At 73.6% G+C, this 113,028-nt stretch carries 108 protein-coding genes, 4 tRNA genes, 1 pseudogene and 2 riboswitches (1 of these 115 only partly in view); of the genes and pseudogenes, 34 read left to right on the top strand and 79 right to left on the bottom strand.

Annotated elements, in window-relative coordinates:
* The 8 genes from ACI79Q_RS07425 to ACI79Q_RS07460 all read right to left on the bottom strand — a co-directional run.
* Positions 1–605, bottom strand: a 605-nt coding sequence (locus ACI79Q_RS07425; protein WP_456614487.1) for an ABC transporter ATP-binding protein, incomplete at its 3' end; no start/stop codon positions are given.
* An 80-nt stretch (positions 606–685) separates the two neighbouring features.
* Positions 686–1,303, bottom strand: coding sequence for an ECF transporter S component (locus ACI79Q_RS07430; RefSeq protein ID WP_456589830.1), 618 nt, complete (start codon positions 1,301–1,303; stop codon positions 686–688).
* Positions 1,302–1,405, bottom strand: a riboswitch (TPP riboswitch). It overlaps the preceding gene by 2 nt.
* 24 nt (positions 1,406–1,429) lie before the next feature.
* The gene (locus ACI79Q_RS07435; protein WP_456614488.1) at positions 1,430–2,062 is read right to left on the bottom strand and encodes a thiamine phosphate synthase; all 633 of its coding nucleotides are present in this window, start codon (positions 2,060–2,062) and stop codon (positions 1,430–1,432) included.
* The gene (locus ACI79Q_RS07440; protein ID WP_456589828.1) at positions 2,059–2,871 is read right to left on the bottom strand and encodes a thiazole synthase; all 813 of its coding nucleotides are present in this window, start codon (positions 2,869–2,871) and stop codon (positions 2,059–2,061) included. Before ACI79Q_RS07440 ends, ACI79Q_RS07435 begins: the two co-directional genes overlap by 4 nt.
* Before the next feature lie 4 nt (positions 2,872–2,875).
* The gene (gene thiS, locus ACI79Q_RS07445; RefSeq protein ID WP_456589827.1) at positions 2,876–3,076 is read right to left on the bottom strand and encodes a sulfur carrier protein ThiS; all 201 of its coding nucleotides are present in this window, start codon (positions 3,074–3,076) and stop codon (positions 2,876–2,878) included.
* 5 nt (positions 3,077–3,081) lie between these two features.
* The gene (gene thiO, locus ACI79Q_RS07450; RefSeq protein WP_456589826.1) at positions 3,082–4,200 is read right to left on the bottom strand and encodes a glycine oxidase ThiO; all 1,119 of its coding nucleotides are present in this window, start codon (positions 4,198–4,200) and stop codon (positions 3,082–3,084) included.
* Positions 4,197–4,823 (bottom strand): thiamine phosphate synthase, encoded by a 627-nt coding sequence (gene thiE / locus ACI79Q_RS07455; RefSeq protein WP_456589825.1) that lies wholly within the window; start codon positions 4,821–4,823, stop codon positions 4,197–4,199. Before thiE ends, thiO begins: the two co-directional genes overlap by 4 nt.
* Entirely contained in the window at positions 4,820–6,166 is a 1,347-nt protein-coding gene (locus ACI79Q_RS07460) for a purine-cytosine permease family protein (RefSeq protein ID WP_456589824.1), read from the bottom strand. Before ACI79Q_RS07460 ends, thiE begins: the two co-directional genes overlap by 4 nt.
* Positions 6,156–6,267: riboswitch (TPP riboswitch) on the bottom strand. Its footprint overlaps the gene before it by 11 nt.
* A gap of 46 nt (positions 6,268–6,313) precedes the next feature.
* Between ACI79Q_RS07460 and ACI79Q_RS07465 the strand changes: the two genes are divergently transcribed.
* Together ACI79Q_RS07465 and ACI79Q_RS07470 are read left to right on the top strand one after the other, a co-directional pair.
* On the top strand, positions 6,314–6,907 hold the full coding sequence (locus ACI79Q_RS07465; RefSeq protein WP_456589823.1) for a thiaminase II/PqqC family protein: 594 nt from the start codon (positions 6,314–6,316) through the stop codon (positions 6,905–6,907).
* Positions 6,904–7,521: a TenA family protein gene (locus ACI79Q_RS07470; RefSeq protein ID WP_456614489.1), complete on the top strand. Its 618-nt coding sequence runs from the start codon at positions 6,904–6,906 to the stop codon at positions 7,519–7,521. Before ACI79Q_RS07465 ends, ACI79Q_RS07470 begins: the two co-directional genes overlap by 4 nt.
* A gap of 45 nt (positions 7,522–7,566) precedes the next feature.
* Here the strand turns inward: ACI79Q_RS07470 and ACI79Q_RS07475 are convergent, their stop codons facing one another.
* Both ACI79Q_RS07475 and ACI79Q_RS07480 read right to left on the bottom strand, forming a co-directional pair.
* Entirely contained in the window at positions 7,567–8,859 is a 1,293-nt protein-coding gene (locus ACI79Q_RS07475) for an Nramp family divalent metal transporter (protein ID WP_456589821.1), read from the bottom strand.
* 98 nt (positions 8,860–8,957) lie between these two features.
* Positions 8,958–9,677, bottom strand: coding sequence for a Mut7-C RNAse domain-containing protein (locus ACI79Q_RS07480; protein WP_456614490.1), 720 nt, complete (start codon positions 9,675–9,677; stop codon positions 8,958–8,960).
* 139 nt (positions 9,678–9,816) lie between these two features.
* On the opposite strand from ACI79Q_RS07480, the gene ACI79Q_RS07485 reads away from it, so the two are divergent.
* Positions 9,817–10,584: an SDR family NAD(P)-dependent oxidoreductase gene (locus ACI79Q_RS07485; protein ID WP_456589819.1), complete on the top strand. Its 768-nt coding sequence runs from the start codon at positions 9,817–9,819 to the stop codon at positions 10,582–10,584.
* Positions 10,585–10,620: 36 nt separating this feature from the next.
* On the opposite strand, the gene ACI79Q_RS07490 is transcribed toward ACI79Q_RS07485, so the two are convergent.
* The 6 genes from ACI79Q_RS07490 to ACI79Q_RS07515 all read right to left on the bottom strand — a co-directional run bounded on the left by ACI79Q_RS07490 (position 10,621) and on the right by ACI79Q_RS07515 (position 14,249).
* On the bottom strand, positions 10,621–11,064 hold the full coding sequence (locus ACI79Q_RS07490) for a rhodanese-like domain-containing protein (protein ID WP_456614491.1): 444 nt from the start codon (positions 11,062–11,064) through the stop codon (positions 10,621–10,623).
* Positions 11,065–11,142: 78 nt separating this feature from the next.
* Complete coding sequence (locus tag ACI79Q_RS07495; protein WP_456614492.1) at positions 11,143–11,829, bottom strand: alpha/beta hydrolase; 687 nt, start codon at positions 11,827–11,829, stop codon at positions 11,143–11,145.
* Complete coding sequence (locus ACI79Q_RS07500) at positions 11,826–12,035, bottom strand: hypothetical protein (protein WP_456589816.1); 210 nt, start codon at positions 12,033–12,035, stop codon at positions 11,826–11,828. The genes ACI79Q_RS07495 and ACI79Q_RS07500 overlap by 4 nt, the downstream gene beginning before the upstream one ends.
* A gap of 42 nt (positions 12,036–12,077) precedes the next feature.
* Positions 12,078–13,091, bottom strand: coding sequence for an NADP-dependent oxidoreductase (locus ACI79Q_RS07505; protein ID WP_456589815.1), 1,014 nt, complete (start codon positions 13,089–13,091; stop codon positions 12,078–12,080).
* A 105-nt stretch (positions 13,092–13,196) separates the two neighbouring features.
* Positions 13,197–13,592: an ArsR/SmtB family transcription factor gene (locus tag ACI79Q_RS07510; protein WP_456614493.1), complete on the bottom strand. Its 396-nt coding sequence runs from the start codon at positions 13,590–13,592 to the stop codon at positions 13,197–13,199.
* Entirely contained in the window at positions 13,593–14,249 is a 657-nt protein-coding gene (locus tag ACI79Q_RS07515) for an SRPBCC family protein (protein WP_456589813.1), read from the bottom strand. It lies immediately after the preceding gene.
* A 138-nt stretch (positions 14,250–14,387) separates the two neighbouring features.
* Between ACI79Q_RS07515 and msrA the strand changes: the two genes are divergently transcribed.
* The 6 genes from msrA to ACI79Q_RS07545 all read left to right on the top strand — a co-directional run bounded on the left by msrA (position 14,388) and on the right by ACI79Q_RS07545 (position 20,594).
* Positions 14,388–15,053 (top strand): peptide-methionine (S)-S-oxide reductase MsrA, encoded by a 666-nt coding sequence (gene msrA, locus ACI79Q_RS07520; protein WP_456589812.1) that lies wholly within the window; start codon positions 14,388–14,390, stop codon positions 15,051–15,053.
* A gap of 44 nt (positions 15,054–15,097) precedes the next feature.
* Positions 15,098–16,015 carry a haloalkane dehalogenase gene (locus ACI79Q_RS07525; RefSeq protein ID WP_456589811.1) on the top strand — a complete coding sequence of 306 codons (918 nt, stop codon included), beginning with the start codon at positions 15,098–15,100 and terminating at the stop codon, positions 16,013–16,015.
* 7 nt (positions 16,016–16,022) lie between these two features.
* Positions 16,023–17,153 (top strand): methyltransferase, encoded by a 1,131-nt coding sequence (locus tag ACI79Q_RS07530; RefSeq protein WP_456589810.1) that lies wholly within the window; start codon positions 16,023–16,025, stop codon positions 17,151–17,153.
* Positions 17,154–17,270: 117 nt separating this feature from the next.
* Positions 17,271–18,854: a methyl-accepting chemotaxis protein gene (locus tag ACI79Q_RS07535; protein ID WP_456589809.1), complete on the top strand. Its 1,584-nt coding sequence runs from the start codon at positions 17,271–17,273 to the stop codon at positions 18,852–18,854.
* A gap of 185 nt (positions 18,855–19,039) precedes the next feature.
* The gene (locus tag ACI79Q_RS07540; RefSeq protein WP_456600442.1) at positions 19,040–20,044 is read left to right on the top strand and encodes an anti-sigma factor RsbA family regulatory protein; all 1,005 of its coding nucleotides are present in this window, start codon (positions 19,040–19,042) and stop codon (positions 20,042–20,044) included.
* Between the two features lie 46 nt (positions 20,045–20,090).
* Positions 20,091–20,594, top strand: coding sequence for a MarR family winged helix-turn-helix transcriptional regulator (locus ACI79Q_RS07545; RefSeq protein ID WP_456589807.1), 504 nt, complete (start codon positions 20,091–20,093; stop codon positions 20,592–20,594).
* A 14-nt stretch (positions 20,595–20,608) separates the two neighbouring features.
* Here the strand turns inward: ACI79Q_RS07545 and ACI79Q_RS07550 are convergent, their stop codons facing one another.
* The 3 genes from ACI79Q_RS07550 to ACI79Q_RS07560 form a co-directional block, all read right to left on the bottom strand.
* Positions 20,609–22,450 (bottom strand): diguanylate cyclase domain-containing protein, encoded by a 1,842-nt coding sequence (locus ACI79Q_RS07550; protein ID WP_456613670.1) that lies wholly within the window; start codon positions 22,448–22,450, stop codon positions 20,609–20,611.
* 66 nt (positions 22,451–22,516) lie between these two features.
* Positions 22,517–23,530: an ATP-dependent DNA ligase gene (locus ACI79Q_RS07555; protein WP_456589805.1), complete on the bottom strand. Its 1,014-nt coding sequence runs from the start codon at positions 23,528–23,530 to the stop codon at positions 22,517–22,519.
* A 122-nt stretch (positions 23,531–23,652) separates the two neighbouring features.
* Positions 23,653–24,192 (bottom strand): NUDIX domain-containing protein, encoded by a 540-nt coding sequence (locus ACI79Q_RS07560; protein WP_456589804.1) that lies wholly within the window; start codon positions 24,190–24,192, stop codon positions 23,653–23,655.
* A 38-nt stretch (positions 24,193–24,230) separates the two neighbouring features.
* On the opposite strand from ACI79Q_RS07560, the gene ACI79Q_RS07565 reads away from it, so the two are divergent.
* Both ACI79Q_RS07565 and ACI79Q_RS07570 read left to right on the top strand, forming a co-directional pair.
* Positions 24,231–24,704, top strand: a complete 474-nt coding sequence (locus ACI79Q_RS07565) for a DnaJ family domain-containing protein (protein ID WP_456600439.1) — start codon at positions 24,231–24,233, stop codon at positions 24,702–24,704.
* Positions 24,705–24,807: 103 nt separating this feature from the next.
* A complete protein-coding gene (locus tag ACI79Q_RS07570; RefSeq protein ID WP_456589802.1) occupies positions 24,808–24,975 on the top strand; it encodes a hypothetical protein in 168 nt (55 codons plus the stop codon).
* Between the two features lie 111 nt (positions 24,976–25,086).
* On the opposite strand, the gene ACI79Q_RS07575 is transcribed toward ACI79Q_RS07570, so the two are convergent.
* Positions 25,087–25,494: a hypothetical protein gene (locus ACI79Q_RS07575; protein WP_456589801.1), complete on the bottom strand. Its 408-nt coding sequence runs from the start codon at positions 25,492–25,494 to the stop codon at positions 25,087–25,089.
* Between the two features lie 87 nt (positions 25,495–25,581).
* Between ACI79Q_RS07575 and ACI79Q_RS07580 the strand changes: the two genes are divergently transcribed.
* Entirely contained in the window at positions 25,582–26,361 is a 780-nt protein-coding gene (locus ACI79Q_RS07580) for a helix-turn-helix domain-containing protein (protein ID WP_456589800.1), read from the top strand.
* Between the two features lie 3 nt (positions 26,362–26,364).
* Here ACI79Q_RS07580 and ACI79Q_RS07585 read toward each other — a convergent pair whose 3' ends face one another.
* From ACI79Q_RS07585 to ACI79Q_RS07595, 3 genes are all read right to left on the bottom strand, one after another.
* Positions 26,365–26,496, bottom strand: a complete 132-nt coding sequence (locus ACI79Q_RS07585) for a hypothetical protein (RefSeq protein ID WP_456589799.1) — start codon at positions 26,494–26,496, stop codon at positions 26,365–26,367.
* A 101-nt stretch (positions 26,497–26,597) separates the two neighbouring features.
* Entirely contained in the window at positions 26,598–28,487 is a 1,890-nt protein-coding gene (locus ACI79Q_RS07590; RefSeq protein WP_456589798.1) for a hydantoinase B/oxoprolinase family protein, read from the bottom strand.
* Complete coding sequence (locus ACI79Q_RS07595; protein ID WP_456589797.1) at positions 28,484–30,556, bottom strand: hydantoinase/oxoprolinase family protein; 2,073 nt, start codon at positions 30,554–30,556, stop codon at positions 28,484–28,486. Before ACI79Q_RS07595 ends, ACI79Q_RS07590 begins: the two co-directional genes overlap by 4 nt.
* Positions 30,557–30,644: 88 nt before the next feature.
* Here ACI79Q_RS07595 and ACI79Q_RS07600 point away from each other — a divergent pair, with 88 nt between their 5' ends.
* Positions 30,645–31,799 (top strand): glycerate kinase, encoded by a 1,155-nt coding sequence (locus tag ACI79Q_RS07600; protein WP_456614494.1) that lies wholly within the window; start codon positions 30,645–30,647, stop codon positions 31,797–31,799.
* A gap of 91 nt (positions 31,800–31,890) precedes the next feature.
* Positions 31,891–33,228 (top strand): pectate lyase family protein, encoded by a 1,338-nt coding sequence (locus ACI79Q_RS07605; protein WP_456614495.1) that lies wholly within the window; start codon positions 31,891–31,893, stop codon positions 33,226–33,228.
* A gap of 74 nt (positions 33,229–33,302) precedes the next feature.
* Here ACI79Q_RS07605 and ACI79Q_RS07610 read toward each other — a convergent pair whose 3' ends face one another.
* The 4 genes from ACI79Q_RS07610 to ACI79Q_RS07625 are packed head-to-tail and all read right to left on the bottom strand — an operon-like array spanning position 33,303 to position 37,590.
* A complete protein-coding gene (locus ACI79Q_RS07610) occupies positions 33,303–34,391 on the bottom strand; it encodes a M24 family metallopeptidase (RefSeq protein WP_456589794.1) in 1,089 nt (362 codons plus the stop codon).
* Positions 34,392–34,397: 6 nt separating this feature from the next.
* Positions 34,398–35,492, bottom strand: a complete 1,095-nt coding sequence (locus ACI79Q_RS07615) for a LacI family DNA-binding transcriptional regulator (RefSeq protein WP_456589793.1) — start codon at positions 35,490–35,492, stop codon at positions 34,398–34,400.
* A complete protein-coding gene (locus ACI79Q_RS07620; RefSeq protein ID WP_456614496.1) occupies positions 35,489–36,400 on the bottom strand; it encodes a DUF6807 domain-containing protein in 912 nt (303 codons plus the stop codon). The genes ACI79Q_RS07615 and ACI79Q_RS07620 overlap by 4 nt, the downstream gene beginning before the upstream one ends.
* Before the next feature lie 2 nt (positions 36,401–36,402).
* The gene (locus ACI79Q_RS07625) at positions 36,403–37,590 is read right to left on the bottom strand and encodes a Gfo/Idh/MocA family protein (RefSeq protein ID WP_456589791.1); all 1,188 of its coding nucleotides are present in this window, start codon (positions 37,588–37,590) and stop codon (positions 36,403–36,405) included.
* Between the two features lie 398 nt (positions 37,591–37,988).
* On the opposite strand from ACI79Q_RS07625, the gene ACI79Q_RS07630 reads away from it, so the two are divergent.
* Genes ACI79Q_RS07630 through ACI79Q_RS07640 form a run of 3 tightly spaced genes read left to right on the top strand, consistent with a single transcriptional unit; the run spans position 37,989 to position 41,243 of the window.
* A complete protein-coding gene (locus tag ACI79Q_RS07630; RefSeq protein WP_456589790.1) occupies positions 37,989–38,963 on the top strand; it encodes a carbohydrate ABC transporter permease in 975 nt (324 codons plus the stop codon).
* 19 nt (positions 38,964–38,982) lie between these two features.
* Complete coding sequence (locus ACI79Q_RS07635) at positions 38,983–39,843, top strand: carbohydrate ABC transporter permease (RefSeq protein ID WP_456589789.1); 861 nt, start codon at positions 38,983–38,985, stop codon at positions 39,841–39,843.
* A gap of 44 nt (positions 39,844–39,887) precedes the next feature.
* Positions 39,888–41,243 (top strand): ABC transporter substrate-binding protein, encoded by a 1,356-nt coding sequence (locus ACI79Q_RS07640; RefSeq protein ID WP_456589788.1) that lies wholly within the window; start codon positions 39,888–39,890, stop codon positions 41,241–41,243.
* Positions 41,244–41,443: 200 nt separating this feature from the next.
* Here ACI79Q_RS07640 and tuf read toward each other — a convergent pair whose 3' ends face one another.
* The 4 genes from tuf to rpsL form a co-directional block, all read right to left on the bottom strand.
* Positions 41,444–42,637, bottom strand: a complete 1,194-nt coding sequence (gene tuf, locus ACI79Q_RS07645) for an elongation factor Tu (protein ID WP_456589066.1) — start codon at positions 42,635–42,637, stop codon at positions 41,444–41,446.
* Between the two features lie 90 nt (positions 42,638–42,727).
* Complete coding sequence (fusA, locus tag ACI79Q_RS07650; protein ID WP_456589067.1) at positions 42,728–44,827, bottom strand: elongation factor G; 2,100 nt, start codon at positions 44,825–44,827, stop codon at positions 42,728–42,730.
* 80 nt (positions 44,828–44,907) lie between these two features.
* The gene (gene rpsG, locus ACI79Q_RS07655) at positions 44,908–45,378 is read right to left on the bottom strand and encodes a 30S ribosomal protein S7 (RefSeq protein WP_456589068.1); all 471 of its coding nucleotides are present in this window, start codon (positions 45,376–45,378) and stop codon (positions 44,908–44,910) included.
* On the bottom strand, positions 45,378–45,752 hold the full coding sequence (rpsL, locus tag ACI79Q_RS07660; RefSeq protein ID WP_012950487.1) for a 30S ribosomal protein S12: 375 nt from the start codon (positions 45,750–45,752) through the stop codon (positions 45,378–45,380). Before rpsL ends, rpsG begins: the two co-directional genes overlap by 1 nt.
* A gap of 524 nt (positions 45,753–46,276) precedes the next feature.
* Here rpsL and ACI79Q_RS07665 point away from each other — a divergent pair.
* The 7 genes from ACI79Q_RS07665 (at position 46,277) to ACI79Q_RS07695 (ending at position 53,533) form a co-directional block, all read left to right on the top strand.
* Positions 46,277–47,317: an LLM class F420-dependent oxidoreductase gene (locus tag ACI79Q_RS07665; RefSeq protein WP_456589069.1), complete on the top strand. Its 1,041-nt coding sequence runs from the start codon at positions 46,277–46,279 to the stop codon at positions 47,315–47,317.
* A gap of 181 nt (positions 47,318–47,498) precedes the next feature.
* The gene (locus ACI79Q_RS07670; protein ID WP_456599617.1) at positions 47,499–48,623 is read left to right on the top strand and encodes a sensor histidine kinase; all 1,125 of its coding nucleotides are present in this window, start codon (positions 47,499–47,501) and stop codon (positions 48,621–48,623) included.
* A complete protein-coding gene (locus tag ACI79Q_RS07675; RefSeq protein WP_456589071.1) occupies positions 48,620–49,363 on the top strand; it encodes a LytR/AlgR family response regulator transcription factor in 744 nt (247 codons plus the stop codon). Before ACI79Q_RS07670 ends, ACI79Q_RS07675 begins: the two co-directional genes overlap by 4 nt.
* A 3-nt stretch (positions 49,364–49,366) precedes the next feature.
* Positions 49,367–49,741 (top strand): hypothetical protein, encoded by a 375-nt coding sequence (locus tag ACI79Q_RS07680; protein WP_456599616.1) that lies wholly within the window; start codon positions 49,367–49,369, stop codon positions 49,739–49,741.
* 19 nt (positions 49,742–49,760) lie between these two features.
* Complete coding sequence (locus tag ACI79Q_RS07685) at positions 49,761–51,290, top strand: sodium/solute symporter (protein ID WP_456614497.1); 1,530 nt, start codon at positions 49,761–49,763, stop codon at positions 51,288–51,290.
* A gap of 265 nt (positions 51,291–51,555) precedes the next feature.
* Entirely contained in the window at positions 51,556–51,927 is a 372-nt protein-coding gene (locus ACI79Q_RS07690; protein WP_456589074.1) for a DUF485 domain-containing protein, read from the top strand.
* Positions 51,920–53,533: a solute symporter family protein gene (locus ACI79Q_RS07695; protein ID WP_456589075.1), complete on the top strand. Its 1,614-nt coding sequence runs from the start codon at positions 51,920–51,922 to the stop codon at positions 53,531–53,533. The genes ACI79Q_RS07690 and ACI79Q_RS07695 overlap by 8 nt, the downstream gene beginning before the upstream one ends.
* A 215-nt stretch (positions 53,534–53,748) precedes the next feature.
* Here ACI79Q_RS07695 and ACI79Q_RS07700 read toward each other — a convergent pair whose 3' ends face one another.
* From ACI79Q_RS07700 to ACI79Q_RS07740, 9 genes are all read right to left on the bottom strand, one after another.
* On the bottom strand, positions 53,749–57,654 hold the full coding sequence (locus tag ACI79Q_RS07700) for a DNA-directed RNA polymerase subunit beta' (protein WP_456589076.1): 3,906 nt from the start codon (positions 57,652–57,654) through the stop codon (positions 53,749–53,751).
* A gap of 93 nt (positions 57,655–57,747) precedes the next feature.
* Positions 57,748–61,254, bottom strand: a complete 3,507-nt coding sequence (gene rpoB, locus ACI79Q_RS07705; protein ID WP_456589077.1) for a DNA-directed RNA polymerase subunit beta — start codon at positions 61,252–61,254, stop codon at positions 57,748–57,750.
* A 716-nt stretch (positions 61,255–61,970) separates the two neighbouring features.
* Positions 61,971–62,366, bottom strand: a complete 396-nt coding sequence (gene rplL / locus ACI79Q_RS07710) for a 50S ribosomal protein L7/L12 (RefSeq protein WP_456589078.1) — start codon at positions 62,364–62,366, stop codon at positions 61,971–61,973.
* Between the two features lie 17 nt (positions 62,367–62,383).
* Positions 62,384–62,998, bottom strand: a complete 615-nt coding sequence (rplJ, locus tag ACI79Q_RS07715; protein ID WP_456589079.1) for a 50S ribosomal protein L10 — start codon at positions 62,996–62,998, stop codon at positions 62,384–62,386.
* A 344-nt stretch (positions 62,999–63,342) separates the two neighbouring features.
* Positions 63,343–64,053, bottom strand: a complete 711-nt coding sequence (gene rplA, locus ACI79Q_RS07720; protein WP_456589080.1) for a 50S ribosomal protein L1 — start codon at positions 64,051–64,053, stop codon at positions 63,343–63,345.
* 135 nt (positions 64,054–64,188) lie between these two features.
* On the bottom strand, positions 64,189–64,620 hold the full coding sequence (gene rplK / locus ACI79Q_RS07725; RefSeq protein WP_456589081.1) for a 50S ribosomal protein L11: 432 nt from the start codon (positions 64,618–64,620) through the stop codon (positions 64,189–64,191).
* Positions 64,621–64,670: 50 nt separating this feature from the next.
* The gene (nusG, locus tag ACI79Q_RS07730) at positions 64,671–65,573 is read right to left on the bottom strand and encodes a transcription termination/antitermination protein NusG (protein ID WP_456599614.1); all 903 of its coding nucleotides are present in this window, start codon (positions 65,571–65,573) and stop codon (positions 64,671–64,673) included.
* Between the two features lie 118 nt (positions 65,574–65,691).
* Positions 65,692–66,231, bottom strand: a complete 540-nt coding sequence (secE, locus tag ACI79Q_RS07735; protein WP_456614498.1) for a preprotein translocase subunit SecE — start codon at positions 66,229–66,231, stop codon at positions 65,692–65,694.
* 69 nt (positions 66,232–66,300) lie between these two features.
* Positions 66,301–66,376 (bottom strand) — tRNA-Trp (locus ACI79Q_RS07740).
* A gap of 239 nt (positions 66,377–66,615) precedes the next feature.
* On the opposite strand from ACI79Q_RS07740, the gene ACI79Q_RS07745 reads away from it, so the two are divergent.
* Positions 66,616–67,872, top strand: coding sequence for a pyridoxal phosphate-dependent aminotransferase (locus tag ACI79Q_RS07745; RefSeq protein ID WP_456589084.1), 1,257 nt, complete (start codon positions 66,616–66,618; stop codon positions 67,870–67,872).
* Between the two features lie 84 nt (positions 67,873–67,956).
* Here the strand turns inward: ACI79Q_RS07745 and ACI79Q_RS07750 are convergent, their stop codons facing one another.
* The 6 genes from ACI79Q_RS07750 to ACI79Q_RS07775 all read right to left on the bottom strand — a co-directional run bounded on the left by ACI79Q_RS07750 (position 67,957) and on the right by ACI79Q_RS07775 (position 71,919).
* On the bottom strand, positions 67,957–68,364 hold the full coding sequence (locus ACI79Q_RS07750; RefSeq protein WP_456589085.1) for a MaoC family dehydratase: 408 nt from the start codon (positions 68,362–68,364) through the stop codon (positions 67,957–67,959).
* Entirely contained in the window at positions 68,361–68,807 is a 447-nt protein-coding gene (locus tag ACI79Q_RS07755) for an FAS1-like dehydratase domain-containing protein (protein WP_456589086.1), read from the bottom strand. The genes ACI79Q_RS07750 and ACI79Q_RS07755 overlap by 4 nt, the downstream gene beginning before the upstream one ends.
* Positions 68,808–68,840: 33 nt before the next feature.
* Positions 68,841–69,005, bottom strand: coding sequence for a 50S ribosomal protein L33 (gene rpmG, locus ACI79Q_RS07760; RefSeq protein ID WP_091770212.1), 165 nt, complete (start codon positions 69,003–69,005; stop codon positions 68,841–68,843).
* A gap of 108 nt (positions 69,006–69,113) precedes the next feature.
* A tRNA-Met gene (locus tag ACI79Q_RS07765) sits at positions 69,114–69,187 on the bottom strand.
* Between the two features lie 56 nt (positions 69,188–69,243).
* A tRNA-Thr gene (locus ACI79Q_RS07770) sits at positions 69,244–69,316 on the bottom strand.
* 146 nt (positions 69,317–69,462) lie between these two features.
* Positions 69,463–71,919 (bottom strand): putative bifunctional diguanylate cyclase/phosphodiesterase, encoded by a 2,457-nt coding sequence (locus ACI79Q_RS07775; protein ID WP_456589087.1) that lies wholly within the window; start codon positions 71,917–71,919, stop codon positions 69,463–69,465.
* Positions 71,920–72,676: 757 nt separating this feature from the next.
* Between ACI79Q_RS07775 and ACI79Q_RS07780 the strand changes: the two genes are divergently transcribed.
* Positions 72,677–73,108 (top strand): pilus assembly protein TadG-related protein, encoded by a 432-nt coding sequence (locus ACI79Q_RS07780; protein WP_456589088.1) that lies wholly within the window; start codon positions 72,677–72,679, stop codon positions 73,106–73,108.
* A gap of 54 nt (positions 73,109–73,162) precedes the next feature.
* Here ACI79Q_RS07780 and ACI79Q_RS07785 read toward each other — a convergent pair.
* Positions 73,163–73,244: transfer RNA gene (locus tag ACI79Q_RS07785), tRNA-Tyr, on the bottom strand.
* 92 nt (positions 73,245–73,336) lie between these two features.
* Here ACI79Q_RS07785 and ACI79Q_RS07790 point away from each other — a divergent pair.
* Positions 73,337–73,828: a YajQ family cyclic di-GMP-binding protein gene (locus ACI79Q_RS07790; protein ID WP_456589089.1), complete on the top strand. Its 492-nt coding sequence runs from the start codon at positions 73,337–73,339 to the stop codon at positions 73,826–73,828.
* Positions 73,829–73,898: 70 nt separating this feature from the next.
* Here ACI79Q_RS07790 and htpX read toward each other — a convergent pair whose 3' ends face one another.
* The gene (gene htpX / locus ACI79Q_RS07795; protein ID WP_456589090.1) at positions 73,899–74,771 is read right to left on the bottom strand and encodes a zinc metalloprotease HtpX; all 873 of its coding nucleotides are present in this window, start codon (positions 74,769–74,771) and stop codon (positions 73,899–73,901) included.
* A 191-nt stretch (positions 74,772–74,962) separates the two neighbouring features.
* Between htpX and ACI79Q_RS07800 the strand changes: the two genes are divergently transcribed.
* Together ACI79Q_RS07800 and ACI79Q_RS07805 are read left to right on the top strand one after the other, a co-directional pair.
* On the top strand, positions 74,963–76,930 hold the full coding sequence (locus ACI79Q_RS07800; RefSeq protein WP_456589091.1) for a 2-oxoacid:acceptor oxidoreductase subunit alpha: 1,968 nt from the start codon (positions 74,963–74,965) through the stop codon (positions 76,928–76,930).
* On the top strand, positions 76,927–78,021 hold the full coding sequence (locus ACI79Q_RS07805) for a 2-oxoacid:ferredoxin oxidoreductase subunit beta (RefSeq protein ID WP_456589092.1): 1,095 nt from the start codon (positions 76,927–76,929) through the stop codon (positions 78,019–78,021). The genes ACI79Q_RS07800 and ACI79Q_RS07805 overlap by 4 nt, the downstream gene beginning before the upstream one ends.
* Before the next feature lie 69 nt (positions 78,022–78,090).
* On the opposite strand, the gene pdxR is transcribed toward ACI79Q_RS07805, so the two are convergent.
* Positions 78,091–79,464 carry a MocR-like pyridoxine biosynthesis transcription factor PdxR gene (gene pdxR, locus ACI79Q_RS07810; RefSeq protein ID WP_456589093.1) on the bottom strand — a complete coding sequence of 458 codons (1,374 nt, stop codon included), beginning with the start codon at positions 79,462–79,464 and terminating at the stop codon, positions 78,091–78,093.
* Positions 79,465–79,553: 89 nt separating this feature from the next.
* Between pdxR and ACI79Q_RS07815 the strand changes: the two genes are divergently transcribed.
* A complete protein-coding gene (locus ACI79Q_RS07815; protein ID WP_456589094.1) occupies positions 79,554–80,240 on the top strand; it encodes a pyridoxamine 5'-phosphate oxidase family protein in 687 nt (228 codons plus the stop codon).
* Here the strand turns inward: ACI79Q_RS07815 and ACI79Q_RS07820 are convergent.
* The 21 genes and pseudogenes from ACI79Q_RS07820 to ACI79Q_RS07920 form a co-directional block, all read right to left on the bottom strand.
* The gene (locus ACI79Q_RS07820; RefSeq protein ID WP_456614499.1) at positions 80,224–81,378 is read right to left on the bottom strand and encodes a PQQ-dependent sugar dehydrogenase; all 1,155 of its coding nucleotides are present in this window, start codon (positions 81,376–81,378) and stop codon (positions 80,224–80,226) included. The two genes, ACI79Q_RS07815 and ACI79Q_RS07820, sit on opposite strands and share 17 nt — an antisense overlap.
* Positions 81,379–81,478: 100 nt before the next feature.
* Positions 81,479–82,534, bottom strand: a complete 1,056-nt coding sequence (locus ACI79Q_RS07825) for a polyprenyl synthetase family protein (protein WP_456589096.1) — start codon at positions 82,532–82,534, stop codon at positions 81,479–81,481.
* A gap of 1 nt (position 82,535) precedes the next feature.
* Positions 82,536–84,080 carry an NADH-quinone oxidoreductase subunit NuoN gene (gene nuoN, locus ACI79Q_RS07830; protein WP_456589097.1) on the bottom strand — a complete coding sequence of 515 codons (1,545 nt, stop codon included), beginning with the start codon at positions 84,078–84,080 and terminating at the stop codon, positions 82,536–82,538.
* The gene (locus tag ACI79Q_RS07835) at positions 84,077–85,672 is read right to left on the bottom strand and encodes an NADH-quinone oxidoreductase subunit M (RefSeq protein ID WP_456614500.1); all 1,596 of its coding nucleotides are present in this window, start codon (positions 85,670–85,672) and stop codon (positions 84,077–84,079) included. Before ACI79Q_RS07835 ends, nuoN begins: the two co-directional genes overlap by 4 nt.
* Positions 85,673–85,742: 70 nt before the next feature.
* A complete protein-coding gene (gene nuoL / locus ACI79Q_RS07840) occupies positions 85,743–87,650 on the bottom strand; it encodes an NADH-quinone oxidoreductase subunit L (protein WP_456614501.1) in 1,908 nt (635 codons plus the stop codon).
* 20 nt (positions 87,651–87,670) lie between these two features.
* Positions 87,671–87,970, bottom strand: a complete 300-nt coding sequence (gene nuoK, locus ACI79Q_RS07845) for an NADH-quinone oxidoreductase subunit NuoK (protein ID WP_091931090.1) — start codon at positions 87,968–87,970, stop codon at positions 87,671–87,673.
* Complete coding sequence (locus ACI79Q_RS07850) at positions 87,967–88,812, bottom strand: NADH-quinone oxidoreductase subunit J (RefSeq protein ID WP_456589100.1); 846 nt, start codon at positions 88,810–88,812, stop codon at positions 87,967–87,969. The genes nuoK and ACI79Q_RS07850 overlap by 4 nt, the downstream gene beginning before the upstream one ends.
* On the bottom strand, positions 88,809–89,447 hold the full coding sequence (gene nuoI, locus ACI79Q_RS07855) for an NADH-quinone oxidoreductase subunit NuoI (protein WP_456589101.1): 639 nt from the start codon (positions 89,445–89,447) through the stop codon (positions 88,809–88,811). The genes ACI79Q_RS07850 and nuoI overlap by 4 nt, the downstream gene beginning before the upstream one ends.
* A complete protein-coding gene (gene nuoH / locus ACI79Q_RS07860) occupies positions 89,440–90,912 on the bottom strand; it encodes an NADH-quinone oxidoreductase subunit NuoH (protein WP_456589102.1) in 1,473 nt (490 codons plus the stop codon). The genes nuoI and nuoH overlap by 8 nt, the downstream gene beginning before the upstream one ends.
* A complete protein-coding gene (locus tag ACI79Q_RS07865) occupies positions 90,909–93,404 on the bottom strand; it encodes an NADH-quinone oxidoreductase subunit G (RefSeq protein WP_456614502.1) in 2,496 nt (831 codons plus the stop codon). The genes nuoH and ACI79Q_RS07865 overlap by 4 nt, the downstream gene beginning before the upstream one ends.
* Positions 93,401–94,729 carry an NADH-quinone oxidoreductase subunit NuoF gene (nuoF, locus tag ACI79Q_RS07870; protein WP_456612468.1) on the bottom strand — a complete coding sequence of 443 codons (1,329 nt, stop codon included), beginning with the start codon at positions 94,727–94,729 and terminating at the stop codon, positions 93,401–93,403. The genes ACI79Q_RS07865 and nuoF overlap by 4 nt, the downstream gene beginning before the upstream one ends.
* 3 nt (positions 94,730–94,732) lie before the next feature.
* The gene (nuoE, locus tag ACI79Q_RS07875; protein WP_456589105.1) at positions 94,733–95,815 is read right to left on the bottom strand and encodes an NADH-quinone oxidoreductase subunit NuoE; all 1,083 of its coding nucleotides are present in this window, start codon (positions 95,813–95,815) and stop codon (positions 94,733–94,735) included.
* A complete protein-coding gene (locus ACI79Q_RS07880) occupies positions 95,812–97,143 on the bottom strand; it encodes an NADH-quinone oxidoreductase subunit D (protein WP_456589106.1) in 1,332 nt (443 codons plus the stop codon). The genes nuoE and ACI79Q_RS07880 overlap by 4 nt, the downstream gene beginning before the upstream one ends.
* Positions 97,144–97,156: 13 nt before the next feature.
* Positions 97,157–97,909, bottom strand: coding sequence for an NADH-quinone oxidoreductase subunit C (locus ACI79Q_RS07885; RefSeq protein WP_456612469.1), 753 nt, complete (start codon positions 97,907–97,909; stop codon positions 97,157–97,159).
* Positions 97,906–98,583, bottom strand: coding sequence for a NuoB/complex I 20 kDa subunit family protein (locus tag ACI79Q_RS07890; protein ID WP_456589108.1), 678 nt, complete (start codon positions 98,581–98,583; stop codon positions 97,906–97,908). Before ACI79Q_RS07890 ends, ACI79Q_RS07885 begins: the two co-directional genes overlap by 4 nt.
* A 12-nt stretch (positions 98,584–98,595) precedes the next feature.
* On the bottom strand, positions 98,596–98,958 hold the full coding sequence (locus ACI79Q_RS07895) for an NADH-quinone oxidoreductase subunit A (RefSeq protein WP_456589109.1): 363 nt from the start codon (positions 98,956–98,958) through the stop codon (positions 98,596–98,598).
* A gap of 87 nt (positions 98,959–99,045) precedes the next feature.
* Complete coding sequence (locus ACI79Q_RS07900; protein WP_456589197.1) at positions 99,046–99,180, bottom strand: hypothetical protein; 135 nt, start codon at positions 99,178–99,180, stop codon at positions 99,046–99,048.
* A 235-nt stretch (positions 99,181–99,415) separates the two neighbouring features.
* A pseudogene (locus ACI79Q_RS07905) lies at positions 99,416–99,550 on the bottom strand (NAD(P)/FAD-dependent oxidoreductase); the annotation flags it as partial.
* A 165-nt stretch (positions 99,551–99,715) separates the two neighbouring features.
* On the bottom strand, positions 99,716–100,393 hold the full coding sequence (locus ACI79Q_RS07910) for a dienelactone hydrolase family protein (protein WP_456589110.1): 678 nt from the start codon (positions 100,391–100,393) through the stop codon (positions 99,716–99,718).
* Positions 100,383–101,087: a phosphoribosyltransferase gene (locus tag ACI79Q_RS07915; protein WP_456614503.1), complete on the bottom strand. Its 705-nt coding sequence runs from the start codon at positions 101,085–101,087 to the stop codon at positions 100,383–100,385. The genes ACI79Q_RS07910 and ACI79Q_RS07915 overlap by 11 nt, the downstream gene beginning before the upstream one ends.
* 126 nt (positions 101,088–101,213) lie before the next feature.
* A complete protein-coding gene (locus ACI79Q_RS07920; RefSeq protein ID WP_456589112.1) occupies positions 101,214–101,933 on the bottom strand; it encodes a demethylmenaquinone methyltransferase in 720 nt (239 codons plus the stop codon).
* 35 nt (positions 101,934–101,968) lie between these two features.
* On the opposite strand from ACI79Q_RS07920, the gene ACI79Q_RS07925 reads away from it, so the two are divergent.
* Positions 101,969–103,213, top strand: coding sequence for an isochorismate synthase (locus ACI79Q_RS07925; RefSeq protein WP_456589113.1), 1,245 nt, complete (start codon positions 101,969–101,971; stop codon positions 103,211–103,213).
* An 85-nt stretch (positions 103,214–103,298) separates the two neighbouring features.
* Here ACI79Q_RS07925 and menD read toward each other — a convergent pair whose 3' ends face one another.
* Positions 103,299–104,987 carry a 2-succinyl-5-enolpyruvyl-6-hydroxy-3-cyclohexene-1-carboxylic-acid synthase gene (gene menD / locus ACI79Q_RS07930; protein ID WP_456614504.1) on the bottom strand — a complete coding sequence of 563 codons (1,689 nt, stop codon included), beginning with the start codon at positions 104,985–104,987 and terminating at the stop codon, positions 103,299–103,301.
* Positions 104,984–105,952 carry an o-succinylbenzoate synthase gene (locus ACI79Q_RS07935; RefSeq protein WP_456599601.1) on the bottom strand — a complete coding sequence of 323 codons (969 nt, stop codon included), beginning with the start codon at positions 105,950–105,952 and terminating at the stop codon, positions 104,984–104,986. Before ACI79Q_RS07935 ends, menD begins: the two co-directional genes overlap by 4 nt.
* A 90-nt stretch (positions 105,953–106,042) precedes the next feature.
* Between ACI79Q_RS07935 and menE the strand changes: the two genes are divergently transcribed.
* Positions 106,043–107,161: an o-succinylbenzoate--CoA ligase gene (gene menE, locus ACI79Q_RS07940; protein ID WP_456589116.1), complete on the top strand. Its 1,119-nt coding sequence runs from the start codon at positions 106,043–106,045 to the stop codon at positions 107,159–107,161.
* Positions 107,161–108,030: a 1,4-dihydroxy-2-naphthoate polyprenyltransferase gene (locus ACI79Q_RS07945; protein WP_456589117.1), complete on the top strand. Its 870-nt coding sequence runs from the start codon at positions 107,161–107,163 to the stop codon at positions 108,028–108,030. Before menE ends, ACI79Q_RS07945 begins: the two co-directional genes overlap by 1 nt.
* A gap of 6 nt (positions 108,031–108,036) precedes the next feature.
* On the opposite strand, the gene ACI79Q_RS07950 is transcribed toward ACI79Q_RS07945, so the two are convergent.
* Positions 108,037–108,363, bottom strand: a complete 327-nt coding sequence (locus ACI79Q_RS07950; RefSeq protein WP_456589118.1) for a DUF4229 domain-containing protein — start codon at positions 108,361–108,363, stop codon at positions 108,037–108,039.
* Positions 108,356–108,784 carry an Lrp/AsnC family transcriptional regulator gene (locus tag ACI79Q_RS07955; protein WP_456589119.1) on the bottom strand — a complete coding sequence of 143 codons (429 nt, stop codon included), beginning with the start codon at positions 108,782–108,784 and terminating at the stop codon, positions 108,356–108,358. Before ACI79Q_RS07955 ends, ACI79Q_RS07950 begins: the two co-directional genes overlap by 8 nt.
* 104 nt (positions 108,785–108,888) lie before the next feature.
* Between ACI79Q_RS07955 and ACI79Q_RS07960 the strand changes: the two genes are divergently transcribed.
* Positions 108,889–109,101 (top strand): hypothetical protein, encoded by a 213-nt coding sequence (locus ACI79Q_RS07960; protein WP_456589120.1) that lies wholly within the window; start codon positions 108,889–108,891, stop codon positions 109,099–109,101.
* Between the two features lie 50 nt (positions 109,102–109,151).
* On the opposite strand, the gene ACI79Q_RS07965 is transcribed toward ACI79Q_RS07960, so the two are convergent.
* The 5 genes from ACI79Q_RS07965 to ACI79Q_RS07985 all read right to left on the bottom strand — a co-directional run.
* On the bottom strand, positions 109,152–109,430 hold the full coding sequence (locus ACI79Q_RS07965; protein WP_456589121.1) for a hypothetical protein: 279 nt from the start codon (positions 109,428–109,430) through the stop codon (positions 109,152–109,154).
* A 116-nt stretch (positions 109,431–109,546) separates the two neighbouring features.
* Positions 109,547–110,509, bottom strand: coding sequence for a c-type cytochrome biogenesis protein CcsB (ccsB, locus tag ACI79Q_RS07970; RefSeq protein WP_456614505.1), 963 nt, complete (start codon positions 110,507–110,509; stop codon positions 109,547–109,549).
* Positions 110,502–112,118 carry a cytochrome c biogenesis protein ResB gene (gene resB / locus ACI79Q_RS07975; protein ID WP_456614506.1) on the bottom strand — a complete coding sequence of 539 codons (1,617 nt, stop codon included), beginning with the start codon at positions 112,116–112,118 and terminating at the stop codon, positions 110,502–110,504. Before resB ends, ccsB begins: the two co-directional genes overlap by 8 nt.
* Positions 112,115–112,954, bottom strand: a complete 840-nt coding sequence (locus tag ACI79Q_RS07980; protein WP_456589124.1) for a cytochrome c biogenesis CcdA family protein — start codon at positions 112,952–112,954, stop codon at positions 112,115–112,117. Before ACI79Q_RS07980 ends, resB begins: the two co-directional genes overlap by 4 nt.
* A 1-nt stretch (position 112,955) precedes the next feature.
* Positions 112,956–113,028, bottom strand: the final stretch of a protein-coding gene (locus ACI79Q_RS07985) for a TlpA family protein disulfide reductase (RefSeq protein WP_456599597.1). Its footprint extends 503 nt past the window's final position; only the last 73 of its 576 coding nucleotides appear in the window; its start codon lies off the right edge, out of view; the stop codon is at positions 112,956–112,958.

The following is a 113,028-nucleotide window of genomic DNA, read 5'->3' on the forward strand; positions in this document are numbered from 1 at the left end:
CCCCCCCCCCCCCCCCCCCCCCCCCCCCCCCCCCCCCCCCCCCCCCCCCCCCCCCCCCCCCCCCCCCCCCCCCCCCCCCCCCCCCCCCCCCCCCCCCCCCCCCCCCCCCCCCCCCCCGCGCGGTCCACCGCCGTGCGCACGAGCGCGGCGCCGTCCGGGTCGAGCTGGGCGGTGGGCTCGTCCAGGAGCAGCAGACCCGGGCGGGGGGCGAGGGCGCCGGCCAGCACCAGCCGTTGCTTCTGACCGCCGGAGAGTGCGGCGGTCGCCCGGTCGCGGCCGAGCCCGAAGCCGACGGCGTCGAGGGCGGCGTCGACCGCCGGCCAGATGCGGTCCCGCGGCGTCCCGACGTTCTCCAGCCCGAAGGCGACGTCGTCGCCGGCCCGGGTCATGACCAGCTGGGAATCCGGGTCCTGGAAGACCGTGCCGACCCGTTGACGGCGGCGGTCGGGCGGCCCGCCGTCGACGGTGATCTCCCCCTCGACGTCACCGCTCTCCGGTTCCAACAGCCCGCCGAGCGCGCGCAGCAGCGTGGACTTGCCGGCGCCCGAACGGCCGGTGAGCAGCACCCGCTCGCCGGGGGCGATGCGCAGGTCGACGTCCCGCACCGCCCAGGCCCGCCGGGTGGTGTGCCGGAAGCCCCACCCGTCCAGCCGGACGGCGGCCGGGCCCGTGGCCCCGGACGTCGTCAGACCCGCGTGCGACCGGAGGCGAACGACGACAGCGCGCCGCTCGCGGCCAGTGCGCGGGCCAGCAGCACGCTGCCGATCCCGGCGACGACCGCCGTGCTGCCCACGACGAGCGCGACGTAGGTCGTCTTCCAGCCCGCCGACCAGTCCGGGTAGTAGTAGACGAGGTCGAGGACGGCGGCGGTCGCACCGGTGAGGACGGCGGCCAGCAGCGCGGGCGCCCAGCCGAAGCGGCGGTAGCGGAAGGCGGCGAAGCCGGCGTCGCCGGCCAGGCCCTGCAGCAGGCCGTAGACGATCGTCGTCGTCCCCCAGGCGGAGCCGAGCAGCGCGGAGACGATCGCGGCGACCAGCTCGGCGAACAGGCCGGCGCCGGGCTTGCGGACGATCAGCGGGGCGAGCACCGCGGGGATCAGCCAGACGCCGTACATGAACGCCTGGGCGGGCGGGAAGGCGGCGAACGCCGTCCCCGTGCCGGCCCAGAGCAGGCCCCACGCCCAGAAGACGACGCCGAAGGCGGCGCCGAGGACGGCGGTGACGACGATGTCGACGGTGCGCCAGCGGTTGCTGCGCTCCCGGGCGGGCGCAGCGTTCGACGAACGGACGGCCGGATCGGCCATGTCTCTTCCTCCAGGCTCCCTGCGCCGGCATGACCCGGATCAGGTTCGAGGGTCTGCGGTGTCCCGCACTCTCAGCGCCGAAGCGCTCCCCTGCTGCGAATGTGTGTGTTCGGTTGTGCCGCCAGACTAGCCCGGCCACGGTGGGGACGGAGCCTGTGGCCGGGCGCCGGGTCCCGGGCGGCTGACCGGGGGCATCGCCTCGAGGTACGCGGCCGCGCGCCCCGGGTCGCGCATCAGCGGGCCCATCACGGCGACCCCGTGCGCCCCTGCGGCCAGGAGCGAGGGCACGTGCTCGGGGAGGACCCCACCGAGCGCGAGCGCCGGCGGTGCCCCTGGCACGACGATCGCGCGCAGGCCCTCGGGCCCCAGCGCGGGGCCGTAGCCGGGCTTGGACGGGGTGGGGAAGACCGGCGAGACGGTGACGTAGTCACATCCCTCGGCGCGGGCGGCCGCCACCTCGGCCGCGGAGTGGCACGACCGGCCGACGACCGGCGGGCGGGGTGCGGGGAACGGCTCGCTCGCCGAGAGGTGGACCGCCCCGGTGGCGCCGGGCGCACCGGCGCGCAGCAGCACGCCGCCCACCGACGCGATCACGGGCGCCAGCTCCGCGGCCAGCAGGTCCCGCTCGGCAGCGGGCAGGTCCTTCTCCCGGAGCACCACCGCGCGCGCTCCGGCCTCGACCGCTGCCGCGACCACGTCCACCAGCGGCCGGTCGCACTGGGTGCGGTCGGTGAGCACCAGGAGGCGGGGCGGCGTCACAGCTCGGGCAGCCCCTGCATCGACGTGGAGGCCTCGGCGTGCCAGCGCCGCGGGATGCGCCCGGCCCCCCGGGCGAGCCTGCCGGCCTCCACCCCGTGGCGCATCGCCAGGGCCATCCGCTCCGGTTCCCGCGCCCGGGTGACGGCGGAGGCGAGCAGGACGGCGTCGCAGCCCAGCTCCATCGCGAGCGTCGCGTCCGACGCCGTCCCGATGCCCGCGTCCAGCACCACCGGGACGTCGACCGCCTCGCGGAGGAGCGCGATGTTGTGCGGGTTGCGGATGCCCAGGCCGCTGCCGATCGGCGAGCCCAGCGGCATGACGGCCGCGCACCCGATGTCGGCCAGCCGGCGCCCGAGGATCGGGTCGTCCGTGGTGTACGCCAGCACGGTGAACCCGTCGGCGACGAGCTCCTCGGCCGCCTCGAACAGCTCGATCGGGTCGGGGAGCAGCGTGTGCTCGTCGCCGATGACCTCCAGCTTCACCCAGGAGGTGTCGAACGCCTCGCGGGCCAGCCGGGCGGTCAGGACCGCTTCCCGGGCGGTCCGGCACCCGGCCGTGTTGGGCAGCAGCCGCACCCCGCACCGGTCCAGCACCTCGAGCATCGCCGCACTGCTGGAGGCCTCCACCCGGCGCAGTGCCACCGTCACCAGCTCGGTGCCGGAGGCCACGACGGCCCGCTCCAGCGACTCGAGACTGGGCGCCCCGCCGGTGCCCAGCAGCAGCCGGGACGTGAACGTCTCCCCGCCGAGGAGGAAGGGATCGGCCTTCTCCTCCTGCTCCAGCGCGGGGACCACCTCGTGCACGGTCATCGGGTCAACCTCCTGCGGTGGGGGCGAGGACTTCCAGGCTGTCCCCGGCGGAGAGCCGGGTCGACTCCCAGCCGCTCCGGGGGACGACGTCGCCGTTGCGCGCGACGGCGACCTTGCCGTGGCCGTTGGTGCGGGCTTCGACGAGCGCGGCGACGGTGCAGTCGTCGTCCACGTCGGTGGGCACGCCGTTGACGGTCACCTGCATGCGGATCACCTTCCGAACCTGTCTGCGGTGAAGGGGGCGGCGAGACCGGGCAGCTCGCCGGTCGCGAGGTGCTCGGCGACCACCTCGCCGGTCACGGGCGCCAGGAGGACGCCGTTGCGGTAGTGCCCGGTCGCCAGGACCACGCCCGGCACCCCCGATGGTCCCAGCAATGGCCCGTTGTCCGCCGTCGCGGGCCGCCACCGGGCGATGGTCTCGACCAGCTCCAGCTCGGAGACGCCGGGGACCACCTCGAGCGCGTCGTGCAGCAGGTCGTGCACGCCGCCGGCGGTGACCGCGGCGTCGAAGCCCCGGTCCTCGACGGTGGCGCCGACGATCAGCCCGTCCCCGGTCACGCCGTCGTCGTACGGCACCAGGTACACCTGCCGCCCGCGCACCAGCGCCCGCACGGTCCCCTCCAGCAGGCCGGCGGCCCCCCGCATGCGGAGGATCTGCCCCTTGACCGGCCGGACGGGCAGCGGGGGAACCCCGGTGAGCGCGCCGCTGCGCGCGCCCAGGGCCACCACGACGGCGTCGGCGGCCAGCTCCGTGCCGTCGGCCAGCCGCACCCCGGCGGCCCGGCCGTCCACGACCCGCACCTCCGCGACCCGGGAGGACACCAGCCGGACGCCGGCCGCCTCGGCGGCGGCCAGCAGCCCGGCGTGCAGGGCCCGGCCGTCCACCGAGTGGTCGCCCGGGACGTGCAGGGCGCCCCGTACCCGCGGCGACAGCGACGGCTCGCGGCGCCGGGCGGCCCGCGCGGTCAGCCGCTCGACGGCCAGTCCGAGCTCGCGCTGGAAGTCCAGCAGGGCATCCAGCGCGCGCATGTCGTCCTCGTCGAAAGCGACGACGACGGTGCCCTGCGTGCGCAGGCCCACCGGCACGCCACCGGCCCGCTCCACCTCCGCGACGAAGGCGGGATAGCGCTCCAGCGACGCCAGGCACAGCCGGAGCAGCGCCTCCTCGCCGTAGGCGGCCTCGGTGACCGGCGCGAGCATGCCGGCGGCGGCCTGCGACGCACCGCCTCCGGGCGCGTCGTCCACCACGGTGACCGGCAGGCCCCGCTGGGCCGCCCGCCACGCCACCGACAGCCCGATCAGCCCACCGCCGACGACGACGACGGTCACGGTCTGCCGCCCAGGGCCCGGAGCAGCTCACGGGTGGCGGCACCGGGGTCGGCCGCGGCCGAGACGGCGCCGACGACGGCCACCCCGGCGGCGCCGGCGGCGAGCAGGTCCGGGATCCGCTCGACGGTCACCCCGCCGATGGCGATCACCGGGATCTCGACCGCCTCGGCCACCGCACGCACTCCTGCCGGGCCGAGGGGAGCGGGCAGCCCGGCCTTCGTCGCCGTCGCGTAGGCGGGCCCGACGCCGAGGTAGTCGGCGCCCTGGGCCACCAGGAGGCGGGCGCGTTCCGGGTCCCGGGCCGTGCCGCCCAGCAGGTGCCCCGGGCCGGCCAGCCGGCGGACGACGTCGAGCGGCAGGTCGTCGGCGCCCAGGTGCGTGCCGTGGGCGCCGACGGCCAGCGCCAGGTCGACGCGGTCGTTGACCAGGCAGGTCGCCCCCGCGCCCGCGCAGACCTCCACCACCCGGCGGGCGAAGTCGTAGCGCTCCCGGTCGGAGGCGTCCTTGGACCGCACCTGGACCACCGGGGCGCCGGCGGCGACCGCGGCGGTCACCGCGTCGAGCGCCGCCCGGCCGACCCGGGCGTCGGTCAGGACGTGCAGGCCCCCGAGGGACGCGGTCACGCCGCCGCCCGGCGGTGCCGCAGCGCGCCCGGCAGGGCCACGGCCACGGTCAGCAACGCGGCCACGGCGAGGCTCACCAGCGAGGCCGACCAGCCGTTGGCCGGGTCGATGCCGAGGTCGGTCTGGCGCTCGGTCCACCACGTCGTCCAGGCCGCACCCGGACCGGCGAAGAAGGTCGGCAGCGTGAGCTGGTAGGCCACGAAGCCGGCCACCCAGGGGAGCAGGAGCAGCGGGCGGGCGCGCGCGGTGTCGGAGGTGTCCCACGCCCCCCGGGGCAGCAGGAAGTAGGCGACGACGAAGACCCCGATGAGCGGGACGAACACCGCGCCGATCAGGAAGAGGAACGGCTCGTACGCGGCGAGGTCGAAGGCCAGGGCGAGGGTGGTGGCCACGACGCCGACCGCCACGGCGAGCACGCGGCGGTCGAGCCGGGCCACCACGTTCTGGGCCGAGACCGCGGTCGAGTACACGTTGGCGAACGCCTCGTCGACCTCCACCACGAGCAGCACCAGGACGGCGACCAGACCCAGCGGGACGGCGAGCATCGCGTCGATGACGTCGAGCCCGCCGCGGCCGTAGGCGGCCAGCGCGATGACCCCGAGGCTGAACATGGCCACGGTGGCCAGGCCGTAGCCGGACGCCGTCCCGACGAAGGCGGTCCGGCCGCTGCGGACGTGCCGGGTGTAGTCGGCTGCCAGCGGGAACCACGAGATCGGCAGGGCGATGACGATGTCGGCCGCCGTCCAGAAGGACGTCGCCCCGCCCTCGGTCACCGGTGGCAGCGGCTCGGACAGGACCTGGACGAAGAGGTACGCGATCGCGGCGATCGCCGCCCAGACGGCGTAGCGCGCAAGCACCCGCACGACACCGAGCGGGCGCAGCGCCATCAGGGTGGCGAAGGCGCCCGCGGCGATCGCGAACGGCCAGCGCGGCGCGTCGAGGGCGCGCGCGGCGGCCTCGGAGATGATCAGGATCTCGAAGGCGGCCCAGCCGACGCACTGCACGAGGTTGAAGCCGGTGGGCAGGAACGAGGTCCGCCGGCCCAGCAGGCCGCGGAGCAGCACCATCGCCGGCACGCCCTCGCGGGCGCCGGCGGCGGCGCCCAGCCCCAGCAGCACCGACCCGATGACCGCGCCGACGACGATGGCCCCGATCGTGTGCCACAGCGGCCGGTCGGCGAGGACCACGAAGGTGGCTGCCACGGGCAGCAGCAGGCTGATGCCCAGGCTGGCCCAGAGGCCGGCGGTCTCCCGCAGGCCCAGGGTCCTGGGCGGCGGCTCGGACAGGGTGAGGGGCGCATCTCCCCCGCGGGTGGCTGCGCCGACGGTTCCGGACGTGCTCATGATCGCTCCCTACGCCGGCATTACCCGGTCAGGTTCCAGCGGTCGGCGGCGCGGCAGCCGCCCTCTCAGCCCGGTCGATCCGAGCTCCCGCACCACGGCCTCGGCCGTGACACCGCCACCCTAGGCCGTCTCGTACAGTCGGCGCCCGTGCCGGTCGACGAGCTGCCAGTCCGCCATGCCGAGGCCTTCGCGGACGCCACCCGCCATCCCTTCCTCGCCGCCGTGCGGGACGGCACGATCGCGCCGTCGGCCTTCGACACCTGGCTGGTGCAGGACGCGCGGTTCGTCGCCGACCTCCTCCGCTTCCAGGCGCGGCTGCTGGCCCGGGCGCCCCGGCCGGCCCAGGAGGTGCTCGCCCGCGGAGCCCTGGCCCTGGTCCAGGAGCTGGACTGGTTCGAGGAGCGGGCGGCGGCCCGGGGACTGGACCTCTCCGCGCCCGCGCTGCCGGCGACGACCGCCTATGCGGAGCTGCTCGAGCGGCTGGACGGCGCCGATGTCCCGGCCGCGCTGACCGCGCTGTGGACCATCGAGCGCACCTACCTCGACGCCTGGTCGGCCGCGCTCCCGGGTGCACCGGCCTACCGGGAGTTCGTGGAGCACTGGACGGCGCCGGAGTTCGGCGGGTACGTGGCGGACCTCGCCGCGGCGGTGGACGCGGTCGGCGGAGGCGACGAGCGCGTCTTCCTCGAGGTGGTCACCGCAGAGGTCGCGTTCTGGGACATGGCGGTGGCGACGGGATGAGCCTGGCCCGTGAGCTCTGGACCGACGAGGCCGGCCTCGCCGCCGCGGCGCTGTCGCACCCGTTCGTGCAGGGGATCGCCGACGGCACGCTGCCGCGGGACCGGTTCGCCGGCTACGTGGCCCAGGACGCGTTCTTCCTGGAGGCGTTCGCCCGGGCCTACGCGCTGGGCGTCGCGCACAGCCCCGACCGCGCCACCCTCGACGTCTTCGCCGACCTGCTGGCCGGGGTCCGTGAGGAGCTGGGGCTGCACGCGTCCTACGCGCAGCGCTGGGGCATCGACCTGACCGCCGTCCGGCCGGGGCCGGCGACGTCGGCCTACACCGACTTCCTGCTGGCCACGGCCTCGCTGGGCGGCGTGGCGCTCACCTGCGCGGCGATGACCCCGTGCATGCGCCTCTACGCCCATCTCGGGCAGTCGCTGGCCGACCGCGCGTCGGGCCCGTACGAGGAGTGGGTGCGCACCTACGCCGACCCGGGCTTCGAGGAGCTCGCCGCCACGCTCGAGCGGCTGCTCGACGCCGTCGCCGTCGACACCCCGGCACTGCGGGCGGCCTACTCCCGGGCGATGCAGCTGGAGATCGGCTTCTTCGACGCCGCCTGGCGCGGCGTCTGACCGGTGCGGCCGGGTGCGCCGCCCGATCGGGAGGTGCCTGCTGATTCAGCCGAGCAGGCCGACCAGCAGGTGGGCGTTGAGCCCGATGATCAGGACCGCGATGACGCTGCCGGCCACGGTGGTGGTCCGGCGGTTCACCCAGCCGCCCATCAGGTCGCGGCGGCTGGTGAGCCACAGCAGCGGCACCAGGGCGAACGGGATGCCGAAGGACAGCACCACCTGCGACCACACCAGCGCGGTGGTGGGGTCCCCGCCCAGCACCAGTACGGCCAGCGCCGGGGCCAGGGTGATCAGCCGGCGGGTGAGCACCGGGATGTGCCGCTTGAGGAACCCGGCCATGACCACCTGGCCGGCGTGCGTGCCCACCGAGGAGGAGGCGAACCCCGAGGCCAGCAGCGCGAGGGCGAAGGCGAGCGCGGCGCCGGTGCCGAGCTGGTCACCGAGCCCGGCGTGCACGCCCTCGAGGCTGTCGACGCCGCTGTCGCTGGTGAACAGCTGCGCGGCGATGACCAGCATCGCGGCGTTGACCAGCCCGGCCAGGCCCATGGCGACGACGATGTCGATCCGCTGAGCCCGCAGCAGCCGGCGGCGCCCCTCGTGCGTGCGGCCGGCGGTGACCGCGTCGCCGTAGCGGCCGGGGGTGAGCGCGGAGTGCACGTAGATCACGTGCGGCATGACCGTGGCCCCGAGGATGCCGGTGGCCAGCACCACGCTCTCCGCGCCGTCGAAGGAGGGCACCATGCCCCCGGCCAGCCCGCCCGGGTCGACGCCGGAGCCGAGGAGGGTGTAGCCGAACCCGATGCCGATGACCAGCAGCAGCCCCGCGATGACCCGTTCGAACGGGCGGTACCCGCGGGACTGCGCCGCCAGCAGGACGAAGGCGACGACGGCGGTGATGACGCCGCCGATCGGCAGCGGGACCCCGAAGAGCAGGTACAGCGCCACGGCGCCGCCGACGATCTCGGCCAGGTCGGTGGCGATCGCCACCGCCTCGGCCTGCAGCCACAGCCCCCGGGTCACGGGCTTGGGCAGCGTCTCGCGGCACAGCGTCGCCAGGTCGCGGCCGGTGGCCAGCCCGAGCTTCGCGGTCAGCGACTGGATCAGCATCGCCATGAGGTTGGCCGCGACGATGACCCACAGCAGCGTGTACCCGAACGCGGCGCCGCCGGCGAAGTTCGTGGCGAAGTTGCCCGGGTCGACGTAGGCGACGGCGGCGACGAAGGCCGGACCGAGCATCGACCACAACCGGCGGCGGCCCGGCTCGGCCAGCGGGGGGCGGTGCGCGGGGGCGCGCAGCGTCGTCGGCAGGACGGCGGCCTCGGTCTTCGACAGGTACACGGCGGTCCTCGCAGGCGGTCTCCGGGTGGGTGGTCGCTCGCTCCCTGCCCGCGCCGCGTGTCACGCCGGGGCCGACCCGTGGCCCCCCGGGGCCAAGGTCAGGCTTGCCTGCCCCGCCCGGTCCGGCGGGCCCGCTCGACCAGCGCGTCGATGCGCGCGGCGTGCGCGCCGCGCCAGTACACCCGCCCGCACACCGGGCACCGGGCGAAGGCGTCGTAGGTGCGGCGGGTGCCGGGCTCCAGCTCCGCCGCCACCTCGTCCTTCGGCACCGGGTGGACGGCGGCCCCGCAAGCGGTGCAGCGGGTGAGCGGCGCCAGCGGCAGAGAGAAGCGGTCGAGCACGTCGTCGAGCTGCTCGCCGGGCCGGCTCCCGCGGACGAGCGCGCCCTGCGGCAGGGCGCGCCGCATGAGCAGCCGCCGGTCCTGCGTGAGCAGCACCCGGCCCTCGGCGGCCGCCCGGGCGACCAGCGCGGCGTCGTCGGCGTCGTTCGACCAGGCGGCGTCGGCCCCGAGCAGCCGCAGCTGCCGCGCGAGGGCGCCCAGCCCGACGTCGAGGAGGAACCCACCGAGCGGGACGGCGACCGGCCGCGGCGCCGGGTCCACCTCGAGCACGGTACCGGGGGCGGTCCGGTCGGCGGGCGTCGCCGGTGCGCCGTCCGCCCGGATCGTCCCCACTTCGGTCAGCGGGATCCCGGCGGCCTGCACCAGGTGCCCGGCCGTCGCGTCGGGGTCGAAGGGCAGCCGGCGTTCGCCCGCTCCCCGGTACCGCGGGGCGAGCAGCCACCGCAGGTCCGGGGCCGGCCGCACGCGCACCTCCATGGCGACGGGCTACCCCGGCCGGACGGCCGCCGACACGCGCCAGGCGTGCGCGGGCCTCTTCCTGGGCACGGAGGTGGCCGTCCGCCGATCCACCCGTGGAGGTCCTGTGTCCGAAGCAACCGCCCGTCCCCTCGCCCTCGTGACCGGTGCGTCCAGCGGCATCGGGCTGGAGCTGGCCAAGCAGTTCGCCGAGCACGGCTTCGATCTGGTGGTCGTCGCCGAGGACGCCGAGCTCGACGCCGCGGCCCAGCAGCTGCGCCAGCGCGGCGCCGCCGTCTCGCCCGTCCGGGCCGACCTCACGGTGCGCGCGGAGGTCGAGAAGGTCGTCGCGGCCGTGCGCGCGGCAGGCCGGCCGCTGGCCGCCGCCGCGCTGAACGCCGGCGTCGGGATCGGGGGTCGCTTCGCCGAGACCGATCTGGAGGCCGAGATCGGGATGGTGGAGCTGAACTGCGTGTCGACGCTGCACCTCGCCAAGCGGGTGGTGCAGGACATGGTGGTCCAGGGGGAGGGGCGGATCCTCTTCACCTCCTCGGTCGCCTCGCAGGCGCCCGAGCCGTTCCAGACCGTCTACTCCGCGACGAAGGCGTTCGTGCAGTTCCTCGCGCTGGGCATCCGCGAGGAGCTGACCGACACCGGCGTCACCGTCACCGCCCTGCTGCCCGGGCCGACCGACACGGAGTTCTTCGACCGGGCCGACGCCACCGACACCAGGCTGGGTGCCAGCGACAGCAAGGACGACCCCGCCCAGGTCGCCCGGCAGGGCTTCGAGGGTCTGATGAAGGGCGAGGCGTCGGTGTTCGCCGGCTCGGTGAGCAGCAAGCTGATGGGGCGGCTCTCGGCGCTCATGCCGGACGCGCTCGCCGGCAGGTCCCACAAGCCGATGACCCGGCCAGGGTCCGCCGAGTAGCCCGGGGGGCGGGGGCCTCCGGCGCGGTGCCGGCGATCAGCACCCGCAGCTGCCCCCCGGCGCCGGGGCGGTCAGCGGATCGACCGTCGGCCGGTGCACGCCCTCGTCGGTGACCACCGGTAGGCCCTCCCGCGCCCAGTACTCGAACCCGCCGATCATCTCGCGCACCCGGTAGCCGAGCAGGGCGAGCCGGAGCGCCGCACGGGTGACGCCGTTGCAACCCGGACCCCAGCAGTAGGTGACGACCGGGACCGCGGGGTCCAGCTCCGCGGCCGCCCGGTCGGGGATCTCGGCGCCCGGCAGGTGCACGGCGCCGGGCACGTGCCCCTGGTCCCACGCCTGCGTGCTGCGGCTGTCGAGCAGGACGAACCCCGGCGCCCCCGACTCGAGTGCGGCGTGCACGTCGCTGACGTCGGTCTCCACGGCCAGCCGCCGGGCGAAGTGGGCGGCGGCCACGGCCGGTTCGGTGCTCCAGTCCATCACCGGGCCGACGCTAGGGGTGCCGCCCGCCGCCGACGAGGCCCGCTCCTGCCGACCATCGCAGCGGATCTGCCGTCCTCAGAGCGGCACGGCGAGCCCGTCCGGCGCCGGCCGTGCCAGCGCGGCCGCGACGTCCGGCCGCATCGGCGCCAGCCCCGCCCCGGCCAGGACGACGTCACGCGCGAACGCGTGCCAGCGGTGCGCCGAGCGCAGCATGCTGTGGCCGCCGGTGATGGTGAACCGGGCCACCCGCGCGCCCGCGCGCTGGGCCCGGACCGCGAAATCGGTGGAGAGCTGCGCGGGCACCCACCGGTCGCCCCGGCCGTGCAGGATCGCGACGGTGCGGTCGCGCAGGTGGCCGACGGGCTCGCCGGGAGGCGTCCACGGCGCGAGGGCGCAGACCGCCGCGACGCCGTCGTGCCCCCCGGCGCGCAGCACGGCCCGCCCGCCCATCGAGTGCCCGACCAGCACGACCGGCAGCTCTCCGTGCTCGGCACGGATCCGGTCCAGCGTCCAGCGCACGTCGGCGTAGGCGTCCGCGGCGGCGCCGTTCCAGCCGGCCACCCGGTAGCGCAGCAGGCAGGTGGTGAGCCCCCGCTCCGCGCCGGCGGAGGAGACGAACTGTTCGATCGCCCGCATGCGCACCAGCGAGAGCGCCCGCTCCTTGGGGGGCTCCACGCTGGCCACCGTCCCGCCGTGGCAGAACAGCGCGACGGCGCGGGGTCGGCCGGTCGCCGGGCGGGTCTCCAGGACCGGTCCGGTCACGCCCGGCGGGACCGGCGGCCGCCGCGGAGGCTCGCCCGGGCCCGGTCGCCCAGGTCACCGGCCTTGAGCAGGCCGTTGCTGAGGGACGAGGGCCCGCGGCGCCGCTCGAGGGCGTGCCCGAGCCGGCGCAGCACGCCGGTGGCCAGCGGGACCAGGATGGTCAGGATCAGCCACATGCGCAGCCGGCGGGTGAAGAAGAGCCACATGCGGTGCACTCTGCCCCGCCGTGGTCCCGGGGAACCGCCGGGTCAGTCGGCCAGCTTGACGATCATCTTCCCGGTGTTCCCCCCGCGGAGGAGGTCGAGGAAGGTGTCCACCGCGTCGTCCAGCCCCTCGCGGACGGTCTCGCGGACGACGAGCTTCCCGGACGTGAGCAGGTCGCCCACCTTCTCGCTGAACTCCGGGGCGAGATCGGCGTGGTCGCCGACGATGAACCCGCGCAGGCTCAGCTTCTTGGTGACCATCATGAACATGTTGCGCGGACCCGGGGCCGGCTCGGTGGCGTTGTAGCCGGAGATCGCCCCGCACAGCGCGGCCCGGCCGTGCTCGTTGAACGCGCCGATGGCCGCCTCCAGGTGCTCGCCGCCGACGTTGTCGAAGAAGACGTCGATGCCGTCGGGCGCGGCGGCCGCGAGCAGCTCCGCGACCGGGCCGTCGTGGTAGTCGAACGCGGCGGTGAACCCCAGCTCCCCGGTCAGCCAGCGCACCTTCTCCGGCGTCCCCGCGCTGCCGACGACCGCCGAGGCGCCGTGGAGACGGGCGAACTGGCCGACGAGGCTGCCGACCGCGCCCGCGGCGCCGGAGACGAACACGGCGTCGCCCTCCCGGAACTCCGCCAGCCGGAACAGCCCCGCCCAGGCGGTGAGGCCCGGCATGCCGAGCACGCCCAGGTGGTAGCTGGGCGGGATGCCCGGCAGCTCGGGCAGCACGCGGACGTGCGCGGCGTCGAGCACCGCGACGTCCCGCCAGGCGGCGTCGGCGAGCACCAGGGCGCCCTCGGCGACGTCGGGGGAGCGGGACTCCACCACCCGGCCGACCGCACCGCCGCGCATCGTCTCGCCGATCTCCCAGCGGGCCGCGTACGACTTCCCGGGGTTCATCCGGCCACGCATGTACGGGTCGACGCTCATCACCAGCATCCGGACGACGATCTGGCCGTCGGCCGGGTCGGGTCGCTCCAGCTCGACCAGGCGGAAGTCGTCGGGGGTCGGCTCGCCGTGCGGCCGGGCCGCCAGCTGCCATTCGCGGGTCCGGATGGGCATGCGGCCATCCTGCCGGGCGGAGCGCGCGTGCGCCGGGTGCGACGAACTCGTGGTGATCAGCGCGTGATGGCCACGAGTTCGTCCCATTCGCGTGGCCCCGGGCGGTCAGGCCGAGCGGCCGTCGCGCTCCCCGGTCCTCGGCTGCGGCTGCTCGGCCGGTGCCGTGCGCCGGGCCCGCTGCCCCCGGGCCACCTCGGTCGCCAGCGCGTCGAGGGGCTGGGCGAACGCCGCCAGCGGGTCGGCCAGGGCCACGAGCCAGGCCTGGGCCGCCGCCAGGCCGGACGGGTCGAGGGCGTAGAGCCGGCGGGTGCCCTCGGCGCGCACCGTGACCAGGCCCGCCTCCCGCAGCACCCGCAGGTGCTGGGACACCGCGGGCTGCGAGATCGGTGCGGTGCCCTGCAGCGCGGCGACGACGGCCCCCGCCGGCTGCTCGCCGGTGGAGAGCAGCTCCAGGATCTGCCGGCGGGTGCGATCGCCCAGCGCCTCGAAGGTCCCGTTCACTCAGCTCCCGGCAGCATCCTCGGACGGCGGGGTCGTGTAGAACGCCACCGTACGGTCGGCCGCCTCGCGCGCGACGGTGGGGTCGTCCCCGTCCGCGGCCGCTGCGTCGCCCCAGCCGGAGGCGGCCCGGCGGACGAACTCGACCCCCTCCGGCGTCAGCCCGAACGTGGCCGTGAGCTGCGGGTCGACGGGGGCACCGCTCTCCAGGTGCAGCCCGAGGCCCATGAGCGCCAGGTCCCAGCCCACGCCGACCGCGCCCGGCCCGAACTGCGCCCAGAACTCGGGGTCGACCGGCGCCTCGTGCCTGAGCTCCAGGGCGGTCCCGCCGTCCGAAGGCGTGAGGTCCACCTGCAGCCAGGAGACCATCCCGCCGAACTCCCAGGTCACGGCGAAGGATTCGGGCTCCGAGCACCGCTCGACCACGCCGCCCGCGTTGCCCTCGAGCTGGTAGCGGCCGCCGGGGCGCAGGTCGCCGCTCACCGGCAGGAACCAGCGGGGGAGCCGCTCCGCGTCGGTGAGCGCGCCCCAGACCTCGGCCCGGTCGGCGCGGTAGGTGCGCGTTGCGACGGCGATGCGCGTCGGGGCCCCGTCCCGGGAGGCGGTGCGGACCTCGCGCGTGACCAGCCCGGCCGTGGCGACCGGATCGATGGTGGTCATGCCCTGCTCCCTCCATAAGTCAAATCTTATGGAAGGACGGTAGCGTCGGGGTCCGTCCAGGACAAGCCCCCTGGCGGCGGCCCGCGGAACGCGCTCCACGCCGGGATCGGTGTTGCACGACCGACCTAGAGTGGGGGCATGCTCTTCTCCCGGTCCAAGACCCAGCCGGTGTCGCCCGAGGACGCCCTGCCGGGCCGCCCCGACCCGCTGCCGCACGTGCCCGAGGTGCACGCCGTCAACGGCAACCGCATCCAGCCGCCGTTCCCCGAGGGCATGCAGACCGCCGTCTTCGGCGCGGGCTGCTTCTGGGGCGTGGAGAAGGTCTTCTGGGAGCTGCCCGGTGTCTACTCGACCGCGGCCGGCTACGCGGGCGGGCACACGCCGAACCCGACCTACGACGAGGTCTGCTCGGCCCGCACGGGGCACACCGAGGTGGTCCTCGTCGTCTTCGACCCCGCCGTGACCTCCTACGAGCAGCTGCTGAAGGCGTTCTGGGAGGACCACGACCCGACGCAGGGCATGCGGCAGGGCAACGACATCGGCACCCAGTACCGCTCGGCGATCTACTACGCCACCCCGGAGCAGGAGGCCGCCGCGCTGGCCACCCGCGACGCCTACCAGGAGCGGCTGAAGGCGGCCGGGTACGGCGAGATCACCACGGAGATCGCGCCGCTGGGGGAGTTCTACTACGCCGAGGACTACCACCAGCAGTACCTGTACAAGGTGCCCAACGGCTACTGCCCGGTGCACTCGACCGGCGTCTCCTGCCCGGTGGGCCTGGGCGTCGACAGCTCCGACAGCTGATCCGCCCCGGCGCCGGCTGCGTCCCGAGCCGGTAAGACTGAGGCATGGAGATCCTGCGGACGCCCGACGAGCGGTTCACCGGTCTGCCCGACTTCCCGTACGAGCCCCGCTACGTCGAGGTGGACGACGGCGGGGGCGGCCGGCTGCGGGTGGCCTACGTCGACGAGGGCCCGGCCGACGGCGAGACGGTGCTGCTCCTCCACGGGGAGCCGTCCTGGTCCTTCCTCTACCGCCGGATGATCCCGGTCCTCGTCGACGCCGGCCTGCGCGTCGTGGCGCCCGACCTGGTCGGTTTCGGCCGCTCGGACAAACCGGTCGACCGCGCGGCGTACACCTACGCCCGGCACGTGGAGTGGATGCGGCAGGCGCTGCTCGACGAGCTGGGGCTGCGCGACGTGACCCTCGTCGGCCAGGACTGGGGCGGGCTGATCGGGCTGCGGCTGGTCGCCGAGAACCCCGACCGGTTCGCCCGGGTCGTGGTGGCCAACACCGGCCTGCCCACCGGCGACCAGAAGATGAGCGAGGCGTTCCTGGCCTGGCAGCGGTTCTCCCAGGAGAGCCCGGAGTTCCAGATCGGCCGGATCGTCGGCAACGGCACCGTCGGCGGGCTCGCACCCGAGGTGGTCGCCGCCTACGACGCCCCGTTCCCGGACGACCGGTACACCGCCGGGGCCCGGCAGTTCCCCGCCCTGGTGCCGACCTCGCCGGACGACCCGGCGGCCGCGGCGAACCGGGCGGCCTGGGAGGTGCTCTCGCGCTGGGAGAAGCCGTTCCTCACGGCGTTCTCCGACGGCGACCCGATCACCGGCGGGGGCGAGCGGGTGTTCCAGAAGCTGGTGCCCGGTGCCCAGGGCATGCCGCACACCAGGCTGGCCGGCGGCGGGCACTTCCTGCAGGAGGACGTCGGCCCCGAGCTCGCCCGGGTGGTGGTGGACCTCGTCGCCGCCACGCCCCGTTCCTGAGCCCGCCGTGGAACCCACCGCCGACGAGGTGCTCGCCGCGCTGCGGCGCGAACCGGACGTCGAGGCCCCCGACCTGGTCGCCGTCGACGCGACCGACCGGCTGCTGCTGGACCTGGCGGCCGAGCTGGTCCCCGGCTGCGCGGCCGGCGAGGTCGCGGTCGTCGACGACTCCTACGGCGCGCTCGCCCTGGGGCTGGCCGCCCGGCACGGCCTCGCCGGGGTGCGGGTCGGGCAGGACCTGCTGGTGGGGGAGCGGGCGCTGGCCGCCAATGCCGAGCGGGTGGGCCTGGCCGGGCGGTACCGCGTGCTGCCGCTGGGCCCGGAGCTGGCCGCCGGGGCCCGGCTGGTGCTCGTCAAGGCGCCCAAGGCGCTGGACGCGCTGCGCGAGATCGCCGAGGTGGTCGCCGCCTCCGCGGCGCCGGACGTCACGGTCCTGGTGGGCGGCCGGGTGAAGCACATGACGCACGCGATGAACGACGTCCTCGGTGCGTCGTTCGGCGAGGTGTCGGCGACGCTGGCCCGGCAGAAGTCCAGGGTGCTGGTGGCCCGCGGACCGCGGCCGGGACGGTCGTCCTTCCCCCGCCGCCAGGAGCACCCCGACCTCGACCTGACGGTCTGCGCCCACGGCGCCGCGTTCGCCGGCACGAGGATCGACGTCGGGACCCGGGCGCTGCTCCGGTCGCTGCCGGAGATGGCCCCCGACGCCCGGACGGCCGTGGACCTCGGCTGCGGTACCGGCGTCCTCGCCACGCTGCTCGCCCGGAGCCGACCGGGGCTGCGGGTGCTGGCCGTGGACCAGTCCGCCGCGGCCGTCGCCTCGGCCGCGGCGACCGCCGCCGCCAACGGGGTGGCCGACCGCGTGGAGGTGCGCCGGGACGACGCCGCCGCGACCGTGCCCGACCGCAGCGTCGACCTCGTGGTCTGCAACCCGCCGTTCCACGTCGGCGCGGCGGTCGTCACGACGGCCGCCGACCGGCTGTTCGTGGCGGCGGCCCGGGTGCTGCGCCCCGGCGGTGAGCTCTGGACCGTCTACAACTCGGCGCTGCGGTACCGGCCGGCGCTGAACCGGGTGGTGGGGCCGACGCGGGTGGCCGGTCAGGACCCCAGGTTCACGGTCACCGTCTCCACCCGCCGCTGAGGCGGCAGGGGCGGGTGGTGAGCCAGGTCACCGATTGGTGTCGATCCACCCGCTCGGGTTGACCCCGGGCCGCGGATCCCGAGTACGGGGGCGAGGGATCCGACCGAAGGAGCATCCATGACCGGGCGACTGCGCGGTGTGAAGGTGAGCACCCGTCTGATGACGCTGGTGCTCGTGGCGGTCATCGGGATGGCGACCATCGCCGTGATCGGGGCGCTGCAGGTGCGCTCGACGATCGAGGAGGAGCAGCGCACCCAGGCCCGCGTGGCCGTCGAGGCCGCACTGGGCGTCATCACCCACTACGGCGAGCAGGAGGTGGCCGGCGAGCTGACCCGGGCGGAGGCGCAGGCGGCGGCGACCGCCGCGATCCGCGGGCTCCGGTACTCCGGCGAGGAGTACTTCTGGATCAACGACATGACCCCGCGCATGGTCATGCACCCGATCAAGCCCGAGCTCGACGGGCAGGACCTCTCGGCCAACGAGGACCCCGACGGCAAGAAGCTCTTCGTCGAGTTCGTGGAGGTGGTCGAGGCCGAGGGCAGCGGCTTCGTCGACTACCTGTGGCCCAAGCCCGGCGAGGAGGAGCCGCAGCCCAAGATCTCCTTCGTGACCGGGTACGAGCCGTGGGGCTGGGTGGTCGGCTCGGGCATCTACGTCGCCGACCTCGACGGCGCCTTCCGGGAGGAGCTGGTCACGGTCGCGCTCTGGGCGGCGCCGCTCATCCTGCTCATCGTGGGGCTGTCGCTGGTCATCTCCCGCAGCATCAGCCGGCCGCTGCGCACCATGACCGAGGTGCTCTGCACCGGTGACCTCAAGCGCCGGCTCGACGAGGGTGCCGGCCGGACCGAGCTGGACCAGCTCGCCGGCGCGGTGAACACCACGCTGGGACGGGTCTCCGGCGTCGTGACCGAGGTCGGCCAGGCTTCGCAGCTGCTCGAGGAGGCCGCCCGCACGCTGTCGTCCACCAGCGAGTCGATCGCGGGTACGGCCGACCGCTCGCAGGGCCAGGCCCAGAGCGTCACCAGCGCGACCCGCGAGGTGAGCAGCGGGATCGAGGCGGTCGCCGCGGGAGCGGAGGAGATGGGTGCCTCGATCCGGGAGATCGCGCACAACGCCGCCGAGGCCGCCCGGATCGCCGGCAGCGCCGTCTCCGCGGCGGAGTCGACCTCGGCGACGATCGGCAAGCTGGGGGAGTCCTCGGCGGAGATCGGCAACGTGGTGAAGGTGATCACGAGCATCGCGGAGCAGACCAACCTGCTGGCGCTGAACGCCACCATCGAGGCTGCCCGCGCCGGTGAGGCCGGCAAGGGCTTCGCCGTGGTGGCGAACGAGGTGAAGGAGCTGGCGCAGGAGACGGCGAAGGCGACCGAGGACATCGCCAAGCGGGTCGAGGCCATCCAGACCGACACCGGCAGCGCCGTCCGGGCCATCGGCGACGTCACCACGATCATCGCGGAGATCAACGACTACCAGACGACGATCGCCTCGGCCGTCGAGGAGCAGACCGCCACCACGAACGAGATGAGCCGGGCGATCGGGGACGCCGCGGAGAGCGGCCGGTCGATCGCCGGGACCGTCGCCGAGGTCGCCCAGGGTGCGCAGGAGACCTCCGCCGGGGTGGTCGCCATGCAGGCGGCGGCCGGCGACCTCGTGCGCATGTCCGGCGAGCTGCGGAAGGTCGCCGGAGCCTTCCAGCAGTGACCTGACGCCGGCCGGTGGCGGTGGGGTGGACACCCCGCCGCCACCGGTGCGTCCGCCCCCGGGCCGCCCCAAGGGGTGAACGGGACCCACCCCGCCGCGCGCTGCCGGTGCCGCGTGGCCCAGGATGTCGCAGAATGCTCAACCAGCCGGCCGGAAGGCTCCGGCCCGAGGGCGCAGGGGGCTGCATGGCTCAGGTGAGGGACGGGGACGCCGCGGTGGCCGGCCCGGTCGCCTGCCACCCTGCGCCCGCGCAGCAGGTGCGCACCCACACCGCCGCGCTGGTCGGCTCGGACGCGGAGCTGCTCGCGGCCGTCCTGCCCTACCTGGACGAGGGCCTGCGCGACGACGACCTGGTCGTCCTCTGCTGCCCGCCGCAGACGGCGGCGCTGATCGGCGGGGGGCTGGGGGAGCGCGCCGGCGCCCTGGCAGCGGACCCCCGGGTGTCCCTGCTCGACACCTCCGTGCCCGATGCCGTCGCCGCCACCTGGGAACTGATGCGACGGGCGAGGGAGACCGGCTCGGGCCGGCTGCGCGTCGTCGGTCAGGTGCAGTTCGGCCCCACGCCGCGGAACTGGCGGGAAGGCCTGCGCTACGAGGCCGCCGTCAACATCCTGCTGGCCGCACGGCCGGTCTCGGCGCTGTGCCTGTTCGACCGCCGCGAGCTCCCGGCCGAGGTGCTGGCCGGCGCGGCCGCCACGCACCCCGAGCTGCTCACCGGCGGCCGGGTGGAGCGGAGCGGGGCGTTCGAGGAACCCGCCGACTACGTGCGCCGGCTGCCGCTCCCCCGGGAGCCGATGGAGGCCGGTGCGCCGGCGCTCGCGGTCGAGGACGCGCCGTCGCTGGCCTACCTCCGCCAGGAGCTCCGCACGGTGATCACGGCCCGGGTGCCCGACCGGGACCAGGCCGCGGACCTGCACCTGGCCGCCAGCGAGATCGCCTCCAACGCCTTCCGGCACGGGTCCCGACCGGTCTCCGCGTACGTGTGGGCCGACGGCGAGGGCCTGGTGTGCACGATCACCGACCAGGGCGCCGGCTTCGACCTGCCCTGGGCCGGGTTCCGCCCCGCGCACGGGGTCGACCTCGCCAACGGCGGGATGGGGCTGTGGCTGGCGCGCAAGCTGTGGGACCACGTGGACCTGCTCCCCGGTCCGTCCGGCTTCTCGGTCCGGCTCAGCAGCCGGCTGCGCTGATGCGCGGCGGCCTGGCTGCGCGGTCGGGGCCGTTACGGTGAGCGACGTGGAGGACGCCGTCGACCTGATCCTCGAGCAGTGGGCTCGGGAACGCCCGGATCTGGACTGCTCTCCGATGGGGATCATCGGGCGCATCACGCAGCTGCAGCGGGAGGTCCACCTCGCGCAGCGGGACACCTTCGCCCGGCACGGTCTCGACGCGCCGTCCTTCGACGTCCTGGCGGCGCTCCGGCGGGCGGGAGCGCCCTACCAGCTCACTCCCACCGCCCTGATGCGCACGGCGCTGGTCACCTCCGGGGCGATCACCCAGCGGCTGGACCGGCTGGAGGAGCGCGGCCTGATCACCCGTGAGCGCAGCGAGGCCGACGGGCGGGCCGTCGTGGTCACGCTCACCGACGCCGGCCGGGCGGCCCTGGACGCGGCCCTGCCCGACCACCTGGAGACCGAGCGGCGCCTGCTGGAGGCCCTGCCGTCGGGGGACCGGGAGCAGCTCGCGGCGCTGCTGCGCCGCCTGCTCGTGGGCCTGGGCCGGCTGCCGCAGCAGCCCTGACCCGTGGAGCGGGTTCAGCCGAGCACGGCGTCCGTCGCCGCCAGCAGGGCGCGCGAGTCCTTGCCCGACCGCTTCGCGGCGTACATCGCGGTGTCCGCCCGGTGCAGCAGCTCCTCGGCCGTGCAGCCGGCCACGCCCAGCGCGCCGCCGATGCTGGCGGTCACGGTGATCGTGCGGTCGCCGACCTCCACGGGGGCCCGGAGCGCCGCGAGCAGGCGGTCGGCGACCTCGCGCAGGCGGTCGCCGTCGGCGTCGTCGAGCAGGAGGGCGAACTCGTCGCCGCCCAGCCGCGCCACCACGTCGTCCCCCCGCACGTCGGCGGACAGCCGGGCGGCGACGGCCAGCAGGAGGTCGTCCCCGGCCGCGTGCCCCAGGGTGTCGTTCACGCTCTTGAAGTCGTCGACGTCGACGAAGAGCACCGCCGGGGCGGCGCCCGGGGCGGCGGCGGTGGTGGCCTGGGCCAGCCGTTCGTTGAAGGCGGTGCGGTTGAGCAGCCCGGTCAGCGGATCGGTGCGGGCCTGACGGCGCAGCTCGTCCTCGAAGAGCTTCCGGTCGGTGACCTCCCGGAAGTTCACGACCCAGCCCTCGATGCCGACGGCGTCCACGCGACCGCTGATCCGCATCTCGACCCACCGGGTCCCACCCGAGCTGTGCTGCACCCGGATGTCGGTGTCCACGACGCCGGAGTCCCCGCCTGACGAGCGGCCGGCCGCGGCGACGGCGGCCCGGAGGCGCGGCTGGTCGCGGGGGTCGGCCAGCGAGACGGCGTCGCGCCCGACGTAGTACGCCGGGGGACGACCGAGCAGCGACTGGACGGCCGGGCTCATGTAGGTGACCGACCCCGCGGCGTCGACGATGGCGATGACGTCGGCCGCGCTCTCCAGCAGGAGCTGCAGCCGGGCCTCGCTCGCGGTCAGCGCGAGCCGGGTGCGTTCCCGCTCCCGGCTGAGCGCGAGCAGCCGCCAGAGGGCGAGCCCGGTCAACAGCGCGCTCCCGCCGCCCAGGACGTAGCCGACCTCACCGTGGTCCGCGGTCCACAGGATCAGGACGGCGGGGCTGACCAGCAGGGCGGCGCCCACGGTGACGACCCGGCCGAAGGTGGTGTCCCCGTCGGTGGCGGGGCCGGGCCCCAGCGCGGTGACCGAGGGGTGCCGGCCGGCCAGGCAGAGCGCGGCGACGGGGAGCAGCGACAGCGGGTCCAGCACCCCCGACCCCCGCAGCGCGGAGCCGGTGAGGATGGCGCCGCCGTATGCCGCCACGGCCAGCGCGGCGGCGGCGAACAGCGCCGTCGTGGTGACCGTCCGGCCCCGGGTGAGGGCCAGCGGCACGCAGACGACGAGCAGGACGGCGGTGAGCACGGGGGTCCCGACGCTGACCTCGACCAGGTTCTCCCCCTGCCTGTGCGGGTCGCCCTGCACCGCGAGGAGGATGAGACCGGCCGCCAGCAGGAGGGTGAGGGTGTCGGTCCAGGAGGCCCAGTCCCGTCGCCGCCTGCCGCCGCGGACCACCCCCACCGCCCCGACGACGAGTGCCGCGTACGCGGCGACGTCGAGCGCGGATTCCAGCGGTGCGCTGACCCCCGGTGCGAGGCCGGCCTGCGCGGCGACGTCCGCCACGCAGCTCAGCGCGAAGAAGACGAGTCCGGCCGCCAGGCCGGACCAGGCGACGACGAGCGGGGTCCGGTGCCGCCGCAGCGCGGTCAGCACCCCGGCGGTCCCGAGGGCGTAGAGCGCGATCTCGGCGGCCGGACGCCACGGGCCGACCGGGACGAGCGCGACGACGAGGCCGATGCCCAGCACGAGCACCGCCGTGTGCAGCCATGCGGCACGGGCGGTCGGGGCGTCGGAACCGGTCACGCGAACCCATCGGCAGCGACGACGCGCTCCTTTGATCACCTCATCCCACCGGGGGAGGTGCCGGCGTCAGGGCAGCAGGGGGAGGTCCTCGGGGCGTAGGTCGGGTCGCACCCGGACGAAGCGCAGCGGGTGGCGGAACACCCCGGCCTGGAGGGCCGCGTCGGCGCTCACCTCGACGACGGTGGTCGGTTGCACGCGGGTCAGCGGCACGGCGAGACGGCCGCCGCCGAACCGCCCGGTGCCGATGCGCTCGGGCCACGGGTGGTCGGTGCCGGCCGGGCGCAGGACGCCGGCCAGCTCGACCGACTGCGCCGGTGTGAGCGGGCTGCTGCGGCCGACGACGACCAGCTCGCCGTCGCGGTAGCGGCCGGCCACCAGCTGACCGGGGCGCTCGAGGGAGCCGATGACGCCGCCGGCGAGCACCTCGGTGGTCTCCCAGCTCTTGACCTTCAGCCACTCGCGGCGTCCCGGCGCGTAACGGGTCGCCGCTCCCTTCACCACCAGCCCCTCGACGCCGGCCGGGCGGAAGTCGTCGGACCACTGCCGCGCCTCGACGGGGTCGGCGGTCACCGGCGAGAGCTGCAGCGGCGGGGCCCAGCCGCCGGCCAGCTGCTCGAGTGCGGCCCGGCGCTTGGTGAACGTCCGGCCGCGGAGGTCCTCCCCGCCGGCGGCGAGCAGGTCGAACGCGACGTAGGAGGCCGGTGCGGTCGCCACCTCCGCGGCGATGCGGCCGGCCGAGGTCACCAGGCGCCGCTGCAGCAGCCCGAAGTCCAGCCGGTCGCCGTGCCAGATGACGACCTCGCCGTCGACCACCGTGCCGGCGGGCACCTGGGCGAGGGCGGCGGCCGCCACGTCGGGGAACCGGTCGGTGAGCTCGCGCCCCTGCTTGGACCACAGCCGGGTCGAGCCGTGGTCGCGCACGATCACCAGCCGGTAGCCGTCCCACTTGGGCTCGTACCGGCAGCCGCCGGTCAGCGCCGTGGGGGGCGGGATGTCGCGCACCGGCTTGGCCAGCTCCACGGCGACCGGCCCGGCGAGCTCGGGCGGCAGCGCGGGCAGACCCGGGGCGGACAGGGGCACCCGGACAGCCTGCTGGCCGGCCGGGCGCCGCGCACGCCGGCAGCGGCAGGTCACACCCGTCCGAGGGCCGGTCGCCACGCTGCGGGGTCGGTGGGCTGCGCCGGCCCATCCCCTGCTCGTCGTCAGGTCAGCGGGCCGCCCCGTCCCAGCCCCAGGAGGGCGTAGGCCGCCAGCGAGGGGCCGTCGGTGAACCGGCCGTCCAGGATCATGGCGCGCAGCTCGTCCTCGGGCACGAACGCGCAGATCATGTCCGCCTCGGTCACCTCCCGAGCGGTGGCGCCGACCGTGAGGTCGGTGGCCAGCCAGACGTCGAACCGCTGGGTGGACAGGCCCGGCGCCAGGTCGAGGCGGCCCAGGTGGGTCAGGGACCCGGCCCGCAGGCCGGTCTCCTCGGCGAGCTCGGCCCGGGCCAGCTCGTCGGCCGTGCCCTGCGCGCCGTGGGACCAGGTGCCCTGCGGGAACTCCCAGGCGCGGCGGCCGACGGGGTGGCGGAACTGCTCCACGAGCCAGAAGCCGTCCCGCTCGGCGGGCAGCACCAGCGCGAAATCGGGCTTCTCCACCACGCCGTAGACGCCGGTGGAGCCGTCGGCCCGCTCCACGCTGTCCTCCCGCACCCGGATCCACGGGTTGCGGTACACCTCTCGGCTGCTCGTCGTCCGCATGGTGGCGAGCCTGGCAGATGCGTGGACCATGGACGGTGATGACCGAGCGGAAGCCCCCGGGGGTCTCGTTCGAGACCTGGGTGGAGACCCAGATCGCCCAGGCGCGCGAGCGCGGGGACTTCGACCGCCTGGGCGGTGCCGGCAAGCCGATCGCCGGCCTCGACCGGGAGCAGACGGCCTACGACTGGGCGGTGGCCAAGGCCCGGCGCGAAGGCGTCGAGACGGCGGCCATGCTGCCGCCCGGGCTGGCGTTGCGGCGGGAGCGCGACCAGCTGCCCGCCCGGGCCGCGCGGCTGACGACGGCGGCGGACGTGCGGGCGCTCGCGGAGGACTACAACGCCCGGGTGGAGGCATTCTGGCGCCGGCCGCAGGAGAGCCGCTGGTCGCCGGTGCCGGGCCTGGCCGACGTCGACGCGCTCGTGGCGTCCTGGGAGCGCGACCGGCCGCCGCCCGCGCCCGCCCCTGTGGAGCCCGCGCCACCGCCCCGTCGCCGCTGGTGGCGCCGCCCCTGACCCGCGCCGGTGCGGCCGGGCACGCCGGCGTTCGCCGCTGGCGTATCCCGCGTCGGAGGCGCCGGGCCCGGGTAGGGGCCGGGTACGCCGAGAGGAGGTCGAGATGACCGAAGTACCAGGGACCGACCGGGACGACGCCCGGGAGAACGTGCTCGAGGAGACCCCGGTCACGCCGGAGGGCGTCGAGCAGGACACCTCCACGGAGGGCGACGAGGGGCAGACCGGCGACCAGGCCAAGCCGGAGTCCGGGAGCACCGAGCCGCTGACCTGACCGGCTCCGCGCAGTGCCCCCGTCAGCAGGCTGGCGGGGGTGCTGCGCGGGTCCCTCTCCTGGCCGGTGCCGATCGGCGCCTCCTGGCCCTCGGGGCCCGGCCCCACGGGGTCAGCGTCGGCGCAGGCCGAGCAGTTGCAGCGCCGCGAACCCGGCGACGACCGCGGCCTGCAGGACGAGCCAGACGGCGCCGAGGGTGGTCGGGGACCACCACCCGGCGACGACGGCGACGACGCTGAGGGCGGCCCACAGCAGGTTGCCGCCGACGACGGCCTCCACGGCCGCGGTGCTGGGGCGGCGGCGTGCTGCGACGAGCCAGACGGCGGCGGCGTAGCCGAGCAGGAACACGCCGGCGCCGCGGAGGAGGCCGGCGGGCAGGCCCAGGGGGCCGTCCAGCAGCGGTGCGGCGAGCAGATACGCCGCGCCGTTCGCGGCGGTGACGACGGCGTCGATGCGGAGGGCCGGGCGGAGCAGGTCGCCGGCCCCCAGGGGCGAGGGGGCGGGGTGCATGGTGGTCATGCCGGCAACGGTGGCGGCGCGCAGGCCGCGGGTCGATTACCTCGGAGGTAAGCGACACGGGACACCGTCGTCGCTAGCGTCGGCGGCGTGACAGGTGGAGTCGTGCAGGGCCGCCACGTCGGTGAGCTGCTGCGCACGTGGCGGCAGCGCCGCCGGCTCAGCCAGCTCGACCTCGCCGGCGCGGCGGGGGTCTCCTCCCGGCACCTGAGCTTCGTCGAGACCGGCCGCGCCCGGCCCAGCCGCGACATGGTGCTGCACCTGGCCGAGCAGCTCGAGATCCCGCTCGGTGCTCGTAACGAGCTCCTGGCGGCGGCTGGCTTCGCCCCCGCCTACCGCCGTCGGGATCTCGCGGATCCCGACATGGGCACGGTCCGCGCCGCGATCGACCTCGTGCTGGCCGCGTACGAGCCGTTCCCCGCGGTCGTCGTCGACCGGTCCTGGTGCCTCGTGGCGGCCAACCGGGCCGTCGCCGCGCTCACCGGGGGCGCTGCCCCGCACCTGCTGGAGCCGCCGGTCAACGTGCTGCGACTGAGCCTGCACCCCGACGGCCTGGCTCCGCGGATCCTGAACCTGCCGCAGTGGCGGCGGCACGTCCTGCACCGGCTGGGCCGCGAGGCGCACCTGAGCGGTGACCCGGGGCTGGCCGCGCTGCACCGGGAGCTTCTCGCGCTGCCCGGAGGCAGCGACCGCAGCGTCCCCGACGGCATCGCCGTCCCGCTGCGCCTCCGGGTGGGTCCGGAGGTGCTCAGCTTCCTGAGCACCGTCACGACGTTCGGCACCGCCGTCGACCTCACCGCCGCCGAGCTCAGCATCGAGGCCTTCCTGCCCGCCGACAGCCGCACCGCCGGCGCGCTGGGTGCGGGGTAGGGCTCAGTCGGCCCGGTTCTCGTCCGCCTTCTCGGCGTCGAGCTCGCGGGTGGCCATGCCGCCGTGGCCGCCCTCGTCGTACTGGCCGGGCCGCAGGTTGTTCGGCTGGTCGTCGTCCTCGCGCGGTTCGGTCATGCCCGGAGCCTGCCCCACCGGCGAGGACCGCGCAGGCAAAGGAAGCTATGCATGCGGAATCGGTCGCCGAACCACATGCATAGCTTCCTTCGCCTGGGCCTCTAGAGGAGGTCGAACTCGTTGAACGCCGCGCCGCCGGAGAGGGTGGCGTAGCCCGGGCCGCGGTCGAAGAACGGCTCCTCGCCCGTGCGGGCGGCCCGCATCGACGCGCGCAGCTCCTCGGTGGCGGCCGGGTCCGCCGTGCCGTCCTCGAGGACGACCACGCCGTAGTCCGCCCGCGCGCCCTCGACCGACACTTTGCGCCAGGCGATGTCCCGCAGCACCTCGTCGACCGGGCGATCCAGCGGGTCCCCCCAGCCGCCGCCGCCGGTGGTCCGGATGCGCACCACCGTGCCGGCCTTGAGCGGCTCGGCGTCGGCCAGCGCATCGACCTCGTGCTCGTCGGGGCCGCCCGGGTCGACGGTGATCTGGAACGGCCGCCCGGCCTTGCCGCCCTTGACCCCCCAGCAGGCGAGGATCGAGCGGTCGGCGATCGACATGAAGTGCGCATCGCGTAGCACGCGGATGTGCTTCTCGTAGCCGCAGCCGCCGCGGTAGCGGCCCGGGCCACCCGAGTCCATCGCCAGGCCCAGCCGCTCCACCCGCAGCGGGAAGCGGCCCTCGGTGAACTCGGTGGGCAGGTTCCGGGAGTCCGGGACGACGTGGATCGTGTCCTCGCCGTCGGCGTAGTACCGCCCGCCCGAGCCGCCGCCCAGCACCTCCCGCATCAAGTACGGCTGCCCGTCGAAGTCCGTGCCGTAGACGCCGGTGTAGCGGATCGTCTCCTGGTCGGCCGGCATCCGGCCGCCGGTGGCCTTGGCCAGCACCCCGGCCAGGACGCCGAGCAGCCGCAGGATCACGAACGTCCGCGCGTTGGTGGGTGCGGGGAAGATCGGGGTGAGGAGCGTGCCCTTCTCCGGGAACCGCATCTCGATCAGCGGGACGACGCCCTCGTTGACGTCCAGCTGGGCCATGCGCTCGGGGCTCTCGGCCAGATTGCGCAGGATCGGCGCCAGCCACTTCTTGAGGAAGTTGCCGTCGGCGTAGTCACCGCAGTGGTTGATCGGACCCTTGGCCTGCGGGCCGGTGCCGGTGAAGTCGATGACCAGCGGGGTCTCCTTGGTGGAGTCCATGGTCAGCGTGATCCGCTGGCGGTGCAGCTGCGGCTCCTCGACGCCGTCGTGCTCGGCGTAGTCCTCCCACACGTAGGTGCCGTCGGGGATCTGGCTGAGGATCTCCCGCCGGTAGACCTCCGTGGAGCTGTCGAGAATCGCGTCGAACGAGGCCTCCACCGCCGGCACCCCGTACCGGTCGAACAGCTCGCCCAGGCGCCGGGCACCGGCCAGGCAGGCCGAGCACTCGGCGTCGAGGTCGGCGGCGAGCGAGTCGGGCATCCGCGAGTTGCGGGTCATGATCTTCAGCGCGCTCTCGTTGGGCACGCCGCGGTCCCACAGCTTGATCGGGGGGACCATCAGGCCCTCCTCGTACACGCTGGTCGCCGCGCTCGGCATGGACCCGGGCACCGCGCCGCCGATGTCGTCGTGGTGGCCGAACGCCTGGATGAAGGCGACGACGCGCTCGGCGCCGTCCACGTGCGCGAACACGGGCACCGTCACGCAGAGGTCGGGCAGGTGGCCGATCCCGCCCTCGGAGGCGTAGACGTCGTTGTGGAAGTAGACGTCCCCGGGGTTCATCGTCTCGATCGGGTAGTCGCGCACCACGGGGTGCACGAGCGCCGAGTACGAGCGGCCGGTGAGCTTGCGCAGGTTCCGGTCGTGGATGCCGGCCCGGAAGTCGTGCGCATCCCGGATCATCGGCGAGCGGGAGGTCCGGCCGATGGAGGTCTCGACCTCCTTCTCGATCGCGGCCAGCGTGCCGGCGACGATCTCGACGAGGACGGGGTCGGCGTCGACCTTCGTGGCGTTCAGGGGACCGGTGGGGAACGTCGTCACTGGTCCGACTCCTTCGTGAGGATCAGGTTGCCGTAGCTGTCCACGGTGGCGGTGAAGCCCGGGTGCACCGGGACGGTGGAGCCGAACTCCTCGACGATCGCCGGGCCGCTGACCACGTCACCGGGGGCGAGGTCGGGGCGGTTGTACGTGGGCGTCTCCACCCAGTCGTCGAAGAAGACGGGACGCGAACCCGTGACGGCCCGGTCCGTCCCGCCGTTCCCGGGCGCCAGCTCGACCAGGTCGGGCCGGCGGATCGGGCCGATGCCGCTCACGCGGAGGTTGACCCACTCCACGGCCTGGCGCGGGTCGTCGGCGAAGTCGTAGCCGTAGAGCTGGCGGTGTGCGGCGTGGAACGCCTCGGCGACCTGCTCGGTGGCCGCCGCGTCCAGCTCGCCCTCGGCGACCGGCACGCGCACCTCGAACGCCTGGCCGACGTAGCGCAGGTCCGCCGTCCGCTGCATGCGCTGGGCGTCGCGGGCGAAGCCCTCGCCGTCCAGCGCCTCCTGCGCCTGGGCCTCGAGGTCGGCGTAGACCGCGCGCACCCGGGCCAGGTCGAGGTCGACGTGCTTGCTGATCACGGTCTGCACGTAGTCGTTGCGGACGTCGACGGTGAGCAGGCCGAACGCGCTGACGTTGCCCGGGTTCGGCGGCACCAGCGTGCGCGGCAGGTTGAGGATGTCCATGAGCCGGCACGCCAGCAGGGAGCCGGAGCCGCCGAAGGTGGTCAGCGTGAAGTCGCGGACGTCGAGGCCCTTGGCGACCGTCACCTGGCGCAGCGCGTTGGCCTGGTTCCACGCGGAGATCTCCAGGATCCCGGTCGCGGTGCGCTCCAGGGAGAGGTCCAGTTTCGCGCCGAGCTGCTCCAGCCCGGCCCGCGCCGCGTCGACCGACAGCGGGATCTCCCCGCCCAGCAGGTGCGGGGGGATCCGGCCCAGGACGACGTGCGCGTCGGTCACGGTCGGCTGGTCGCCGCCGTTCGGGTAGCAGATCGGGCCGGGGTCGGCGCCGGCCGACTTCGGGCCCACCTTGAGCGTGCCCTCGGGCGAGAGCCAGGCGATCGAGCCGCCGCCGGCGCCGACGGTGACGACGTCGATCATCGGGATCTTGCTGGGGTAGTCGCCGACCGAGCCCTCGGTGGTGAGCGCGGGCTCGCCGTCGATGACCACGGTGACGTCGGTGGAGGTGCCGCCGCCGTCGCAGGTGAGCACCCGGTCGAACCCGGCGGTGCCCGCGATCAGCGCGGCACCGAGCGCGCCGGCGGCGGGGCCGGAGAGCATCGTGGTGATCGGCTGGTGCACGACCTCCGCGGCCGACAGCACGCCGCCGTTGCTCTTCATCACGTAGAACGGCACGCCGGGCGCGATCTCGTCGAGCCGGGTGCGGATGTTGGTGACGTAGGCGCCCACCTTGGGCTTGACGGCGGCGTCGACCAGCGTGGTCACCGACCGCTCGTACTCGCGGTACTCGCGCAGCACCTGGGAGCTGATGCTCACCACGGCGTCCGGGTGCTCCTCGCGGAGCACCTCGAGCATGCGGCGCTCGTGCGCGTCGTCCGCGTAGGCGTGCAGGAAGCAGACCCCGATCGTCGAGATGCCGGCCTCGCGGAAGAACCGGGCCGCGGCGCGGGCGTCGTCCTCGTCGAAGGGGCGCACCTCGGCGCCGGTGTGGTCCAGCCGCCCGCGGACGGTGCGCACCAGATCGGCCGGGACGATGCGGGGCGGCTTGACCCAGAAGTAGCTGTTGCCGTAGCCGTCGGGCACCGACTGACGGGCGATCTCCAGCACCGACTCGTAGCCCTCGGTGGTGATGAAGCCCAGCCGGTCGAGCTTGCCCTCGAGCAGCTGGTTGGTCGCGACCGTCGTCCCGTGGCTGACGGCGGTGACCGCCTCGCCGGTCAGCCCCATGAGGTCGAGGACCTTGCGGACACCGGTGAGGAAGCCCTCGGCCGGGTCGGCGGGGGTGGAAGGGGTCTTGGTGGTGGTCGTCCGACCGGTCTCCTCGTCCACGGCGACGACGTCGGTGAACGTCCCGCCGGTGTCGATGCCGATGCGGACCCGGCGCGTACTCATGGGATGAAACCTTAGCGCTGAGATATCCATGGGGGAAGCGGTTCGTGGATCCCACCGCAGGGAAAGCGGTTGCCTTAGCCTTCGGTGCGTGACCCAGGTCTCGATCGTCGTCGCCCCCGACAAGTTCAAGGGCAGCCTGACCGCCGCCGCGGCGGCGGACGCCATGGCTGCCGGCTGCCGGGACGCGCTACCGGACTGCCGGGTCGTCGCCGTCCCGGTGGCCGACGGTGGCGACGGGACCGTCGACGTCCTGCGCCGGGCCGGGGCGCGGCTGGTCCGCCGCAGGGTCACCGGCCCGGTGGGCGGAGAGGTCGACGCGGACCTGGCGATCATCGGCGACACGGTCTACGTCGAGACGGCGCAGGCGTGCGGGCTGCGGCACGTGCCGCAGCCCGGACCGGCCACCGCCCGCACGGCGACGACGTACGGCGTGGGGCAGCTGATCACCGCGGGCCTGGACCTGGGCTACCGCAGGTTCGTGCTGGGGCTCGGCGGCAGCGCGACCACCGACGGCGGGGCCGGCATGGCCGTCGCCCTCGGCGCCCGGATGCTCGACGCGTCCGGGCGGGAGCTCCCCCCGGGAGGGGCGGCGCTGGCGGAGCTGGGAACCGTGGACACCGCCGGGCTCGACCACCGCCTGCGCGAGGTGGACGCCGTGCTCGCCTGCGACGTGGACAACCCGCTCACCGGTCCGGCAGGCGCTGCCGCGGTGTTCGCACCGCAGAAGGGGGCCGACCCGGCGACCGTGGCCGAGCTCGATGCCGCCCTGGCCGTCTACGGGGACCGGCTGGCGGCGATGCGCGGCGGCGATCTCGCCGCCCGGCCCGGCGCCGGCGCCGCCGGGGGGCTGGGCGTCGGCGGGATGGCGTTCCTCGGGGCCCGGGCGGCGTCGGGCATCGACCTGCTGCTGGAGCTGCTCGACCTCCCGGCCGTCGTCCGCGGGGCAGACCTGGTGCTCATCGGCGAAGGGCACCTGGACGAGCAGAGCCTGGCCGGCAAGGCGCCGCTGGGGGTCGCCCGCCTGGCCCGGCAGCACGGGGCGGACGTGGTGGCGGTCGCGGGTCAGGTGAGCGCCCCGCCCGACCTGCTGCGGGTCGCCGGAATCCGGGCGGCGCACGCCCTGGCGGCCCGGGCGGAGGGCGTGGACGACGCGCTCCGCCGGGCGGCAGAGCTGCTGCGCGCCACCACCGCCGCCGCGGTGGCGGAGTGGGCGGCGTCCCGATCCGGTGCCGCGCAGGGCTGACGCACGCCGCGCGGACGACCGTTGACACCGGGAAAGCGCTTTACCTAGTGTGGCGCACGCCACAGAAAGCGATTTCCCGAGGGAGTCCCGCATGCGTCCGTTCCATCGCGCGGTGGTCGCCGGAGCCGCCGGAGCACTGCTCGTCACACTCCTCCCGACCGGCGCGGCCTTCGCGCGCGGCGGCGATCTGGGCCGGGAGGCGCTCGGCCCGCAGGACGGCTGGGCCGCGGCCGAGGGCGGCACGACGGGGGGCCGGGCCGCGAGCGCCGACCACGTCTTCCACGTCGACACCTGGGAGGAGTTCCGCGCGGCGCTCGGGGGCGACGCCGCACGCGGCGACACGACCCCGCGCATCGTCTACGTGCACGGGGTGCTCGACGCGAACCTGCGCACACCCGACGGCGCTGTCGACTGCGCCGCCTACGAGGTCGAGGGCTTCGACATGCAGGACTACATCGACGCCTACGCGCCGGAGGTGTGGGGGACCGAGACCGAGCCCGCCGGCCCGCTCGAGGACGCCCGGGCGGCGTCGGCAGCCGTGCAGAACGCCCAGATCCGCCAGTACGTCGGCTCGAACGTCACCATCGTGGGCGTCGGCCGGGACGCCGGGATCGTCGGGGCGGCGCTCACGGTCCGGGGCTCCGACAACGTGATCATCCGCAACCTGCGGCTGTCCGACGCCTACGACTGCTTCACCGCCTGGGACCCGACCGACGGCGACGCCGGGGCCTGGAACGCCGACTACGACAACCTGTGGATCGCCGAGTCCACCCACGTCTGGGTCGACCACAACACCTTCGACGACGGGCGCAACCCCCCGGAGTCGCTGCCCACCGTCCACGGCGCACGCTTCGAGGTGCACGACGGGCTGCTGGACATCACCAACGGCGCCGACCTGGTCACCGTCTCGTGGAACGAGTTCCTCGACCACGACAAGACCAACCTGATCGGCTCCTCGAACAGCCGGACCAGCGACCGCGGCACGCTCCGGGTCACCTTCCACCACAACCTCTGGCAGGACATCGGCCAGCGGGCACCGCGGGTGCGGTACGGCGACGTGCACGTCTACAACAACCTGTACGTCGTCACCAACCCCGAGTACTACAGCTACACGTGGGGGGTCGGGGTCGAGGCCGAGATCATCGCGGAGAACAACGCCTTCCTCCTGCACCCGGCGATCGACCGCGCCGACATCGTCGAGGACTGGCGCGGTGACCGGCTCACCGACGCCGGGCTCGCGGAGTCCGGCACCCTCGTCCGCGGGGGCGGGAACGGCCGGGTGAGCCTGGTCGAGGCCTACAACGCCGCCCACGACCCGGACATCCCGACCACGGTGAGCTGGACGCCGGCCTTCGTCGAGCGCCTCGACCCGACGTCCGCCGTGCCCGGGCTGGTGCGGGCCGGGGCCGGCAGCGGCGAGCTCCGCTGAGCGCCGTCCCGAGGTGAGGGCGCCGTCCCCCCGGCCATGCCGGGGGGACGGCGCCCTCGCGGGCTCCCGGGCGGTCAGCGCACGAGGACGTCGGGGCGCGGCAGCCCGAGCGCATCGGGCGTCTGCGGCCACACCCCGTCGGTGGTCAGCACCTCGAGGCCGTCGGGGCCCAGCAGCACCGTGTCCTCGGCCTTGACCCCGGGGGCCGACGGGTTCCAGGCGAACGCCTGGTGGAGGACCACCGGGACGCGGCTGCCGGGCGTGGCGACCGGGTCGCGCCCCCAGTAGCCCGTCGGCCCGCCCTGGTGGTGCCGGGTCCACTCGTCGGCGCGGAACCCGGCGGCGGCGTACGCGGCGATGCCGGCGGCCAGGGCGTCGCCCACCGTGCGGCCGGGGACCGTCGCGGCGAGGAAGGCCGTCTCGACCTCCCGGATGCGGGCGGCCGCGCCGGCGTCCTCCCGGCCCGGCCCGCCCAGGCGGACCCACCGGGTGGCGTTGGCGATCAGCCCGTGGCGCCGGGCGCAGACGACGAGCATCACCCGGTGGCCCAGCGGCCCGGCGGTGGGCAGCGCGTGGCGGAAGGGCAGCCGATCCTCCCCGGCGACCAGCACGACCACCGGATCGGCGCCCCGGGCGACGAGCTCGCCGGCGAGCAGCGCGGCCGCCTCCCGCTCGGGCATCCGCGGGTGCAGCCGCAACGCGGCCGTGGTGAGCGCCTCCGCGGCGTCCCGGCCCAGCGCCCGGTACCGCTCCCGCTCGGCCGGCAGCAGCGCCGCCCGGGCCGCCCGGAGCCCCTCGGCGGCCGCCGGCTCGTCCTCGTGCAGGACTCCCGGTGCGCCCGGCGCGAGCTCGGGCCCCAGCAGCGGGGCCCACCAGTCGGTCACCCGGACGTCGACCGCCGCGGGCAGCTCCTCGGCGCGGAGCCGGTCCACCTCGTTCCCGGGCACGATCACGGCGTCCCCGTCGGCGTCCACGACGACCGCGAGGACGCCGCGTTCCGCGGAGAGGCGGACGGCCGGCCGGGCGCCGTCGAGGTACCAGGCCAGCGCACCGACGCTGGTCAGCACGAGGCGCTCGCGCCCGGCGTCGCGGAGCAGGCGCAGGACCCGCTCGCGCTTGACGCCGCGATCGGCGGCCGACGGTGCGGCCGGGTCCGGGGACACGTCGCCTCAGCGCAGCCGGCGGGTGCTGTCGCGCAGCACCACCTCGGCGTGGACCTTCACGCTGCGCGGCTCGGCGTCCGGTTCGGCGTCGAGAGCGAGCTGGGCGGCCTGGACCCCCATCTCCTCCAGCGGGAGCCGCACCGAGGTGAGCGCCGGGACGACGTCGCGCAGGGTGGGGATGTCGTCGAAGCCGGCCAGCGAGACGTCACCGGGCACGTCGACCCCCGCTTTCCGCAGACCCGAGAGCGCACCGAGCGCCATCACGTCGTTGACGGCGAAGATGCAGCTGGCCCGGAGCCCGTCCTCTACCAGCCGGGTGACCATCTCCTCGCCGCCCTCGTGCGTGAAGGCCCCGTGCAGCACCTGCATGTTCCCGGGGGGAACCCCCTCGTCGGCCAGCCCGTCGCGGAACCCGGCGACCCGGTCGCGGGACGCCAGCAGGCCCGTCGGCCCGGCGAGCACGGCGAACTCCCGGTGCCCGAGGCGGCACAGCTCCCGGGCCAGCTTCCGCGCGCCGGCGCGGTTCTGCGGCACGACCGCGTGCGTTCCCAGCCGGTTCTGGCTGATGACCGCGGCGCGGCCACCGGCGGCCGTGTAGCCGTCGAGCTCCTTGGCCAGCCGTTCGTTGTGGGCCCGGTCCGTGGTGCGGCTGCCGCAGATGATCAGCGCGCGCGAGCGGTGCGAACGCATGGTGGCCACGAACTCCAGCTCGCGCTGGAGGTCGCTGTGCGTGCTGGCCAGCAGGACGACCAGCTCCCGCTCCTCGACGTGCCGCATGACACCCCGGGCGATGCTGGAGAAGTACGGGTCGAGGACGTCGTGGATGATCAGCCCGACGACGTTGCTCGCCCCGCGGGCCACGGCCTGCGCCTGTGCATTCGGCGTGTACTGCAGCTCGCGGGCGGCGGCCAGCACCCGTCCGCGGTGCGGCTCGCCCACCGAGCGGCTGCCGCTGAGCACCCGCGAGGCGGTGGCCAGCGAGACGCCGGCCTGGGCGGCGACCTCGGCGAGCAGGACCGGACCGGCCCGCCGGGCACCGTCGGGCCCGGCGGCGCCCGGACCCGGCTTGCGGCGGGCGGGTTCCTGCGGCGGGGTGGTCACGGCCCGTCCTCGGCGGCGGCGGTCAGCGCGCGGGTGATGCCGTCGGGCCCGGGCGTCCCGTCGGCGATCAGGGCGCGGAAGCTCCGGGTGGTCTCCTCGCCGGGGGCGAGCAGCACCGGCCGCTCGGCGGCCAGTTGCGAGCCCAGGCCCGGGTAGTCGGCGACCCGGACGAACCACGGGTCTGCCCGTGCCTGGTCATCGAGCCCGGCCAGCGCCACCGTCACAGGATCCGGACCGCCGGCGGAGTACGCCACCCAGGGCGCCACCGCGCCGTGCACGGCATCCTCCCCTTCGGCGTCCGCGGTGGTGACCCGCGCGTCCGGCGCGGTGGGCAGCCGCCAGAACAGCCCGCCGTACCCGGCCCCGGACCGTCCGTGGGTGGCCGGGCTGCCCAGCTGCAGCTGCGCACCCGTCGCGTTGCGCAGGCGGGTGGAGAGGTCGAGGGTCCACCCGCCCGGCAGGTCGGCCGCGCCTGCCCGGAGGGTGCGCTCCTCGGTGAGCAGGACCTCGCCGCGGGGCCCGCGCCACTCGAGGGTCTCGGTGAACCCCGTGGCGTCCCGGGAGCGCCAGCCGGTGTGCACCTGCCGGCCGTGGTCGGCCCGCCACGTGTACCCCTCCCCGGCCAGGTACGTCCGACCGCCCCAGATGTTGGCCCCCCCGACGTCCTGCAGGGTCACCGAGACGCCCAGGTGCCACCGGTGGTCCTCGGGCTGGGCGTCGGTCACCGGGCGGCCGGACAACGTGGTCACCGGGTGCAGGAACGGCCGGGGGGCCAGGACCGCCGGCAGGTCGGCGCCGTCGCAGTAGGTGGCGACGACGACGTCGCCGACCCGCAGCGTGGCGAGCGTCCTGCCCGCCGGCACCGGGTGCTCCGGGACGTGGCCCTGGTGGACTCCCTTGAGCGCCATCGTCAGGCTCCCGCCGCGCCGGTCGGCAGACCGGTGCGCGTGCCGGGCCGGGCCCACGGCGCGTCGAGCTCGGAGAACAGCCGCAGCTGCTCGGCGGCGTCGTCGACCAGTTGGTCGATCCCGGGCACGACCTGGTGGCGGGCCGGGCCCGCGCCCTCGCTCCGCCGGTGGTGGGCCGGGATCTCGATCGGGTCCGGCGCGCAGCGGACCGCCTCGACGATGCGCATGAAGGAGTGGGTCTGCGCCGGCGGCACGAGGAGCGGAACGCTGCGGTCGGCGATGTGCGCCAGCAGGTTCTCCAGCAGGTCGGTGCTCGGGTGCGTCGTCGTCTCGTCCACCTCGCCGGCCTGCAGCCGCACCGTGCCGGTCTTGTAGGACAGCGTGATCCGGCCGGCCGAGCCGTGGACCACCAGCTGGGGGTCGCGGGGGCGCTCGGCGGCCAGCGTGGCCGCGATGACGATGGTCACGCCGTCGGCGGTCCGCACCCGCAGGCAGGAGGTGTCGTCGGCCTCGATCGGGTTCGCCCGGTAGAGCTCCACCTCGATGGCGGCCAGCGAGCCGGGGCCGGTCGCCCCGGTGAGCGCCAGCGCGGTGGCGACGGCGTGGGCGAACGGGTTGGTCAGGGCGCCGTCCACCACCGGGACCCCGTCGACGGTGCGCCGGCCGGCCCAGGGGGCCCGGTCGTAGTAGGAGGCGTCCCGGACCCAGGCGCAGGCGCCGCCCACGCCCCGGAGCGAGCCGATCGCCCCCTCGGCCACGAGCGAGCGCACCCGCCCGATGGCCGCCGAGCCCAGGCTCTGGAAACCGACCTGGCAGGCCATGCCGGTCGCCTCGATGCCGGCGACCAGGCGCTCGAAGTCCGCCATGGTGGGCGCCGGCGGCTTCTCCAGCAGCACGTGGCTGCCGGCCCTGGCCGCGGTCAGCGACAGGTCCGTGTGGGTGTGGATCGGGGTGCAGATGATCGTGACGTCGGGGGCCACGCGGGTGAGCAGGTCATCCAGGGCCGGGGACACCGGCACGTCACCGGCCAGCTCGGCCAGCTCGTCGTCGAGCGGCCGGGGGTCGCAGATCCCGACCAGCCGGATCCCGCTGGAGGCGCTCAGGCGACGGAGGTTCTGCAGGTGCCAGCGCCCGTGGCCGTGGGCTCCGACGAGGACCACGCGGCCGGCCGGCCCGGACGTCTCCGACACCGTTCCCCCGTTCCACCCAGTGCGGTCGCCCGGTGGGCCGCAGCGCTGCCGAGCGTAGCGACGGTCACCTGCGCTGGAAAGGGGTTGCCGACGACGCGCCCCCATGGCTGCGGCCCCCCGGCTCCTTGTGGAGACAAATACGCAGGTCAGCGCGGTGCGGGAAGCGCGCGCGGTGATCTGCGCCGGATCGACCCATTGACATGGTTTCGGCGGTTCGTTAGAAAGCGCTTGCCACACTGTGACTCACCGCACAGCTCCTCGCGGGGGGTGCAGCCGCCGGCTCGTGGCGGAAGCAGGTCGTCGCGGAAGGCTCTAGAAAGCGCTTACCAAGTGTGATGCACTGCACTCCGTCCACCGGGCGAACCCGTCCGCCGAGCTCTGCAGAGAGGTGAGAGCCCGTGTCGTCCACGCTCGACGTCTCGTCGCGTGCACGCCCGCACGACGAGGCTCCCCCCGGGGGGCGCAACGCGTCGTCGCCCGGAAAGCGGCGGCGCAGCAGGCAGTCCGGCCGGCTGGTGCCCTACCTGTTCCTCGCACCGTGGTTCGCCGGCCTGCTGTTCATCACCGCCGGCCCCATCCTGGCGTCGGCCTACCTGTCCTTCACCGACTACAGCCTCATCGGCTCGCCGGAGTGGGTCGGGCTGGCCAACTTCGAGCGGATGTTCGACGACCCGCGCTTCTACCAGTCGCTCAAGGTCACGTTCACCTACGTCGTCGTCTCGGTGCCGCTGCAGCTGGCGTTCGCGCTGTTCCTGGCGATGATCCTCGACCGCGGCCTGCGCGGCCTCGCGCTGTACCGGTCCATCTACTACCTGCCGTCGCTGATCGGCGGGAGCGTCGCGATCGCCATCCTGTGGCGGCAGATCTTCGGCTCCGACGGCCTGCTCAACCAGGTGCTCCGGTTCGTCGGGTTCGACAACCCGCCCGGCTGGGTCTCCGACCCCGACTACGCCCTCGGCACGCTGATCGTCCTGAACGTCTGGACGTTCGGTGCCCCGATGGTCATCTTCCTGGCCGGCCTGCGGCAGATCCCGACGATGTACTACGAGGCGGCGTCCCTGGACGGCGCGGGGAAGGTCCGGCAGTTCTTCCAGGTCACCCTGCCGCTGCTCTCGCCGATCATCTTCTTCAACCTCGTGCTGCAGACGATCAACGCGTTCCAGACCTTCACGCAGGCGTTCATCGTCAGCGGCGGCACCGGTGGCCCGGCCGACTCGACGCTGTTCTACACGCTCTACCTCTACCAGCGCGGCTTCGGGAACTTCGACATGGGCTACGCGTCCGCGCTCGCCTGGTTCCTCCTGCTCATCGTCGGTGGGCTGACCGCGATCAACTTCCTCGCATCGAAGTACTGGGTGTTCTATGGCGACTGACCTGACCGTGGCCCCCCCTGTGGCTGCCACGGAGAAGCTGCCCGACCGTCGGAAGAAGCAGCGGCCGCGCTGGCTGGCGCACACCGTCCTCATCCTGGGCGCGCTGCTCATGCTCTACCCGCTGCTGTGGATGCTCTCGAGCTCGTTCAAGTTCACCGAGGACATCTTCAGCCAGACGGGGCTGATCCCCGAGCGCGTCACCGCGCAGAACTACCCCGAGGGCTGGACGGCGCTGCCCCGGGACTTCGGCCACTACATCTGGAACTCGCTGATCATCGTCGCCGGTTCGATCATCGGGAACCTGCTGGCCTGCTCCCTGGCGGCCTACGCGTTCGCCCGGCTCGACTTCCGGTTCAAGAAGGTCTGGTTCGCGATCATGCTCGGCACGATGATGCTGCCGATCCACGTGGTGATCGTCCCGCAGTACATCCTCTTCTCCGAGCTGGACTGGATCAACACGTTCTGGCCGTTGATCGTGCCGAAGCTGCTGGCCACCGACGGATTCTTCATCTTCCTGATGGTGCAGTTCATCCGGGGCATCCCGACCGAGCTGGACGAGGCCGCGCGGATCGACGGCTGCGGCCACTGGGCGATCTTCTGGCGGATCGTGATCCCGCTGTCGGTGCCGGCCCTGGCGACCACGGCGATCTTCACCTTCATCTGGACCTGGAACGACTTCTTCAGCCAGCTGATCTTCCTGACCGACCCCGAGATGTACACGGTCCCGGTCGCCCTGCGGACGTTCGTCGACGCGACGAGCCAGACGCCGTGGGGCCCTGTCTTCGCCATGTCGATCGTCGCCCTGGCGCCGGTCTTCGGCTTCTTCCTCGCGGGCCAGCGCTATCTCGTCCGAGGCATCGCCACCACGGGGCTCAAGTGACACCCCCCAGCACACGTGACAGCACTTACAAGGAGGTAAGGAACGTGCACACGATCCAGAGATTCGGGATGCGGGCGTCCTGGCCCACCCGCCTCGGCGTGACCGGCGGCGTCCTCGGGCTGCTGCTGACCACCGCTGCGTGCGGTGGCGACGGCGGCGGCGCGGCCGCTGACGGCGGCACCACCCGCGAGGACGGGCCGGTCACGATGCGGATGTCGTGGTGGGGGAGCGACACCCGGCACGCCGCCACGCAGGAGCTGATCGACCTCTACGAGTCGCAGAACGAAGGCGTCACCATCGAGGGCGACTTCACCGGGTTCGCCGACTACTGGGACAGGCTGGCCACCAACACCGCCGGCGGCCAGGCGCCCTGCGTCATGCAGCAGGACACCCGGTACGTGCGTGAGTACGCCGACCGCAACGCACTGCTGGACCTGACGCCGTACATCGAGGACGGCACGATCGACACCGGCAACCTCGACGAGAACGTCGCCGAGACCGGCATGGTGGACGACGCCACCTACGCGATCCCCACCGGTGTGAACGCCTTCTCCGTGGTCGTGGACCCGCAGGCCTACGCCACCGCCGGGGTGGAGATCCCCGACGGCGAGTCCTGGACGTGGGAGGAGATGGTCGAGACCGCCGCCCAGGTCACGGAGGCGACGGGCGGTCAGGTGTACGGCATGCAGGCCATGGGCCTCAACGGCGGCGACACCAACTTCGAGATCTACGCGCGTGAGCAGGGCGAGGCGCTGTTCGACGAGAACGGCGAGATCGGCTTCACCGCCGAGACGCTGGCCGAGTGGTGGAACATCGAGAAGCAGGCGTCGGAGTCCGGCGCCGAGCCACCGCCCTCCACCACGGTCGAGGTCTTCAACGGCGGGGTCGACCAGGCGCTGGTCGCCACCGGCCGCGGGGCCTCCGGGTTCTGGTGGACCAACGAGCTGCCGGCGCTGACCGCCGGAGCCGGCCGCGAGCTCCAGCTGATGCGGTTCCCCACCGAGGCGGGGGACGGCGAGACGGGGATGTACCTCAAGCCGGCCATGTTCTGGGCGATCAGCAGCGACTGCGAGAGCCCGCAGGAGGCCGCGATGTTCCTCGACTGGCTGATCAACTCCGAGGAGGCGGTCGAGATCATCAAGGCCGACCGCGGGCTGCCGGTGAACACCGAGCTGCGCGAGCAGATCGCTCCGTCCCTGGACGCGCCGGGCCAGGCCGCCATCGCGTTCGTCGAGGAGATCACCCCCGACCTGCAGGAGCCGCCGGCGCTGCCCCCGCAGGGCGCGGGTGAGGTGCAGGCGATCCTGCAGCGCTACACCGAGCAGATCCTGTTCGACCAGATCTCGGTGGAGGACGCCGCCGAGCGGTTCATGTCCGAGGTCGAGGCGGCGATCGCCTGATCACCGGCCGGGGGGGGGGGGGGGGGGGGGGGGGGGGCGCGCCCCCCCCCCCCCCCCCCCCCCCCCCCCCCCCCCCCCCCCCCCGCCCCCCCCCCCCCCCCCCCCACACCACCCCCACCCACACCCCGCCCCCCCCCCCCCCCCCCCCCCCCCCCGGCGCGCCCCCCCCCCCCCCCCCCCCCCCCCCCCCCGTCAGGGTGTTACTTGAGGATCTTGGTGACGCGGCCGGCGCCCACGGTGCGGCCACCCTCGCGGATGGCGAACCGCAGACCCTCCTCCATGGCGATGGGCTGGATCAGCTCCACCGTCATCTCGGTGTTGTCGCCGGGCATGACCATCTCGGTCCCGGCGGGCAGGGTCACGACGCCGGTCACGTCCGTCGTCCGGAAGTAGAACTGGGGACGGTAGTTGTTGAAGAACGGCGTGTGACGGCCACCCTCGTCCTTCGAGAGGATGTAGACCGAGCCCTCGAAGTTGGTGTGCGGGGTGATCGAGCCGGGCTTCACGACGACCTGGCCGCGCTCGACGTCCTCGCGCTTGATGCCACGGAGGAGCAGACCCACGTTGTCGCCGGCCTGACCCTGGTCGAGCAGCTTGCGGAACATCTCGACGCCGGTGACGGTCGTCTTCGTCGAACCCTCGCGGATACCGACGATCTCGATCTCCTCGGAGACCTTGACGATGCCACGCTCGACGCGACCGGTGACGACGGTGCCACGACCGGTGATCGTGAAGACGTCCTCGACGGGCATGAGGAACGGCTTGTCGATCTCACGCTCCGGCTCGGGGATCGCCGAGTCGACGGCGTCCATGAGCTCCATGAGCTTGTTGCCCCACTCGGCGTCGCCCTCGAGGGCCTTCAGCGCGGAGACGCGGACCACGGGGACGTCGTCGCCCGGGAACTCGTACTCGCTGAGCAGCTCGCGGACCTCGAGCTCGACGAGCTCGAGGATCTCCTCGTCGTCGACCATGTCGGCCTTGTTGAGCGCCACGACGATGTAGGGGACGCCGACCTGGCGGGCCAGGAGGACGTGCTCCTTGGTCTGCGGCATCGGGCCGTCGGTGGCGGCCACGACCAGGATCGCGCCGTCCATCTGCGCGGCACCGGTGATCATGTTCTTGATGTAGTCGGCGTGCCCGGGGCAGTCGACGTGCGCGTAGTGCCGGTTCTCCGTCTGGTACTCGACGTGCGCGATCGAGATCGTGATGCCGCGAGCCTTCTCCTCGGGCGCCTTGTCGATCATGTCGAAGGCGGAGGCCTCGTTGAGGTCCGGGTACTTGTCGTGCAGGACCTTGGTGATCGCCGCGGTCAGCGTCGTCTTCCCGTGGTCGATGTGCCCGATGGTGCCGATGTTGACGTGCGGCTTGGTCCGCTCGAACTTGGCCTTGGCCACTGGGTTCCTCTCCTCGTGGTTACGCAGGTGGTGCGTGCTCTGGGGTGGGGGCTGTGCTCCGGAGCTCGCGGGCGGTCGCCCGCATCCCGGTTACTCGCCGGTCGCCTTGGCGATGATCTCCTTGGCGACGTTGGCCGGGACCTCGGCGTACGAGTCGAACACCATCGAGTAGCTCGCCCGTCCCTGGGTGCGGCTGCGCAGGTCGCCCACGTAGCCGAACATCTCCGACAGCGGGACCAGTGCCCGGACGACGCGGGCGCCGGAGCGCTCCTCCATCGCCTGGATGAGCCCGCGGCGGGAGTTGAGGTCGCCGATCACGTCGCCCATGTTCTCCTCGGGCGTCGTGACCTCGACCGCCATCAGCGGCTCGAGCAGGGCCGGGTCGGCCTTGCGCGCCGCCTCCTTGAAGGCGATCGAGCCGGCGATCTTGAAGGCCATCTCCGAGGAGTCGACCTCGTGGTACTGGCCGTCGAGGAGGCTCGCCTTGACGCCCACCATCGGGTAGCCGGCGAGGACGCCGTACTGCATGGCGTCCTGCATGCCCTGGTCCACCGACGGGATGTACTCCTTGGGGACGCGACCGCCGGTGACCTTGTTCTCGAACTCGTAGGTCGCGGAGTCGGCACCCATGGGCAGCGGCTCGATGGCGATCTGCACCTTCGCGAACTGCCCGGAGCCACCCGTCTGCTTCTTGTGGGTGTAGTCGTACCGCTCGACCGCCTTGCGGATCGTCTCGCGGTAGGCGACCTGCGGCTTGCCGACGTTGGCCTCGACGTTGAACTCGCGCCGCATGCGGTCGACGAGGATCTCCAGGTGGAGCTCGCCCATGCCGGAGATGACGGTCTGACCGGTCTCCTCGTCGAGCTTGACCTGGAAGGTCGGGTCCTCCTCGGCGAGCTTCTGGATCGCCGTGCCCAGCTTCTCCTGGTCGCTCTTGGTCTTCGGCTCGATGGCGACCGAGATGACCGGCGCCGGGAAGGTCATCGACTCGAGGATCACCGGCTTCTGCGGGTCGCAGAGGGTGTCACCCGTCGTCGTCTGCTTCAGGCCGTTGACCGCCACGATCTGGCCGGCGCCCACGCCCTCGCGCTCCTCGCGCTTGTTCGCGTGCATCTGGTAGATCTTGCCGACCCGCTCCTTGCGGTCCTTGGTGCTGTTGAGCACCGGGGAGCCGGAGTCGAGGCGACCCGAGTACACGCGGATGTAGGTCAGCTTGCCCAGGTGCTGGTCGGTCTGGATCTTGAAGGCCAGCGCCGAGAACGGCTCGTCCTCGTCGGCGTGCCGGAGCACCTCGGTCTCGCCGTCCATGGCGGTACCGACGATCGCCTCGACGTCCAGCGGGCTGGGCAGGTAGTCCGTGACCGCGTCGAGCAGGGGCTGCACGCCCTTGTTCTTGAAGGCGGTACCGGTGAGCACCGGGTTCACCTGCGCGGCGATGGTCGCCTTGCGGATGGCGGCCTTGAGGCGGTCGACCGAGATCTCCTCGCCCCCGAGGTAGGACTCCATGAGCGAGTCGTCGAAGTCCGCGATGTTCTCGAGCAGCTTCTCGCGGTACTCGGCGGCTTGGTCGGCGAGCTCCGCGGGGATCTCCTCGACCGCGTAGTCCTCGCCCATCTTGGTCTCGCCGCGCCAGGTGAGCGCCCGCATCTGCACCAGGTCGACGACGCCGATGAAGTCGGCCTCGGCCCCGATCGGCAGCTGCAGCACCAGCGGGTTCGCCCCGAGGCGCTCCACCATCATGTCCACGCACCGGAAGAAGTCGGCGCCGGTCCGGTCGAGCTTGTTGACGAAGCACATGCGCGGGACGCCGTACTTCTCTGCCTGCCGCCAGACCTGCTCGGTCTGCGGCTCGACGCCGGCGACACCGTCGTAGACGGCGACGGCACCGTCGAGCACCCGCAGCGACCGTTCCACCTCGACGGTGAAGTCGACGTGCCCGGGGGTGTCGATGATGTTGATGTCGTAGCCGTTCCAGGAGCACTTCGTCGCGGCGGACGTGATGGTGATGCCGCGCTCCTGCTCCTGCTCCATCCAGTCCATCGTGGCCGCGCCGTCGTGGACCTCACCGATCTTGTAGTTGATACCGGTGTAGAAGAGGATGCGCTCGGTCGTGGTGGTCTTGCCGGCGTCGATGTGCGCCATGATCCCGATGTTGCGGGTCTTGGCGAGCTGGGCCTCGTTGCTGGCCATTCCTTACTCCTCTTGCTGGTTGTCCGTGTGCGGGTGCCGGGGGTCGCCCGGGAGTCCCGCCGACGGCGGGCGCTGGTGCGTTACCAGCGGTAGTGCGCGAAGGCCTTGTTCGACTCGGCCATCTTGTGCGTGTCCTCGCGCCGCTTCACAGCCGCACCCAGACCGTTGCTCGCGTCCAGCAGCTCGTTCATCAGACGCTCGGTCATCGTCTTCTCGCGGCGGCCGCGGCTGTACTGGATGAGCCAGCGCAGGCCGAGGGTGGTGCTGCGGGAGGCGCGGACCTCGACCGGGACCTGGTAGGTCGCACCACCGACGCGGCGGCTGCGGACCTCGAGGGCCGGCTTCACGTTGTCCAGCGCCCGCTTGAGCGTGACGACCGGGTCGGTGTCGGTCTTGGCGCGGCAGCCCTCGAGGGCGCCGTAGACGATCGACTCGGCGACCGAGCGCTTGCCGTCGACCAGCACCTTGTTCACCAGCTGGGTCACCAGCGGCGACTGGTACACCGGGTCGGCGACGAGCGGGCGACGCGGCGCGGGACCCTTGCGCGGCATTAGCTCTTCTCCTTCTTCGCGCCGTAACGGCTGCGAGCCTGCTTGCGGTTGCGGACACCCTGGGTGTCCAGCGAGCCACGGATGATCTTGTAGCGCACGCCCGGCAGGTCCTTCACGCGGCCGCCGCGCACGAGCACCATCGAGTGCTCCTGCAGGTTGTGACCGACGCCCGGGATGTAGGCGGTCACCTCGATGCCACTGGTGAGGCGGACGCGAGCGACCTTGCGCAGCGCCGAGTTCGGCTTCTTCGGCGTCGTCGTGTACACGCGCGTGCAGACTCCGCGACGCTGGGGCGAACCCTTCAGCGCCGGGGTCTTGGTCTTCTCGACCTTGTCCTCGCGGCCCTTGCGGACCAGCTGGTTGATCGTGGGCATGGGTGGCCTGGATCTCCTACCTGCGCTGGGGTGGTGCTCGTCTGTTTTCTGCTCTGCGGTGGTGCTGGGGTGCCGGTCCCTCGTCGGAACTTCCCCGACCCCGGCCCTGTTCCACGTCCGGTCCACGTGGTCGGGCGTGTCGCCCTTCCTCGGACCGGTGCGGCGTCTGACCGAACTCGGTTGCCCCTCGCGACTCGGCGCCGCCACCCTCCCCGGCCGGGCCGGGAGGACGGTCCCCGGCGACCCTGAGATCTGCATCTCGGGCCGCCCAGGCGCACCGCGAACGGGAGCAGGCCCAGGGCACCCTGGGCACGGCTGACCACGATACCCGTGCCCGCGGAGCCGGTCAAAGCCGGGTGCCTCACATGCGTCGACAGGTCGACGGGAGGGGGCTGGGTGGCAGCCGGAGTGCCCGGACACTACCGCCGCCCCGGCCTCGGGGACAGCTCCACCGCGCACCCCGGCGCGCGACCGATACCGTGCGGACGACGTCAACGGTGGCGCCGCGACACAGAGGAGTGCACGTGCGGATCGGCATCCAGGCCAGCTACAGCGGGGGTTTCCAGGAGACGGCGGCGGAGATCCGCGATCTCGAGGCCGCGGGGCTCGACCTGGCCGCGGTGGCCGAGGTCTACACCTTCGACGCGGTCAGCCAGCTCGGCTACCTGGCGGCGGTGACCGAGCGGGTCGAGCTGCTGAGCGCGATCTTCCCCATCTACAGCCGCACCCCGGCGCTGACCGCGATGACCGCCGCCGGCCTGGACTTCGTGTCCGGCGGCCGCTTCACCCTCGGGCTCGGCGCCTCCGGCCCCCAGGTGATCGAGGGCTGGCACGGCGTGCCCTACGACGCGCCCCTGCAGCGCACCCGCGAGGTCGTGGAGGTCTGCCGCCAGGTGTGGCGCCGGGACCGGCTCGACCACCAGGGAAAGAAGTACACGATCCCGCTGCCGGCCGACCAGGGCACCGGCCTGGGCAAGCCGCTCAAGCTGATCAACACCCCGGTCCGCGACCGGATCCCGGTGATGCTGGCCGCCCTCGGCCCGAAGAACGTCGAGCTCGCCGCCGAGATCGCGGAGGCCTGGGAGCCGATCTTCTTCGTGCCCGAGAAGGCGGCGTCGGTGTGGGGCGACTCCCTGGCCGCCGGCAAGGCCAAGCGCGACCCGGCGCTCGGCGACCTGCAGGTCGTCACCGGCGTCCCCGTCGCCGTCGGTGACGACGTCGAGGGGCTGCTGGAATCCGTGAAGCCGGCGCTCGCCCTCTACATCGGCGGCATGGGCGCCCGCGGCAAGAACTTCTACAACGACCTCGCCGTCCGGTACGGCTACGAGGCCGAGGCGAGGACCATCCAGGACCTCTACCTCGACGGCAGGAAGGACGAGGCCGCGGCCGCCGTCCCCGACGAGCTGGTGCGGGCGTCGTCGCTGATCGGCCCGGAGGGCTACGTCGCCGAGCGGATCACCGCCTTCGCCGAGGCCGGCGTGACCACCCTGATGCTCCAGCCGCTCGACGGCAGCAGGGAGGGGCGGCTGCGGACGGTCGAGACCGTGAAGCGGCTGGCCGGGTAGCCGTTCGCAGCAGGAGACGGCGACTCCGGCTCCCCGCCCGTCGCACGCGCCCGGGATGGCGGGACACGTGCGCGCGCTCTACGGTGCGCTTCCGGCTGCACCTGCGACGTGCAGCGCACGCACGGACGGGTGGAAGGGAGAACGGGCCGCGCCGCACCGGCACCGGCGCCCCCGACGACAGATGCGCATCTCGTGGCGGTGGCTGCGGCCCGGCCAGCTCGGGACGGAGGCGGAACAGGCGACGTTCCGGACCCTCCACTCGGCCTCCCTCACCGCGCCCGCGCTGCGTGAGGGCCTGACCGCGAGCTCGGCGGAACGTGCGGTCCGCCATCTGCGCGACCTGCTCGGGGTGCCGGCGGTCGCGCTCACCGACACCGTGTCCATGCTCGCGTGGGACGGTCGGTTCGGACACCACGAGCGGCACGCCTCGGCTCTTGCCGCCTTCGTGCTCGAGTCGGGCAACACCGTGGTCCGGGACCGCACCGACTTCTCCTGCGCCGATGCCGGGTGCGGGCTGCGACAGGTCGTGATCAGCCCGCTCGTGGTGGACGACCGGGTGGTCGGCACCCTGCAGGCGTTCACGCCGTCCGCGTCCACCCGGCTCGTGCGGGCCGCCGGCGAGGTCGCACGCTGGGTGTCGGGGAACCTGGAGCTCGCCGAACTCGACGCCTCCCGCACCCGGCTGATGGAGGCCGAGGTACGGGCGCTGCGGGCGCAGATCAGCCCGCACTTCATCTACAACTCGCTGACCGCGATCGCGTCGTTCGTGCGCACCGATCCGGAGCGGGCCCGGGAGCTGCTGCTGGAGTTCGCCGACTTCACCCGGTACTCCTTCAGCCGGCACGGCGAGTACACGACGCTGGCCGAGGAGCTGCGGTCGGTCGAGCGCTACCTCGTGCTCGAGAAGGCCCGGTTCGGCGACCGGCTCCAGGTGACGCTGCGGGTGGCCCAGGAGGTGCTGCCGGCGGCCGTGCCGTTCCTCTGCCTCCAGCCGCTCGTGGAGAACGCCGTCCGGCACGGGCTCGAACGCAAGCCGGGTACCGGGACGGTCACCATCATCGCCGCGGACAACGGCGGCGAGTGCCTGATCTCCGTGGAGGACGACGGCATCGGGGAGGACCCGGAGAAGGTGCGACGGGCGCTCGCCGGCGACACGTCCGTCGACTCGGTGGGGCTGGGCAACGTGGACGCCCGGCTGCGCACCGCCTTCGGCGACGACTACGGCCTGGTCGTCGAGACCGGCCCGGGAGCCGGCACGAAGGTCAGCGTGCGGGTGCCCAAGTTCGCCCCGGGGGTGCGCCCGTGACGGCCGACCTGTTGACCGTGCTGGTGGTCGACGACGAGCGCCCCGCCCTCGACGAGCTCCGCTGGCTGCTCGAGCGGGACCCCCGAATCGGCACCGTCGTGACCAGCGACTCGGCCACCGAGGCGCTGCGGATCCTCCAGGAAGGAACCCTCGACGGGGTCTTCCTGGACATCCGGATGCCCGGGCTCACGGGCCTGGACCTGGCGCGGGTGCTGTCCCAGTTCAAGACGCCGCCTCCGGTGGTCTTCGTGACCGCCCACGACGACCACGCCGTCGACGCGTTCGAGTTGGACGTCGTCGACTACGTCCTCAAGCCCGTTCGGGACGACCGGCTGACGGAGGCGGTCCGCCGGGTGGCCGCTGCGCGGGCGGGCGGCCCCCCGCCCGCCGACGACGACATCGCCGTCGAGCTCGGCGGGGTGACGAGGTTCGTGCCCCGCTCCAGCATCCGTTACGTCGAGGCGCAGGGTGACTACGCCAGGCTGCACACCGCGTCGGGCGGCCACCTGGTCCGGGTTCCGCTGACCACCTTGGAGGAGGCCTGGAAGGACGCCGGGTTCGTGCGGATCCACCGGTCGCTGCTGGTCGCGCTGCAGCACGTGGACGAGGTGCGTATGGACGCCGGCCGGTGCACCGTGGTCGTCGGCGGCGTGGAGCTCGGGGTGAGCCGGCGGCACACCCGGGAGCTCCGCGACCTCCTGGTGCGCCGGGCGCGGCCGGGCCACTCGGGGAGGTGGTGAGCGGTGCCGGACCCGACCCCACGCCGGGTGCGCGTCACCAGCCCGCGCACCGGGGCTGCGCGGGCGCAACGGGTCCCGGCTGCCCGGGAGATCGACGACCAGACCCTCCTCGGCGAGGTGTACGTGACGTCGCTGCTGCGCTCCCAGCTGCGCCTGGCCCTGCTGACGATGGCCGCCCTGGCCGTGTTCGTCGGTGGGATCCCCCTGGTCTTCTGGCTGGTGCCGGATCTCGCCGCGGTCGAGGTGCTCGCCGTACCGCTCCCCTGGTTCCTGCTGGGGTTCGCCGTCTACCCGTTCCTGTTCCTGGTCGGCTGGCTCTACGTGCGTGCCGCCGAACGCACCGAGCGGGATTTCACCGACGTGCTGAACCGCTCGTGACGCCCCGGACCGGCCGGCCGTGACCGCGGCCGGCTACAGCATCGCCGGCGTCACGGTCGTGGTCGTCGCCACGTTGGCGATCGGTGCCTACGGGTGGCGGTTCTCGCGCACCACCAGCGACTTCTTCGTCGCCTCCCGCACGGTGCGGCCGGGGCTGAACGCGTCGGCGATCGGTGGGGAGTACCTCTCCGCCGCCTCCTTCCTCGGTGTCGCCGGTCTGGTGCTGGCGTTCGGCACCGACATGCTGTGGTACCCGGTCGGCTGGACGGCGGGCTACCTGGTCCTGCTGGTGTTCGTCGCCGCGCCACTGCGCCGCTCCGGTGCCTACACGTTGCCCGACTTCGCCGAGAGCCGGCTGGAGTCGCTGGCGGTGCGCCGGTTCTCCTCGCTGCTGGTGGTGGCGATCGGCTGGCTGTACCTGATGCCGCAGTTCCAGGGCGCCGGTCTGGCGCTGGCCACCACGACCGGGACCGAGCCGTGGCTGGGCGGCGCGCTGGTCGCGGCGGTGGTGCTGGTCAACGTGCTGTTCGGCGGGATGCGGAGCATCACCTTCGTCCAGGCGTTCCAGTACTGGCTGAAACTCACCGCGCTGCTGTTCCCGGTGCTCTTCATGGCCGGCGTCTGGCTCGGCGACGGCGGCCCCTCCCCCGCTTCGGCCGTCGCCGGGGACCTGGGTGGGTCCGGGGACGAGTGGGCGTCACCGCTCGCCGGGAGCGGGCACCAGCTCTACACGACGTACTCGATCATCGTCGCCACGTTCCTGGGCACCATGGGGCTCCCCCACGTGGTGGTGCGCTTCTACACCAACCCCGACGGCATCGCGGCCCGCCGCACGACGCTCCTCGTGCTGGCCCTGCTCGGTCTGTTCTACGTGCTGCCGCCGATCTACGGCGGCCTGGGCCGGCTGTACACACCGGACCTGATCAGCAGCGGCCGCACCGACACCGTGGTCCTGGAGCTGCCGGCGCGGATGCTGAGCGGCACGATGGGTGAGCTGCTGTCCGCCCTGACCACCGCCGGGGCCTTCGCCGCGTTCCTGTCCACGTCGTCCGGGCTGACCGTCGCGGTGGCCGGCGTGATCAGCCAGGACGTGATGGGACGCCGGTTCCGCGGGGTGCGCGCGTTCCAGGCGGCGGCCGTCACGGCCGTCGTCGTCCCCCTCGGTCTCGCGTTGCTGACCGAAGGGGTCGGTGTCGCCCGAGCCGTCGGCCTCGCCTTCGCCTTCGCCGCCTCCACCTTCTGCCCGTTGCTGGTGCTGGGCATCTGGTGGCGCCGGCTCACCGACGCCGGCGCGATCGCCGGGATGCTCGTCGGTGGCGGCTGCGCCGGGTTCGCGGTGCTGGCCACCCTGCTCGGACTGGCTCCCGACGGCTGGCCCGGCGCCCTGCTCGTCCAGCCGGCTGCCTGGACGGTCCCGCTGGCGTTCCTCACGATGACGGTGGTCTCGCTGGCCACGCCCAGGCGCCTGCCCCGGCACGCCGCCCGCAGCATGGCCAGGCTGCACACACCCGAGGCGGTGCTGCTGGACCGCGGTCCGCTCCCCCGGTGATCGCCGAGGCGTCGCCGCGGTGCTGCGACGTCGTCCGTCACGAGACCGATGTGACCGGCGCCTCCCCGCGCGACCGTTCGTCCCGCTGGACGTGCCGTACGTCGACGCGTGCTCGCCGCTCACCGCAGAGTCTGCGCGGTCCCCTGCCCTCCCGGGAGCCGGCTCCCTAACGTGACAGCGCTCACACCTGGCCGCTGTTGCTCGGCCACGGTGGTCCTGATCCCGACCTGGAGGCCACACGTTGACCCCGACAGACGAACGACGGTTGCTGACACCGCAGGAGTACCGCGCCGCACAGAACTCCCCGGAGTTCGTCGAGCTGAAGAAGCGGTTCCGCAGCTTCGCCTTCCCGATGACGGTCGCGTTCATCGTCTGGTACCTGCTCTTCGTCCTGCTGTCGACGTACGCCTCGGACTTCATGTCGACCCAGGTGTTCGGCAACGTGAACGTGGGCCTGCTGTTCGGCCTCGCCCAGTTCCTGACCACCTTCGTGATCACCCACCTCTACGTGGCGCACGCGAACAAGCGCACCGACCCCATCGCCGACGAGATGCGCGAGCGTCTCGAGGCGCACGACTACGCGCCCGACGCGACCGCCGGCGGCGACACCGACACCCAGGGGGCGACCCGTGCCTGAGCTGCTCGCCGCCGATGCCACCATCGGCAACCCGGCGATCAACATCTCCATCTTCGGCGCGTTCGTCGTCGTCACGCTGGCCATCACCTTCCGGGCCAGCCGCAACAACAAGAGCGCGGCGGACTACTACGCCGCAGGCCGCACCATCACCGGTCAGCAGAACGGCCTCGCCATCGCCGGTGACTACCTGTCGGCGGCCTCGTTCCTCGGCATCGCCGGCGCCATCGCCATCTACGGCTACGACGGCTTCCTCTACTCCATCGGCTTCCTGGTGGCGTGGCTGGTCGCGCTGCTGCTCGTCGCCGAGCTGATGCGCAACACCGCCCGGTTCACCATGGCCGACGTGCTGGCGTTCCGGATGCGGCAGGGGCCGGTGCGCACCGCCGCCGCCATCTCGACGCTCGCGGTCTCGCTGTTCTACCTGCTCGCCCAGATGGCCGGCGCCGGTGGCCTGGTGGCGCTGCTGCTCGGGGTGAGCGGCCCGGTGGCCGAGGCGCTGGTCGTCGTCGTCGTGGGTGCGCTGATGATCTTCTACGTCCTCGTCGGCGGGATGCGCGGCACGACGTGGGTGCAGATCATCAAGGCCAGCCTGCTGATCGCCGGCGCGCTGGTGATGACGCTGTGGGTGCTCGGCGAGTACGGCTTCAACCTGTCGGCGCTGCTCGGCGGCGCGGTGCAGAGCGCCGGCAACGAGTCGGTGCTCAACCCCGGTGCGCAGTACGGCGTCAGCGACGCGACCCGGCTGGACTTCATCAGCCTGGCCCTGGCCCTGGTGCTCGGCACCGCCGGCCTGCCGCACGTGCTGATGCGCTTCTACACCGTGCCGACGGCGAAGGCCGCGCGGACCTCGGTGGTCTGGGCGATCTGGCTGATCGGCATCTTCTACCTGTTCAGCCTGGTCATCGGCTACGGCGCCGGCGCCATGGTCGGTGCCGAGCGCATCGTCGCGGCCCCGGGTGGGGTGAACGCCGCCGCCCCGCTGCTGGCCTTCGAGCTCGGCGGCACGGTGCTGCTGGGCATCATCGCCGGCGTCGCGTTCGCGACGATCCTCGCGGTCGTCGCCGGCCTCACGATCACCGCGTCGGCGTCGTTCGCCCACGACGTGTACGCATCGGTGATCAAGAAGGGCGACGTCCCGCCGAACGGTGAGGTCAAGGTCGCCCGGATCACCGCGGTCGTCATCGGTGCCGTCGCGATCGGCCTGGGCATCCTGGCGCTGCGCGCCGGGCTGAACATCGCCTTCCTCGTGGCGCTGGCGTTCGCGGTGGCCGCCTCGGCGAACCTGCCGACGATCCTCTACACGCTGTTCTGGAAGCGGTTCACCACCCAGGGCGCGCTGTGGTCCATCTACGGCGGTCTGATCATCTGCGTCGGGCTCATCGTCTTCTCCCCGGTGGTGTCGGGGACCGAGACCTCGATGTTCCCGGGCGGGAACTTCGACTTCTTCCCGCTGCGCAACCCGGGCCTGGTGTCGATCCCGGCCTCGTTCCTCCTCGGCTACCTGGGCACGGTGCTCACGAAGGAGAAGCCGAACGAGGACAAGTGGGCCGAGCTCGAGGTGCGGGCCCTCACCGGCATCGGGGCGGAGAAGGCCGTCGACCACTAGAAGGACCTGGCTCCTCCCCGCACCTCGCTCCGCTCGGCGCGGGCCCCTGGAGCCAGGCCGTTCCATCCGCTTGCGAGGCGCGCGTCCCCTGCGGGGGCGCGCGCCTCGCGCGTTGCGGGGTCCCGGGATCTGCCCGCTGCCGCTGCAGGAAAGGCCAGAGGCCCAGAACCATGCAGGTTCTGGGCCTCTGGCGTTCAGCGGCTACTGGGGGGCCGTCAGCCCCGCCAGTCGTACTCCTCGAGGCGGACGGCCTCGCCGGTGCCCTGCCCGAAGACGTCCGGGCTGTAGTACTGCCCGTCCTCGTAGCCGGCCATCGTGTACACGGCGGCGCGCGCCTCCTCGGTCGGCTCGACCGCGATGTTCCGGTAGCGGCTGATCCCCGTACCCGCCGGGATCAGCTTTCCGATGATCACGTTCTCCTTGAGCCCGAGCAGGCTGTCGCTCTTGCCCTGGATCGCGGCGTCGGTGAGCACCTTGGTCGTCTCCTGGAAGGAGGCGGCCGACAGCCACGACTCGGTCGCGAGCGAGGCCTTGGTGATGCCCATGAGCACCGGACGGGCCGAGGCCGGCTCGCCGCCCTCGGCGACGACGCGGCGGTTCTCCGTCTCGAAGATCGTCCGCTCGACCAGCGCACCGGGCAGGAACTCCGTCGCGCCCGAGTCGATGATGGTCACCCGCTTCAGCATCTGGCGGATGATCACCTCGATGTGCTTGTCGTGGATCGACACGCCCTGGCTGCGGTAGACCTCCTGGACCTCGCGAACCAGGTGCAGCTGCACCTCACGCGGGCCCATGATCCGCAGCACCTCGTGCGGGTCGACCGCACCCTCGGTCAGCTGCTCGCCGACCTCGACGTGGGCACCGTCCTCGACCCGCAGCCGCGAGCGACGCGACAGCTTGTCGTAGACGACCTCGTCGGAGCCGTCGTCCGGGGTGATGGTGAGCTTCCGGAACTGCTCGCCGTCCTCGATCCGGACGGTGCCGGCCAGCTCGGCGATCGGGGCCTTGCCCTTGGGGACGCGGGCCTCGAAGAGCTCCACCACACGCGGCAGGCCGTGGGTGATGTCCTCACCCGCGACACCACCGGTGTGGAAGGTGCGCATCGTCAGCTGGGTGCCGGGCTCACCGATCGACTGGGCGGCGATGATGCCGACCGCCTCGCCGACGTCCACCAACTTGCCGGTCGCGAGCGACCGGCCGTAGCAGGTGGCGCAGGTGCCGAGCAGCGACTCGCAGGTCAGCACGCAACGGACCTTGACCTCGCTGACGCCGGCGTCGATGAGCGCCTGGATCAGCACGTCACCCAGGTCGGAGTTGGCCTGCGCGATGACGGTCCCGTCCTCGGCCACCACGTCGGCGGCCAGGGCGCGGGCGTAGACGCCGGTCTCCACGTGCGGGTCACGCGTCACCACACCGTCGAGGACGGTGCCGATCGGCATGATCACGCCGCGGTCGGTACCGCAGTCCTCCTCGCGGATGATGACGTCCTGCGAGACGTCCACCAGACGCCGGGTGAGGTACCCGGAGTCGGCGGTCCGCAGCGCGGTGTCGGCCAGACCCTTGCGGGCACCGTGCGTGGAGATGAAGTACTCCAGCACGGACAGACCCTCCCGGAAGTTGGCCTTGATCGGCCGCGGGATGATCTCGCCCTTCGGGTTGGCGACCAGGCCGCGCATACCGGCGATCTGGCTGATCTGCATCATGTTGCCTCGGGCGCCCGAGTTGACCATGACCCAGACCGGGTTGGTGGTGGGGAAGTTGTCCACCATCGCCTGGCTGACCTCGGCCCGCGCGCGGGTCCAGATCTCGATCAGCTCGCCACGACGCTCGGCGTCGGTGATGACGCCGCGCTCGTACTGCTTCTCGATCTTCGCGGCCTCGGCCTCGTGCCGGTCGAGGATCTCCTGCTTGACCGGCGGTGTGACGACGTCGTCGATGGCGATGGTGACGCCCGACCGCGTGGCCCAGCGGAACCCGGCGGCCTTGAGGGCGTCCAGCGTCGCCGCGACCTGCACCTTGGGGTAGCGCTCGGCGAGGTCGTTGACGATCGCCCCGAGCTCCTTCTTCGGCACCTGGTAGTTGACGAAGCGGTAGTCCTCGGGCAGGGCCTCGTTGAACAGCACCCGGCCCAGGCTGGTCTCGACCAGCGCCGGCTGACCGGGGGTCCAGTCCTCGGGCTGCACCCAGGCCTCGTTGACCTTGCCGTTGTCGACGCCGAACACCTCGTCGAGGCGGATGTAGGCCCGCTCCTGCAGCCCCAGCGCGCCCACGTCGTAGGCCATGACCGCCTCGGCGGCCGAGGAGAACGACGCCGGCTGACCACCGTCGGCCTCGTGCCGCGAGGGCACCAGGGTCGTCAGGTGGTACAGGCCCAGCACCATGTCCTGGGTCGGCGCGGTGATCGGGCGACCGTCGGCCGGCGACAGGATGTTGTTCGACGACAGCATCAGGATGCGGGCCTCGGCCTGGGCCTCGGCCGACAGCGGCAGGTGCACCGCCATCTGGTCACCGTCGAAGTCCGCGTTGAACGCGGTGCAGACGAGCGGGTGGATCTGGATGGCCTTGCCCTCGACCAGCTGCGGCTCGAAGGCCTGGATGCCCAGGCGGTGCAGCGTCGGTGCGCGGTTGAGCAGCACCGGGTGCTCGGTGATGACCTCTTCCAGCACGTCCCACACGACCGGGCGCGCGCGCTCGACCATCCGCTTGGCGGACTTGATGTTCTGCGCGTGGTTGAGGTCGACCAGCCGCTTCATCACGAAGGGCTTGAACAGCTCCAGCGCCATCTGCTTGGGCAGGCCGCACTGGTGCAGCTTCAGCTGCGGGCCGACGACGATGACCGAACGGCCGGAGTAGTCGACGCGCTTGCCGAGCAGGTTCTGGCGGAACCGGCCCTGCTTGCCCTTGAGCAGGTCGCTCAGGGACTTCAGCGGACGGTTGCCCGGACCGGTGACCGGACGGCCGCGACGGCCGTTGTCGAACAGCGCGTCCACGGACTCCTGGAGCATCCGCTTCTCGTTGTTGACGATGATCTCCGGCGCGCCCAGGTCGAGCAGTCGCTTGAGCCGGTTGTTCCGGTTGATCACCCGGCGGTACAGGTCGTTCATGTCGCTGGTGGCGAAGCGGCCACCGTCGAGCTGCACCATCGGGCGCAGGTCCGGCGGGATGACCGGGACGCAGTCCAGCACCATGCCCATGGGCGAGTTGCGGGTCTGCTGGAACGCCGCGACGACCTTCAGCCGCTTGAGGGCGCGCAGCTTGCGCTGGCCCTTGCCGCTGCGGATCGTCTCGCGCAGCGAGACGGCCTCGGCGTCGAGGTCGAAGCCCGCGAGGAGCTTCTGCAGCGCCGCGGCGCCCATGCCGCCCTCGAAGTACTCACCGAAGCGGTCCCGCAGCTCGCGGTAGAGGCCCTCGTCGGCGATGAGCTGCTTGACCTCGAGCTTGCGGAAGGTGTCCATCACCTCGTCGAGGCGGTCGATCTCCCGCTGGGAGCGGTCGCGCAGCTGGCGCATCTCGCGCTCGCCGCCCTCGCGCACCTTGCGGCGGACGTCGGACTTCGCGCCCTCCGCCTCCAGCTCGGCGAGGTCGGCCTCGAGCTTCTGCTGGCGCGCCTCGACGTTCGCGTCGCGCTGGCTCTCGAGGTTGGACTTCTCGGCGCTGATCTCGGCCTCGATGGTCGGGAGGTCGCGGTGGCGCGCCTCGTCGTCGACCGAGGTGATCATGTAGGCCGCGAAGTAGATGATTTTCTCGAGGTCCTTGGGCGCCAGGTCGAGCAGGTAGCCCAGCCGCGACGGCACACCCTTGAAGAACCAGATGTGCGTGACCGGAGCGGCGAGCTCGATGTGGCCCATCCGCTCGCGGCGGACCTTGGCCCGGGTCACCTCGACGCCGCAGCGCTCGCAGATGATCCCCTTGAAGCGGACCCGCTTGTACTTACCGCAGTAGCACTCCCAGTCCCGGGTGGGACCGAAGATCTTCTCGCAGAAGAGACCGTCCTTCTCCGGACGCAGGGTGCGGTAGTTGATGGTCTCGGGCTTCTTCACCTCACCGTGCGACCACTGGCGGATGTCGTCGCCGGTGGCCAGACCGATGCGGAGCTCGTCGAAGAAGTTGACGTCGAGCAAGGTGTGACCCCTTTCAGGGGCTAGTGCTTCGCTTCTATGACTTGGAAGTGGTGGTCGGCCGGCCCCGGTTGCTCAGGGCCGGCCGACTACCGATCAGACGTCTTCGACGGACGACGGCTCGCGGCGGGACAGGTCGATGCCCAGCTCCTCCGCGGCCCGGAAGACCTCGTCGTCGGTGTCGCGCAGCTCGATCGCCTGCCCGTCGCCGGAGAGCACCTCGACGTTGAGGCACAGCGACTGCAGCTCCTTGAGCAGCACCTTGAACGACTCCGGGATGCCCGGCTCGGGGATGTTCTCGCCCTTGACGATGGCCTCGTAGACCTTCACGCGGCCGAGGATGTCGTCGGACTTGATGGTGAGCAGCTCCTGCAGCGCGTAGGCCGCGCCGTAGGCCTGCATCGCCCAGCACTCCATCTCGCCGAAGCGCTGGCCACCGAACTGCGCCTTACCACCCAGCGGCTGCTGCGTGATCATCGAGTAGGGGCCGGTCGAGCGGGCGTGGATCTTGTCGTCGACCAGGTGCAGCAGCTTCAGGATGTAGACGTAGCCCACGGCGATCGGCTCGGGGAAGGGCTCCCCGGAGCGGCCGTCGAACAACCGCGCCTTGCCGGTGGGCTGCACCATCCGCTTGCCGTCGCGGTTCGGGATCGTGGACGAGAGCAGCCCGACGATCTCCTCCTCCTTGGCACCGTCGAACACCGGCGTCGCAGTCCGGGTGCCCGGCGCCGCCGACCTCGCCGCCTCGGGCAGGTTCTTCGCCCAGTCCGGGTCGCCGTCGACCTGCCAGCCCTGCTTGGCGATCCACCCGAGGTGCATCTCCAGGACCTGGCCGACGTTCATGCGGCCGGGGACGCCGAGCGGGTTGAGGACGATGTCGACCGGGGTGCCGTCCTCGAGGAACGGCATGTCCTCCTGCGGCAGGATCTTCGAGATGACGCCCTTGTTGCCGTGGCGGCCGGCGAGCTTGTCACCGTCGGAGATCTTGCGCATCTGGGCGACGTAGACCCGGATCAGCTCGTTGACGCCGGCAGGCAGCTCGTCGCCGTCCTCGCGCGAGAACACGCGGACGCCGATGACCTTGCCGGACTCACCGTGCTTGACCTTCAGCGACGTGTCGCGCACCTCGCGGGCCTTCTCGCCGAAGATGGCCCGCAGCAGGCGCTCCTCGGGGGTCAGCTCGGTCTCGCCCTTGGGCGTGACCTTGCCGACGAGGATGTCGCCGGGGACGACCTCGGCCCCGATGCGGATGATGCCCCGCTCGTCGAGGTCGGCCAGCACGTCCTCGGAGACGTTCGGGATGTCCCGGGTGATCTCCTCGGCGCCGAGCTTGGTGTCGCGGGCGTCGACCTCGAACTCCTCGATGTGGATCGAGGACAGGACGTCGTCCTGCACGAGGCGCTGCGACAGGATGATCGCGTCCTCGTAGTTGTGGCCCTCCCACGACATGAAGGCGACCAGGAGGTTCTTCCCCAGCGCCATCTCGCCCTCGTCGGTGCACGGCCCGTCGGCGATGACCTGGCCCACCTCGACCCGCTGCCCCTCGTCGACCAGCGGGGTCTGGTTGACCGAGGTGCCCTGGTTGGAGCGGCGGAACTTCAGCAGCCGGTAGGTCTGCCGGGTGCCGTCGTCGGCCATCACGGTGACGTAGTCGGCGGTGGAGTCCTCGACCACACCGGCCTTCTCCGCCACGACCACGTCGCCGGCGTCGACGGCGGCCCGCAGCTCCATGCCCGTGCCGACCAGCGGCGCCTCGCTGCGCAGCAGCGGCACCGCCTGCCGCTGCATGTTCGCGCCCATGAGCGCGCGGTTGGCGTCGTCGTGCTCGAGGAACGGGATCATCGCCGTCGCGACCGAGGTCATCTGCCGCGGCGAGACGTCCATGTAGTCCACGTTCTCGGGGGCGAGGTAGTCGACCTCGCCACCCTTGGTGCGGACCAGGACGCGCTCCTCGGCGAGGCGGCCCTGCGCGTCGAGCGGGCTGTTGGCCTGCGCGACGACGAAGCGGTCCTCCTCGTCGGCGGTGAGGTAGTCGATCTGGTCGGTGACGGTGCCGTTCTCGACCTTGCGGTACGGCGTCTCGATGAAGCCGAAGGCGTTGACCCGGCCGTAGGAGGACAGCGAGCCGATCAGGCCGATGTTCGGGCCTTCCGGCGTCTCGATCGGGCACATCCGGCCGTAGTGGCTCGGGTGCACGTCGCGGACCTCCATGCCGGCCCGCTCACGCGACAGACCACCGGGACCCAGCGCCGACAGGCGGCGCTTGTGGGTCAGGCCCGCGAGCGGGTTGGTCTGGTCCATGAACTGGGACAGCTGGCTGGTGCCGAAGAACTCCTTGATGGAGGCGACGACCGGCCGGATGTTGATCAGGGTCTGCGGCGTGATCGCCTCGACGTCCTGGGTCGTCATCCGCTCGCGGACCACGCGCTCCATGCGGGACAGGCCGACCCGGATCTGGTTCTGGATCAGCTCGCCGACGGTGCGCAGGCGGCGGTTGCCGAAGTGGTCGATGTCGTCGACGCCGTGGTCGGGCTCGCCGGCGTGCAGGCGCACGACGTACTCGATGGTGGCGACGATGTCGTCCTCGGTCAGCGTCTGGGTGCCCTGCGGCACCTCGACGCCCAGCTTCTTGTTGACCTTGTACCGGCCCACCTTGGCCAGGTCGTAGCGCTTGGGGTTGAAGAACAGGTTCTCCAGCAGCGCCTGCGCCGACTCACGCGTCGGCGGCTCGCCCGGCCGCAGCTTGCGGTAGATGTCGAGCAGGGCCTCGTCCTGCCCCGCGATGTGGTCCTTCTCCAGCGTGGCCAGGACCGTGGGCGACCACTGGAAGTGCTCGCGGATGCGGTCCTCGCCCCAGCCGAGGGCCTTGAGCAGGACGGTGACGGGCTGGCGGCGCTTGCGGTCGATGCGGACGCCGACGGTGTCGCGCTTGTCGACGTCGAACTCCAGCCACGCACCGCGGCTGGGGATGACCTTGGCGCTGAAGACGTCCTTGTCCGACGTCTTGTCCAGCGTCTTGTCGAAGTAGACGCCGGGGCTGCGGACGAGCTGGGACACGACGACGCGCTCGGTCCCGTTGATGACGAAGGTGCCCTTGTTCGTCATGATCGGGAAGTCGCCCATGAACACCGTCTGGCTCTTGATCTCGCCGGTGGTGTTGTTCATGAACTCGGCGGTGACGAACAGCGGCGCCGCGTAGGTCATGTCCTTGTCCTTGCACTCCTCGAGGGACGCCTTGACGTCCTCGAAGCGCGGGTTGGAGAAGGACAGCGACATCGAGCCGCTGAAGTCCTCGATCGGGGAGATCTCCTCGAGGATCTCGGCGAGGCCACCGACGGCCGCCTCCTGCTCCTCGGGGGAGAGGGTGGCCCGCCACTCGGGGCTGCCCACGAGCCAGTCGAAGGACGCGGTCTGCAGGGCGAGCAGATCCGGCACCTCGAGGGGCTCGGAGATCTTGGCGAACGAGACGCGCAGCGGCGCGCCGGGGATCTTCTGCTGGTCGGCCTCGCCGGTGCGGGGGCCGTTCTGCGTGACCGGGGTGGTTCGGGTGTTACCCGACTCGGTGGTGCCGGGGGTGATGCTGGTGGGGCGAGAGCCTGCCAAGATGCGTCCTTCCAAGGACCTCACGACGTGCGGGCGGTGGGCTGCGGGGTCGTCCTGGGTCGTCGTCGGTGGTGGCGAGGCTGTCCGCGACGGCCGCGATCGCTCGCCGGACAGGTCAGCGCGGGCATCGCCCGGTGGATTCCCGGGCGCCCGTCGTGACCCGTTGTGGCGGGCAGGCAGTCAGAGGGCAGCGCAACAGGAGACCCTACCCCTGGTGGCGCGCGATGTCCACGTCGGGGGCACCGGTGCGAGCGGCGCCACATCCGCGGGACGGGCGGCCCTCCGGCGGGCCGGTGGGGTGTGCGGCGGATCCATGATGTCAGCCATCCCGCTCCGGTGGGACCGCCACGCCGAGCGGCCCGGTTGCCGGGGCGGCCCCACCCGGGCCCGCACGGAGGCGGCGGCCTCGCCGGCCGGAGGCGGCGGCCTCGCCGGCCGGACGACGAGATGCGCACGCGGCCGGACTCAGCTGGCGGTGAGCGCCAGCCCGCTGATCGTCCACTCGCCGTCGATGGTGACCATGCGCGGCCTGCACCGTCGGCACCGTCTGCACGCACGACTGGCCCGGCGGAGGTCACACGTGCCACGGAGTCTGCGTGACCCCCGCTCCCTCCTGGGCGGCGGAACCACCCGGACATGCGACAGGGGCCGTCCTCCAGGTGGTGGACGGCCCCTGTGCGGGGTGGTGCGCTCCCCGGCTCAGGCCGGGGAGGGCGTCACTTGACGGTGACGGAGGCGCCGGCGCCCTCGAGAGCGGCCTTGGCCTTCTCGGCGGCGTCCTTGGCGACCTTCTCCAGGACCGGCTTGGGCGCGTTGTCGACCAGGTCCTTGGCCTCCTTGAGGCCGAGCGAGGTCAGGCCGCGCACCTCCTTGATGACCTGGATCTTCTTGTCGCCGGCGCTCTCGAGGATGACGTCGAACTCGTCCTGCTCCTCGGCAGCGGCACCGGCGTCGCCGCCGCCACCACCGGCGGCCGGGGCGGCCGCGACGGCGACGGGGGCAGCAGCGGTGACCTCGAAGGTCTCCTCGAACTGCTTCACGAAGTCGGACAGCTCGAGGAGGGTCATCTCCTTGAACGCGTCGAGCAGCTCCGTGGTGGAAAGCTTGGCCATGGTGTCTCCTTCTGGGGTCAGTCGGTGCTGGCCGCGGCGTCCGCGGCGTCAGCGTCGGGGGTGGTGGTGTCGGCAGCAGCGGTGTCCGCGGCGGCGTCGGCGGTGGAGTCGGCGCCCTCGGCGGGCTTCTTCTCCTTGAGCGCCTCGGCCAGGCGGGCGACCTGCGACAGCGGGGCCTGGAAGAGGCCGGCGGCCTTGGTCAGGTTGCCCTTCATCGCGCCGGCCAGCTTGGCCAGCAGCACCTCGCGCGGCTCGACGTCGGCCAGGGCGGTGACCTCGGCGGGGCTGACGGTGCGGCCCTCGACGACACCACCCTTGACGACGAGCAGCGGGTTGGTGCGCGCGAAGTCGCGGATGGCCTTGGCGGCCTCGACGACGTCGCCCTCGATGAAGGCGATGGCGGTGGGACCGTTGAGCAGCGGGGCGAGGTCGGTGTGACCGACCTGGTCCGCCGCCCGCTTCGTCAGGGTGTTCTTGACGACGGCGTAGCTGCTGCCCTCACCGAGGGAACGGCGCAGCTGGGTCAGCTGGGCCACGGTCAGCCCGCGGTACTCGGTGAGCACCGCCGCGCTGGACGACTGGAACCGCTCGGTGATCTCGTCGATCACCGCGGCCTTCGCCTGCGTGGGCATGGGCCTCCTCTCGTCTGTCGGGCGACTGCTGGACGCTGCACGACGACGTGCGACGAGAGGCCCGGAGACGAGGAACGCCCCGGCGCAGGGCGCACGGGGCGAGGGGCAGGCGCGGAGGCCTGCCGATCGAACCGTCCTCCTGCGCGGGTCGCCCGGAGCTCCGGGACCTTCGATCGCACGCGGACGTGCGACGACCAGCGGTCTTGGGGGGAACGTCTACAAGAGTACGCCATACGCCGACGGCCCCGCCGCGCGGGTGCGCAGCGGGGCCGTCGTGCGGGCCTGGAACGGCCCCGTCCCGGTCCCGCCCTGAGCTCGCGAAGGGCGGGGAGGACGGGGTCCTTCTACTCGTCCACCGTCAGGTTGCGAGTGCGGTTCGGGTCGACCGGGATGCCGGGGCCCATCGTGGTGGAGATGGTGACCTTCTTGAGGTACCGACCCTTGGCCGAGGACGGCTTGGCGCGGAGGACCTCGTCGAGGGCAGCGGCGTAGTTCTCGACCAGCTTGGCCTCGTCGAAGGACGTCTTGCCGATCACCAGGTGCAGGTTCGCCTGCTTGTCGACGCGGAAGTTGATCTTCCCACCCTTGATGTCGTTGACGGCCTTGGTGACGTCGGGGGTCACCGTGCCGGTCTTCGGGTTCGGCATCAGGCCGCGAGGGCCGAGGATGCGGGCGATCCGGCCGACCTTGGCCATCTGGTCCGGCGTCGCGATCGCCGCGTCGAAGTCCAGGAAGCCGCCCTGGATGCGCTCGATCAGGTCGTCGGAGCCCACGACGTCGGCGCCGGCGGCCTCGGCCTCGGCGGCCTTGTCACCGGTCGCGAAGACGATGACGCGGGCGGTCTTGCCGGTGCCGTGGGGCAGGTTGACCGTGCCGCGGACCATCTGGTCGGCCTTGCGCGGGTCGACGCCCAGGCGCATGGCGACCTCGACGGTGGCGTCGTAGGCGGTCGTCGACGTGTCCTTGGCCAGCGTGGCGGCCTGGAGCGGGCTGTACAGGTTGTCGCGGTCGACCTTCTCGGCCACCGCGCGGTACTTCTTGCCGTGCTTCGCCATGGTGTGTCCTCTCCGGGGGCTCGTGCCCCGGTCATGTGGTGAACGGGCCTGGCGTGGCCCTCCCACTGATGAAGGACCTCGTTCTCCTCACCCCTCGCACGCTCGGGGCGAGCCTCGGAACGAGGCCGTTGCTGGTCAGTTGGTGACGGTGATGCCCATCGACCGGGCGGTGCCGGCGATGATCTTCTCGGCCTGGTCGAGGTCGTTGGCGTTGAGGTCGGCCATCTTGGTCTGGGCGATCTCGCGGACCTGGTCACGGGTGACCGTGGCGACCTTGGTCTTGTGCGGCTCCCCCGAGCCCTTCTCGACACCGGCGGCCTTGAGCAGCATGCGCGCGGCCGGCGGGGTCTTGGTGACGAAGGTGAAGGACCGGTCCTCGAAGACCGAGATCTCCACGGGGACGACGTTCCCACGCTGCGACTCGGTCGCGGCGTTGTACGCCTTGCAGAACTCCATGATGTTGACGCCGTGCTGACCCAGCGCCGGACCGACGGGCGGCGCGGGGGTGGCCGCACCGGCGTTGATCTGGAGCTTGATGACCGCGGTCAACCGCTTCCTGGGGGGCATGCTCTGTTCTCCGGTTCAGGTTGGGTGGTGAAGTCTTCGGGGCACGTCCGTCAGATCTTTTGGACCTGACTGAACGAGAGCTCGACGGGCGTCTCGCGGCCGAAGATGGAGACCAGCACCTGCAGCTTCTGCTGTTCGGCGTTGATCTCGTTGATGGTGGCGGGCAGCGTGGCGAACGGACCGTCCATGACCGTGACCGACTCGCCGACCTCGAAGTCGACGACGGCGGTCGGGGCGGCGGCGCCGCCCGGGCTCGCGGCGGCGGCCTCGGTGACGCGCGGCGCCTGCGGCGTGACGGCCGGGGCGAGGATCTTCACGACCTCGTCGATGGTCAGCGGCGAGGGCTTGGAGGTCGCACCGACGAAGCCGGTGACCCCGGGGGTGTTGCGGACCGCCCCCCACGACTCGTCGTTGAGCTCCATGCGGACCAGCAGGTAGCCCGGCAGGACCTTGCGGTTGACCTGCGAGCGCTTGCCGTTCTTGATCTCGGTGACCTCCTCGGTGGGCACCTCGATCTGGTAGATGTAGTCCTCCACGTCCAGGGACTGGATGCGCGCCTCGAGGTTGGTCTTCACCTTGTTCTCGTAGCCCGCGTAGGAGTGGACGACGTACCAGTCGCCCGGGGCGATGCGCAGCGCCTTGCGGAGCGCCTCGACCGGGTCCTCGTCCTCCTCCGCCGCGACGTCGGAGTCCGGGGCGGGCGCGGCCTGCGGGTCGGTCGCGAGGGTGTCGGGGTCACCGCTCTCGATCTCCGGCGTCGCGTCGGCGACCTCGCCGTCGGAGATGGCGGCACCCGCAGCGAGGTCGGCGGTGTCGCTGGAGCCCTCGGCGGCACCGGCCTCGTCGGCGCCGGTCTCGACGTCGGCGGTGCCGCGCTCGTCGAAGCGGGCGTCGTCCAGGTCGGTGCCCTCGACCGCGTTGTCGGTCTCGAAGGGCTCGCGGGGGTCGGTCACTGCTTCTCCTCGGTGGCGCTCGCCGGCGTCGTGACCGACGGTGCTGCGCTCATTGGTGATCTCGCAAGCTCGATCACAGGGTCTCTTCCATGTCAGGGGCGTTCGGGCGCGGGGCGGATCAACCGAAGACGGCGAGCACGCCCTGGGCGAAGAGCAGGTCGAGGCCGGCCACCAGCGCGACGATGAACGCGACGAACACGATCACCACGGTCGTGTAGGTGATCAGCTCCCGCCGACCCGGCCAGATGACCTTGCGCAGCTCGGCGACGACTTCGCGCAGGAAGCGCGCGAGCGAACGGCGGGGCTGCATCTCGTCGGAGCGAGCCCGCTCCGCCGCGGCCCGCGACCGGGTCGGAGCGCCCTCGCGGGCGGGCTCGGTGGCCGACCGCGCGGCGCGGCGCGACGGCGCCGCCGGCTCGTCGTCCTCGTCGCCGTCGGCGGTGATCCGGCCCCGTCGGCGGGCGCCCCGGTCACCCGGGCGGGCCGCGACGACCTTGTCCTCGTCGGCCTCGGCCTCGCCGGCCACCTGATCCTCGGCGACCTCCAGCGCCCCTGCGTCATCGACGCCGGGGGCCTCCTGGTCGAGCTGCTCGTCGGTGAGCTCGGCGTCGGAGGCGGCGCGCGCGTCGTCCTCGCGGCCCGGCTTCTCGTCGCTCACTGCGCCTCGCTCGCCTCGTCGTGGTGGCCTCTCCCGCGAGGGCCGTCGGTCGGTGGTGCCGTGTCCTGCTGGCAGGGGTGACAGGACTTGAACCTGCAGCCTGCGGTTTTGGAGACCGCTGCTCTGCCAATTGAGCTACACCCCTATGCCCTGCCGGGCCCCGGAGCGTCTCGCCGCCACGGCGACCTCGACCCCCGGACGGGGATCCGGGGCACGCCGGTGGCGGGGTCAACAGGCCCCGGTGAAGCCAGTGTACGGGACCGGACCGGGGAGGAGCGAACGTCCCACCGGCCCCACCCCTCGCGGGGCCCCGCCGCCGGGCCCCCCGCCCGTTCGGGACCGGGCGGGCGGCCCGGGGGCCGTGGTCTTTGACACCATGACCCCATGACCGACGCCTCCGCCACGGAGCCCGCCGCCCGCTCGACCGAGCTGCCGCCCGCCGCGCGCCGCATCTCCCGCCGCATCGGCGCCATCGCCGAGTCCGCGACGCTCGCCGTGGACGCGAAGGCCAAGGCCCTCAAGGCCGCCGGGAAGCCGGTGATCGGGTTCGGCGCCGGTGAGCCGGACTTCCCGACGCCGGACTACGTCGTCGAGGCCGCCATCACCGCCGCACGGACGCCGGCGATGCACCGGTACACCCCCGCCGGCGGGCTGCCGGCCCTCAAGGAGGCGATCGTCGCCAAGACCGCGCGCGACTCCGGGCTGCGGATCACCCCCGCCCAGGTGCTGGTCACCAACGGCGGCAAGCAGGCGGTCTACGAGGCGTTCGCGACGATGCTCGACCCCGGCGACGAGGTCATCGTGCCCGCGCCCTACTGGACCACCTATCCCGAGGCCATCCGCCTGGCCGGCGGCGTCCCGGTGCCGGTCGTGGCCGACGAGCAGAGCGGCTACCTGGTGTCGGCCGCCCAGCTCGAGGCCGTCCGCACCCCGCGCACGAAGGCCCTGCTCTTCTGCTCGCCCTCCAACCCCACCGGCGCGGTGTACCCGGCGGAGCAGGTGGAGGAGATCGGCCGCTGGGCGCTCGAGGCCGGCCTGTGGGTGCTCACCGACGAGATCTACGAGCACCTCACCTACGCCGGGGCGACGGCACCCTCGATGCCGGTCCTGGTCCCCGAGCTCGCCGACCGGTGCGTCGTGGTGAACGGGGTCGCCAAGACGTACGCGATGACCGGCTGGCGGGTGGGCTGGATCGTCGGCCCGGCCGACGTGGTCAAGGCCGCGACCAACCTCCAGTCCCACGCGACCTCCAACGTCGCCAACGTCTCCCAGGCCGCGGCCGTCGCAGCCCTGAACGGGGACCTCTCCGCGGTGGCCACCATGCGGGAGGCGTTCGACCGCCGCCGGCAGACCATCGTCTCGATGCTGCGCGAGATCCCCGGCGTCGCCTGCCCCGAGCCGCAGGGCGCCTTCTACGTCTACCCGTCCGTGAAGGGGCTGCTCGGCCGTCCGATCGGTGGCCGCACCGCCGGCACCAGTGCGGAACTGGCCGAGCTGATCCTGGAGCAGGCCGAGGTGGCGGTCGTGCCCGGAGAGGCGTTCGGGACGCCCGGCTACGTCCGGATGTCCTACGCCCTGGGTGACGACGACCTGGTCGAGGGCGTCAGCCGCATGCAGCGGCTGCTCGGTCAGGCGGACTGAGGAGGGGCCCGGACCGGCGCCGTCAGCGGGGCGGGTCCGCCTCGTCCAGGGCCGCGGCCCGGGCGGGGAGGGCCGGCGCCGGTGTCAGGGGAGCCGGACGACCGCGCGGGCCAGGGACAGCACCTTCTCGCCGTCGCTGGTGACCGCCAGGTCGACCCGCGCCCGGCCGTCGTCCAGGAGGGCGGCGACCGTGCCCCGCACGGTCAGCTCCGCGCCGGCGTCGTCGTCGGGGACGACCACCGGCCGCCCGAACCGGACCTGGTACTCGACGAGCGCCGCCGGGTCCCCCGTCCAGCCGGTGACCGCCCGCGCGGCGAGCGCCATGGTGAACATGCCGTGGGCGATGACGCCGGGCAGGCCGACCTCGCGGGCCACCCGCTCGTTCCAGTGGATGGGATTGAAGTCGCCGGAGGCGCCGGCGTAGCGGACCAGGTCCGCCCGGGTGATCCGGACGACCAGCTCCGGGAGCTCGGTCCCGACCGCCACGGTCATGCCGCACCTCGCGCGACGAGCATCGAGGTGGCCGTGCAGACCGCCTCGCCGTCCTCCGTGGCCAGCTCCACCCTCGCCGTCAGCAGGTCGTTGCCGGCGACGGTGCGGGCGGCGTCGATGGTGGTGGTCGCGACCAGCCGGTCGCCGGCCCGGATGGGGCGGTGGTGGACGAACTTCTGCTCGCCGTGGACGACCCGGCTGTAGTCCAGCCCCACCTCGGGGTCGCCGAGCACCACGAACGCCGCCTCCAGGCTCACCACGATGGCGAAGGTGGGCGGCGCGATGACGTCGGGGTGGCCGGCCGCCCGGGCCGCGTCGACGTCGCGGTGCACCGCGTCCTCGGCACCGACGGCGGTGGCGAACTCGGCGATCTTGGCCCGCCCGACCTCGTAGACGGCAGAGGGCGGGTAGCTGCGCCCGACCAGTTCCCGGTCCAGCGCCATGCTCCCGCCCTCTCGCTCAGCTGCCGCGGACCGTCAGCGGGTCTCGCGGTGCAGCGTGTGCTTGCGCTCGCGCGGGCAGTACTTCATCAGCTCGAGCCGGTCGGGGTCGTTCCGCCGGTTCTTGCGCGTGATGTAGTTGCGGTTCTTGCACTCCTGGCAGGCCAGGGTGATCTTCGGACGGACGTCGGTGGCTGCCACGGGAGCGCTCCTAGCCTTGTGGGACAGGACCCGGGACCGGGCCCTGCTGCCGCACCGGCCAGGTGGCCGACACGGCGACGGACCCCGGAGTGCGGGGTCCGTCGGGAGTAGCGGTGACCGGACTTGAACCGGTGACACAGCGATTATGAGCCGCTTGCTCTACCAGGCTGAGCTACACCGCCGGGGTGACCGCCCGGGCCGGTCTCGCGACAGGACCGGTAGGTCAGGTTACTGCCAGAGCCCCTTTACGGAATCGAACCGTAGACCTTCTCCTTACCATGGAGACGCTCTGCCGACTGAGCTAAAGGGGCGTGCTCCGAGGAGCCATCGAAGACTGTACCCGATGCCTCCGGCCCCCCTGCAGGGGCCTGCCGCGAGCACCCGGACGTGCTGGAACGGCCCCGCGCCAGGGGCCCGGCGCGAGCTCGCGAGCGGTGGGGGGACGCGGGGTCCTTCGTCAGGTCCGGACGTACAGGCGGCGGTGGGTGGTCCCCGGTGCGGCGGAGCGCACGCCGGTCCGGGCGAGCAACCACTTCTCCAGCCGGTCCTCGGGCAGCGGCCGGCTGATCAGGAAGCCCTGCAGCTTGTCGCAGCCCATGGCGATCAGCTGGTTGCGCGTCATCTCGTCCTCGACGCCTTCCGCCACCACGCACAGCCCCAGGTTGTGGGCCAGCTCGATGATCGAGCGCGCGATGAACGACTCCCCCTGACTGGTGGCCATGGTGAGCACGAAGGACTTGTCGATCTTCAGCTCGTCGATGGGCAGCTGCCGGAGCTGGGAGAGCGACGAGTAGCCGGTGCCGAAGTCGTCCATGGACAGCCGGAGCCCCAGGTCGTGCAGGTTGTCCAGGACCGAGCTCTCCCGCACCGAGTCGTTCACGACGCTGCTCTCGGTCAGTTCCAGGATCAGCAGCTCGCCGGGGACGTCGTGCCGCTCCAGCGCACCGCGGATCCGCTCGACGAGGTCGGGCTCGCTCAGCGAGCACGCGGAGACGTTGACCGCGACCGACAGCGAGATGCCCTGGTCCAGCCAGCGCCGGCACCGCGCGAGCGCGAGCTCCAGGACGTGGTCGGTGACCGCCCCGATCCGGCCGATCTGCTCGGCCAGCCCGATCACGTCCTCGGGCGGGATGCTGCCGTAGCGCGGGTGGGTCCAGCGCACGAGCGTCTCCACCGACACGATGTCGGAGGTCTGCGCGTCGATGACCGGCTGGAAGACGACGTCGATGTGCCCGTCGGCCATCGCCTGCTCGAGCTCGGTGCCCAGCTGCAGGCGGCGCAGGCTCTGCTGGTCCAGCACCGGGTGGTAGCTGGCCACGCCACCGGCCTCCCCGGCCGCCAGCAGGGCGACGTCGGCGCGCTGCATGAGTGCGCCGGCGTCGGTGCCGTGCACCGGTGCGGCGGCGACGCCGATGGTCAGCGAGACCTCCAGGTCGAGGCCGGCCACCCGGACCCGCGTGGCCGCGGCCTCGCGCAGCCGCCGGGCCGCCTGCTCGGTGGCGGCCAGGGAGAGACCGGGCAGCAGGACGGCGAACTGCTCCCGCTCCATGCGGGCCAGGAGCGCGCGCGGCGGGGCGTGCTCGCGGAGCAGCCCGGCGGTGACCAGCAGCAGCTCATCGCTGGCGGCGTGCCCGAGGGTGTCGGTGACGTCGGCGTAGGTGCCGAGCGAGGCGAGGATGAGGCCGGCCTGGCCGCCCTCGGGGTCCTCGGCCACCAGGGCCTCGATCTCCGCGGCGAGCCGCTGGCGGTTCGGCAGGCCGGTGAGCCGGTCGTGGTCGGCGTCGAAGCGGATGCGGGTGAGCAGCTGCTGCTGCCGGATCGCGGCGTTGATGTGGGTGAGCATCGACTCCAGGGCGCCGCGCTCGCTGCTGCCGAAGGAGACGGCGTCGCTGCGCCGGTCGCACACCTCCAGGTAGCCCGGCTCGCCGGCGGCCGTGGTCACCGGCGCCGCGAGCAGCTCGGCGACCCCCCGCCGGGCGAGAGCCGCCGCCTCGACCTCGTCGGCGCGGCCGGCCGCGACGTGGATCGCCCCGGCCGAGGCGACCGCGCGACGGCGCAGCACGTCGTCGGGGTCGCCCGGCCCGTCGTACCAGTCGGCACCGCCCTCGGTGGCGACGACCAGCCGCGGCCCCTCGTCGAGGTAGGGCGGCAGCCACAGGGCGACCCGCTCGGCGTTGAGGAGCTCCTGCACCGCCTGCACGATCCGCCGGGTTCCCGACTCGTCGGGCTGCACCTGCTCCACCCGGCGGGCGAAGGCGTAGACCCGCTCCAGGGACTGGCTCTCCCGGGTGACCTCGGCGAACCGGCGGTAGAGCAGCACGAGCGCGACCACGAGTGGGGTGAGGATGACCGCGGCCCACAGGGTGGTGTCCAGCAGCAGCAGGATGGCCAGGCCGATGACGACGGCCAGCGGCTGGACGACGACGACGGGCACGAAGAGGCTCGTCCAGACCGAACGTCCGGGATACCCCTGGGTCAGGGTGATGGCCCCGGCCACCATGCCGGCCCCCACGACGTTGGCCGCGAAGACGGCCAGCAAGCAGGACGCCCACGTCAGCGGATCCCTGATGTCACCCGCCGGGAGCAGTTCCAGCACCCCGATGGCGACCGCGCTGTCGATGACCGCCACGGCGACGTTGAACACGATCTTGGGCCGCGGATAGCGCTGGATCGCCAGGACGGTGCCGACGGCCAGGGCGCGGGTGACGGCGGTCCAGACCCCGCCCACCACGAGGAGCGCGATGACGAAGGCCACCTCGCTCGCCGAGTTGACGAAGCTGTGCCGCCGGAACTCGACGTGGACGTTGACCCACTCGGCGAGCATCGCGGCCAGCAGGACCGCGACGAGGACCCGACCATCGACCGCGAGCGGTTCCCGCGCCACCACGGCGGCGCCCGCCGGGACGGCGACCACCAGGGCGAGGGTCGCGACCGCCCAGGGACTGCGGACGGTACGCGGGCGTGTACGCTCACGAACGTCCTGCTCAGCCACGTGCACGGCACTCCCCGGGTCGTCGGGCGGGCGAAGGCTAGCAGCGGTGTCGATCACCGCCACCCTCCCCGCACCCGGGAGAGCGACCCGTCCACCACGGTCATCGGCACGCGGCACCCCGGACATGAGTGCGGGGCAGCCGGCCCATCGGACCGACTGCCCCGCACGAAGTCCGGCGACCGGGCGCCGCAGAGGCTCAGGCCTCGTTGCGGCCCCACTTGACACCGCGGCCCCACTTCACACCGCGGCCCCACTTCACACCCCGGGTACCGATCTCACGCTGCGTGCTGCTGTTCATGGCGCCTCCCTCGTGGCACGACTGTTGGCTGTTGCGGCAGCCATCCGCGCGCGGGGCAGGGCGTCGTCGAATACGGACCGCGCGGGTGACACTCCTTCCCGTCACCGGCCGCCACAAGCATCTCGATCACGACACGCCGCGTGACCCGTCGTGTCGTCACCAGCCGCCACGCTGATCACACGACGCGTGATTTGGCCCCTCGTCCGCCGACCGCGTGCGCGGACCGGCAGTTCCAGCCGCGGATCCTGCCGGTCCGCGCACACTGCGCACCCGCGCAGACGCACGGGCGTGCACGAGGACGGGTGAACCGTCCTCCGCGGTGGTCCACAATCGTGTCGACGCCCCGCGGACGCCGGGGTGCACGCGCTTACGCTGCCGCGCGTGCACCCCGGCCCGGACGACCGCGAGCGCGGCTCGACGCTGCCGTTCGTGCTGGTGTGCTGGCTCGTCGCGGCGCTGATGGCCTTCGGGGCGATCGCCGCCTCCGATGCCTTCCTCGAACAGCAGTCCGTGCAGTCGGTCTGCGACGGCGCCGCCCTGGCCGCGGCCAACCAGGCCGACGAGGCGGTGGTCTACGCGCACGGGGTGGGGACCGAGCTCCCGCTCGGCCGCGCCGCCGCGCAGACAGCGGTCGCCGACCAGCTCGCCGACGGGGGGCTCGCACTGGACAGCTGGACCGCCGAGACCGACGGGGCCGAGGTGACGGTGCGGTGCACCCGCCACGTCGACATCGCGTTCGGCTGGCTCTTCCTGGGTGGTCAGCAGCTGGAGCGCACCGCCGTCTCCAGCGCCCGGGCTCCCACGGCGCCCTGACCCCGGTACGCGAACGGCCCCCGACCTGGTGGTCGGGGGCCGTCGTACCGGGCGTGGCGGGTGAAGGATTCGAACCTTCGAAGGCTAAGCCGACGGATTTACAGTCCGCTCCCATTGGCCACTCGGGCAACCCGCCGTGTTTGGTACCGGGAGAGAGTAACAAGAGGACGGACCCACGGGTGACGGGTCCCCGGCGCGCCGGGGCCCGTCCGGCATGAGAGGAGAGACATGGCCGACGCATCGTTCGACGTCGTGAGCAAGGTCGACCGGCAGGAGGTCGACAACGCCCTCAACCAGACGGGCAAGGAGCTCTCGCAGCGCTTCGACTTCCGCGGCACCAACGCCACCATCGCGTGGGCCGGGGAGGAAGGCGTGACCCTCCAGGCGGACACCGAGGAGCGGGTCTCGGCCGCGCTCGAGGTGTTCAAGGAGAAGCTGGTCAAGCGGGGCATCTCGCTCAAGGTGCTGGACGCCGGCGAGCCGCAGTCCTCGGGGAAGAGCTACAAGATCGGTGCGACGATCAAGCAGGGCATCGAGTCCGACGTCGCGAAGAAGATCGCCAAGCTGATCCGCGACGAGGGCCCCAAGGGCGTCCAGGCGCAGATCCAGGGCGACCAGCTGCGGGTCAGCGGCAAGAAGCGCGACGACCTGCAGGCGGTGCAGCAGCTCCTCCGCGGGGCTGACCTCGACGTCGCCCTGCAGTTCGACAACTACCGGTGACCTGATGGAACGGCCCCCTCGCAGGGACCGGCGGCGCGCAGAGCGTGGCGTGGGGAGCGAGGGGGCCCTTCTACCGGCCGAGCTCGCGGGCCATCTGCTCCAGCCGGGCGATCCGCTGCGGCATGGGCGGGTGGCTGGCGAACAGCGACGCCATGCCCGCCCCGCGGAACGGGTTCGCGATCATCAGGTGGCTCTGGGTGACCAGCCGGTCCTCCTGCGGCAGCGGCCGGGCCGCCGTCCCCCGCTCGATCACCCGCAGCGCGTCGGCCAACGCGAGCGGGTCCTGCGACAGCTGGGCGCCCGAGGCGTCGGCCTGGTACTCCCGGCTGCGGCTGATCGCCATCTGCACCACGCCGGCGGCGATCGGCCCGAGGAGCATCAGCAGCAGGCCGCCGAGGGCGTTGCCGCCGCCGCGGTCGTCGGACCGGCCGCCGAACAACGAGGCGAACATCGCCATGTGGGCCAGGTAGGTGATCACCGTGGCCATGGCGCCGGCCACCGAGCTGATCAGGATGTCGCGGTTGTAGACGTGCGAGAGCTCGTGCGCGAGCACCCCCCGCAGCTGGCGCCGGTCGAGCAGCTCGAGGATGCCCTGGGTGACGCAGACGGCCGCGTGGCGCGGGTTGCGGCCGGTGGCGAACGCGTTGGGCTGGTTCGTCGGGCTCACGTAGAGACGGGGCATGGGCTGCCGCGCCTCCGTCGCGAGCTCGCGCACGATCGCGTACAGCTGCGGCGCCTGCGTCTCGGTCACCGGGAAGGCCCGCATCGCCCGCAGTGCCAGCTTGTCCGAGTTGAAGTAAGCGAAGCCGTTCACCCCGAGGGCGACCACCAGCGCGATGAACAGCCCGCCGTTGCCGCCGATCGCGTAGCCGGCGACGAGGATCAGCCCGCCCATGGCGCCCAGGAGGACGGCGGTCTTCAGTCCGTTGTTCCAGCGCTGCACGTCCGGTCCAACGCCGTCCCGGGAGCGCCCGTTCCCGGACGACGGACGCGCCCTCCCCGGCGGAATGACCGCGCCACCGCAGCGGTTCCTCCTTCCGGACGCGGTGACATCTCGCCGCTGCGGCGTGTCCGGTTGCACATCCCGGCCGTGTACACGCGCACGTAACCTCGCCCGGTGGAGGTAGACCGCTGATGACTGGCACCAATCCGACCGTCGCGCCGTCGAGCTCGAACGGCGCCCCGGCCACCCCGGTGTCCGGCTCCGCTCCCGGTGGGCTCGTCAAGAGCGTCGTGGAGCTCGACCGCGTCGTCATCCGGCTGGCCGGTGACTCCGGCGACGGCATGCAGCTGACCGGCAACCGGTTCACCAGCGAGACGGCGTCGTTCGGCAACGACCTCAAGACGCTGCCGAACTTCCCCGCCGAGATCCGCGCGCCGACGGGGACCCTGCCGGGCGTCAGCTCCTTCCAGCTGCAGTTCGCCGACCACGACGTCATGACGCCGGGTGACGCCCCGGACGTGCTCGTGGCGATGAACCCGGCTGCGCTCAAGGCCAACCTCGGCGAACTGCCCGGCGGCGGCCTGCTGATCGTCGACTCCGACGAGTTCACCCCGCGCAACCTGGCGAAGGTCGGCTACGCGACCAACCCGCTGGAGGACGGCTCGCTCGAGGGGTGGCAGACCGTCAGCGTCCCGCTGACCTCGATGACCCTCGACGCGCTCGCCGACTCGGGCCTCGGCAAGAAGGAGGCCGAGCGCAGCAAGAACATGTTCACCCTCGGCCTGCTGAGCTGGATGTACCACCGGCCCACCGAGGGCACGGTCCGCTTCCTCGAGCGCCAGTTCCGCCGCAAGCCGGAGATCGCCGCGGCGAACATCGCCGCGTTCCGCGCCGGCTACAACTACGGCGACACCACCGAGGCCTTCGCCGTCTCCTACGAGATCAAGCCCGCCCCGATGAAGCCGGGCCGCTACCGGAACATCTCCGGCAACCAGGCGCTCGCCCTCGGCCTCGTCGCCGCCGGCCAGCGCTCGGGGCTCCCGGTGTTCCTCGGCGCGTACCCGATCACCCCGGCGTCGGACATCCTCCACGAGCTGTCCCGGCACAAGGCCTTCGGCGTGCGCACCTTCCAGGCCGAGGACGAGATCGCCGGCATCGGTGCGGCCCTCGGCGCCTCCTTCGGCGGCGCGCTGGGCATCACGACGACGTCGGGCCCCGGTGTGGCGCTCAAGGCCGAGACCATCGGTTTGGCGGTCATGACCGAGCTGCCGCTGGTCATCGTCGACGTCCAGCGCGGTGGCCCCTCCACCGGCCTGCCGACGAAGACCGAGCAGTCGGACCTGCTGCAGGCGATGTTCGGCCGCAACGGCGAGGCCCCGATCCCGGTCATCGCCCCGCGCTCCCCCGGTGACTGCTTCGACGCCGCCGTGGAGGCCGCGCGGATCGCGCTCGCCTACCGGACGCCGGTCATGCTGCTGTCGGACGGCTACCTCGCCAACGGCGCCGAGCCGTGGGCGATCCCGGACGCCGACTCGCTGCCCGACCTCACCGGGTCGGTGGCCTTCGCCACCGAGCCCAACGGCGAGGACGGCGAGTTCCTCCCCTACCTCCGCGACCCCGAGACCCTGGCGCGCGCCTGGGCGATCCCGGGCACCGCGGGCATGCAGCACCGGATCGGCGGGCTGGAGAAGGCCGACAGGACCGGCAACATCTCCTACGACCCGGCCAACCACGACTTCATGACCCGCACCCGGCAGGCGAAGATCGACGGCATCGCCGCGTCGATCCCGGCCACCGACGTCGACGACCCCGACGGCGACGCGCGCGTCGCCGTCATCGGGTGGGGCTCCACCTACGGCCCGATCGGCGCCGCCTGCCGGCGGATCCGGAGCTCCGGCCGGAAGGTCGCCCAGCTCCACCTGCGGCACATCAACCCGTTCCCCGCCGACCTCGGCGAGGTGCTGGCCCGGTACGACCGGGTCATCTGCCCGGAGATGAACCTCGGGCAGCTGGCCCTGCTGCTGCGCGCGAAGTACCTGGTGGACGTGCAGAGCCACACCCAGGTGCGCGGGCTGCCCTTCCGCGCGGCCGAGCTGGCCGCGGTGATCCAGGACGCCATCGACAGCACCACCGCACCCCTGAACGGAGCACCGCAGTGACCACCGTCGAACTCGGCATGCCGGACGCACCGACCCCCATCGACGCCGCCATCGCCCGCTCGCTCGAGCAGCACGGCCCCAAGCAGACCGAGCTCAAGGGCAAGGACTTCAAGACCGACCAGGAGGTCCGCTGGTGCCCCGGCTGCGGTGACTACGTCATCCTGAACGCGGTCCAGAGCTTCCTGCCGAGCCTGGGCATCGCCCGCGAGGACATGGTCATCGTGTCGGGCATCGGCTGCTCGTCGCGCTTCCCGTACTACATGAACACCTACGGGATGCACTCGATCCACGGCCGCGCCCCGGCGATCGCGACCGGCCTCGCCGCCTCACGCCCCGACCTCTCGGTGTGGGTCGTCACCGGCGACGGCGACGCGCTCTCCATCGGCGGCAACCACCTGATCCACGCGCTGCGGCGGAACGTCAACATGACGATCCTGCTGTTCAACAACCGGATCTACGGGCTCACCAAGGGCCAGTACTCGCCCACCTCCGAGGTCGGGAAGGTCACCAAGTCCACGCCGATGGGCTCGCTGGACCACCCGTTCAACCCGGTGTCGCTCGCCATCGGCGCGGACGCCACCTTCGTCGGCCGGGCGATGGACTCCGACCGCAAGGGCCTCACCGAGGTGCTGCGGCAGGCCGCGGAGCACCAGGGCACCTCGCTGGTGGAGATCTACCAGAACTGCAACATCTTCAACGACGGCGCGTTCGAGCTGCTGAAGGACCCGGCGACGGGCCCGATGTGGACGATCCCGCTCGTCCACGGCGAGCCGCTGGTGTTCGGCCCGGACGGCGCCTCGTGCGTGGTCCGCGACGACTTCGGGGGGCTGCGCATCGCCGAGACCAACCAGGTCGACGCGAGCGAGATCGTGGTGCACGACGCGACCCGCGAGGACCCGTCCTACGCGTTCGCGCTGTCCCGGCTGTCCACGCAGGACCTCCGGTACACCCCGATGGGCGTGTTCCGGAAGGTGGCGAAGCCGAGCTACGAGGCGATGATGTCCGAGCAGCTGCACGAGGCCCGGCTGCAGGGCCCCGGCGACCTCGACGCCCTGCTGGCCGGTGGGGACACCTGGGAGGTCAAGGCCTAGGAGGACCCCGTTCCGCGCGCACGGCCCGCCTCCCGCCCGGGAGGCGGGCCGTGCTGCGTCCGGAGCGGATCAGCGCCGGCCGTTCTCCCGCAGCACGTCGGTGAGCACCGGCAGGGCCCGGTGGAGCTGCTCCCGCGTCGGCGCGGCGAAGCCGAGCACCAGCCCGGCCCGGCCATCGTCCACCAGCGCGTGCCGGGCCAGCCCGTCGACGGCGATCCCCCGCGCCGCGGCCGCCGCGCGCACCGCCTCCTCCGCGGCGGTGCCGGGCAGCGGCACGAGGACGTGCGCCCCGGCGGCATCCCCCTCCACCCGGCACCCGGCCGCCGCGACCGCGGCCCGCACCTCGCCCGCCCGCGCGACCAGTTCACGGCGCAGGCGGCGCAGATGCCGGGCGAGGTCCCCGGAGGCCGTGAACCCCGCGAAGACCCGCTGACCGGCGCGCGCGGGCCGGGTGCCGGTGGCGGTGCGGCGGAGCAGCAGCTCCGCCCGCAGCGGTTCGGGCGCCACCATCCAGCCGACGCCGAGGGTGGGGCTGAGGATCTTGCTCGTCGTGCCCAGGTGCACCACGACGTCAGGCCCCAGCGCGCCCAGCAGCGGCAGCGGGGCGACGTCGTAGCGCAGCTCCCCGTCGTAGTCGTCCTCCAGCACCCACCACCCCTCGGCGCGGGCCCGGGCGACCAGCGCGAGCCGGCGCGCGGCCGACATCCGGCGGCCGAGCGGGTACTGGTGGGCCGGCGTGCAGTAGACGGCGGCCACCCCGGACGGGAGCGCGTCGACGATCAGGCCGTCGTCGTCGACCGCGGCCGGGACGACCTCGACGCCGGCATCGCGTAGCGCACCGACGACGCGCTGGTAGCCAGGGTCCTCGACCGCCACCCGGCTGCCCGGCGGCAGCGCGCGCGCCACCTCCCCCACCGCCGCCGAGGTGCCGGCGGTGGCCAGCACCTCCTCCGGGCCGGCGGCCAGGCCCCGGTGCCGCAGGAGGTGCTCACCCACCGCCGATCGGAACGCGGGGTCACCGGCGGCGTCCGGGCGGGCGTCGGGCGCCTCGTCGCCCGCGGCCCGCCAGGCCCGCCGCCAAGCCGCCCGGTCGAGGACCTGCAGGCACGGCGACCCCGCCCGCAGGTCGACCAGCGCCGGTGCGGCCGGCGAGCGGACGGCCGGAGCGGGAGCCGCCGCGGGCGCCGCCGTCACCGCGCCGAGGACGTACGTGCCCGCGCCCCGGCGTCCGCCGAGCCATCCCTCGGCCAGCAGCTGGTCGTAGGCGGCGACGGTCACCGTGCGGCTCACCCGCAGCGCCGCGGCGAACGCCCGCGTCGACGGCAGCCGGTCCCCGGGGCGCAGCGTCCCGTCGGCGGCGGCGGTGCGCAGCGCCTCGGCCAGCTGGACCGACAGCGGCGTGCCCGAGCTGCGGTCGAGCAGCACCGGGGGGAGGTCGACCACGGTGCTCCTGCCGCCGACGAAGTGGACTGCCGGGAATCTAGCGGATTGGTCGTTCCGGAGGACCACCTGCGCCGTCCAGGATCGACGTCGTGGACACCGCCCCGCCGCTCTCCCCCACCGACCGCAGCACCGTCCGCCGGGGCGCGAAGCGCGCCCGCACCGACCGGGCCGACCTCTACGCCGTGCTCGACGCCGGCCTGATCGGCCATCTCGGCGTGCAGCTGGGCGACGCCCCGGTCGTGCTGCCGACGGGCTACGGCCGGCGCGGGGACACCCTCTACCTGCACGGCTCGACGGGGGCCGCGACGCTGCGGGGCGCGGCCGCGGGCGCGCCGGTCTGCTTCACCGTGACCCACCTGGACGGGATCGTCTACGCGCGCTCGGCCTTCCACCACTCGGTCAACTACCGCTGCGCGGTCGTGCACGGGCGGGCCCGCCTGGTGCAGGACCCGGACGAGCGGCTGCTCGGCCTGGAGGTGCTCACCGAGCACCTGGCGCCCGGATCCTGGACGGCGACCCGCCGGCCCGACCGCAGGGAGCTGGCCGCCACCGCGGTGCTGGCCCTCGACCTCGCCGAGGCGAGCGTGAAGATCCGCACCGGCCCGCCGGGGGACGACGAGCGCGACATCGAGGGCGCGGCGGCCCCGGACCCGGTGTGGGCCGGCGTCCTGCCCGTCCGGACGGTGCTGGGCGAGCCGGAGCCCTGCCCCCTGCTGCCCGCCGGGACCACCGTCCCCCTGCGGGTGACCGGCCGGGTCCTCAGCCCTGCGGGGTGACGCGGAGCAACTGGTCCCGGCCGCCGCCGTTGTCGGTCGTCACGTACAGCGCACCGTCGGTGCCCTGCTCGACGGTGCGGATGCGCCCGTAGGTGCCGTCCAGCTCGGGCAGCCGGAACTGCTCGACGAGGGCGCCGGCCTCGTCCAGGCGCAGCGCCAGCACGTGCTGCCCGCGCAGCGCGCCGAGCAGGAGCAGCCCGTCGTAGTCGCCCCACTGGTCCCCGTCGAGGAACGTGCCGTCGCTCGGGGCGATGGGCGGGGCGCCCGAGTCCCAGACCGCCGGGGCCGCCCCCTCGATCTCCGGGTCGGTCATCGGCACGCTCTCGTCGTAGCCCCCGCCGCCCACGGGGTCCCAGCCGTAGTTGGCGCCGGGGCGCAGCAGGTTGACCTCGTCGTTCCGGTCGGGCCCGTGCTCGACCGAGTAGACCTGATCCGTGCCCGGCCACCGGGCCAGGCCCTGGACGTTGCGGTGCCCGTAGGTCCAGATCAGGTCGGCCGCACCGTCGTCCGGAGCGACGAAGGGGTTGTCCGGCGGAGCCTGGCCGGTGGCGGGGTCGGCGCGGAGCACCTTGCCGGCCAGCGAGCCGAGGTCCTGGGGGTGGGTGCCGACCGCGTTGTCCCCGGTGCCGACCAGCAGCGCGCCGTCCGGCCCGAACTCGAGCCGGCAGCCGCCGTGTCGGCCGCTGCGCTCGTTGAGCGGGATGCCACCGATCAGCGGGTCGTCGACCCGGGTGGCGGACGACCAGTCGCCCGCCACCGTCCAGGCGACGACGCCGATGAACCCCTCCCGATCCCCCTGGCACGTGTAGAACCGCCGGTTCTCGGCGAACGCCGGGTCCAGCGCCAGGCCCATCAGGCCGGTCTCCCCCGCCACGAACAGGTCACCGAGGTCGGCCTGCACCTCCCGCACGGTGCCGTCCGGGAGCACCGCCGTGAAGCCGCCCGCGCGTTCGTCGAGCAGCAGGGTGCCGTCCTCGCTCTGGGCGACGTCCCAGGGGTGGTCGAGCCCGTCGGCCACCACCTCGACCCGCAGCGACGGAGCACCGGTGGGAGCCGAGGTGGTCGGGGGCGTCGAGACCGAGCCGGCGTCCTCCTCCGACCCGCCCGAGCACGCCGCAAGCAGGAGGGCGGCCCCCATGCAGCAGAAAGACCTCGCCCCTCTCACCCCTCGCACGCTCCGGGCGAGCCTTCGGACGAGCCCGCGCTCGCCGACTTCGGAGGGCATGGGGGTCCTTCCGCTAGCTGGTGCGCGTGACCACGTAGTCGCACAGCGCCGAGAGCGCGTCGCGCACCTCACCGGCCGGGACGTCGTCCAGCCGGCCGCGCGCCCGATCGGCGTACTCCCGCAGCACGTCGGTGGCGCGGGCCAGCGACCGGGAGGACCGGAGCAGCGCGAGCGCCTCGGCGTGCTCGGCGTCGTCGGTGACCGGGCCGGCGACCAGCTCGCGGAGCCGGGCCTCCGCGGGGTCGTCGCCGGCCAGCGCGAACAGCACCGGCAGGGTGGCGATCCCCTCGCGGAGGTCGGTGCCCGGCGACTTCCCGGAGACGTCGTCGGTGCTGACGATGTCGATCAGGTCGTCGGAGATCTGGAAGGCGACGCCGACCTCCTCGCCGAACTCGGTCAGCGCCGCCACGAGGTCGTCGTCCACGCCGGAGAAGGAGGCCCCGAAACGGGCCGACGTCGCCACCAGCGAGCCGGTCTTGTCGGCGAGCACCTGCAGGTAGTGGGCGATCGCGTCGTCGCCGGGCTGGGCGCCGACGGTCTCCTTGATCTGCCCGGTGACCAGGCGCTCGAAGGTCCGCGCCTGGACCCGCACGGCCTCGGGACCCAGGTCGGCGAGGATGTCCGACGCCCGGGCGAAGAGCAGGTCGCCGGTCAGGATGGCGATGCTGTTGCTCCACCGGCTGTTCGCGCTGGGGGCGCCCCGGCGCACGGCGGCCTCGTCCATGACGTCGTCGTGGTACAGCGTGGCGAGGTGGGTGAGCTCGCAGACCACGGCGCCCTGCGTGACCTCCGCGGCGGACGGATCGCCCAGCTGGGCGGCCAGGAGCGCCAGCATCGGCCGGAACCGCTTGCCGCCGGCGGCCATGAGGTGACCGGCGGCCTCCCGCACGAACGGGTGCTCGCTGCCCACGGCGACGGCCAGCTCGGCCTCCACCCGGGCCAGCCCGTCGGCCAGCGCCTCCCCGAGATCGCCCTCGGGGAGCCAGGGGCCGATGGTCGACGCCGGGGTGGAGATCCGGTGCCAGACCTCGGTGGGGGTGCCGTCGGCTGCAGCACGGGCTCCGGTCATATCAACCGACGAATCTAGCCGCCTGCTCGGCGAGGTCGAGCACCGCCCCGGGCAGGACGCCGAGCGCGAGGGTCACGGCCGCGGTCACCGCGAGCACGATCGTCGTCGGGAGCCCGGGCACCCCCACCGTCGGGCCGTCGACGACCGGCTCGGAGAAGTACATGAGCACGATGACCCGGAGGTAGAAGAAGGCCGCCACCGCGCTGGCCAGCAGCGCCACCAGCGCCAGCGGCCAGGCGCCCTGCTCGATCGCGGCGCGGAACACCGCGAACTTGCCGGTGAACCCGGCGGTGAGCGGGATCCCGGCCAGCGCCAGCAGGAAAAGGGTCATGATCGCGGCCGTGACCGGGGAGCGCGCGCCCAGCCCCGCCCACTGCGACAGGTGGCTCGCCTCGCCGTCGCCGTCCCGCACGAGGGTCAGGACGGCGAAGGCGCCGAGCGTGGTGATGCCGTAGGCCAGCAGGTAGAACATCGTGGCGGACAGGCCGGAGCCGCCGCCGTCGGCGCCGAGGCCGATGACGCCGGTGAGCAGGAAGCCTGCGTGCGCCACCGAGGAGTAGGCGAGCATGCGCTTGAGGTCGGTCTGGGTCAGCCCGAGGATCGCGCCCACGACCATGGAGACGATGGCCGCGGCGTAGATCAGCGGCCGCCAGGTCCACTCCACGGGGCCGAACGCGACGTAGAGCAGGCGCAGGATCGCGCCGAAGGCCGCAACCTTGGTGCAGGCCGCCATGAAGGCGGTGACCGGCGTCGGGGCGCCCTGGTAGACGTCGGGCGTCCAGGCGTGGAACGGCGCCACGCTGGCCTTGAAGAGCAGGCCGACGACCAGCAGCGCCAGGCCCAGGACCAGCAGGACACCGCCGCCGTCCACGGTCGCGACGTCCCGGATGTCGCTGAGCCGGACGCTGCCGACCGCGCCGTAGACCAGCGCCAGGCCGTACAGGAAGAAGGCCGAGGCGAAGGCGCCCAGCAGGAAGTACTTGACCGCCGCCTCCTGGGAGAGCAGCCGGCGCCGCCGGGCCATCCCGCTGATCAGGTACAGCGGCAGGCTGAGCACCTCCAGCGCCACGAACATGACCAGCAGGTCGTTCGCCGCGACGAACAGCATCATGCCGCCGAGCGCGAAGGTGGCCAGCGGGTAGACCTCGGTCTGCACCCGGGGCACCGTGGCCAGCTCCCGGTCGCGCGGGCTGCCCGCGGGGACGGCGGCGCTGACGACGAACGCCGACCGCGCCGGGTCGAGCGCGCGCTCGGCGAACAGCAGGACCGACAGCGCACCCAGGCCGGCGATGGTCGCCTGCAGGAAGAGCGCCGGGTCGTCGACCGCCAGCGCGCCACCGGCGGTGACCTCGGGCTCGCGGGCCCAGGCGACGATCAGGACGGCGAGGAGGGCGCCGACGGTGCCGACCAGCGCGAGCGCCACCTGGGCCGCGTGGCGCCGGTCCCGCGGCACGAAGGCCTCCACCAGGATCCCGGCGCACGCCGCGCCGAACACGACCAGCAGCGGGGCCAGCGCGGCCCAGGAGAGGTCGGGTGCCTCGATCATCGGTCGGTCCCTCCGGAGGCGCCCAGGTCACCCAGGGTGGCGACGACGGCCGGTTCGATCAGGTCGATCAGCGGCTGCGGGTACACACCCAGGCCGATGATCAGCGCCACCAGCGGCACGACGACGGCCAGCTCGCGCCGGTCGAGGTCGAGCACCCGCAGGGAGCGGCGCGGGGCGGTCCGCGGGGCGGTCAGCGTGGCGGTGGCTCCCCCACCGACCGCCACCGGTTCGGCGGGGTCCTCCTGCAGCAGCACGCCACGGGGCGGGCCGTGCATGGTGCGCTGGTACATGAGCAGCACGTAGAGCGCCGCCAGGACGATGCCGACCGTCGCCAGCACCGTGAACACCGGCCGCTCGGGGAACGAGCCGATCAGCACGAGGAACTCGCTGACGAAGCTGTTGGTGCCCGGCAGGGCCAGCGACGCGAGCCCGGCCACCAGGAAGGCGCCGGCCAGCAGCGGGGCCTTCGCGGCGACGCCGCCGTAGTCGGCGATCCGGCGGGAGCCCCCACGGGCGATGAGCATGCCGACGACGAGGAACAGCAGCCCGGTCGCCAGGCCGTGGTTGACCATGTAGAGCACCGCGCCGGTGCCGGCCTCGGTGGTGAAGGCGAAGATGCCCAGCGCGATGAAGCCGAAGTGCGAGATCGAGGTGTAGGAGACCAGCCGCTTCATGTCGCTCTGGCCCATCGCCAGCAGCGCCGCGTAGAGGATGCCGACCACCGCCAGTATCAGCACGAACGGGGCGAACTCCCGCGACGCGTCGGGGAACAGCGGCAGGCAGTAGCGCAGGAAGCCGAAGGTGCCGACCTTGTCCAGGACGCCGACCAGCAGCACCGCCCCGCCGATCGGGGCCTCGGCACCGGAGTCGGGCAGCCAGGTGTGGAAGGGCACCAGCGGCGCCTTGATGGCGAAGGCGACGAAGAAGCCGAGGAACAGCAACCGCTGGACGTCGGGGTCGATGTCGAGCTGCCGGAGCGCGTCGAACGCGAAGGTCCCCTCGCCGAGCGCGCCGCTGCTGACCACGTACAGGCCGATGACCGAGGCGAGCATCACCAGCCCGCCGACCAGGCTGTAGACGAAGAACTTGACCGCCGCGTACTGCCGGCGCGGCCCGCCGAAGCTGCCGATCAGGAAGTACATCGGGACGAGCATCGCCTCGAAGAAGACGTAGAACAGCAGCACGTCGGTGGCGACGAAGACGCCGACCATCATCGCCTCGAGCAGCAGCAGCCAGGCGAAGAAGACCCGCACCGGGCGGCGGCCGCCGTCGGCCTCGTGCCAGGAGGCGGCGACCACCAGGGGCACCAGGACGCCGACGAGCAGCACCATCACCAGGGCGATGCCGTCGACCCCCAGCGCGAACTCCGACCCGAAGTCGGGGATCCAGGAGACCGCCGTCGTCAGCTGGAACCGCGGGCCGCCGGCGTCGAACGCGAGCGTCGTGAGCACGGCCAGCACCAGCACGACCAGGCTGACGGCGAGGGTCACCTGCTTGGCGAGCAGGTCGCGCCCGCGCGGCAGGGCGGCCACCGCCGCGGCTCCGACGGCCGGCACGGCGATCATCGCCAGCAGCCAGGGGAAGTCGCTCACCGCAGCACGTCCTTTCCGGGGCACCGGTCGGCGCTCGAGACCATGTGTTCGCTTCCGCGGGACGGCCCGCTCATCCGGACGTCACCGCCAGCAGCGCGCCCGCGACCACGACGGCGCCGCCGAGCATGCCGAGGGCGTAGCTGCGCACGAAGCCGGTCTGCAGCCGGCCCAGCCGGGACGACGAGCCGCCCAGGCCCGCGGCCAGGCCGTTGACGGCGCCGTCGACGCCGCGGTTGTCGAGCCAGACCAGGGCGCGAGTGAGCCACTGCCCCGGCCGCATGAACAGCGACTCGTTCACCGCGTCGGCGTAGAGGCCGTTGCGGGCCGCGCGGGTGACCGGGGAGACCCGGACCGGCGCGGTCACCGGCACCTCGCGGCGGCCGACGAACAGCCAGGCGACCAGCACGCCGAGCAGCATCACGGCCGTCACCACCAGGCCGATGACCACCGGGGCCACCACGTGGGCGGCCTCCGCCGGCTCGCCGAAGACCGGCTCCAGCCAGCCCGACAGGGGGAACACCGACACCAGCAGGCCACCGGCGGCGACCGAGCCGACGGCGAGCACCACCATCGGCGCGGTCATCACCGGGGGTGCCTCGTGCGGGTGGACGCCCTCCTCCCAGCGGGGCCGGCCGAAGAAGGTCATGAGCATCAGCCGGGTCATGTAGAAGGCGGTGAGCCCCGCGCCCAGCACGGCGACCCCGCCGAGCACCCAGCCCCAGACGTCGTCCCGGTCCAGCGCGGCCTCGATGATCGCGTCCTTGGTGAAGTAGCCGGAGAGGAACGGGAACCCGATGAGCGCGAGGTAGCCCAGCCCGAAGGTGACGAAGGTGACCGGCAGCTTGTTCCACAGGCCGCCGAAGCGCCGCATGTCCACCGAGTCGCGCATCGCGTGCATGACCGAGCCGGCGCCGAGGAACAGCCCGGCCTTGAAGAACCCGTGCGCGAGCAGGTGCGCCAGGCCGGCGACGTAGCCGGCGGGCCCGAGCCCGACGGCCAGGAACATGTAGCCGATCTGGCTGACCGTCGACCAGGCCAGCACCTTCTTGATGTCGTCGTAGGCGCAGCCGGCGACCGCCCCGATCAGCAGGGTGAGCGCGCCGATCGCCAGCACCACCGCCCGCGCGGTGGGCGTCAGGTCGTAGATGGGGGCCGACCGGGCGATGAGGTAGACGCCCGCGGTGACCATCGTGGCCGCGTGGATCAGCGCCGAGACCGGGGTGGGGCCCTCCATGGCGTCGGGCAGCCACGCCTGCAGCGGGAACTGGCCGGACTTGCCGCAGGCACCCAGCAGGAGGAGCAGGCCGATCGCGGTGATCGTCCCGCCCGCCAGGGTGCCCACCGTCCCGAAGACGCCGGCGTAGGAGGTCGTCCCGAGCTGGGCGAACATCACGAAGATCGCCAGGGCCAGGCCGACGTCGCCGACCCGGTTCATGATGAAGGCCTTCTTCGCCGCGGTGGCCGCGGCCGGGCGGGTGTACCAGAAGGCGATGAGCAGGTACGACGCCAGCCCCACGCCCTCCCAGCCCACGTAGAGGGCCACGAAGCTGTTGCCCAGGACCAGCAGCAGCATGGCCGCGACGAAGAGGTTCAGGTAGGCGAAGAACCGGCGGCGTCCGGCGTCGTGCGCCATGTAGCCGATCGAGTAGACGTGGATCAGCGAGCCGACGCCGGTGATCAGCAGGACGAAGACCGCCGACAGGGGGTCGTAGAGCAGCCCCGCGGTGACGTCCAGCCCGCCGGTGGCGATGAAGGTGAACAGCTCCACGTCGACGGCGCGCTCGTCCAGCCCGGCCAGCTGCACCGTGCACAGCACCGCCAGCACGAACGCCGCGCCGACGGTCGCCGTCCCCAGCAGGTGGCCCCAGCGGTCGGTGCGGCGGCCACCCAGCAGCAGCACCGCGGCCCCCAGCAGAGGCAGCGCGATCAGCAGCCAGGACCAGCCCAGCAGCCCGTCCGCGGGCAGCGTCTCAGACACAGAAGTCCCCGTCCCGCGCGTCAGTACTTGAGGAGGTTGGCGTCGTCGATCGAGGCGGACCGCCGGGTCCGGTAGATCGACATGATGATCGCGAGCCCGACGACCACCTCGGCGGCCGCGACGACCATGACGAACAGCGCGATGATCTGGCCGTCGACGGTGCCGGTGGACCGGGCGAAGGTGATCAGCGTCAGGTTGACGGCGTTGAGCATCAGCTCCACGCACATGAACACGACGATCGCGTTGCGCCGCACGAGCACGCCGACCGCGCCGATGGTGAACAGGATCGCGGCGAGCACGAGGTAGTGGCTCAGGCTCACCGGTCCCGCCCTCCGGGCACGTCGCTGACGGTGGGATCCATCGACCCGAGGGCGGCGTCGGGTGACCCGAGCTGCTCCCGGCCGGTGGGACGGGGCATCTGATCGATCTCCTGCGCCTCGATGCCGGTGGCGAGCGTGTCCTCGGCGTAGCGGCCGTCGGGCAGCAGCCCGGGCGCGGCCACCGAGTGGGCGCGGGCGTAGACCCCGGGTCCCGGCAGCGTCTGCGGCCGGTCGGTGAGGAAGCGCGCCCGGGAGAGCTCCCGCTGGCCCGTGCGGCTGCCCGGGGTCCGCTCCATCTGGGTGAAGACCAGCGCGCCGACGGCCGCGACGATCAGCAGCCCGCCGGTGACCTCGAACGCCACCAGGTACCGCGAGTACAGCAGGCCGGCGATCGCCTCGACGTTGCCCGACGCAGCGCCGCCCGCCCCGCCCTGCACCGCCTCGAGCCCGGCGACCGGCAGGTCCCGGGTCGCCCGCGCGATGCCGGCCCCCGCGATCGCGGCGAATCCGACGCCGAACAGCGTGGCCGCCACCCGCTGGCCGCGGAGCGTCTCCACGACCGAGTCGGAGGAGTCGCGGCCCACGAGCATGAGCACGAAGAGGAACAGGATCATGATCGCGCCGGTGTAGACGATGATCTGCGCCGCCCCGAGGAACGGCGCCTCCTGGACGACGTAGAAGACCCCCAGCGACAGCATCGTCAGGACCAGCCAGAGCGCGGAGTGCACCGCGTTCCGGCTGAACACCATGCCCAGCGCCCCGGCCAGCGCGACCGGGCCGAGGATCCAGAAGACGACGGCCTCGCCGGTGCCGATGACGACGCCGGCGGTGTCCGGGGTCACGGCCGAGGCTCCGGTTCGCGCACGTAGTAGTCCTTCTCGTCGTCGCCGAGCCGCATCGGGTGCGGGGTGGCCTCCATGCCGGGCAGCAAGGGGGCCATCAGCTGTTCCTTGGTGTAGATCAGGTCGCGCCGGTTGTCGTCGGCGAGCTCGAAGTCGTTGCTCATCGTCAGCGACCGCGTGGGGCAGGCCTCGATGCACAGCCCGCAGAAGATGCAGCGCAGGTAGTTGATCTGGTAGACCGCGCCGTACCGCTCACCGGGCGAGTAGCGCTCGTCCTCGGTGTTGTCGCCACCCTCGACGTAGATGGCGTCGGCCGGGCAGGCCCAGGCGCACAGCTCGCAGCCGACGCACTTCTCCAGCCCGTCGGGATGCCGGTTGAGCACGTGGCGGCCGTGGTAGCGCGGCTTGGTCACCTTCGGCTCGTACGGGTACTGCTCGGTGGTCACGGTCCGGAAGATCTGGGCGAAGGTGACCCCGAAACCCTGGACCGCGGCGGGCAGGAGGCTGTCCCGGACGGCGGGCCGGTTGCGCCCGCCCGCCGCGGAGTGCTCCACCTCCCCGCGGGACCGCCGGACCATGTCCTGCTCGCCGGGCTTGCCGTGCGCGGGGGTCTCCCGCTCGTCGCGGTCAGGCATCGCGCTCCTCCTCGACGGTGGCGGTGCCGCGCCGCCCGGTGCTGACGACCGGGGCCGCGTCGGCGGTGGTGGTGGACTGGCGCCGCAGCCGGGGCGACGGCGGCACCTGCAGGTCCATCGGCGGGACGGGGAACCCGCCCTCGGCGCGGCCGGGGCCACCGGCGGGCCGGCGGCGCGCCCCGGCCGGCGGCAGCACCTCCGGTTCGGCCCGGGTCGGGTGGTTGGAGCCGGCCGCGGCCTCGGCGGCGGCGAGCCGGGTGTCCTGCTGCGCGGAGCGGCCGCCGAGCCAGAGCGCGGCGAGCACCAGCAGCGCCGCCGGGACCCCGACGTAGACCGCCACCTCGCCGGTGGAGAGGTCGGTCTCCCGGGAGACGGTGCGCATCGTCGCCACGATCAGGATCCAGACCAGCGCGACCGGGACGAGCACCTTCCACCCGAAGCGCATGAACTGGTCGTAGCGCAGCCGGGGAAGCGTGCCGCGCAGCCAGATGAAGACGAACAGGGCGGCGACGACCTTGAGGAAGAACCACAGCAGCGGCCACCAGCCGGTGTTCGCGCCGTCCCAGATGGAGATCGGCCACGGCGCGCGCCAGCCGCCCAGGAACAGCGTCGCGGCGAGCGCCGAGACGGTGACCATGTTGATGTATTCGGCGAGGAAGAACAGGGCGAACTTCAGCGACGAGTACTCGGTGTGGAAGCCGCCGACGAGCTCGCTCTCGGCCTCGGGGAGGTCGAAGGGTGCCCGGTTGGTCTCCCCCACGACGGCGATCGCGTAGAGCACGAAGGACACCGGCAGCAGGACGGCGTACCAGCTGGGACCGGTGAACTCCCAGCCGAAGAAGGAGAGCTGGGTGCCGTCGGCCTGGGCGGCGACGATCTCCGAGGTGGACATCGTGCCGGCGTAGAGGAACACCGCCACGATGGACAGCCCCATCGCGATCTCGTAGCTGATCATCTGCGCCGCGCTGCGCATGCTGCCCAGCAGCGGGTAGGTGGAGCCGGAGGCCCAGCCGCCCAGCACGATCCCGTAGATGCCCATGGCGGACATCGCCAGGATGATCAGCACCCCGATCGGGGCGTCGGTGAGCTGGAGCGGCGTCTGCTCGCCGAAGATGCTCACGACCGGGCCCATCGGGATCACCGAGAAGGCGACGAACGCCGGGACGGTGGCGATCACCGGAGCCAGGAAGTACACCGGCTTGTCGGCCATCGCCGGCATGATGTCTTCCTTGAACGCCAGCTTGAGCCCGTCGGCGAGGCTCTGCAGGTAGCCGCGCGGGCCGACCGTGTTCGGCCCGATCCGCTGCTGCATCCGCGCGACGACCTTGCGCTCGAACACGATCGCGAACAGCGTCATCGCGACCAGCACGGCGAAGACGCCGACGATCTTGATGAGCACGATCCACCAGACGTCGTGCCCGAAGTCCGCCAGCGTCGGCTGGTCGGGCGCGGCCCACAGGTTCATCGCACGACCTCCCCGGCGACGGCCGACGTGCGGGCCAGCCGCACGACCGCGCCGGGCCCGGCGCCCAGCGCGGAACGGATCTCGCTGCCGGGCGAGCGCATCGGCAGCCACACCACCTGGTCGGGCATGGCGGTGACCACCACCGGCAGGCTGATCGAACCGGTGGGCCCGCTGACGGTGAGCCGGTCGCCGTCGGCCAGGCCGAGACGGGCGGCCGTGCCGGTGCCGATGCGGGCGACCGGGCGGCGGGCGGTGCCGGCGAGCTCGGGCTCGTCGCGCTGCAGGGTGCCGACGTCGAGCAGCTGCCGCCAGGACGCCAGGACCGCCTCGTCGTCCCGGAGCAGCGGGGCGGCCGGCGGGGCGACGTCGGGCCCGGAGGCGGTCGCGGCGGACCGGCGGGCCCCCAGCGCGGAGAGCGCGGACCGCGCCACCTCGGGAGCGGGCAGCCGCAGGTCGGCGTCCATCGCGTCGGCCAGGCCGTGCAGGACACGGCCGTCGGGCAGCTGCCCGGAGCCGTGCAGCGTCGCGTCGAAGGACCGCAGCCGGCCCTCCCAGTCCAGGTAGCTGCCCGCCTTCTCCGGTGCGGCCGCGACCGGCAGGACGACGTCGGCGCGCTCGGTGACCGCGCTGGGGAACATCTCCAGGCTGACCACGAAGGCCGCCGCGTCGAGGGCCGCCAGCGCCAGGGCGGGGTCGGGCAGGTCGGCCGGGTCGACGCCGCCGACCAGCAGGCCGGGCAGCCGGCCGCTGCGCGCCGCGGTGAGGATGCCGGTGGTGTCCCGCCCCGGGGCGGCGGGCACGGCGCCGGGGTCGACGCCCCAGACCGCGGCCACCTCGGCGCGGGCGACGTCGTCGTCGACGGTCCGGCCACCGGGGAGCAGGTTCGGCAGCGCCCCGGCCTCGACGGCGCCGCGTTCGCCGGCGCGGCGGGGCACCCAGGCGAGCCGGGCCCCGGTGGCCCGGGAGAGGGCGAGCAGGGCGGAGAACGCGCCGGGAACCTCGGCCAGCCGCTCCCCGGCGAGGACGACGGCGCCCGGCTTCCGCAGCGCCTCCACCGCGGGCCCGCCCCAGGCTCCCTCGGCGAGCGCGAGCAGCGACCGCGCCTCCGCCCCGGGGACCGTGGTGAGCACCGTGGCCTCCAGCTTCGCGGCGGCCCGGGTGGCGAACGGCGCGAGGTCGAAGACCGGCAGCTTGCGGGTGCGCACCGCGCGGCGCAGCCGCAGGAAGAGGATCGGGGACTCCTCCTCCGGCTCGAGGCCGGCCAGGAGGACGGCGGGCGCCTCGCCGACGTCGGCGTAGGTGACCGCACCGGTCACCGGGCCGGTGCCGGCGATCGTGCTCGCCAGGAACTCCAACTCCTCGGCGGAGTGCGCGCGGGCACGGGCGTCGACGTCGTTGGTGCCCAGCGCCACGCGGGCGAACGTGGCCCACGCGTAGGCGTCCTCGAGGGTGAGCCGGCCGCCGGGCAGCACGCCGACACCGCCCTCGGCGCGGGCCCGGAGCAGGCCGGCGGCGGCCGCGGCCCACGCCTCGGGCCAGGACGCCGGCTGCAGCTCCCCGTCGGCGCCGCGCACCAGCGGGGTGGTCAGCCGGGCGTTGGCGCTGGCGTAGCGGAACGCGTAGCGGCCCTTGTCGCAGGTCCACTCCTCGTTGACCACCGGGTCGTCGCCGGCCTGGCGACGGGTGATCTTGCCGCGCCGGTAGTCGGTGCGCATGGCGCAGCCCGAGGCGCAGTGCTCGCAGACGCTGTCCTCGCTGCGCAGGTCGAAGGGCCGGGCACGGAACCGGTACTGGGCGCTGGTCAGCGCCCCCACCGGGCAGATCTGGGTGGTGTTGCCGGAGAAGTAGGACTCGAACGGCTCGTCCTCGTAGATCGCCACCTGCTCCAGCGCGCCGCGCTCGAACAGCTCGATGAACGGGTCGCCGGCGACCTGCTGGGAGAAGCGGGTGCAGCGGGCGCAGAGGACGCAGCGCTCCCGGTCCAGCAGCACCTGGCTGCTGATCGGCAGCGGCTTGGGGTAGGTCCGCTTCTCGTCGACGAACCGGCTCTCGGCGCGGCCGTTGCTCATCGCCTGGTTCTGCAGCGGGCACTCGCCGCCCTTGTCGCAGGTCGGGCAGTCGAGCGGGTGGTTGATCAGCAGCAGCTCCATGGTGCCCTGCTGCGCCTTGTCCGCGACCGGGCTGGTGAGCTGGGTGTGGACCTCCATGCCCTCGGTGACCGGCATGGTGCACGAGGCGACCGGCTTGCGCTGCCCCTCGACCTCGACCAGGCACTGCCGGCAGGCGCCGACCGGCTCGAGCAGCGGGTGGTCGCAGAACCGCGGGATGAAGACACCGACCTGCTCCGCGGCGCGGATGATCAGCGTCCCCTTCGGCACGGCGACCTCGAACCCGTCGATCGTGCAGCGGACGGCGTCCGGCGGGGTGTGCGGGCCGGGGGCGCCCGGCGGCACGGCCGGGGCGGGCGGCGGGTTGGTGGGCGTCAGGGTCATGACGCAGCTCCCACGGGCTCGAGGCGGAGGCTGCGCCCCAGCCGGGCCTGCTCCTCGGGGGGCAGCAGGGCCACGTAGTCGTCCTTGAAGTACTTCAGCGAGCTGGTGATGCAGCTGGTCGCCCCGTCGCCGAGCGCGCAGAACGAGCGGCCCAGGATGTTGTCGCAGGTGTCGATCAGCAGGTCCAGGTCGGCGGCGGTGCCGCGGCCGTGCGCGATCCGCTCCAGGATCTGCACAAGCCAGTAGGTGCCCTCCCGGCAGGGGGTGCACTTGCCGCAGCTCTCGTGCGCGTAGAACTCGGTGAACCGGAGCGTGGCCTCGACGATCGAGTCGGTCTCGTCGAACACCATGAGCGCGGTGGTGCCGAGCATCGAGCCCGCCGCGGCCACGGAGTCGAAGTCCAGCGGGACGTCGAGGTGCTCGGGCGTGAAGTACGGCGTCGACGAGCCGCCCGGCGTCCAGAACTTCAGCTCGTGACCGGGGCGGATGCCGCCGGCCATCTCGAGCAGCTCGCGCATCGTCGTGCCCATGGGGGCCTCGTACTGGCCCGGCCGGACGACGCGGCCCGACAGCGAGTAGATCTTCGGGCCGGGCGACTTCTCCGGGCCGAACGCCTTGAACCAGTCGGCGCCGCCGCGGACGACGAACGGCACGCTGGCGAGCGTCTCGACGTTGTTGATGACCGTCGGGGCCCCGTACAGGCCGGCGACCGCGGGGAACGGCGGCTTGAGCCGGGGCTGGCCGCGGTAGCCCTCGAGCGAGTCGAGCAACGCCGTCTCCTCGCCGCAGATGTACGCACCGGCGCCGGCGTGCACGATCAGCTCCAGGTCGTAGCCGGAGCCGAGGATGTCGGTGCCGAGGTAGCCGGCGGCGTAGGCCTCACCCACGGCGTTGAGCAGCCGCCGGTGCGCGTGCACCGCCTCGCCGCGGACGTAGATGACGGCCAGCTTCGACCGGATCGCGTAGGAGGAGATGATCACGCCCTCGATCAGCGAGTGCGGGTCGGCCATCATCAGCGGCAGGTCCTTGCAGGTGCCCGGCTCGCCCTCGTCGGCGTTGACCACGAGGTACTTGGGCATCGCCGCGGGCCCGGTGGGCTCCTCCCCCGGCTTGGGCTGGGGGATGAAGCTCCACTTCATGCCGGTGGGGAAGCCGGCGCCGCCGCGGCCGCGCAGACCGGAGTCCTTGACCAGGGTGACCAGCTCGTCGGGCTGCATGGACAGCGCGGTGCGGAGTGCGGAGTAGCCGTCGAGCCGCTCGTAGGTGGCGAGCCGCCAGGACTGCTCGGCGCCCCAGCGGCTGGTGAGGACAGGGGTGAGGGGCACGGTTCATCGCCTCCGCTTCGGGCCGCGGCCCTCGATGGTCCGGGTCGGGCCGCCGGGCCCCTGGGTGTCCGGGGGTGGGGTGGCGGGGCTCTGACCACTCGTGCCGGGCTCCTGCCCGGCCGGGGTGTCGGTGCCCTCGCGGCCGTCGGGCAGCCGCCGGCCGGCCGGTTCGGGGGCGTCGGGGTGCGAGCCCGCGGCGCCGGCCTTCTCGGCCGGGGTGTCGGCGGCGGCCACCCGCGCGTCCGCCGCCTCCTTGCCCGGGGTCTCCCCCGTGCTCCCCGACGGGCGCACGGTCTCCCGCGGCTCGCCGACGTCGGCCGGCTCGGGCTCCGGGCCGCGCATCGGCGGCGCGGCCTCCCCGCGTTCGGCGGCCAGCCGCAGCCCGCGCAGGGTGGGCTCGTAGTTCCCCGGCGCGTCGACGGCGGCGGCAGCGGCCGCCGCGTCCGGGTGCTGGGAGAAGCCCGCCAGCTGGCGGGAGACGCCGCGGAAGTCGGTGAGCGGCGCGCCGCGGGTCGGCAGCGGCTTCTCCCCCCGGCGCAGCGCCGCGACCAGCTCGCGGGCGCTGTCGACGTCCTGCTGGTCGTAGAACTCGTAGTCCACGGTGACCACGGGCGCGTAGTCGCAGGCGGCGAGGCACTCGGCGTGCTCGAGGGTGATCGAGCCGTCGGCGGCGGTCTCGTCGTGGTGCACGCCGAGGTCGGCCGACAGCGCGTCCATGATCCGCTGCCCGCCCAGCACGGCGCAGAGCGTGTTGGTGCAGACGCTGACCAGGTGCCGGCCGGTGGGGCGGCGCTTGTACATCGTGTAGAAGGTCGCGACCGCCCCGACCTCGGCCTTGGTCAGCCCCAGCTCCTCGGCGCACAGCGCGACGCCCTCGGGGGTGACGTAGCCCTGGTAGCTCTGCACCAGGTGCAGCATCGGCAGCAGCGCCGAGCGGGCCACCGGGTAGCGGGCGATGATCTCGCGCGCCTCGAGCCGGGCCTGCTCGGGCAGCGGCGGGGTCTCGGCGAGGGACGCGACGTCGACCGGGCTGGAGTCCAGCCCGGTGACCGCCGTGCCCTCGGGACTGCCTGGCAGTGCACTCATCGGTCGACGCCCCCCATCACCGGGTCGATCGAGGCGATCGCGGCGATGACGTCGGCGATCATGCCGCCCTCGCTCATCGCCGCCGTGGCCTGCAGGTTCACGAAACTGGGGTCGCGCACGTGGACGCGCCACGGGCGGGTGCTGCCGTCGCTGACCACGTGGTAGCCGAGCTCGCCGCGGGGGGACTCGAGGGGCACGTATACCTGCCCCGCCGGCACCCGGAAGCCCTCGGTGACCAGCTTGAAGTGGTGGATCAGGGCCTCCATCGACTGACCCATGATGTGCCGCACGTGGTCCAGCGAGTTGCCCATGCCGTCGGGCCCCAGGGAGAGCTGGGCGGGCCAGGCGATCTTCTTGTCCTCGACCATCACCGGGCCGGGCTCCAGCCGGTCCAGCGCCTGGGCGATGAGCTTCAGCGACTCGTTCACCTCGGCCATGCGCACCAGGTAGCGGCCCCAGGCGTCGCAGGTGTCGGCGGTGGGGACCTCGAAGTCGTAGGTCTCGTAGCCCAGGTAGGGCTCCACCTTGCGCAGGTCCCAGGCCAGCCCGGTGGCGCGCAGGACCGGTCCGGTGACGCCGAGGGCGACGCAGCCGGTGAGGTCGAGGTACCCGGCGTCCTTGAGCCGCGCCTGCCAGATCGGCTGGCCGGTGAGCAGCCGGTGGAAGTCCGCGACCCGCTTCGGGAAGACCTCCAGGAACTCCCGGATGTGCTCGACCGCCCCCTCGGGCAGGTCCTGGGCCAGACCGCCGGGGCGGATGTAGGCGTGGTTCATCCGCAGCCCGGTGATCTCCTCGAGCAGGTCCAGGACCATCTCGCGCTCGCGGAAGCCGTTGGTCATGCCCGTGAGGGCACCCATCTCCATGCCGAAGGTGGCCAGCGCCACCAGGTGGGAGGCGATCCGGTTCAGCTCCATCACCAGCACCCGGATCGTGGCCGCGCGCTGCGGGATCTCGACGCCGAGCAGCTTCTCGACGGCCATGCAGTAGCCGGCCTCGTTGAACAGCGGGGCCAGGTAGTCCATGCGGGTCACGAACGTCGTGCCCTGCACCCAGTTGCGGTACTCGGTGTTCTTCTCGATACCGGTGTGCAGGTAGCCGATCACCACGCGCGCCTTGGTGACCGTCTCGCCCTCCAGGTCGAGGACCAGGCGGAGCACGCCGTGGGTGGACGGGTGCTGCGGGCCCATGTTGACGACGAGGCGCTCCTCGCCGTGCGGGTCGGCCCCGAGGGTGACGTCCCAGTCCCCGCCGGTGACGGTGTAGACCCGCCCCTCGGTGGTCTCCCGCGAGCCGGCGTAGGGGTCGGCCGGGTTGTAGGTGGTGCTCATCGGTAGACCCCCGTCACCGGTAGGCCCGCCGCGTGTCCGGCGGCGGGATCGTCGCGTCGTGGTACTCCACCGGGATCCCGCCGAGCGGGTAGTCCTTGCGCTGGGGGTGGCCGTCCCAGTCGTCGGGCATGAGGATCCGGGTCAGCGCCGGGTGGCCGTCGAAGACGACGCCGAACATGTCGAACGTCTCCCGCTCGTGCCAGTCCGCCGTCGGGTAGACGCCGGTCACCGACGGGACGTGCGGGTCCTCCGCGGTGACCGCCACCTCCAGCCGGATGCGGCGCCGGTAGGTCATCGAGGTCAGGTGGTAGACGACGTGCAGCCGGGGCCGGCCGGGCGTCACCTCGGGGCCGCCGCTGTCGAGGTAGTCGACGCCGGAGAGGCTGCTGCACAGCTCGAAGCGCAGGGCCTCGTCGTCCCGCAGCGCCTGCACCAGGGTCAGCAGGTGCTCCCGGGCGACGAAGTAGGTGATCTCGCCCCGGTCGACCAGCACGCGCTGCACCGCGGCGGCGTAGGCGGCCTCCCCCACGGCCTCGATCAACGCGTCGGTGACCTCGTCGAAGTACCCGCCGTAGGGCCGGTCGGTGGAGTGCAGCGCGACCGCGCCGCCGGGCTCCACCCGCACCAGGCCACCGAACCCCGAGGTGTCACCGCTGCCGCTGACCCCGAAGGCGCCCTTCCGGAAACCGCCGGACGGCGCGGTGCTGTCGTCGTAGCCGGCCTCCTCGCGACCGGGGACGACGTTCGAGCCGCCGTCGTTGCTCATCGCCGGCCACCCCGCTCGTCCGGGAGCAGGACGGCGTTGCCGCCGCGCCGCTCGATGCCGAACTGCCCGGTGCGCCCCTCGGCGGCCGCCTGCTCGTAGGCGCGGCGGGCCTCCTTGTCGACGCGGACGGTCGACGGCATCTCGACCAGCAGGTCCTTGGCCGTGCCGTCCTCGCGGGCCTGCTGCTGCTGGCGGGCCCGCTTCTCCCCCAGCGGCTCGTGCTGGATCTTGTGGTGCAGCTTGAGGATGGCGTCCATCAGCATCTCCGGCCGCGGCGGGCAGCCGGGCAGGTACATGTCCACGGGGACGACGTGGTCGACGCCCTGGACGATCGCGTAGTTGTTGAACATGCCGCCGGAGCTGGCGCAGACGCCCATCGCCAGCACCCAGCGGGGCTCGGGCATCTGGTCGTAGATCTGCCGCAGGACCGGCGCCATCTTCTGGCTCACCCGGCCGGCCACGATCATCAGGTCCGCCTGCCGCGGCGAGGCCCGGAAGACCTCCATGCCGAAACGGGCGAGGTCGTACCGGCCCGCACCGGAGGCCATCATCTCGATGGCGCAGCAGGCCAGGCCGAAGGTCGCCGGCCACAGCGACGACTTGCGGGTCCAGTTGACCAGCTTCTCCACGCTGGTCAGCAGGACGCCGCTCGGCAGCTTCTCCTCGAGTCCCATGTCAGTCCCCTGTCAGTCCCACTCGAGTCCGCCGCGCCGCCACTCGTAGGCGAAGGCGAGGAAGACGGTGCCGAGGAACACGGCCATCGCGGCCAGCCCCCACACCCCCAGCGCGTCGTTGGCGACGGCCCACGGGTAGAGGAAGACGATCTCGATGTCGAAGACGATGAAGAGCATCGCGGTCAGGTAGTACTTCACCGGGAAGCGGCCGCCGGTGAGCGGCTGGTCGACCGGCTCGATGCCGCACTCGTAGGCGGCCAGCTTGGCCCGGTTGTGGCGGCGCGGCCCGACGAACGGCGCGACGACGACCGAGAACAGCGCGAACGCCGCGGCCAGCACGAACAGGCCGACGAGCGGGGCGTAGGTCGAGAGCATCAGCTGCACCCTAGGGTGATGTCGGTCACGGCCTGGTCATGGTCGGGATACGGAGTGTCGTGCCGGCCGGTCGTCATGGCAGCTCCCTCACGTCGCCGGGGTGAGTCGCAGGAGCACGGCCAGCGCGCGGTCGATCGCGTCGCCGTCGCGGCCGTCGGTCAGGTTGCCCATCACCCGCAGCGCGGCGTCGGTGAGCGCGGGGCGGCGCAGCCCCCGGGCCATGGCGAGCCGGACCACTGCTGGCCGGGCCAGCAGCGCCAGGAAGCCCAGGCCGAGCCGGTGGAGGCGGCCCAGCTCGGCGCGCAGCCGGCCGGGGTACCGCCGCAGGACCGCCTCCCGCGCCGTCCCGGTTGCAGGGGTTCACCGTGCCGGCGGCGTCCCCGGCAAGCAGCAGCAGCCCCCGGGTGTACGCCGGACCCCGGCTCAGCGGCGTCAGCCCGTCACCGCAGACCTTCTCCCGCGGGAAGTCGGCCTTCTCCAGCAGCGCGACATCCAGGCCCGCGCGGACGAGGTGCCAGGCCGCGCTGGAGCCGGCCGGCCCGGCACCGACGACCACGACGTCGGCGGCGTGCGCCGCTGCGGTCCGCGTCATGCCACCCCTCCGGTCCGTCGTCGAGCCCGGTGCAGCTTGTGAAAGAGTTCACAAACCGCTCGGTCCCGAGTCTAGGCCGCGATGTGATCTAGCCGACAGACCCCCCCTCGGCGCAGGGCCCCGGCGACCTCAGCGCGGCCCCGCACCGGGCGGCCGGTCCGGGCATCAGGAAGGCGCAGGCAACCAGGTGCTCAGCCAGGCCGCGGAGCGGTCGATCACCTGCTCGAGCGCGCCGGGCTCGGGGAACAGGTGCGTGGCGCCGGGGATGATCGCGACCTCGTGGTCGACGGTGAGCCGGGCGGCGGCCTGCCGGTTGAGCTCGACGACCTGGGCGTCCGCGCCCCCGACGACCAGCAGCACGGGCGCCCGCACCTGGTCGAGCGCGCTGCCGGCCAGATCGGGACGGCCACCGCGGGAGATCACCGCCCGGACCCTCTCCGGTCGCTCGGCGGCGGTGATCAGGGCGGCCGCCGCACCGGTGCTGGCACCGAAGGTGGCGACCGGCAGGGTCGCGAGGCCGGGCCGGCCGAGCAGCCAGTCGACGGCGCCGGTGAGCCGCCCGGCCAGCAGCGGGATGTCGAACCGGTGCTCGCGCGTGCGCGCGTCGACCTCCTCCTCGGCGAGGGTCAGCAGGTCCAGCAGCACGGTGGCGTACCCGGCGGCGTGCAGCCCCTCGGCGACCTGCTGGTTGCGCGGGCTCCGCCGGCTGCTCCCGCTGCCGTGGGCGAAGACCACCACACCGCGCGGATCGGCGGGGCCGACGAGGTCGGCGCGCAACGCCGCCCCGGGCACGTCGACGACGACGTCCTCCTGGAAGCCGGGCGCGCCCTCGTCAGCCGGCACCGTCGCGCTCCTCCGGCTCACCGGGGCGGGCCTGCGCGAGGGCCGCGCGCACCTCGTCGTCCTCGGTCGGTCGGAAGTCGGCGTAGCCCTGGCCGACGGCGGAGAAGTCCGCGGGGGCCCAGAGGCAGAGCAGGTCATCGACGTCCGGTGTGATCTGCCGGCAGGCGTGGGGCGAGGCCACGGGGACGGCGACGGTCAGGTGCGCGGGGTCCTGGCGGCGGACGGCGGCGACCGCGGCGCGCATGGTCGAGCCGGTGGCCAACCCGTCGTCGACCAGGACGACGCGCCGGCCGGCCAGGACCGGCGGCGGGCGGTCGCCGCGATAGGCCTCGGTGCGCCGGCGCAGCTCGGACACCTCCTGGGTGCGGACGTCCTCGAAGGTGGCCGCGTCCACCCCGGCGCGGTCGATGACGCTCTCCTGCCGGACGGTCTCGATCTCGTCCCCCACGGCCGCGATCGCGCCCATGGCGAGCTCCGGCTGCCAGGGCAGGCCGACCTTGCGGACGACGACGATGTCGAGCGCTGCGTCGAGGGCGGCGGCCACCTCCGCCCCCACGACGACCCCGCCCCGCGGCAGGCCGAGCACGACCACGTCGCCGTGCCCGGGGGTGACCAGGTCGTCGTCGACCAGCCGCGCGGCGAGCGCCCGGCCCGCCTCCCGGCGATCTGCGAAAGGTCTCCGGTCTCCAGCCATGTGGTCCGGCTACCCGGCCCGCCGGGCGGCTAACGGCCGGAGCGGCTGGAAAGGGGGCGCGCGGGGTCGTCGGGCACCGGCGCTCGTCCCGCCGAGGCCGTCCCGCCGCTGCACCCCCGGAGGCCCTCAGGGCTTGCGGGCACGGTGCAGCGCGACGATCCCCCCGGTGAGGTTCTGCCAGGCGACGTCGGCCCAGCCGGCGTCCTGCAGCCGGCCGGCGAGCGCCGCCTGGTCGGGCCAGGCGCGGATCGACTCGGCCAGGTAGACGTAGGCCTCGGGGTTGCTGCTCACCGCCCGGGCGATGCGGGGCAGCGCCTTCATCAGGTACTCGGTGTAGACGGTGCGGAACGGCGACCAGGTGGGGCTGGAGAACTCGCAGACCACCAGCGTCCCGCCGGGCTTGGTCACCCGGGCGAACTCCCGCAGCGCGGCGTCGGGGTCGGCCACGTTGCGCAGGCCGAAGGAGATGACCACGCCGTCCACGCTCTCGGCGGCCAGCGGCAGCGCCATCGCGTCACCGGCCACCTTGGGCACCGGTCGCGCGGCCCCGGCGCGCAGCATGCCCTGGGAGAAGTCGCAGGCGATCGCCGTCACTCCGCCGGCGGCGAGCTCGACGGTGGAGACCGCCGTCCCGGCCGCGACGTCCAGCACCGTCTGGCCCGGCCGGGCCCCCAGCGCCTCGCGGGTGGCCCGTCGCCAGGAGGCGTCCAGCCCCGCGGAGAGGACGGTGTTGGTGACGTCGTAGCGCTGCGCGACCCGGTCGAACATCGCCGCGACCTCGGCCGGTCGCTTGTCCAGCCCGGCCCGCAGGCCGGCGGTGTGCGGGTTCTCTCGCCGGTCTGCCACGGCATCGACGCTACAAGGCCTCCTACTCTGATCACGTGACTGCCGCCGCCCTGACCTCCCCGGCGGCGGCGTCGCGCACCGTCACCACGGTCCGCTCCGACGCGGCCGGCGAACTGCTCGACCTGCTCCCGGTCCGCGGCGGCCTCTCCTGGGTGCGCCACGGTGAGGGCCTGGTCGGCTGGGGCGAGGCGGCGCGGCTGGAGGTCTCGGGCCCGCGCGCGCTGGCCGAGGCCGCCGAGTGGTGGGACCGGTTCACCGCCGGCCTCGACGTCGCCGACGAGCTGCGCGTCCCCGGCTCGGGCCCGGTGCTGTTCGCGAGCATCGCCTTCGACCCGGTCGCGGGGACGTCGGTCTTCGTCGTCCCCGAGGTCGTCGTCGGGCGGCGGGACGGCGTCGGCTGGATCACCGCCGTCGGGGCCGCACCGGAGCTGCCGGACCCGACCCCTGCCGACGACGGCCCGGCGCCCCGGCTGCGCTACGCCGACGGGGCGCTGGACCCCGCGAGCTGGTGCGCCGCGGTGGCCGCCGCCGTCACCCGCATCGACGCCGGCGAGCTGGAGAAGGTCGTGCTCGCCCGCGACCTGCTCGTCTCCTCCGACGTCCCGCTCGACCCCCGGCGAATGCTGCGCCGGCTGGCCGCCCGGTTCCCGGGGTGCTGGACCTTCGCCGTCGACGGCCTGCTGGGCGCCACGCCGGAGCTGCTGCTGCGCCGCACCGGCCGGCGGCTCTCCTCGCGCGTGCTGGCCGGGACCGCGCCGCGCGGGGCCGGCGCCGAGGACGAGCGGCTGGCCGCGGCCCTGATGGACTCGGGGAAGGACCGCGCCGAGCACGGCCTCGCCGTCGACTCCCTGGTGCGGGCACTGCAGCCGTACTGCCACGAGTTGACGGCACCGCCGGAGCCGGAGCTGCTCACGCTGGCCAACGTGCGGCACCTGGCCACCGACGTCGTCGGCACCCAGCGCGGCTCGGCCGGGCTGCTGGAGCTGGTCGGCGCGGTGCACCCGACGGCGGCCGTCTGCGGCACCCCCACGCCGGACGCCGCCGCGCTCATCGGCGAGCTCGAGGGCATGGACCGCGGCCGGTACGCCGGACCGGTCGGCTGGCTGGACTCGACCGGCGACGGCGAGTTCGGCCTCGCGCTGCGCTGCGCCGAGCTGGTCGGCGACGACGGCGCGCGGCTGTTCGCCGGCTGCGGCATCGTCGCCGGCTCCGACCCGGCCGCGGAGCTGGCCGAGACCCAGTCGAAGTTCGCCGCGTTCCAGGCCGCGCTCGAGGGCTGAGCCGCGCGCTCTGGGGGTGCTGCACACGCTCTGGGCGGCGTGCAGGACTCCTCCAGCAGGAGGAGCACCCCCAGAGCGGCGCGGGCTACTCCCCCAGCGCCGCCGCAGCGGCCCGCCGCAGGTCCTGGGCCAGCGCCGCCTCGGTGCGCTGGTCGGTGCCGACAACAACGACCTGCGGACCCCCCAGGCCGAGCACCGCCGTGAGCTCCGCCGGCGTGGACACCCGTGTCGCCGGCCAGCCCAGCGACTCCGCCACCGCCACCAGGTCGCGCCCGTGCGGGGTGCCGAAGACCCGCCGGTAGTCCGCGGCGAACCGGTCCTGCCCCGGCTCCAGCTGGGCGAAGATTCCGCCGCCGTCGTTGTCCGGCACGACGACCGTCAGGTCCGGGCGGCGCTCGCCCTCGCCGAGCAGCAGCCCGGTCAGGTCGTGGAGGAACGTCAGGTCGCCCATCAGCGCGTACGCGGGACCGGCGTGGACGAGCGCCGCACCCACGGCGGTCGAGATCGTCCCGTCGATGCCCGCGACCCCGCGGTTGGCCAGCACCGTCACGTCGTCCCGGGGCACGGCCAGCCGGTCGACGTCGCGCACCGGCGTGGACGACCCGAGCACCAGCAGCGCGCCCGCGGGCAGGGCGGCGACGACGTCGCGGGCCAGCCGGGCGGCGGTCAGCGCCGGGGCGCCGTCGAGCACCGCGTCGACGGCGGCGCCGACCCGGGCCGCGGCGGCGTGCCAGGCGGCCGCCCAGTCGGCGTCGACCGGGTCGTCGGGATCGGCGCCGGCGAACAGCCGGGCCACGTGGCTGCTCGACCGGCCGGCGTCGGCCCACCGCGGCGAGGCGCTCACCGTCTCGACGGTGACGGCGGGGTCGGCCAGCAGGGCGCCGACCGGGCGGGAGAGCGTCGGCCGCCCCACCACCAGCACCCGCTCGGGCCGGTGCGCGGCCAGCCAGCCGGGCGCACCGAGCGCCAGCACGCCACCGCGCACGCTCCCCGGGCGCCCCCAGAGCCCGCTGCTCGGCTCGGCGACGACGGGCCACGCGGAGCCCTCGGCGAGGCCCGGGGCGCCGTGCAGAGGCCCGTCACCGGCGATCACCAGCGTCCGCGGGGGCAGCCGGCGGGCCCGCGCCGCCCAGCCGGCCGACGGCTCGGCCACCGTCCACGGCGCACCCCCCGGCCGGCCGGCCCACGGGGCCGCGAGTTCGGCCGGGAGTTCCTCGTCGGGCAGCAGCGGCTCGCGCAGCACGAGGTTCAGCTGCACCGGACCGGCGTCGGCCGACAGCGTGCCGGCGGCGACGGTGAGCGCCTTGGCCACCACGGACCGCCAGTAGCGGTTCTGCTCGGCCTCCCGGCCGGCCTCGGGGACGCCGACGTCGGCCGCCCAGCGCACCGCCGCCCCGTACAGGCCGGCCTGCTCGATCGTCTGGTTGGCGCCGGTGGCCCGCAGCTCCGGCGGGCGGTCGGCGGTCAGCGCCAGCAGCGGCACCCCGCTCGCGTCGGCCTCCAGCACCGCGGCGTGCAGGTGTGCGGTCGCCGTCCCGGACGTGGTGAGCACCGGCACCGGGCGGCCGGAGCCCTTGGCCAGGCCGAGGGCGAGGAACGCCGCCGTCCGCTCGTCGAGGCGCACGTGCAGCCGCAGCCGGCCGTCCCTTTCGGCCGCCGCGAGGGCCAGGGCCACCGGCGCCGACCGCGAGCCGGGCGCCAGCACGGCGTCGGTGACGCCGCCGCGCACCAACTCGTCGACCAGCACGCGGGCGAAGGCGGTGGCGGGGTTCACGCGGCGAGCACCTCGTCGATCCGGGCCCGCCAGCGGGCGGCGGCGCCCTCGCCGCCCGCCACGACGGCGCGCCGGTCCGGCTCGGGCCGGGCCACCGGCAGCGCGCCGTCCACGGGCAGCAGCGGGGACGAGCAGACGTCTCCGGTGAAGAGCGCGACGGTCGCCAGGCCGCAGGCGAAGGGCAGCTCCGGCAGCGCGGCGGCGAGCGCCACCCCGGCGGCGATGCCGACCGAGGACTCCAGCGCCGAGGAGACGACGCAGGGCAGGCCGTGGGCCTCCGCGACGCGCAGCGCCGCCCGCACACCGCCCAGCGGCTGCACCTTCAGGACGACGACGTCGCCGGCCTCGCGCAGGTCGACCGCCAGCGGGTCGGCCGCCCGGCGCACGCCCTCGTCCACGGCGACGCGCACGTCGATCCGCCGGCGCAGCGCGGCCAGCTCGGCGAGGGTGGCGCACGGCTGCTCGACGTACTCCAGCCCGACGGCGGCGTCGAGCTCGCGGATCCGCCGCACGGCGGTGTCGACGTCCCAGGCGGCGTTCGCGTCCACCCGGATCGCGCCACCGGGACCGAGCGCGTCGCGCACGGCCTCGACGCGGGCGCGGTCGTCGGCGGCGGTCTGCCCCGGCTCGGCGACCTTCACCTTGGCGGTGCGGCAGCCGGACGCCGCCGCGATCGCGTGCGCCCGCTGCGCGCCGACCGCCGGCACGGTCACGTTCACCGGCACCGACGCGCGCACCGGCGCGGGGAAGCCCTCGACCGCGGCCTCCACCGCGGCGGCCCACCAGCGGCGGCTCTCGGTGGCGTCGTAGTCCCAGAACGGGGAGAACTCGCCCCAGCCGGCCGGGCCGCGCAGCAGCACGCCGTCGCGCACGTCGATGCCCCGGAAGCGGCTGCGCAGCGGCACCTCGTAGACGGCCAGCTCGGTGATCTCCGCCGGGAGCGCGGGCGCGGCGGCGGCGGTCATGGCGATCAGCCTAGGAGAAGGACCCCCTGCCCCCCACCACTCGCAGGCTCGTGGCGGGCCCCTGCAGGGGGCCGCATAGGCTCGTCCCTCGTGGCTCGGCACCTCACCCTCGTGCCCGCGGCCGAGCTCTCCGACGACGACGTCCGCGCGGCGCTGGACGGCGAGCGCCCGCTGGCCGTGCTGCCCGCCGGTCCCCCGGCCGTCGTCGACGCCGCCCGCGCCGCGCTTCGCCCCGACGAGCCGCTCGAGCCGGGCACCGACCTCGTCGTCGTGACCTCCGGCTCCACCGGGAACGGTCGCGGGGTGCTGCTGTCGGCCGCCGCGCTGCGGGCGTCCGCGGCCGCGACCCTCGACCGGCTCGGCGGCCCGGGCAGCTGGCTGCTCAGCCTGCCCGTGTCGGCGATCGCCGGGCTGCAGGTCCTCTGTCGCGGCCTGCTCGGCGGGCGCAGCGCCACCCGCCTCGGTGCCGGGGAGCCGCTGACCGACGCCGTCGCCCGCATGCCGGCCGGCGACCGCCGGTACACCTCCCTCGTCCCCACCCAGCTGCGCCGCGCGCTGGACGCCGAACCGGATGCGCTGCGCGCCTTCGACGCGGTGCTCGTGGGCGGCGCGGCCACCGACCCGACCCTGCTGGCCCGCGCCCGGGCCGCGGGCGTCGCCGTCGTGACCACCTACGGGATGACCGAGACCGCCGGTGGCTGCGTCTACGACGGCCTGCCGCTGGCCGGCGTGACCGTGCGGGTGACCGACGGGATCGAGCTGGCCGGCCCGGTGCTGGCGCACGGCTACCGCGGTGATCCGCAGGCGACCGCGGCCGCGTTCGCGGACGGCTGGTTCCGCACCCGGGACGCGGGCACGCTCGGCCCCGACGGCCGCCTCACCGTGCACGGCCGGCTGGACGAGGTCGTCATCTCCGGCGGCGTCAACGTGCCGCCCGCAGCGGTGGAGGCCGCGCTGCGCGAGCACCCCGCCGTCGCCGACGCCGTCGTCTTCGGCCGACCCGACCCGGAGTGGGGTCAGCGGGTCGTCGCCGCCGTCGTCCCGGCGCCCGGCGGCGCACCGACCCTGGCCGAGCTGCGACCGTGGGTGACCGAGCGGCTGGGCGCCCCCGCCGCGCCCCGGGAGCTACGGCTCATCGCCTCGATCCCCACCCTGCACACGGGCAAGCCCGACCGCCGCGCCGTCGCGGCCCGCACCCCGGAGGTCTGATGGCCACCCCTGCCCAGTGGCTGGCCGGCGCCCGCCCCCGCACCCTGCCGGCGGCGGTCTCGCCGGTGCTGGTCGGCACCGGTGCCGCGGTCGCGCTCGACGGCTTCCGGCTCGGCCCCGCGCTGCTCGCGCTGGTCGTGGCCCTCGCGCTGCAGGTGGGGGTCAACTACGCCAACGACTACTCCGACGGCCGGCGCGGCACCGACGCCGAGCGGGTCGGTCCGATGCGGCTGGTCGGTTCCGGCGCAGCTCCATCCGGGCAGGTGCTCGGGGCGGCGCTGGCCTCCTTCGCGGTCGCCGGGGTCGCCGGGCTGGCCCTGGCGGCGCTGTCGAGCTGGTGGCTGGTCGCGGTGGGGGCGGTCTGCATCGCCGCGGCCTGGACCTACACCGGCGGCCCGCTGCCCTACGGCTACCGGGCGCTGGGCGAGGTCTTCGTCTTCGTCTTCTTCGGCCCGGTCGCCGTCGTCGGCACCACGTACGTGCAGACCCGCACCCTGCCCGGCCTGGCGTTCGCCGTCTCCGTACCCATCGGCCTGCTGATCGTGGCGATCCTCGTGGTGAACAACCTGCGCGACATCGAGGGCGACGCCCGGGTGGGCAAGCGCACGCTCGCCGTCCTGCTCGGCGACCGGGGCACCCGAGTGCTCTACGCCGCGCTGCTGGTCGTGCCGTTCGCCGCCGTCGCCGCGGTGGGGCTCGCGCGGCCGTGGGCGCTGCTGGCCCTGGCCGCCGCGCCGCTCGCGCTCGCCCCGGTGCGGACCGTGCTGGGAGGCGGCCGCGGGCCGGCGCTCATCGGGGCCCTGGCCTCGACCGGGCTGCTGACCCTGGTCACCGGCGTGCTGCTCGGCGCGGGCCTCGCCCTCTCCTGAGCGCTGCTACTGCGGAGCGTCCCCGCTGAGCCGAGCGCGCAGGTCCTCCTTGGCCGTGCGCCGCGCGATGCTGCGCGCCGCCAGCGCCTCGGTGAGCCGGTCGCGGGAGGGCCGCAGCAGCACGTAGGAGACCGGCATCGACAGCAGCAGCCCGAACAGCAGGCCGGGGAAGCTGCCCAGCCCGGCCCACCAGAGGACCAGGACGAGCGCCGCGGCGATCGCGAAGCGGCCGACCGTGTAGATCACCAGCCACGGCAGGACCTTCGGCGGCGTCGCGGCGCCACCGGCCGGGCTCACCGGTGCACCGGCGGCGCTCGGGTTGTTCTCAGCCATGACGGCCCTCCCACTTGGTCGAGAGAACGACCGTCGTCCTCGTGCGTGCGACCCCTCTGATCCGGTTCAACGCGTCGATGGCCGCCTCGAGTGCCGGGATGTCGGTCACGCGCACCTTCAGCACGTACCCCTCGCTGCCGGCGACCCGCCAGCAGTCCTCCACCTCGGGGATCTCCCGCAGGCCCGCCTCGACGCCGGTGTCGTCGACCGCGTCGCTCTCGATGACGCTGACCAGCGCGGTGACGTGCAGGCCCACCGCCGCCGGGTCGACGACGGCGCGGTACCCGGTGATCACCCCGGCCGCCTCCAGCTTGCCCACCCGCTCGTGCACGGCGGGCGAGGAGAGCCCCACCTGCCGCGCGAGCTCGGCGTAGCTGGCCCGGCCGTTGGCGCGCAGCAGCTCGATCAGCTGCTGGTCCACGGCGTCGATGGTGGTTCTCCGTCCTGCCCGGGTATGGGATCTGCGTTGCGCGGCACCGAGTATCGCCGCCGACGTACGCTGGCGGTCGACGAGGGGGTGGGCCCGTGGTGTTCCTGGTGGTTCTCGTGATGGCGGTCGTGGTCGTCGCACTGGTGGTGCGCGCCGCGGCGAACGCAGGCCCCGAGGGGAGCGCGCGCCCGGAGCGCCGGCCGCAGCGGCCCCGGGGACCGGTCCGATTCGTGGCCCCCGATGACGACCCGGAGTTCCTCCGGGAGCTCGAGCGCCGCGCGCGCCGGGACGACGGCTCCCCCACGTAACGCCGTCCGGGCCCTTCCCGGGGCCTGAGCCGAGCGTGCGAGCGGCCCTCTCAGGCGGCCGGGGTCGTCCCGAAGAAGCGGCGCCAGCCGCGCCGCGGGCCCGCCTCAGACGTGCCCGCGTCCGGCGCCGAGCCGTCGGCGTCCCCCGGCCAGCCGAGACCGCCGCCGCCCTGGCGGGTGGGGCCGCCCGGCCAGCCCAGGTCGCCCTCCTCCGCCGCGCCCCGCGGGCTCCCGCGGTGCGCGCCCGGACCGTCGGCCTCCCGGCCGGCGAGCGCGGCCGCGACGAGCGGGTGCGACGCCTCCCCGTCGGCCGCCGCGTGCCTACCCACGCCGCACCTCCCGGCGGGCCCGTGCGCTGCTGATCAGCTCCATGAGGGCATGGAAGCACGCAGGTCCGACATCGGTCACCGCCCCGCGCCGCACTGCTCCCCGGACGGGGGAGCGCTCAGACCCCGCCGTAGCTGTGCAGGCCGGTCGAGACCATGTTCACGTACAGCAGGTTGAACAGCACCACGGCGAACCCCAGCACGTTGGTCCAGGCGGCGGGACGGCCGCGCCAGCCGGGGGTGGTGCGGGCGTGCAGGTAGCCGGCGTAGACGACCCAGGAGATGAACATCCAGGTCTCCTTGGGGTCCCAGCCCCAGAACCGGCCCCAGGCGCTCTCCGCCCAGATCGCGCCGGCGATCATCGCGAACGTGTAGATCGGGAAGCCGAACACCGCGGTGCGGTGCGCCACCCGGTCCAACCCCGCGGCGGACGGCAGCCGGTCGAGCAGCCCCCCAGCGGCGCCGGACGCGGCGGCGCTGCGGCGGGTGCGGACCAGGTACAGGACGCTGGCGATGCCGCTCACCAGGAAGATGCCGGAGCCCAGGATCGCGCTCGTCACGTGGATGCCCAGCCAGCTCGACCGCAGCGCGGCGACCAGCGGCCCCGCCTCGGCGTAGAGGAACAGGCCGATGCCCACCATCGCGAGGATCACCGGGCCGAGGACGAAGACGCCGATGTGCCGCAGCGAGGGCTGGCGCAGCGCCAGCACGAAGTAGGCGACCACCGCGACCAGCACGACGGCCGTGGCGAACTCGTACATGTTGCCGAAGGGCAGCCGGTCGGTGGCCATGCCGCGGGCGACGAGGACGCCGGCGTGGGCCAGCGCGCCCAGCGGGGTCAGCGCCATGCCGAGGAGCCCCCAGCGGGTGCCCTGCGCCGTCTCCGGCGCCTCCTGCCCGGCCGGGGCGGCGGGGGGCTCGGGGGCGACCGGCCCGGCGCCGACACCGGCGAGCTCGCGGCTGCGCACCGTCCGCCGGCCGAACGCGAGCTGGGCGCAGAAGGCCAGCAGCGCGACGGAGTAGAGCGCGACGCTCACGGAGAAGAGGGTGTCGGACAGCTCGGCCAGCGAGGAGTCAGTCACGCGGGGGGACCTCCGGTTCAGGTGCGGTGCGGGCGGGTGCGGCGCTCAGCGCGTCCCGCAGGTCGTGGGACAGCGTGGCGAACCGGGAGCCGTTCTCGCCGCCACCCCGCGTCAGCGAGGCGAGCGTGAGCACGCTACCGCCGCCGTCGGGGGCGGGCTCGGCCCGGGCGAAGACGCGCTCCCGGCGCAGCAGGAGCATGCCCAGCAGGCCGGCCAGCAGGGTGATCGCCGAGCCCAGCACCCACACCTGGCCGGGGTCGTGGGAGAACTGCAGGGCGGCGAACTCCTTGACCCCGCTGAAGGTGACGCGGGTGCCGTCGGGCAGGTCCAGGGACTCGCCCACCGAGAGGTTCGCCGAGCCCACCTCGGTCAGCCGGCCGCGCTCGATCTGGCTCTCGTCGAGGGAGTACACCGACTGCGGCAGCCCGGAATCGAGGCCGAGGTAGCCGGAGAAGGCGATCAGCGCGACCTGCGGGGCCAGCGGCCGCGGGTCGACGGAGGTCAGCACGCCGCCCTGCACCAGACCCGTGGGCGCGAAGAAGCCCTTCAGTGCCAGCTGCTCCTCCCGGCCGGGGATGTCGGGCAGCTTGAGCGCGCCCTCGCTGGCCAGCGTCTGCTGGTCGCTGGGCAGGAAGGGCACGGTGAGGTCGGTGAAGGTCGTCCCGTCCGGCACGGTCACGGTGAACGTCGGGCTGAAGCCGTGACCGGTCACGTAGACCCGGTCGCCGTCGACCCGGAGGGGGTCGTTGACCCCGATGGTGGTCGGCCGCCCCTCGGCGGAGGGCTCGCCGTAGCGGATGTCCGCGGTGAACGAGGCGGCGGTGAGGTTCTCCTCGTACTCGGCGGTGAACTGCTCGAGGTCGACGCAGAGCGGACTGAGGTCGCCGCTGTCGACCAGCGGGCCCGCGGAGTAGGTGTCGTACTGCTGGAAGGAGTTGCAGAACCCCTGTCCCTCGGTGACCAGGATGCTGCCCTCGTAGCCCCACAGCTTCCCACCCGCGAGGCTCAGCAGGAGGGCCAGCAGCGAGAGGTGGAAGACCAGGTTCCCGGTCTCCTTCAGGTGGCCCTTCTCGGCCGAGAGCTCCGGGCCGCGCGCGGTCTCGCGGCGCACGACCCGGTAGCGCCGCACCCGCAGCTCCTCCTCGACGCCGTCGAGCGCGGCCCCCGGGGCGTGCGCCACGGGCCACCGATCGGCGTCGGGGAGCCGGAGCAGGTTCCGCGGAGCCGGTGGCGGCGGGGTGCGCAGTGCGCGGGCGTGCTCCCGGGCCCGCGGCAGGACGCAGCCGATGAGCGAGAGGAACAGCAGCAGGTAGACCGCGGCGAACCACGGCGAGCTGAAGACGTCGAACAGGTAGAGCCGGTCCAGCACCGGGGCCAGGTCGGGGTGGTCGGCGAAGTACTGCCGGACGTTGTTCTGGGACAGCGACCGCTGCGGCAGCAGCGAGCCCGGGACGGCCGCCAGCGCCAGGAGGAACAGCAGCACGATCGCCGTGCGCATCGCGGTGAGCCGCCGCCACCAGCGCAGCAGCAGGCCGCCCAGCCGACGGCCGGCCGGGGGCCCGGCGGGCGGGGTCGGGGTGGCCGGGCGCGGGGGCGCCTCGATGCTCACAGCGCCGATTCCCCGAACCCGGTGGCGGCCAGCCAGGAGCGCAGCCAGCCCATCATCTCGGTCCACGCACCGGTCACCAGGAGCAGCCCGACCACCACCAGCACGGCCCCGCCGAAGCGGGTCACCGCCTGCGCGTGCCGGCGGAGGAACGTCGTGGCCCCCACGGCCCAGCGGGCACCGAGGGCGACGAGCACGAACGGCACGCCCAGCCCCAGGCAGTAGGCCAGCCCCAGCAGCGCCCCGCGGCCTGCGGTGGCCTCGGCGAAGGCCAGGTTCTGGACGGCGGCCAGCGTGGGCCCCATGCAGGGGGTCCACCCGAGCCCGAAGACGACCCCGAGCAGCGGGGCCCCGGCCAGCCCGGCCGCCGGCCGGGTCGACAGGCGCGCGGTGCGCTGGAGGAACGGCACCCGGCCGAGGAACGCCAGCCCGATGAGGACCGTGATGCCGCCCATCACCCGGGTGATGAGCTCGTTGTGCACCAGGAGCAGCCGGCCGAGTCCGCCGAACGCCGTGCTGATGGTCACGAACACCGCGGTGAAGCCGAGCACGAACAGCAGGGCACCGAGCACCATCCGCCCCCGCGGCGGGCGCAGATCGGCCGCCGGGAGCACCGCCGTGGCGGTGGCCGCCGTGCTGCCCCCGGCGGGCGCGGACGCAGCCGGAGCCGGGGCCGTGGTCGCGGCGCTGCCCACCAGCCCGGTGACGTAGGAGAGGTAACCGGGCACCAGCGGCAGCACGCAGGGCGAGGCGAAGCTGATCAGGCCGACGAGCGCCGCGACGGCCGCCGCCACCAGCAACGGCCCGTCGGTGACCAGGCCGGCGAAGGTCTCCCCCACGTCAGACCTCCTCCGCCTGCACCTGGTCCAGCACCGCGCGCAGGTCGTCCTGCGCCACCGCCCCGGTGTACACG

This window comes from Blastococcus sp. SYSU DS0828 (assembly GCF_054050975.1).

Bases quoted from the DNA above. Each gene is read 5' to 3' on its own strand.
- nuoE (WP_456589105.1), bottom strand. From the start codon at position 95,815: ATGAGTGCACTGCCAGGCAGTCCCGAGGGCACGGCGGTCACCGGGCTG.
- ACI79Q_RS07505 (WP_456589815.1), bottom strand. From the start codon at position 13,091: ATGCCCATCCGGACCCGCGAATGGCAGCTGGCGGCCCGGCCGCACGGC.
- ACI79Q_RS07880 (WP_456589106.1), bottom strand. From the start codon at position 97,143: ATGAGCACCACCTACAACCCGGCCGACCCCTACGCCGGCTCGCGGGAG.
- ACI79Q_RS07535 (WP_456589809.1), top strand. From the start codon at position 17,271: ATGACCGGGCGACTGCGCGGTGTGAAGGTGAGCACCCGTCTGATGACG.
- rpsG (WP_456589068.1), bottom strand. From the start codon at position 45,378: ATGCCGCGCAAGGGTCCCGCGCCGCGTCGCCCGCTCGTCGCCGACCCG.
- nuoN (WP_456589097.1), bottom strand. From the start codon at position 84,080: ATGATCGAGGCACCCGACCTCTCCTGGGCCGCGCTGGCCCCGCTGCTG.
- thiS (WP_456589827.1), bottom strand. From the start codon at position 3,076: ATGCAGGTGACCGTCAACGGCGTGCCCACCGACGTGGACGACGACTGC.
- ACI79Q_RS07825 (WP_456589096.1), bottom strand. From the start codon at position 82,534: ATGACCGGAGCCCGTGCTGCAGCCGACGGCACCCCCACCGAGGTCTGG.
- ACI79Q_RS07950 (WP_456589118.1), bottom strand. From the start codon at position 108,363: ATGGCTGAGAACAACCCGAGCGCCGCCGGTGCACCGGTGAGCCCGGCC.
- ACI79Q_RS07800 (WP_456589091.1), top strand. From the start codon at position 74,963: ATGACTGGCACCAATCCGACCGTCGCGCCGTCGAGCTCGAACGGCGCC.
- ACI79Q_RS07750 (WP_456589085.1), bottom strand. From the start codon at position 68,364: ATGACCGTGGCGGTCGGGACCGAGCTCCCGGAGCTGGTCGTCCGGATC.
- ACI79Q_RS07885 (WP_456612469.1), bottom strand. From the start codon at position 97,909: ATGAGCAACGACGGCGGCTCGAACGTCGTCCCCGGTCGCGAGGAGGCC.
- ACI79Q_RS07895 (WP_456589109.1), bottom strand. From the start codon at position 98,958: ATGCTCTCGACCTACGCCCCGCTCGTCGGCCTGTTCGTGCTGGCCGCG.
- ACI79Q_RS07755 (WP_456589086.1), bottom strand. From the start codon at position 68,807: ATGGCGCTGGACCGGGAACTGGTCGGGCGCAGCTACCCGCCCTCTGCC.
- ACI79Q_RS07595 (WP_456589797.1), bottom strand. From the start codon at position 30,556: ATGAGTACGCGCCGGGTCCGCATCGGCATCGACACCGGCGGGACGTTC.
- ACI79Q_RS07900 (WP_456589197.1), bottom strand. From the start codon at position 99,180: ATGGCCCGGGGGCTGCGCCGCCCCGCGCTCACCGACGCCGCGCTGCGG.
- ACI79Q_RS07575 (WP_456589801.1), bottom strand. From the start codon at position 25,494: ATGACCACCATGCACCCCGCCCCCTCGCCCCTGGGGGCCGGCGACCTG.
- ACI79Q_RS07480 (WP_456614490.1), bottom strand. From the start codon at position 9,677: ATGGAGGTGCGCGTGCGGCCGGCCCCGGACCTGCGGTGGCTGCTCGCC.
- ACI79Q_RS07490 (WP_456614491.1), bottom strand. From the start codon at position 11,064: ATGGACTGGAGCACCGAACCGGCCGTGGCCGCCGCCCACTTCGCCCGG.
- ACI79Q_RS07605 (WP_456614495.1), top strand. From the start codon at position 31,891: ATGCGTCCGTTCCATCGCGCGGTGGTCGCCGGAGCCGCCGGAGCACTG.
- nuoI (WP_456589101.1), bottom strand. From the start codon at position 89,447: ATGCCTGACCGCGACGAGCGGGAGACCCCCGCGCACGGCAAGCCCGGC.
- ACI79Q_RS07865 (WP_456614502.1), bottom strand. From the start codon at position 93,404: ATGACCCTGACGCCCACCAACCCGCCGCCCGCCCCGGCCGTGCCGCCG.
- rpsL (WP_012950487.1), bottom strand. From the start codon at position 45,752: ATGCCCACGATCAACCAGCTGGTCCGCAAGGGCCGCGAGGACAAGGTC.
- ACI79Q_RS07945 (WP_456589117.1), top strand. From the start codon at position 107,161: ATGGCCACCCCTGCCCAGTGGCTGGCCGGCGCCCGCCCCCGCACCCTG.
- ACI79Q_RS07820 (WP_456614499.1), bottom strand. From the start codon at position 81,378: ATGGGGGCCGCCCTCCTGCTTGCGGCGTGCTCGGGCGGGTCGGAGGAG.
- rplL (WP_456589078.1), bottom strand. From the start codon at position 62,366: ATGGCCAAGCTTTCCACCACGGAGCTGCTCGACGCGTTCAAGGAGATG.
- ACI79Q_RS07620 (WP_456614496.1), bottom strand. From the start codon at position 36,400: ATGGCGCTCAAGGGAGTCCACCAGGGCCACGTCCCGGAGCACCCGGTG.
- nuoH (WP_456589102.1), bottom strand. From the start codon at position 90,912: ATGAACCTGTGGGCCGCGCCCGACCAGCCGACGCTGGCGGACTTCGGG.
- ACI79Q_RS07430 (WP_456589830.1), bottom strand. From the start codon at position 1,303: ATGGCCGATCCGGCCGTCCGTTCGTCGAACGCTGCGCCCGCCCGGGAG.
- ACI79Q_RS07935 (WP_456599601.1), bottom strand. From the start codon at position 105,952: ATGACCGCCGCCGCCGCGCCCGCGCTCCCGGCGGAGATCACCGAGCTG.
- ACI79Q_RS07890 (WP_456589108.1), bottom strand. From the start codon at position 98,583: ATGGGACTCGAGGAGAAGCTGCCGAGCGGCGTCCTGCTGACCAGCGTG.
- ACI79Q_RS07440 (WP_456589828.1), bottom strand. From the start codon at position 2,871: ATGACCGTGCACGAGGTGGTCCCCGCGCTGGAGCAGGAGGAGAAGGCC.
- msrA (WP_456589812.1), top strand. From the start codon at position 14,388: ATGCTCTTCTCCCGGTCCAAGACCCAGCCGGTGTCGCCCGAGGACGCC.
- rplA (WP_456589080.1), bottom strand. From the start codon at position 64,053: ATGGCGAAGCACGGCAAGAAGTACCGCGCGGTGGCCGAGAAGGTCGAC.
- ACI79Q_RS07790 (WP_456589089.1), top strand. From the start codon at position 73,337: ATGGCCGACGCATCGTTCGACGTCGTGAGCAAGGTCGACCGGCAGGAG.
- ACI79Q_RS07460 (WP_456589824.1), bottom strand. From the start codon at position 6,166: ATGAGCACGTCCGGAACCGTCGGCGCAGCCACCCGCGGGGGAGATGCG.
- fusA (WP_456589067.1), bottom strand. From the start codon at position 44,827: ATGGCCAGCAACGAGGCCCAGCTCGCCAAGACCCGCAACATCGGGATC.
- ACI79Q_RS07500 (WP_456589816.1), bottom strand. From the start codon at position 12,035: ATGTGGCTCTTCTTCACCCGCCGGCTGCGCATGTGGCTGATCCTGACC.
- ACI79Q_RS07670 (WP_456599617.1), top strand. From the start codon at position 47,499: ATGCGCATCTCGTGGCGGTGGCTGCGGCCCGGCCAGCTCGGGACGGAG.
- ACI79Q_RS07540 (WP_456600442.1), top strand. From the start codon at position 19,040: ATGGCTCAGGTGAGGGACGGGGACGCCGCGGTGGCCGGCCCGGTCGCC.
- rplK (WP_456589081.1), bottom strand. From the start codon at position 64,620: ATGCCCCCCAGGAAGCGGTTGACCGCGGTCATCAAGCTCCAGATCAAC.
- ACI79Q_RS07915 (WP_456614503.1), bottom strand. From the start codon at position 101,087: ATGGCTGGAGACCGGAGACCTTTCGCAGATCGCCGGGAGGCGGGCCGG.
- ACI79Q_RS07560 (WP_456589804.1), bottom strand. From the start codon at position 24,192: ATGCGGACGACGAGCAGCCGAGAGGTGTACCGCAACCCGTGGATCCGG.
- ACI79Q_RS07470 (WP_456614489.1), top strand. From the start codon at position 6,904: ATGAGCCTGGCCCGTGAGCTCTGGACCGACGAGGCCGGCCTCGCCGCC.
- ACI79Q_RS07585 (WP_456589799.1), bottom strand. From the start codon at position 26,496: ATGACCGAACCGCGCGAGGACGACGACCAGCCGAACAACCTGCGGCCC.
- ACI79Q_RS07565 (WP_456600439.1), top strand. From the start codon at position 24,231: ATGACCGAGCGGAAGCCCCCGGGGGTCTCGTTCGAGACCTGGGTGGAG.
- ACI79Q_RS07570 (WP_456589802.1), top strand. From the start codon at position 24,808: ATGACCGAAGTACCAGGGACCGACCGGGACGACGCCCGGGAGAACGTG.
- ACI79Q_RS07745 (WP_456589084.1), top strand. From the start codon at position 66,616: ATGACCGACGCCTCCGCCACGGAGCCCGCCGCCCGCTCGACCGAGCTG.
- ACI79Q_RS07515 (WP_456589813.1), bottom strand. From the start codon at position 14,249: ATGACCACCATCGATCCGGTCGCCACGGCCGGGCTGGTCACGCGCGAG.
- rplJ (WP_456589079.1), bottom strand. From the start codon at position 62,998: ATGCCCACGCAGGCGAAGGCCGCGGTGATCGACGAGATCACCGAGCGG.
- ACI79Q_RS07525 (WP_456589811.1), top strand. From the start codon at position 15,098: ATGGAGATCCTGCGGACGCCCGACGAGCGGTTCACCGGTCTGCCCGAC.